This is a genomic window from Pontibacter litorisediminis (assembly GCF_029360645.1).
Lineage (GTDB): Bacteria > Bacteroidota > Bacteroidia > Cytophagales > Hymenobacteraceae > Pontibacter > Pontibacter litorisediminis.
On the sequence record NZ_JARDUA010000004.1, the window covers coordinates 113797 to 228755 of the forward strand.

105 protein-coding genes are annotated in these 114959 nt (G+C 52.9%); 53 read left to right on the plus strand and 52 right to left on the minus strand.

Going from position 1 to position 114959, the window contains the following annotated elements; translation table 11 throughout:
- Positions 1–27: 27 nt before the first annotated feature.
- From PXG97_RS13975 to PXG97_RS14015, 9 genes are all read right to left on the minus strand, one after another.
- Positions 28–792 carry a DUF695 domain-containing protein gene (locus tag PXG97_RS13975; protein WP_276498380.1) on the minus strand — a complete coding sequence of 255 codons (765 nt, stop codon included), beginning with the start codon at positions 790–792 and terminating at the stop codon, positions 28–30.
- Positions 793–836: 44 nt separating this feature from the next.
- Complete coding sequence (locus tag PXG97_RS13980) at positions 837–2663, minus strand: ABC transporter ATP-binding protein (protein WP_276498381.1); 1827 nt, start codon at positions 2661–2663, stop codon at positions 837–839.
- Between the two features lie 51 nt (positions 2664–2714).
- Positions 2715–3476: a hypothetical protein gene (locus tag PXG97_RS13985; protein WP_276498382.1), complete on the minus strand. Its 762-nt coding sequence runs from the start codon at positions 3474–3476 to the stop codon at positions 2715–2717.
- A gap of 251 nt (positions 3477–3727) precedes the next feature.
- Entirely contained in the window at positions 3728–4348 is a 621-nt protein-coding gene (locus PXG97_RS13990; protein ID WP_276498383.1) for a lipoprotein signal peptidase, read from the minus strand.
- A 106-nt stretch (positions 4349–4454) separates the two neighbouring features.
- Positions 4455–7811, minus strand: a complete 3357-nt coding sequence (gene ileS, locus PXG97_RS13995; protein ID WP_276498702.1) for an isoleucine--tRNA ligase — start codon at positions 7809–7811, stop codon at positions 4455–4457.
- Positions 7789–10311, minus strand: a complete 2523-nt coding sequence (locus PXG97_RS14000) for an efflux RND transporter permease subunit (protein WP_276498384.1) — start codon at positions 10309–10311, stop codon at positions 7789–7791. Before PXG97_RS14000 ends, ileS begins: the two co-directional genes overlap by 23 nt.
- 732 nt (positions 10312–11043) lie before the next feature.
- Entirely contained in the window at positions 11044–11235 is a 192-nt protein-coding gene (locus PXG97_RS14005; RefSeq protein ID WP_276498385.1) for a CsbD family protein, read from the minus strand.
- Positions 11236–11367: 132 nt separating this feature from the next.
- Positions 11368–12987, minus strand: a complete 1620-nt coding sequence (locus PXG97_RS14010) for a mechanosensitive ion channel family protein (RefSeq protein WP_276498386.1) — start codon at positions 12985–12987, stop codon at positions 11368–11370.
- Positions 12988–13295: 308 nt separating this feature from the next.
- Positions 13296–14798 (minus strand): glycine--tRNA ligase, encoded by a 1503-nt coding sequence (locus PXG97_RS14015; RefSeq protein WP_276498388.1) that lies wholly within the window; start codon positions 14796–14798, stop codon positions 13296–13298.
- Between the two features lie 232 nt (positions 14799–15030).
- On the opposite strand from PXG97_RS14015, the gene PXG97_RS14020 reads away from it, so the two are divergent.
- Positions 15031–16170 (plus strand): hypothetical protein, encoded by a 1140-nt coding sequence (locus PXG97_RS14020; RefSeq protein WP_276498389.1) that lies wholly within the window; start codon positions 15031–15033, stop codon positions 16168–16170.
- A gap of 228 nt (positions 16171–16398) precedes the next feature.
- Here PXG97_RS14020 and PXG97_RS14025 read toward each other — a convergent pair whose 3' ends face one another.
- The 4 genes from PXG97_RS14025 to PXG97_RS14040 form a co-directional block, all read right to left on the minus strand.
- Positions 16399–16857 carry a hypothetical protein gene (locus PXG97_RS14025; RefSeq protein ID WP_276498391.1) on the minus strand — a complete coding sequence of 153 codons (459 nt, stop codon included), beginning with the start codon at positions 16855–16857 and terminating at the stop codon, positions 16399–16401.
- Between the two features lie 62 nt (positions 16858–16919).
- Positions 16920–17291: a hypothetical protein gene (locus PXG97_RS14030; RefSeq protein ID WP_276498392.1), complete on the minus strand. Its 372-nt coding sequence runs from the start codon at positions 17289–17291 to the stop codon at positions 16920–16922.
- Positions 17288–17797, minus strand: coding sequence for a DUF4385 domain-containing protein (locus tag PXG97_RS14035; RefSeq protein WP_276498393.1), 510 nt, complete (start codon positions 17795–17797; stop codon positions 17288–17290). Before PXG97_RS14035 ends, PXG97_RS14030 begins: the two co-directional genes overlap by 4 nt.
- Complete coding sequence (locus PXG97_RS14040; protein WP_276498394.1) at positions 17766–19844, minus strand: cation:proton antiporter; 2079 nt, start codon at positions 19842–19844, stop codon at positions 17766–17768. Before PXG97_RS14040 ends, PXG97_RS14035 begins: the two co-directional genes overlap by 32 nt.
- Before the next feature lie 1156 nt (positions 19845–21000).
- Between PXG97_RS14040 and PXG97_RS14045 the strand changes: the two genes are divergently transcribed.
- Together PXG97_RS14045 and PXG97_RS21500 are read left to right on the plus strand one after the other, a co-directional pair.
- Entirely contained in the window at positions 21001–21456 is a 456-nt protein-coding gene (locus PXG97_RS14045) for a transposase (protein WP_276498395.1), read from the plus strand.
- A complete protein-coding gene (locus tag PXG97_RS21500) occupies positions 21414–21797 on the plus strand; it encodes a transposase (protein WP_420851791.1) in 384 nt (127 codons plus the stop codon). The genes PXG97_RS14045 and PXG97_RS21500 overlap by 43 nt, the downstream gene beginning before the upstream one ends.
- Before the next feature lie 126 nt (positions 21798–21923).
- Here PXG97_RS21500 and PXG97_RS14050 read toward each other — a convergent pair whose 3' ends face one another.
- The 9 genes from PXG97_RS14050 to PXG97_RS14090 all read right to left on the minus strand — a co-directional run bounded on the left by PXG97_RS14050 (position 21924) and on the right by PXG97_RS14090 (position 32474).
- Positions 21924–23537, minus strand: coding sequence for an Ig-like domain-containing domain (locus PXG97_RS14050; protein WP_276498396.1), 1614 nt, complete (start codon positions 23535–23537; stop codon positions 21924–21926).
- A 75-nt stretch (positions 23538–23612) separates the two neighbouring features.
- A complete protein-coding gene (locus PXG97_RS14055) occupies positions 23613–24500 on the minus strand; it encodes a class I SAM-dependent methyltransferase (RefSeq protein ID WP_276498397.1) in 888 nt (295 codons plus the stop codon).
- Positions 24501–26363: a tRNA uridine-5-carboxymethylaminomethyl(34) synthesis enzyme MnmG gene (gene mnmG, locus PXG97_RS14060; protein WP_276498398.1), complete on the minus strand. Its 1863-nt coding sequence runs from the start codon at positions 26361–26363 to the stop codon at positions 24501–24503.
- A 64-nt stretch (positions 26364–26427) separates the two neighbouring features.
- Entirely contained in the window at positions 26428–26856 is a 429-nt protein-coding gene (gene ybeY / locus PXG97_RS14065) for an rRNA maturation RNase YbeY (RefSeq protein ID WP_276498399.1), read from the minus strand.
- The gene (locus tag PXG97_RS14070; protein WP_276498400.1) at positions 26840–27265 is read right to left on the minus strand and encodes an ATP-binding protein; all 426 of its coding nucleotides are present in this window, start codon (positions 27263–27265) and stop codon (positions 26840–26842) included. The genes ybeY and PXG97_RS14070 overlap by 17 nt, the downstream gene beginning before the upstream one ends.
- Before the next feature lie 30 nt (positions 27266–27295).
- Positions 27296–30607, minus strand: coding sequence for a DUF4175 family protein (locus PXG97_RS14075; RefSeq protein ID WP_276498401.1), 3312 nt, complete (start codon positions 30605–30607; stop codon positions 27296–27298).
- 140 nt (positions 30608–30747) lie between these two features.
- On the minus strand, positions 30748–31509 hold the full coding sequence (locus tag PXG97_RS14080) for an exodeoxyribonuclease III (RefSeq protein WP_276498402.1): 762 nt from the start codon (positions 31507–31509) through the stop codon (positions 30748–30750).
- A gap of 155 nt (positions 31510–31664) precedes the next feature.
- Positions 31665–32027, minus strand: a complete 363-nt coding sequence (locus PXG97_RS14085; RefSeq protein WP_276498403.1) for a hypothetical protein — start codon at positions 32025–32027, stop codon at positions 31665–31667.
- 93 nt (positions 32028–32120) lie between these two features.
- Entirely contained in the window at positions 32121–32474 is a 354-nt protein-coding gene (locus PXG97_RS14090; RefSeq protein ID WP_276498404.1) for a carboxymuconolactone decarboxylase family protein, read from the minus strand.
- A 96-nt stretch (positions 32475–32570) separates the two neighbouring features.
- Here PXG97_RS14090 and PXG97_RS14095 point away from each other — a divergent pair, with 96 nt between their 5' ends.
- Both PXG97_RS14095 and PXG97_RS14100 read left to right on the plus strand, forming a co-directional pair.
- Positions 32571–33257, plus strand: coding sequence for a ComF family protein (locus tag PXG97_RS14095; protein ID WP_276498406.1), 687 nt, complete (start codon positions 32571–32573; stop codon positions 33255–33257).
- 129 nt (positions 33258–33386) lie between these two features.
- Complete coding sequence (locus PXG97_RS14100) at positions 33387–34907, plus strand: malate:quinone oxidoreductase (RefSeq protein ID WP_276498407.1); 1521 nt, start codon at positions 33387–33389, stop codon at positions 34905–34907.
- A 99-nt stretch (positions 34908–35006) separates the two neighbouring features.
- Here PXG97_RS14100 and PXG97_RS14105 read toward each other — a convergent pair whose 3' ends face one another.
- The 3 genes from PXG97_RS14105 to PXG97_RS14115 form a co-directional block, all read right to left on the minus strand.
- Complete coding sequence (locus PXG97_RS14105) at positions 35007–35483, minus strand: DUF4265 domain-containing protein (protein ID WP_276498408.1); 477 nt, start codon at positions 35481–35483, stop codon at positions 35007–35009.
- A 71-nt stretch (positions 35484–35554) separates the two neighbouring features.
- Entirely contained in the window at positions 35555–36784 is a 1230-nt protein-coding gene (gene gldJ, locus PXG97_RS14110) for a gliding motility lipoprotein GldJ (RefSeq protein WP_276498409.1), read from the minus strand.
- A 63-nt stretch (positions 36785–36847) separates the two neighbouring features.
- Positions 36848–37867, minus strand: coding sequence for a PorP/SprF family type IX secretion system membrane protein (locus PXG97_RS14115; RefSeq protein WP_276498410.1), 1020 nt, complete (start codon positions 37865–37867; stop codon positions 36848–36850).
- A gap of 143 nt (positions 37868–38010) precedes the next feature.
- On the opposite strand from PXG97_RS14115, the gene PXG97_RS14120 reads away from it, so the two are divergent.
- Together PXG97_RS14120 and PXG97_RS14125 are read left to right on the plus strand one after the other, a co-directional pair.
- The gene (locus PXG97_RS14120) at positions 38011–41022 is read left to right on the plus strand and encodes an AsmA family protein (RefSeq protein ID WP_276498411.1); all 3012 of its coding nucleotides are present in this window, start codon (positions 38011–38013) and stop codon (positions 41020–41022) included.
- A 182-nt stretch (positions 41023–41204) separates the two neighbouring features.
- The gene (locus PXG97_RS14125; protein ID WP_276498412.1) at positions 41205–42002 is read left to right on the plus strand and encodes a DUF4382 domain-containing protein; all 798 of its coding nucleotides are present in this window, start codon (positions 41205–41207) and stop codon (positions 42000–42002) included.
- Positions 42003–42175: 173 nt separating this feature from the next.
- On the opposite strand, the gene PXG97_RS14130 is transcribed toward PXG97_RS14125, so the two are convergent.
- The 3 genes from PXG97_RS14130 to PXG97_RS14140 all read right to left on the minus strand — a co-directional run bounded on the left by PXG97_RS14130 (position 42176) and on the right by PXG97_RS14140 (position 43543).
- Positions 42176–42652, minus strand: a complete 477-nt coding sequence (locus PXG97_RS14130; RefSeq protein WP_276498413.1) for a DinB family protein — start codon at positions 42650–42652, stop codon at positions 42176–42178.
- A gap of 5 nt (positions 42653–42657) precedes the next feature.
- Positions 42658–43059, minus strand: coding sequence for a DUF6970 domain-containing protein (locus tag PXG97_RS14135; RefSeq protein WP_276498415.1), 402 nt, complete (start codon positions 43057–43059; stop codon positions 42658–42660).
- Positions 43060–43162: 103 nt separating this feature from the next.
- Positions 43163–43543 carry a diacylglycerol kinase gene (locus tag PXG97_RS14140; protein ID WP_276498416.1) on the minus strand — a complete coding sequence of 127 codons (381 nt, stop codon included), beginning with the start codon at positions 43541–43543 and terminating at the stop codon, positions 43163–43165.
- Positions 43544–43656: 113 nt separating this feature from the next.
- On the opposite strand from PXG97_RS14140, the gene msrA reads away from it, so the two are divergent.
- Together msrA and PXG97_RS14150 are read left to right on the plus strand one after the other, a co-directional pair.
- A complete protein-coding gene (gene msrA / locus PXG97_RS14145) occupies positions 43657–44325 on the plus strand; it encodes a peptide-methionine (S)-S-oxide reductase MsrA (protein ID WP_276498417.1) in 669 nt (222 codons plus the stop codon).
- Between the two features lie 113 nt (positions 44326–44438).
- Positions 44439–45368: a hypothetical protein gene (locus tag PXG97_RS14150; protein WP_276498418.1), complete on the plus strand. Its 930-nt coding sequence runs from the start codon at positions 44439–44441 to the stop codon at positions 45366–45368.
- 2 nt (positions 45369–45370) lie between these two features.
- On the opposite strand, the gene PXG97_RS14155 is transcribed toward PXG97_RS14150, so the two are convergent.
- The 3 genes from PXG97_RS14155 to PXG97_RS14165 form a co-directional block, all read right to left on the minus strand.
- The gene (locus tag PXG97_RS14155) at positions 45371–45682 is read right to left on the minus strand and encodes a peptide-methionine (R)-S-oxide reductase (RefSeq protein ID WP_276498419.1); all 312 of its coding nucleotides are present in this window, start codon (positions 45680–45682) and stop codon (positions 45371–45373) included.
- 54 nt (positions 45683–45736) lie between these two features.
- Positions 45737–46135 (minus strand): methionine-R-sulfoxide reductase, encoded by a 399-nt coding sequence (locus PXG97_RS14160; RefSeq protein ID WP_276498420.1) that lies wholly within the window; start codon positions 46133–46135, stop codon positions 45737–45739.
- Positions 46136–46215: 80 nt separating this feature from the next.
- Positions 46216–46992 carry an SDR family NAD(P)-dependent oxidoreductase gene (locus PXG97_RS14165; protein ID WP_276498421.1) on the minus strand — a complete coding sequence of 259 codons (777 nt, stop codon included), beginning with the start codon at positions 46990–46992 and terminating at the stop codon, positions 46216–46218.
- 301 nt (positions 46993–47293) lie between these two features.
- On the opposite strand from PXG97_RS14165, the gene PXG97_RS14170 reads away from it, so the two are divergent.
- Positions 47294–47734, plus strand: coding sequence for a hypothetical protein (locus tag PXG97_RS14170; RefSeq protein ID WP_276498422.1), 441 nt, complete (start codon positions 47294–47296; stop codon positions 47732–47734).
- Between the two features lie 135 nt (positions 47735–47869).
- On the opposite strand, the gene PXG97_RS14175 is transcribed toward PXG97_RS14170, so the two are convergent.
- The 3 genes from PXG97_RS14175 to PXG97_RS14185 form a co-directional block, all read right to left on the minus strand.
- Positions 47870–48892: a hypothetical protein gene (locus PXG97_RS14175; protein WP_276498423.1), complete on the minus strand. Its 1023-nt coding sequence runs from the start codon at positions 48890–48892 to the stop codon at positions 47870–47872.
- 375 nt (positions 48893–49267) lie between these two features.
- Positions 49268–50665 carry a class II fumarate hydratase gene (gene fumC, locus PXG97_RS14180; RefSeq protein ID WP_276498424.1) on the minus strand — a complete coding sequence of 466 codons (1398 nt, stop codon included), beginning with the start codon at positions 50663–50665 and terminating at the stop codon, positions 49268–49270.
- A gap of 969 nt (positions 50666–51634) precedes the next feature.
- Entirely contained in the window at positions 51635–52351 is a 717-nt protein-coding gene (locus PXG97_RS14185) for a hypothetical protein (protein WP_276498426.1), read from the minus strand.
- 462 nt (positions 52352–52813) lie between these two features.
- On the opposite strand from PXG97_RS14185, the gene PXG97_RS14190 reads away from it, so the two are divergent.
- From PXG97_RS14190 to PXG97_RS14215, 6 genes are all read left to right on the plus strand, one after another.
- Positions 52814–55732 (plus strand): CHASE domain-containing protein, encoded by a 2919-nt coding sequence (locus tag PXG97_RS14190; RefSeq protein WP_276498428.1) that lies wholly within the window; start codon positions 52814–52816, stop codon positions 55730–55732.
- Between the two features lie 166 nt (positions 55733–55898).
- Positions 55899–57278 carry a DNA repair protein RadA gene (radA, locus tag PXG97_RS14195; protein WP_276498429.1) on the plus strand — a complete coding sequence of 460 codons (1380 nt, stop codon included), beginning with the start codon at positions 55899–55901 and terminating at the stop codon, positions 57276–57278.
- Between the two features lie 442 nt (positions 57279–57720).
- A complete protein-coding gene (locus PXG97_RS14200) occupies positions 57721–59133 on the plus strand; it encodes a peroxiredoxin family protein (RefSeq protein WP_276498430.1) in 1413 nt (470 codons plus the stop codon).
- Positions 59134–59556: 423 nt separating this feature from the next.
- A complete protein-coding gene (locus PXG97_RS14205; RefSeq protein ID WP_276498431.1) occupies positions 59557–60744 on the plus strand; it encodes a baeRF7 domain-containing protein in 1188 nt (395 codons plus the stop codon).
- A 118-nt stretch (positions 60745–60862) separates the two neighbouring features.
- Positions 60863–61885: an SPASM domain-containing protein gene (locus tag PXG97_RS14210; protein WP_276498432.1), complete on the plus strand. Its 1023-nt coding sequence runs from the start codon at positions 60863–60865 to the stop codon at positions 61883–61885.
- Between the two features lie 56 nt (positions 61886–61941).
- Positions 61942–62871 (plus strand): mechanosensitive ion channel family protein, encoded by a 930-nt coding sequence (locus PXG97_RS14215; RefSeq protein WP_276498433.1) that lies wholly within the window; start codon positions 61942–61944, stop codon positions 62869–62871.
- A 59-nt stretch (positions 62872–62930) separates the two neighbouring features.
- On the opposite strand, the gene PXG97_RS14220 is transcribed toward PXG97_RS14215, so the two are convergent.
- The 6 genes from PXG97_RS14220 to PXG97_RS14245 all read right to left on the minus strand — a co-directional run bounded on the left by PXG97_RS14220 (position 62931) and on the right by PXG97_RS14245 (position 66827).
- Positions 62931–63269, minus strand: a complete 339-nt coding sequence (locus PXG97_RS14220; RefSeq protein WP_276498434.1) for a hypothetical protein — start codon at positions 63267–63269, stop codon at positions 62931–62933.
- A 133-nt stretch (positions 63270–63402) separates the two neighbouring features.
- A complete protein-coding gene (locus PXG97_RS14225) occupies positions 63403–63579 on the minus strand; it encodes a FeoB-associated Cys-rich membrane protein (RefSeq protein WP_276498436.1) in 177 nt (58 codons plus the stop codon).
- Between the two features lie 31 nt (positions 63580–63610).
- Complete coding sequence (locus PXG97_RS14230) at positions 63611–64414, minus strand: inositol monophosphatase family protein (protein WP_276498437.1); 804 nt, start codon at positions 64412–64414, stop codon at positions 63611–63613.
- A 5-nt stretch (positions 64415–64419) separates the two neighbouring features.
- Positions 64420–65646 carry an Lnb N-terminal periplasmic domain-containing protein gene (locus PXG97_RS14235; RefSeq protein WP_276498438.1) on the minus strand — a complete coding sequence of 409 codons (1227 nt, stop codon included), beginning with the start codon at positions 65644–65646 and terminating at the stop codon, positions 64420–64422.
- Position 65647: 1 nt separating this feature from the next.
- Positions 65648–66358 carry a 16S rRNA (cytidine(1402)-2'-O)-methyltransferase gene (rsmI, locus tag PXG97_RS14240; RefSeq protein WP_276498439.1) on the minus strand — a complete coding sequence of 237 codons (711 nt, stop codon included), beginning with the start codon at positions 66356–66358 and terminating at the stop codon, positions 65648–65650.
- A 214-nt stretch (positions 66359–66572) separates the two neighbouring features.
- The gene (locus PXG97_RS14245; protein ID WP_276498441.1) at positions 66573–66827 is read right to left on the minus strand and encodes a 4a-hydroxytetrahydrobiopterin dehydratase; all 255 of its coding nucleotides are present in this window, start codon (positions 66825–66827) and stop codon (positions 66573–66575) included.
- 120 nt (positions 66828–66947) lie between these two features.
- Between PXG97_RS14245 and PXG97_RS14250 the strand changes: the two genes are divergently transcribed.
- From PXG97_RS14250 to rpiB, 8 genes are all read left to right on the plus strand, one after another.
- The gene (locus PXG97_RS14250) at positions 66948–67805 is read left to right on the plus strand and encodes an SDR family oxidoreductase (RefSeq protein WP_276498442.1); all 858 of its coding nucleotides are present in this window, start codon (positions 66948–66950) and stop codon (positions 67803–67805) included.
- 80 nt (positions 67806–67885) lie between these two features.
- Entirely contained in the window at positions 67886–68188 is a 303-nt protein-coding gene (locus PXG97_RS14255) for a hypothetical protein (RefSeq protein WP_276498443.1), read from the plus strand.
- 90 nt (positions 68189–68278) lie between these two features.
- Positions 68279–68515, plus strand: a complete 237-nt coding sequence (locus PXG97_RS14260; RefSeq protein ID WP_276498445.1) for a hypothetical protein — start codon at positions 68279–68281, stop codon at positions 68513–68515.
- Positions 68516–68613: 98 nt separating this feature from the next.
- Complete coding sequence (locus PXG97_RS14265; RefSeq protein ID WP_276498446.1) at positions 68614–69309, plus strand: metallophosphoesterase family protein; 696 nt, start codon at positions 68614–68616, stop codon at positions 69307–69309.
- A gap of 603 nt (positions 69310–69912) precedes the next feature.
- Positions 69913–75543 carry an IPT/TIG domain-containing protein gene (locus PXG97_RS14270; RefSeq protein ID WP_276498447.1) on the plus strand — a complete coding sequence of 1877 codons (5631 nt, stop codon included), beginning with the start codon at positions 69913–69915 and terminating at the stop codon, positions 75541–75543.
- 182 nt (positions 75544–75725) lie between these two features.
- The gene (glyA, locus tag PXG97_RS14275; RefSeq protein WP_276498448.1) at positions 75726–77000 is read left to right on the plus strand and encodes a serine hydroxymethyltransferase; all 1275 of its coding nucleotides are present in this window, start codon (positions 75726–75728) and stop codon (positions 76998–77000) included.
- Between the two features lie 33 nt (positions 77001–77033).
- On the plus strand, positions 77034–77879 hold the full coding sequence (gene tatC, locus PXG97_RS14280) for a twin-arginine translocase subunit TatC (RefSeq protein WP_420851792.1): 846 nt from the start codon (positions 77034–77036) through the stop codon (positions 77877–77879).
- Complete coding sequence (gene rpiB / locus PXG97_RS14285) at positions 77879–78316, plus strand: ribose 5-phosphate isomerase B (protein ID WP_276498449.1); 438 nt, start codon at positions 77879–77881, stop codon at positions 78314–78316. Before tatC ends, rpiB begins: the two co-directional genes overlap by 1 nt.
- An 86-nt stretch (positions 78317–78402) precedes the next feature.
- Here the strand turns inward: rpiB and PXG97_RS14290 are convergent, their stop codons facing one another.
- A complete protein-coding gene (locus tag PXG97_RS14290; RefSeq protein WP_276498450.1) occupies positions 78403–79803 on the minus strand; it encodes an LTA synthase family protein in 1401 nt (466 codons plus the stop codon).
- Between the two features lie 202 nt (positions 79804–80005).
- Between PXG97_RS14290 and rbfA the strand changes: the two genes are divergently transcribed.
- The 8 genes from rbfA to PXG97_RS14330 all read left to right on the plus strand — a co-directional run bounded on the left by rbfA (position 80006) and on the right by PXG97_RS14330 (position 89302).
- Entirely contained in the window at positions 80006–80401 is a 396-nt protein-coding gene (gene rbfA, locus PXG97_RS14295) for a 30S ribosome-binding factor RbfA (protein ID WP_276498451.1), read from the plus strand.
- Positions 80402–80423: 22 nt separating this feature from the next.
- The gene (locus tag PXG97_RS14300) at positions 80424–81233 is read left to right on the plus strand and encodes a class I SAM-dependent methyltransferase (protein ID WP_276498452.1); all 810 of its coding nucleotides are present in this window, start codon (positions 80424–80426) and stop codon (positions 81231–81233) included.
- Positions 81234–81308: 75 nt separating this feature from the next.
- The gene (locus PXG97_RS14305) at positions 81309–82532 is read left to right on the plus strand and encodes an ABC transporter permease (protein ID WP_276498453.1); all 1224 of its coding nucleotides are present in this window, start codon (positions 81309–81311) and stop codon (positions 82530–82532) included.
- 173 nt (positions 82533–82705) lie between these two features.
- Positions 82706–85636: a DEAD/DEAH box helicase gene (locus tag PXG97_RS14310; RefSeq protein ID WP_276498454.1), complete on the plus strand. Its 2931-nt coding sequence runs from the start codon at positions 82706–82708 to the stop codon at positions 85634–85636.
- A gap of 278 nt (positions 85637–85914) precedes the next feature.
- A complete protein-coding gene (locus tag PXG97_RS14315) occupies positions 85915–86355 on the plus strand; it encodes an SRPBCC family protein (RefSeq protein ID WP_276498455.1) in 441 nt (146 codons plus the stop codon).
- 67 nt (positions 86356–86422) lie between these two features.
- Positions 86423–87919, plus strand: a complete 1497-nt coding sequence (crtD, locus tag PXG97_RS14320; RefSeq protein ID WP_276498456.1) for a 1-hydroxycarotenoid 3,4-desaturase CrtD — start codon at positions 86423–86425, stop codon at positions 87917–87919.
- Positions 87912–88595 carry a carotenoid biosynthesis protein gene (locus PXG97_RS14325; protein WP_276498457.1) on the plus strand — a complete coding sequence of 228 codons (684 nt, stop codon included), beginning with the start codon at positions 87912–87914 and terminating at the stop codon, positions 88593–88595. Before crtD ends, PXG97_RS14325 begins: the two co-directional genes overlap by 8 nt.
- Before the next feature lie 95 nt (positions 88596–88690).
- A complete protein-coding gene (locus PXG97_RS14330) occupies positions 88691–89302 on the plus strand; it encodes a TetR/AcrR family transcriptional regulator (RefSeq protein ID WP_276498458.1) in 612 nt (203 codons plus the stop codon).
- Between the two features lie 81 nt (positions 89303–89383).
- Here PXG97_RS14330 and PXG97_RS14335 read toward each other — a convergent pair whose 3' ends face one another.
- Positions 89384–89626, minus strand: a complete 243-nt coding sequence (locus tag PXG97_RS14335) for a DUF6952 family protein (RefSeq protein ID WP_276498459.1) — start codon at positions 89624–89626, stop codon at positions 89384–89386.
- Positions 89627–89634: 8 nt separating this feature from the next.
- Positions 89635–89955 carry a thioredoxin domain-containing protein gene (locus tag PXG97_RS14340; RefSeq protein ID WP_276498460.1) on the minus strand — a complete coding sequence of 107 codons (321 nt, stop codon included), beginning with the start codon at positions 89953–89955 and terminating at the stop codon, positions 89635–89637.
- Positions 89956–90254: 299 nt separating this feature from the next.
- On the opposite strand from PXG97_RS14340, the gene prfA reads away from it, so the two are divergent.
- The 5 genes from prfA to PXG97_RS14365 all read left to right on the plus strand — a co-directional run bounded on the left by prfA (position 90255) and on the right by PXG97_RS14365 (position 94820).
- A complete protein-coding gene (gene prfA, locus PXG97_RS14345; protein WP_276498461.1) occupies positions 90255–91331 on the plus strand; it encodes a peptide chain release factor 1 in 1077 nt (358 codons plus the stop codon).
- A gap of 144 nt (positions 91332–91475) precedes the next feature.
- A complete protein-coding gene (locus tag PXG97_RS14350; protein WP_276498462.1) occupies positions 91476–92096 on the plus strand; it encodes a hypothetical protein in 621 nt (206 codons plus the stop codon).
- A gap of 114 nt (positions 92097–92210) precedes the next feature.
- Entirely contained in the window at positions 92211–93584 is a 1374-nt protein-coding gene (locus tag PXG97_RS14355) for a hypothetical protein (RefSeq protein ID WP_276498463.1), read from the plus strand.
- Positions 93585–93743: 159 nt separating this feature from the next.
- The gene (locus PXG97_RS14360; RefSeq protein WP_276498464.1) at positions 93744–94175 is read left to right on the plus strand and encodes a secondary thiamine-phosphate synthase enzyme YjbQ; all 432 of its coding nucleotides are present in this window, start codon (positions 93744–93746) and stop codon (positions 94173–94175) included.
- Between the two features lie 48 nt (positions 94176–94223).
- Positions 94224–94820: a hypothetical protein gene (locus tag PXG97_RS14365; protein ID WP_276498465.1), complete on the plus strand. Its 597-nt coding sequence runs from the start codon at positions 94224–94226 to the stop codon at positions 94818–94820.
- Positions 94821–94901: 81 nt separating this feature from the next.
- Here the strand turns inward: PXG97_RS14365 and PXG97_RS14370 are convergent, their stop codons facing one another.
- The 3 genes from PXG97_RS14370 to gpmI all read right to left on the minus strand — a co-directional run bounded on the left by PXG97_RS14370 (position 94902) and on the right by gpmI (position 98635).
- A complete protein-coding gene (locus PXG97_RS14370) occupies positions 94902–96428 on the minus strand; it encodes a M43 family zinc metalloprotease (protein WP_276498466.1) in 1527 nt (508 codons plus the stop codon).
- 91 nt (positions 96429–96519) lie between these two features.
- A complete protein-coding gene (locus PXG97_RS14375) occupies positions 96520–97098 on the minus strand; it encodes a hypothetical protein (protein ID WP_276498467.1) in 579 nt (192 codons plus the stop codon).
- A 10-nt stretch (positions 97099–97108) separates the two neighbouring features.
- The gene (gene gpmI, locus PXG97_RS14380; RefSeq protein WP_276498468.1) at positions 97109–98635 is read right to left on the minus strand and encodes a 2,3-bisphosphoglycerate-independent phosphoglycerate mutase; all 1527 of its coding nucleotides are present in this window, start codon (positions 98633–98635) and stop codon (positions 97109–97111) included.
- A gap of 241 nt (positions 98636–98876) precedes the next feature.
- Here gpmI and PXG97_RS14385 point away from each other — a divergent pair, with 241 nt between their 5' ends.
- From PXG97_RS14385 to PXG97_RS14415, 7 genes are all read left to right on the plus strand, one after another.
- Complete coding sequence (locus PXG97_RS14385) at positions 98877–99290, plus strand: DUF4783 domain-containing protein (RefSeq protein ID WP_276498469.1); 414 nt, start codon at positions 98877–98879, stop codon at positions 99288–99290.
- A gap of 66 nt (positions 99291–99356) precedes the next feature.
- The gene (gene nadC / locus PXG97_RS14390; RefSeq protein ID WP_276498470.1) at positions 99357–100214 is read left to right on the plus strand and encodes a carboxylating nicotinate-nucleotide diphosphorylase; all 858 of its coding nucleotides are present in this window, start codon (positions 99357–99359) and stop codon (positions 100212–100214) included.
- A 50-nt stretch (positions 100215–100264) separates the two neighbouring features.
- On the plus strand, positions 100265–100855 hold the full coding sequence (locus tag PXG97_RS14395; protein WP_276498471.1) for a hypothetical protein: 591 nt from the start codon (positions 100265–100267) through the stop codon (positions 100853–100855).
- Between the two features lie 107 nt (positions 100856–100962).
- Positions 100963–101268, plus strand: a complete 306-nt coding sequence (locus PXG97_RS14400) for a hypothetical protein (RefSeq protein ID WP_276498472.1) — start codon at positions 100963–100965, stop codon at positions 101266–101268.
- A 154-nt stretch (positions 101269–101422) separates the two neighbouring features.
- Complete coding sequence (locus PXG97_RS14405; protein ID WP_276498473.1) at positions 101423–102166, plus strand: class I SAM-dependent methyltransferase; 744 nt, start codon at positions 101423–101425, stop codon at positions 102164–102166.
- 9 nt (positions 102167–102175) lie between these two features.
- The gene (locus PXG97_RS14410; protein WP_276498474.1) at positions 102176–102934 is read left to right on the plus strand and encodes a ZIP family metal transporter; all 759 of its coding nucleotides are present in this window, start codon (positions 102176–102178) and stop codon (positions 102932–102934) included.
- A 226-nt stretch (positions 102935–103160) separates the two neighbouring features.
- Positions 103161–103496 (plus strand): Mpo1-like protein, encoded by a 336-nt coding sequence (locus PXG97_RS14415; RefSeq protein ID WP_276498475.1) that lies wholly within the window; start codon positions 103161–103163, stop codon positions 103494–103496.
- A 126-nt stretch (positions 103497–103622) separates the two neighbouring features.
- Here the strand turns inward: PXG97_RS14415 and PXG97_RS14420 are convergent, their stop codons facing one another.
- The 3 genes from PXG97_RS14420 to PXG97_RS14430 form a co-directional block, all read right to left on the minus strand.
- Positions 103623–104003: a hypothetical protein gene (locus tag PXG97_RS14420; protein ID WP_276498476.1), complete on the minus strand. Its 381-nt coding sequence runs from the start codon at positions 104001–104003 to the stop codon at positions 103623–103625.
- Between the two features lie 130 nt (positions 104004–104133).
- Complete coding sequence (locus tag PXG97_RS14425; RefSeq protein WP_276498477.1) at positions 104134–104571, minus strand: septal ring lytic transglycosylase RlpA family protein; 438 nt, start codon at positions 104569–104571, stop codon at positions 104134–104136.
- A 22-nt stretch (positions 104572–104593) separates the two neighbouring features.
- On the minus strand, positions 104594–105292 hold the full coding sequence (locus PXG97_RS14430) for an alpha/beta fold hydrolase (protein WP_276498478.1): 699 nt from the start codon (positions 105290–105292) through the stop codon (positions 104594–104596).
- 113 nt (positions 105293–105405) lie between these two features.
- On the opposite strand from PXG97_RS14430, the gene PXG97_RS14435 reads away from it, so the two are divergent.
- Complete coding sequence (locus tag PXG97_RS14435; protein WP_276498479.1) at positions 105406–105759, plus strand: MmcQ/YjbR family DNA-binding protein; 354 nt, start codon at positions 105406–105408, stop codon at positions 105757–105759.
- A 33-nt stretch (positions 105760–105792) separates the two neighbouring features.
- Here the strand turns inward: PXG97_RS14435 and PXG97_RS14440 are convergent, their stop codons facing one another.
- Positions 105793–106551 carry a hypothetical protein gene (locus tag PXG97_RS14440; protein WP_276498480.1) on the minus strand — a complete coding sequence of 253 codons (759 nt, stop codon included), beginning with the start codon at positions 106549–106551 and terminating at the stop codon, positions 105793–105795.
- A 30-nt stretch (positions 106552–106581) separates the two neighbouring features.
- A complete protein-coding gene (locus tag PXG97_RS14445) occupies positions 106582–106887 on the minus strand; it encodes a hypothetical protein (protein ID WP_276498481.1) in 306 nt (101 codons plus the stop codon).
- An 822-nt stretch (positions 106888–107709) separates the two neighbouring features.
- Here PXG97_RS14445 and PXG97_RS14450 point away from each other — a divergent pair.
- Together PXG97_RS14450 and PXG97_RS14455 are read left to right on the plus strand one after the other, a co-directional pair.
- A complete protein-coding gene (locus tag PXG97_RS14450; protein ID WP_276498482.1) occupies positions 107710–107889 on the plus strand; it encodes a hypothetical protein in 180 nt (59 codons plus the stop codon).
- A gap of 142 nt (positions 107890–108031) precedes the next feature.
- Positions 108032–108298, plus strand: coding sequence for a hypothetical protein (locus PXG97_RS14455; RefSeq protein WP_276498483.1), 267 nt, complete (start codon positions 108032–108034; stop codon positions 108296–108298).
- A gap of 51 nt (positions 108299–108349) precedes the next feature.
- On the opposite strand, the gene PXG97_RS14460 is transcribed toward PXG97_RS14455, so the two are convergent.
- Positions 108350–108736 (minus strand): Hsp20/alpha crystallin family protein, encoded by a 387-nt coding sequence (locus PXG97_RS14460; RefSeq protein ID WP_276498484.1) that lies wholly within the window; start codon positions 108734–108736, stop codon positions 108350–108352.
- A gap of 517 nt (positions 108737–109253) precedes the next feature.
- On the opposite strand from PXG97_RS14460, the gene PXG97_RS14465 reads away from it, so the two are divergent.
- The 6 genes from PXG97_RS14465 (at position 109254) to PXG97_RS14490 (ending at position 114731) form a co-directional block, all read left to right on the plus strand.
- Positions 109254–110972 carry a T9SS type A sorting domain-containing protein gene (locus PXG97_RS14465; RefSeq protein ID WP_276498485.1) on the plus strand — a complete coding sequence of 573 codons (1719 nt, stop codon included), beginning with the start codon at positions 109254–109256 and terminating at the stop codon, positions 110970–110972.
- A gap of 220 nt (positions 110973–111192) precedes the next feature.
- Positions 111193–111828, plus strand: a complete 636-nt coding sequence (locus PXG97_RS14470) for an OmpA family protein (RefSeq protein WP_276498486.1) — start codon at positions 111193–111195, stop codon at positions 111826–111828.
- 157 nt (positions 111829–111985) lie between these two features.
- A complete protein-coding gene (locus PXG97_RS14475) occupies positions 111986–112405 on the plus strand; it encodes a hypothetical protein (RefSeq protein WP_276498487.1) in 420 nt (139 codons plus the stop codon).
- 450 nt (positions 112406–112855) lie between these two features.
- The gene (locus PXG97_RS14480) at positions 112856–113260 is read left to right on the plus strand and encodes a hypothetical protein (protein WP_276498488.1); all 405 of its coding nucleotides are present in this window, start codon (positions 112856–112858) and stop codon (positions 113258–113260) included.
- Positions 113261–113432: 172 nt separating this feature from the next.
- Positions 113433–114146, plus strand: coding sequence for a hypothetical protein (locus PXG97_RS14485; RefSeq protein WP_276498489.1), 714 nt, complete (start codon positions 113433–113435; stop codon positions 114144–114146).
- Between the two features lie 177 nt (positions 114147–114323).
- On the plus strand, positions 114324–114731 hold the full coding sequence (locus PXG97_RS14490; protein ID WP_276498490.1) for an ester cyclase: 408 nt from the start codon (positions 114324–114326) through the stop codon (positions 114729–114731).
- Positions 114732–114959 lie beyond the last annotated feature (228 nt).

The following is a 114959-nucleotide window of genomic DNA, read 5'->3' on the forward strand; positions in this document are numbered from 1 at the left end:
GGGAGTGCCTGAGGCGGGAGGATCGGCTTATACTTCGATTGACGTCTCCCAGCCGTCGTAGTCGCCGTTGTGCCTCTGGGCCTGGCGCCGCAGGTGCAACACTACTTTGTCTATACTTTGGTGGTCTATCTTGTCGGTGCGGCTGATGTGCAGGCGGTGCGGGTAGTCGGCGGAGGAGGCCAGAAAATCACTGGTGATGACGCTGTAGTTATCGTTGCCTATGCTTTGCAGGAAGCCTGCTCTGTCCTTTTCGGTCTTAAAGTAGATCCAGTGATCCACCTGCCGCTCCTTGCTCAGGTCGTCGCCATTGCTCTCCAACTCCTCCAGCACCTTGCGGTTTTTGATGCTCTGCAGCTGCTCCGGCTCGGGGTACAGAAAGTTAAAGTACCGGCTCCAGTTCTTGTCTTTCACCAACCTCAGGGTATAGGCGTGGCCGTTATAGCGCTGCATGACCTGCTGCACGTGCTCGGCATAGTCTTTCGCCTCGCCCATGTAAAAGTATACCTTGCGCTGCCCGTTAGAGGTAAGGCGGCCGGCATAGGTGGCGTTGCATGACTTTCGCAGCGTCTCCTCCAGGTCATCCTCCAGGCTCTGCAACACAATGGTTTCCTGCAACGAGGAAAGGCCGTCGGGGCGCGGGTCTACAATGTTGACCGACACCTGCAGGAGGTTGGGCTGGTCGGCTACCGGGGCGATCTTGGCAAGGCCCAGGTCTACCGCTATAGAGCCAGGTTTGTTGTCTACGCTCCTGAAATGAAACTCCCAATCCGGTTCATGAAATGATTGTTCCATAAAATTACGCGTTTAATAGTTTATCAGGTCCAAGGCAGCCGCCGCTACAACATTCCGGCTCTCAAGGCTTCCCGGTGCTGCTGAGCGGCCATAATGTCCTCTGGTTCACCTTTCGGGATAGCGTCTATAAGCCTACGCGTATACGCTTCCTGCGGTTGGCGGAAGAGCTGCTCCGGCGTGCCGCTCTCTACGACCTTGCCCTTGTTCATCACTAGTATACGGTCCGACATATATTTTGCTACTGCCAGGTCGTGGGTAATGAAAAGAAAGGTGATGTGAAGCTCCTTTTTTAGCTTGTTAAGCAAGTTCAGCACCTGTGCCTGCACCGACACATCCAAGGCCGACACCGACTCATCACAAATTACGCACTTTGGCTGCAGCGCCAGGGCCCGCGCGATGCTTACCCGCTGCCGTTGCCCCCCAGACAGCTCATGTGGATAACGTTGAAGGTGCTCCGGCGCAAGACCCACCATATCAAGCAGTTCCATGGTTTTCCCACAGCGCTCTTTCTTGCTGTTATACAAGTTATGCACCTGCATCGGCTCCAGAATAGCCTCCCCCACGGTGTGCATAGGGTTCAGCGAGGCATAGGGGTCCTGGAAGATCATCTGGAAATCGCGGCGGCTTTGGCGGAGTTCTTCCGGGTGTAGCCCGGCCAAGTCGCGTCCGTTAAAGAGGATACGCCCCTCCGTGGGCGCCACCAGTTGCAGGAGCGCACGGCCCAGTGTGGTTTTGCCGCAACCCGACTCGCCCACCAGGCCAATGGTCTCCCCGGGCCTCACCTCAAAGCTCACCCCGTCCACAGCTTTTACATAGTCGGTGGTGCGGCTAAAGAAGCCTTTCCGGAGGGGGAAGTATACTTTCAGGTTCTCCACCTGCAGCAGTGGTGGCTTCTGGCGGCTCTCCTGCTGGTGCTCTATACTTGCTACTGTGCCCGCATAGGAGTTTTCTACCTCTGCCCGCGACGGCTCATGTGCTTGCTTTTGCCTTTCGATGATGGTGCCTGCTGAATTCTCCAGCATAAAATCCGACACGGTGGGAAGCATGGCCTGTGGCGCGGCAGACAGCGTGGGCCGGCAGGCCAGCAGACCTTTGGTGTAGGGGTGCCGCGGGCTGGTGAGGATGTCCAGCACTTTCCCCTGCTCCACCACCTTGCCTTTATACATCACCAGGATGCGGTCGGCTATCTCGGCCACCACCCCCAGGTCGTGGGTGATGAAGAGGACCGCCGTGTTTTTCCTTACCCTCAACTCGTCTATGAGCTGCAGCACGCGCGCCTGCACCGTCACATCCAGGGCGGTGGTCGGCTCGTCGGCGATAAGTATGCCAGGCTCGCAGGCCATGGCCATGGCAATCATTACGCGCTGCTGCTGCCCCCCCGACAGCTCGTGTGGATAAGCATCGTAAACCTTCTCCGGCCGTGGCAGCTTTGCCTGCTCAAAAAGCTTCACAACGCGTTTTTTGGCCTCTTTTTTAGAAAGATCGGTGTGTAAGAGCAGCACCTCCGCCACCTGTTTTCCACAGGTATAAACCGGGTTCAGGGAGGTCATCGGCTCTTGGAAAACCATGCTGATCTCATTGCCCCTGATTCGCTGCATCTGCTGCTCCGGGAGCTGCAACAGGTCTACCTCGCCATACTTTGCTGACCGGAAAATGGCTTTCCCTCCTGTTGTTGCGCCTCCGGCATCAAGCAGCCGCATCAACGAAAGCGCCGTAACCGACTTACCCGATCCAGTCTCCCCCACAATCGCGACCGTCTCACCAGGATACACCTCAAACGACACCTTGTCCACGGCCGTGACCTTGCTGTGGCGCGTGGAGAAGATTGTCTCTAACTCTTCGATCTGAAGTATGGGTGTGGAGCTTGGCAAGGGCGAAGAAGGTTTTGCTTCAGGTAAAAATAGCGTTTTTTGCCGTATTAGCTAGTCCATGGCTATGCCTATCTGTTCGCCACCGGCAGTGTAAGCTTGTATCAACCCTACGCCTTCTTTCACATAGATGCCCTGTACGTAATCCAACGGGTAGTACTGCTGAAAATACCGTTCATCCGCGTTGTAGCGCAGTGCCTCGTTGAGGAAAAAGTGATAAACGTTTGCATGCTCCACTCCCTGCAGGGTTACCGTTGGCAGAAACTCTTGGGTATAGGTAATTTTATTGAACGTTGAAGTGGCAGCATCATCTAAAACAAAGGTGCGCGTGGTAGTGTACTCGGTGTAGGTTTGGTTAACATAGGTTACCGAACTAGGGAACCTGGTTTTGTACCCCACTGTGAACTCCATCACATCGCTCACGTCAGGTTTGCCATAAATGCTGTTGAACCGCTGCGGGTCCACGTCTTTCCTGAGCTTTAGCTTTATGCTGAACCGGCTTTCGCCACTGATCTGACCTATGTATTCTTTTTCCTCGGCAGTGTAATACTCTTTACATGAGTTAAGGTCAAACTTGCCGCTGTAGTTTTTCTTTCGAACAGGCACCTCTACTGTGGTATACTTACCGGGTACTCCATAACTCATCGGCAGCTTAGCTTCCTCAAGCGTGGCATGATAGGTTTTATCCGGCGCTGGCACAAAAGCGCTAAGCTCACCCGTGAACTCCAGTTTCCCCAGGTTCACATCCTCGCAATCATTGCAGGCATACAGAGAAGCGATTAAGAATGCAGAGGCTAAAAGTTTGGGCAGTTTCATGCGTTGAACAGGTTACAAGTATAACTACTGGAAAAAAGCACGAAATATAGCCGTAAATTTTGTGATTGCACCGAGGAGCCTCTCACTGTTTCACCATTCTGATGTACCTTAATTTGTTGGGAGGCGCTAAAACGCTTTGGCACGTGCTGCTAAGCTATTGCCGCACTCCCAGGGAATGCCCCGGCAAAACAAAAAGGCTGCCCCACCCGGAGCAGCCTTCTGCTTTTGTACTTTATACTTTATATTTGCTGCTACAGTCCCTGCTGCTCTACGGGCCGCTGCTTATGCTCCTCGTGGTGCTCCCCGAAAAAGCGCTTCTGGTTAAACAAAATCAGCAGCACACCAATGAAAATGGCCGAGTCGGCCACGTTGAAGATCGGCCAAAGCGACATGGGCTTGCCGCCGAATATCGGCACCCAATGCGGCACAATGCCCTCCCATATATCTATGTAGAACATGTCGATTACCTGCCCATGGAACCACGGCGTGGATGAGCCATAGGGGGCGTTATCAAACCACACGCCATAGAAGGTGCTATCGATCAGGTTCCCGATGGCACCGCCTAATATCAGGGAAATGCACCAGATCAGGCCTTTGGGGGCCTTGTGCTTTACCAGATAGTAGAGGTAATAGCTAATGCCAAACATAGCCACCAGGCGAAACAGCGTCAGGATGAGTTTGCCGTACTCTGACCCCAGCTCCACGCCAAAGGCCATGCCCGGGTTCAAGGTATAATGCAGTTTCAGCCAGTCTCCTATCAAGTGGATCTCACCTGGCAGGCCCATCTCCATGTTGTAGTGCACGATCAGCTTCACAACCTGATCTACCAAAATCACGGCAAGAGCAGCCAGGTAATATTTTCCGTATTTCATATCAGAACATTAAGCAGCAGGCACTTTACATGTCGGCCGCTGCAGTAGACTTTTTATAAGTACAGGAGCACCAGGAATCTATTTGTTCCCTGGTGCTCCTGATGGTTTAGGCAATTGCGTTTTGCTCTGTCTGGATGTTGATGAACACTTTATAGTCATCGATATCCAGCAATGTAGAACTGGCCAGTTCCGGCACCAGGTCCAGGCTCAGGGCCTGTGTTTCGGCGCAGATGTAGTTGCCATAGTTTGCCACTGCCGCGTTTACCTCCGGCTCCGACTCCTGCATCACAATGCGGATCTTGTCCTGCACCTCCAGGTTAGAATCTTTGCGCAGGTTCTGGATCCGGTTTACCAGGTCACGGGCGATGCCCTCCTGCTTCAGCGCCTCGGTCAGGGTAATGTCCAGTGCCACCGTCAGTTTGCCCTCACTGGCCACCAGCCAGCCCGGGATGTCCTCTGAAGAGATCTCCACGTCCTCCGGCGTCAGCACGGCGGTTTCCTCCTCGTTCAGCATCACCTCAAAGCCACCTTCACGCTCCAGCCTGGCAATATCCTCCTGGCCCATCTGCTGCACGGCGGCAGCCACCAGCTTCATCTTCGGCCCGAACACCTGGCCCAGCTTCTTGAAGTTCGGTTTGATCTTCTTCACCAGGATGCCGGACGTGTCGTCGATGTACTCGATGGCCTTCACGTTCACCTCGCTCAGGATCAGATCGGCCACCGCTTCAATCTGCTGCTTCATTTTCGGGTTAAGCACCGGTATCAGGATGCGCTGCAACGGCTGGCGTACCTTGATCATCTCTTTCTTGCGCAGCGAGTGCACCAAAGAGGAGATAGTCTGGGCCAGCTGCATGCGCTCCTCCAGGTCTATGTCGATATCCTCGTGGTTTACCTCCGGATAGTATGCCAGGTGCACCGACTCTTCCTTATGCTTGCCACTCACTGAGTTCAGGTCGCGGTACAGTTGCTCGGTGTAGAAAGGAGCCACCGGAGCAGCCAGTTTTGCGATTGTCTCCAGGCAAGTATACAGCGTCTGGTACGCGGCGATCTTGTCGGTGTTGTATTCGCCTTTCCAGAAGCGCTTGCGGTTCAGGCGCACATACCAGTTGCTCAGGTCGTCCACCACAAAATCCTGTATGGCGCGGGCGGCGCGGGTTGGATCGTAGTCTTCGTAGAACGTGTCCACGTCCTGGATCAGCGTGTTCAGCTTCGAGATGATCCAACGGTCCGACTCGGTGCGCTGCGCCATCGGCACATCGGCCTCGGCGTAGGTAAAGTTATCGAGGTTAGCATAAAGCGCGAAGAAGGAGTACGTGTTCTGCAGCGTACCGAAGAAACGGCGCTGCGTCTCCACCACCCCATCCGGGTTAAACTTCAGGTTGTCCCAAGGCGGCGCGTTGGAGATCATGTACCAGCGCACGGCATCCGGGCCATACGTGCCAATCATCTCAAACGGATCGATGGCGTTGCCGAGGCGCTTGCTCATTTTGTTGCCGTTCTTGTCGAGCACCAGGCCGTTGGCGATCACGTTTTTGTACGCCACGCTGTCCTCCAGCATTACGGCCAGCGCGTGCAGGGTAAAGAACCAACCGCGTGTCTGGTCCACCCCCTCGGCGATAAAGTCTGCCGGGAAGTTCTGCTCGAAGATTTCCTTGTTCTCCAGCGGGTAGTGCCACTGTGCATAAGGCATGGCGCCAGAGTCGAACCACACGTCGATAAGGTCTGGCTCTCTGTACATTGGCTTTCCGGAGTCGCTTAGCAGCACCACGTTGTCCACATACGGGCGGTGCAGGTCTTTCACCTCCACAGAGGCATCCATTACCCCGGCATCCACTGCTCTGGCAATCTCATCGTTCAGCTGCGCGATGGAGCCGATGCAGATTTCCTCTTCGCCGTCCTCTGTTCTCCAGATTGGCAGCGGGGTGCCCCAGTAGCGCGAGCGCGACAGGTTCCAGTCCACCAGGTTCTCGAGCCAGTTGCCGAAGCGGCCTGTACCCGTAGACTCCGGTTTCCAGTTGATCGTTTTATTCAGCTCGATCAGGCGGTCCTTTACGGCAGTGGTTTTGATGAACCAGCTATCCAGCGGGTAGTACAGCACCGGCATATCAGTACGCCAGCAGTGCGGATAGGTGTGCTCATACTTCTCTACCTTAAAGGCTTTGCCCTCTTCTTTTAGTTTGATGGCGATCTTAACATCGGTAGGCTTGTAGTCGGCGGCAGATTCGTCTTCCTTAGCATAGTTCTTCACGTACATGCCAGCGAAGTCGGTAACCTCCTTCACAAAACGGCCTTGTCTGTCCACGATCGGAGAAGGCTTTCCGTTCTCGTCCATTACCAGCAGCGCCGGGATGTCGTTCTGCGCGGCTACGCGGGCGTCATCGGCACCAAAGGTCGGTGAGATGTGCACGATACCGGTACCGTCCTCTGTCGTTACATAGTCCCCGATGATCACGCGGAAGGCGGGCTTGTCCGGCTGCACGTACGGCATCAGTTGGTGATACTCCACGCCTGCCAGATCGGCGCCGGTGAACTCCTCCACCACTTTAAAAGGAACCAGCTTATCGCCTGCCTTGTAATCTGCCAAAGCCAGGTCAGCGGCTTTCGCGTTGAAGTAGCGGCTCACCAGGTCCTTGGCCAGTATAACCGAGATCGGCTCGAAGGTGTATGGGTTGTAGGTTTTAACCTTTACATATTTGATGTTCTTACCTACGGCAAGCCCTGTGTTGGCAGGCAGCGTCCATGGTGTGGTGGTCCAGGCCAGGAAGTATACGTTCTCCTCCTCACGCTCGAACAGGAACATGTTACGGGTAATCTTCTTCACCTCGAACTGCGCCACAATGGTGGTATCTTTTACCATTTTGTAGCAGCCCGGCTGGTTCAGCTCGTGCGAGCTAAGGCCGGTGCCGGCAGCCGGCGAGAAAGGCTGAATAGTATAACCCTTATACAAATAGCCTTTGTCGTACAGCTTCTTCAGCAGGGCCCAGCAAGACTCGATGTACTCATCCTCAAAGGTGATGTAGGGGTTGTTCAGGTCTACCCAATAGCCCATCTGCTCGGTCAGGGTATCCCACTGGTTCTTAAAGCGCATCACCGTTTCGCGGCAGCGCTGGTTGTACTCCTCTACCGTGATCTTCTTACCGATATCCTCTTTCGTGATGCCCAGCTCTTTCTCTACCTGCAGCTCCACCGGCAGGCCGTGGGTGTCCCAGCCGCCTTTGCGGTTCACCTGAAAGCCTTTCAGGGTTTTGTAGCGGCAGAAAATATCCTTTACGGCACGGGCCATCACGTGGTGAATGCCCGGCGTACCGTTGGCTGAAGGCGGTCCTTCGTAAAACACGAACGGCGTGTTGCCCTCACGGGTGGCCACCGATCTCTCAAAGATGTTGTTCTGCTTCCAGAACTCCAGTACATCCTCGCCTACCTTGGCGTAGTTCAGGTTTTTATACTCGTTGTACTTTACCATTTTCTGGTTTATTGTCTTCCTCAAGATTTACTTCTTCCTCTAATCTCAACTTTAGCTGGCTCAGGTCTAGTTCCTCGTCCTCGTGCTCCAGGTAGAACTCGTCGTAGTGCTCTATCAGGGCATACGGGTCGCGCTCATACTTGCCGCTGTCGAAGCTCATCAGCAAAGTTGGCAATATAATCAGGTTTGTGAATAATGCAATCAGCAAGCTCACCGACATCAGCACGCCCAGCGCCTTGGTACCGCCAAACTCCGAGAAGGCAAAGATCACGAAGCCGAAGAACAGGATCACCGACGTATAGATCATACTGGTGCCTGCCTCTGTTAAACTCGTGGTAATGGCCCGGCTCACGTTAAAGCCGTTCGACAGCAGTTCACTCCTGTACTTGGCCAGAAAGTGAATGGAGTCGTCGATGGCGATGCCCAGCGCGATGCTGAAGATAAGCGCGGTGCTTGGCTTTAGCGGGATGTTGAAAAAGCCCATCAGGCCACCAGCTATCAGCAGCGGTATCATGTTCGGTATCAGCGATATGATTACAACCCTTGCCGATTTAAACAACAATGCGATCACAATAGTTACCAACACAAAGGCCAGCAGCAAACTAGAGCGCAGGTTGTTGATCAGGTACTCATTGCCTTTGATGAACAGCAGCGTCGTGCCGGTAAGGCTCACGGTGGTCTGGGCGCCGGAGTCGTTGCGGGTAAAGGTCATGGTGTTGCCTTCCTCCGTTTCCGTTACACCCTCACCGCCGTAAATCTCGCGCAGCTCCGGTTTTATTTTGTTGATGATGAGTGTATCGAGCTCCCTGGATCCGGCATCCGCCACTTTCAGGGAGATGCGGGCGCGTTGGCCGGTGCTGTCTACGAAGGCGCGGAGCAGGCGCTGGTTGGCCCCGTCGTTCTGCTTGGCCAGGTAGCTGAAGATAAAGTTGCGCTCGGTGTTATCGGGCAGGCGGTAGGAGTTTGGATCCCCCTCATAGAAGGCCTGCGTGGCCGTTTTCACCAAGCCTACCACCGATATCGGGGCAGAAAGGATGGGCTGCGTGCGCAGGAAATCCTCCAGCTGGGCCAGCTTCTTCAGGTTGGGCAGGCGCATCACGCCCTGCTTTGTGCCCGTGTCCACGATAATCTCCAGCGGCATCACGCCGTTAAAGTGGTTCTCGAAAAACGCCAAGTCGGCATTCACACTGCTTTCCTCCGGCAGGTCGTCCACCATATAAGACACCGTCTTCACTTTATAGATACCCAGCAACGATAAGCCTATGGCCAAGATCGTGAAGAAGTATACCAGGTGGCGCTTGCGGTGCACAATGTAGTCGAAGAACTCCAGCAGCTTGTTTAGCGGGCGCGCATCGAGGTGGCGCAGCTGGCGGCGGCTCGGCGGCGGCAGGTAGGAGAACACGATTGGGATTAGCACAATGCTCATCACAAAGGTGACGAAGATGTTGAGGCCAGCCACCACACCAAACTCATACAGGATGGCCACATGGGTAAAGGTAAACACGATAAAGCCGATGGCCGTGGTGGTATTCGTTACCAGGTTCACGACCCCTATCTTGCTGATGACCCGGGCAAGGGCCATGATCTTGTTGCCGTGCTTACGGTAATCGTAATGGTAGCGTGTGAGCAGGTAGGTGGAGTTAGGTATACCGATCACGACAAGTATGGCCGGAATCAAACCTGTGAGCAGCGAGATCTTAAAGCCCAGCAACGAGAGCGTACCCAGCACCCACACCACCACCATGCTGATCATGAGCAGCGGGAAGATAACGGCGTAGAACGAGCGGAAAAAGATAAACAGCGTCACGCCTGTTACCAGCAGGGCCAGCAGCAGGAACATTTGCATTTCGGCGGCCACTTTGGTTGTCATCACGGCGCGTACGAAAGGCAGGCCGGCATAATGCAGCTTGATACCTGTCTTTTTGGAGAAGGCATCCGTATGAGCTGTGATGTTATCCATCACCCCTACCCGGCGGGCAGAGTTCAGGTAAGCCGGGTCTACGGTGATGGCCAGCAACGTGGCGCCCGTTTTGTTATTGATGATCTGACCGTCGTAGAAACCCTGGTTGCGCACTACCTGCAGCAGGCTGTCGAGATCAGGCTGTGTTTGGGGCATAACGGGGAAGATGGCGGCGGTGGTGAACCTGCGCTCGGCGGTGTCTTTTACCACCTGCACCAGGTTTGGCAGCGAGATTACGGCTTTCACGCCCTCCACCTGGCTCAGCTCATCTGACAGGGCCTTTAGCTCCAGGAAGTTCTGCAGCTTGTATACTTTGTTGTCCTGCATGCCGACCACCAGAATATTCCCGTCTTCGCCAAAAGTTTGCTTAAAGCGCTGGAAGTACTGCATGTCCACGTCGTCCTTGGAAACGACGTTGGCAAAATCGTAAGACATTTCTGCGTTTCTGGCATGGTAAGCCATAAAAGCAGTAAGCACAGCTAAAAGGAGCAACAGCCTCAGCCTGTACTTGATAATAAAAATGGCAATCTTATTCCACATGGTCCGGCTACAATTCGGCAAAGGTACGGATTTTTTGCGCACGCTGCAGAGCATCAGCCGGTAATCCTGCCGTTGAAATGTTGCCTAAAAAAGAACCCCAGCCTGAGCCGGGGTTCAATGTATTCTACTCATTTCACCTTTAGCTTTTCTTTTTTGAGGATGAGCTGTCGGAGGATTTGTTCTTCGGAACACAGTTTGGCACTGTTTTGCCGTCTTTCTCCTTCGTACCTACGGGTTCATACCCTTTCCAGCATGGGTTCTCCTCTTTTAAACTATGCTTGCTACTGCTGCTATTTGATTTAGACATACGCTCTCATGGTTGTTTACCTTGATGTGTACGCCAAACCAGCCTTTACCTTTCCCTAATTTGGTGTGCCTGCAGATTATGTTGGTAAATCGTTGTAACCTTTATGCCACAGCATGTTTAAAATTTTTGCCCCAGCCGATCTAGTCACCAGGGGAACGCCCATATTACGAGCTATTTATCACACTTTTCTGGCGTAGTTTCACACCAAGACAACTCCGGTTTTCAACAGGAAATTATGTTATTATACTTAACATAACAAACAAACTTTAAGACTCTTTTTTACTTTACACATTAAAAGTTTCGCACCTGTATTCTGCTTAACAGCACGTATAGCTGGCAAAGTATAACCACCACGCACTGCGGGACTACACTAAAAAGCCCCGTTCACCTTCTGGTGAACGGGGCTTTTTAGTGTAGCGGCTCTACTATAGCCGGTCTATCCATTCTTTAATGTCATGCTTCGTTTTGCCTAGCTTTTGTTGCATTCGCCCCAGCCATTCATCTTGCTTGCCCTCTTCATAAGTCAGGTCGTCGTCAGTAAGGTCTCCATACTCCTGTTTCATCTTGCCCTTCAATTCGTTCCAATTGCCTCGGGCCCTGTACTCGGTCTCTCTCATCGCTTATGTTATTTATAATACTATAAACGTAGGGGCTGGTAGCCTGGTTCTTGTACAGCCTGCCTTTGTTCCTGCTGTTACCACTGGTGCCCTCTATGGCAGCCCCCTTACCGGATGCTTGTGGCACGCCTGTTAATTAGATGGTGCCGCCACTGCCTGTTTCACCTGCTCTACTCTAAAGGCAGGGGTTTGGTAGTCCTGCGGCAGGTAGTGTGCCGGTATGGTCACCATGTTTCCGTCGCGCTGGGCGCGGTAGTGCGGCGAGAGGATCTCGATACCCGCCTCGTTAAATTTGTCTTGAATGTTCTGGTGGATACCTGAGTAGGTCAGGGCCATTTTACTGGCGGCGAAAGTATAGGCGTTGAGTTGATAACTCACATAAAAATCATCAAGGCTGGTTTGCAGCACAAAGGGTGCTGGTGTTTTTTCCACGTTCGGTGTGGCCAGGGCAGCATCTATTAACGCCTGGTGTACCTTCGGCCAGGGCACATCGTAGCCAATGGTCACGGTGGTGTGCAGCACCAGCCCCTTCTCGCTCTGCTCGCTGCAGGTGGTAAAGTTAGTGGTGTGGTTGTTCAGGATCATGGCGTTGGGTATGGTGATGTCCTCGTTTTTTATGGTCCGGACCCGTGTCACCAACAGCGTCTTTTCGATTACATCGCCTGTTATCTCCCCTATCTTGATTCTGTCGCCAAGTTTGAAGGAACGCATGTAGGTAAGCACCAGGCCAGCCACCATGTTGGCAATGGCCGAGGAGGACCCCAATGAGAAAAGTATGCCTAAGAAAACAGAGACACCCTGAAACACGGCTGAGTCGGACCCAGGCAAGTATGGCCAGATGACCACAAACATAAAGGCGTAGAGCAGGAAACGCACGATGTTGTAGGTTGGCTTTGCCCAATCGCGGTAAAAGCCCGGCACTTCCAGCTTACCGCTCTCCACCTCCCCAGCCATGAAGCGAATAAACTTCACCACATAATGCGTCACGACGACAATCACAAGTATGGCCAGCAGGTTCGGCACATAGTTGATCAGGCCCAAACCGATCTTTCGGAGCGGGTTCAGGATGTAGAGCAGCAGGGTGTCGGCGTAGCCTTGCGTCCAGGGGAAGATGCTGAACAGGATAGGCAGCAGGATGTACACCATTACGATCAGGGTAATGAGGCGGATAAACTTGGAGACCAGGAGCACTACCGCCACCTCCCGCTCCGGTGTCAGCATTTCGTATTCCTTTACCTTCAGCCCCTTCAGCCGGGTGTCCTTCTGCGCTTCCACCTTCCGGAAGATGAACCGGAAGAACCTGTTGACGTACTTTACCAGCAAAAAGAACACCAGCAGCACAAGCACGGCCAGCCCTACCTCTATCATAATGCTGCGCAGGCTGTACTGCTCCGCCGACCTAACCGCACTTTCCTTTATTTTGGCTGCGTACAGCATGGCTAACTCCAACCGGGCTTTTCCCGCTACTTCCGCGTCTGCCTCCGTCACGCTCATCAGCACTCGGTCCAGGTACACCACATCTGTGGTCAGTACGTTCTCCACTACTTTTACTGAGTCGGCCTGTAAGAAACGCTCCTCCGACAGCGCACGTACCCGTTTGCTTACAGCCGCCGCGCGCTCCCCCTTGCTGAAGGAGCCCACCGGATTGTAAATGTAAAACAGTGTATCCCGGTGCAGCACCACCGGTGCCCCCGCCGCTTGCTTCTCCTCCTCCTGCACCAGCGGTTGCTCCTGCGCCACAGCGCCTTCCATGGTCAAAAGTGCTAACAGGCACAGTATGAACCTTCCTATATTCATTTCTCCATCAATGGTTGTCTTCTTAAGCTACTAAAAAAATGGCATAAGACCGCCATTCCTGTTGCGGTCGCTTCCCTTAACAAGTATACATGGTGGTGTCTAAAAGACGAGGCTCCAGCAGATTGTTACCTTATGTAAGAGTGTATGCTTGAATCGTTTATAGTTCACAGTGTTTAGTTTCAGGTACTGCCTTTCCACAGGTGGAAAGCAAAAAAGGCAGCGCGGTAAACCGTGCTGCCTTTTTTGGAAAAGCAATTTTATACTTAAGCCAGTTTCTCGAAAATGCTCTTGAAGCTAACGGCTTTGTTGATGTAGCCATGCAGGTCACTGATTGGCATGCGCACCTGCTCGCGGCTGTCGCGGTCGCGCACGGTCACAGTGTTATCTTCCAGCGTCTGGTGGTCTACGGCGATACAGAACGGCGTGCCGATCAGGTCCTGGCGCGTGTAGCGCTTGCCAATGCTGTCGCGCTCTTCGTATATTAGGTTGAAGTCATACTTCAGTGCATCGTAAATCTCCGTAGCCTTTTCTGGCAGGCCGTCTTTTTTCGTTAACGGAAGTATGGCGGCCTTCACCGGAGCCAGCGCCGGGTGCAGCTTCAGGAAGGTGCGGCTCTTGGTGCTGTCGCCTTCGGTGATCTCCTCTTCGGTGTAAGCGCTGCAGAGCACCATCAGGAACAGGCGGTCGGCACCTACGGATGTCTCGATCACGTAAGGCACGTAGTTCCCGTAAGGCTTGCCCTCCTCGTTCAGGTCGTTGTCGAAGTACTGCATCTTCTTGCGGCTCAGCTCCTGGTGCTGCGTCAGGTCAAAGTCGGTGCGGGAGTGGATTCCCTCTACCTCTTTAAAGCCGAACGGGAACTCGAACTCGATATCTAAGGCCGCATTGGCGTAATGGGCCAGCTTGTCGTGGTCGTGGAAGCGCAGCTTTTCGGCAGGTACACCGATCGCCTCGTGCCACTTGCGGCGCGTGTCTCTCCACTGCTCGTACCACTCCATCTCCGTGCCAGGGCGTACGAAGAACTGCATCTCCATCTGCTCAAACTCGCGCATACGGAAGATGAACTGGCGCGCCACGATCTCGTTGCGGAAGGCTTTGCCAATCTGCGCGATACCAAACGGCACCTTCATGCGGCCGGTCTTCTGCACGTTCAGGAAGTTTACAAATATACCCTGTGCTGTTTCCGGGCGCAGGTAAATAGTGCTGGCATCCTCGGCCACAGAACCTATCTGCGTAGAGAACATCAGGTTAAACTGGCGCACTTCTGTCCAGTTGGCAGTTCCGGAAACCGGGCATTTGATATCTTCTCGGATAATCAGCTCACGCACGCCATCCAAGTCTTCCGCCTCCAACAGGCGCCCCATCTCGGCGGTCAGGGCTTTCGCGCGATCCACGTCACCCTCCTTCTCGTACAGGGCAGCCTTTTCCTCTATCAGCACATCGGCACGGTAACGCTTCTTCGAGTCCTTGTTGTCAATCATCGGATCGTTGAAACTGTCTACGTGGCCGGAGGCCTTCCAAACCAGCGGGTGCATGAATATGGCAGCATCCAGACCCACTACGTTCTGGTTCAGCTGCGTCATGCTTTTCCACCACAGGCTTTTGATGTTGTTCTTCAGCTCTACGCCCATCTGGCCGTAGTCATACACGGCTTGCAGGCCATCATAGATCTCGCTGGATGGGAATATGAACCCATACTCCTTCGCGTGCGAGATAATGTCTTTTAACTGAGCGTTTTCTACAGTTGCTTTTTCTTGTGTCGCCATGCCGCAAATATACTTCTTTCGTCCTTGATTATGCTATGCCTCAGGCTTTAGTTTTTCAGCGCTTCCAGCGGCTCTCTAGGCTAGTGGCCTCGCCTACAACGTGTTTATGTTCAGAGGTATGCTGCGCTGCTGATGTCAGGTATTAACAATTTCTTAACATATAGCCAGCTACCTTAACTTTAAATTAAAGTAACTTTGCGCCGATTTTATACTTTCTCTACAATTCTAACAAATGGCTAAAGTCAAAAAAGGGAAGAAGCACGTAGTGGCCCCTGCAGCCCCCTATAAGTTCAGGAAGCGCTACAGCACCCTTGATATCGTAATCCGAAAAGAGAAGAAATTCCTTTATTTTATTGCTTTCGCCCTTATCCTGGCTGGTGTGGTCTATCCATACGCATCCATCGCCATGTGGATTGGCTTTGCCTTCGCGGGCTACTCTGCCATCGCAAACGACAGCATCCAGACCATTGGTACGTTTATCGTTTCCAACGAGGATAAAAAGTGGTACTGGCAGTGGCTCTTCATGGGCACGATCTTCCTGGGTACGGTTTTTTACAGCTGGTATGTGTTCGATGGTGATGTTACCTACCAGCGGCTCGCTTCTAAAGGCTTCGATCAGACGATAGACAGCTTCGTGTACCTGCAGTTGGCTGCGCCCATCATCCTGTTGCTGTTAACCCGCCTGCGCATCCCGGTTTCTACTACGTTCATGCTCCTGAGTGTGTTCACCGTAAGTTCCGGCGCCATCATTAGCATGGTGAGCAAAAGCTTGATGGGTTATGTGGCTGCCTTCGTTGCTGCTTTCATTATTTACCTGGTGCTTTCCAAGGTGATCAAGAAGTTGGTGAAAGGTGAGGCTCACGGTGCCTGGATTGTCGCGCAGTGGGTGATCAGTGGCTTTTTGTGGCATACGTGGTTGGCGCAGGACCTGGCAAACGTGGCGGTATACCTGCCACGCTCACTCGGTGCCTGGGAGTTTGCGGCCTTCGCCGGCTTTATTTTCCTGGGCCTCGGCTTCCTGTTCTACAACAAAGGCGATAAGATCCAGGGTATCATCAACGAGAAATCCGAAGTACGCGATGTGCGCAGCGCCACGATCATAGACCTGGTTTACTCGATCATCTTGTACTACTTTAAAGAGGTGAATAACATCCCGATGAGTACAACCTGGGTATTTGTTGGTTTGTTGGCTGGCCGTGAGCTTGGCATGCGTCTGCGCGCCCACGACTCCCCGGTTAAATTCGCCAAAACCTTCAACCTGATCGGCAAAGACATCTTGTCTGTTACCATTGGCCTGATCATCTCGGTGATCCTGGCCATTGCCATCAACCCGGTTATACAGGAAGAGCTGATGAATTTCTTCTTTAACTAGTATTGACCTCCCTTACCGAAAGCCCGGCAGCAATGTCGGGCTTTTTTGTTTTGCAGCGGCTGTGGATTTCTGCCTCCCCTACTAAACAAAATCTGCTTTTTAACTACACAGCTTGGTTTCTGGTGAATTTTATCCACGTCAGGCTGCTGCTGTACTTTGCTCTACGGCGGGCATAAAAAAGCCCCGGCTCCTATATAGCCGGGGCTTCCTTTTTATACTTTGTGTTGCTTATTTCTCAGGCCACACCACTTCCAGGTCGTCGTTGATGAACACCCCGAAGTTGATGGCGATCAGCTGGTCCTCGTCAAAGTACAGGTCGATCATCTCTTTCTCAAAGGAGATGCGCGTCTCGCCGGTTTCGGCTTCCTCTTCCTCCGGGTTGGTGATGTCGTGGTCGGTGAAGAGCTGCAGGACCTGCTCACGGCTCATCTCAAACACGCGCTCCCCAAAGATTTGCACCTCACGGTTAGCTGTCTCGATGCAGCTCAGGCGGTAATCATCCTCTTTGTCGAAGTATAGCGAGTAGCCTTCTTCCCAGTAGTTCCAAGCCTGGTGCTCGAACTCATCCTCCTCATCCGACTCCTCTACTTCTTCAGGCTCCCCTAACAACTCCTCTACTTCGTCCATTGTCAGGCCAAACTTGATCTTACCAAGCCCTTTGCCCAACCTGATGTCTTTATTGATCATGTTCAATAGTGATTTTTATATGTGCAAAGATACGTTTTTTACCTTTCGTAGGGTTTTACTTTTTATTTTGATGCTGGCTTTTTGTGCAAGTTTCTGAACCCATACCTGTACGCTTTACTGTCTTTGTATAGCTTCAGTACGGTGGCCCTGGCAGGTTTGCTGATGCTGTCGCCCTTTGTGGCAAATGCTGAAAACCGCTCTTCGCCTTTACCTGAAACAGCTGTTGGCATAAACATGTACTTTACCTCGCCACCTTCCACTTTAAAGTATACTGCCCCTGCGTTAGCTGATACATAAGTCAATTTATCATGTATGTCAGATGTATGGAAAATCGCTGAATTTCGCCTCCCTCTCTCCTTTACGCTGTAGTGATTCCAGCTATTGAACGATATAAAATTCAGCAATGCAGCAGCTATTGCGTATGGCTTCTTCATACCTTATACTTTGCCTCAAAGGCTGCCTTCATGCTTTTATACTTCTCATCTTGCTTTGCCTGCTCCCACTTCTCCTTAAATATCGCTGCAGATGCTGCTTTTACCGAGTCTGGGTCCAGGGGCAGTTCTGTCCTGCCATGGGCGCCGCTTTGGCCTTTCTTATCCTCCGGTACAGGCCCTTTGTACTTCTGCCCGCTACGGTGGTTGGCGTAGCGCCTACTGCGGGTATAGCCCATCTGCAGAAACTTTCGGGCCATGTCTGCGCCTACAAAGTCGTTTTGCTGCAGGTACTCCAAAAACATCTGGTAAATTTTTTCGCTCGACTCCCGCGCCACTTCCGGAGTGCGAAAGCGCCAGTGCGGCAGTATTTCCGACTTGTACGGCTCTACCAACAGCACCCCCTGCTCCCCTTTGCCCACCCGGTACAACCCGGGCTGCTGCCTGAAATCTATTTTCTTAAAGTCGAGGTCGTAGTTAAATGTCGTCGTCTTCGCCTTCTTTGCCATAAGCTACCGGTACGCTTTTTATCGGCACCGTCTGGTGCAGCGGATACTGCTCCGGATACAGTACGATAAAACTGTTATCCTTATAGTCACGCGACAGCACACGTGGCACATAATCCAGGTTACTGTTATAGGACACTGTCCCCCTTCTGGCTGAGATCACGATCACCATGTCATCCTTCTTCAGCTCCGACTTCATGGAGGCAAATTCGTTCACCGCCTTGTAGGGGCTATAGTCTGCCTCTATGGTTGGCTTGGTTTCCCTCACCGCCGTCCTGATCTTATTTAACGTACGTTTGCGCCCTCTAAAGATCACTGGCGCCCCTAACTGTTGCGACAGTAGTTTCACGCTTCGGATCCAGCGGATAAAGCCCCTTTCCAACTCAGCGTTGGTAGGTACTATGACAACGATGCGGCCAGTCGTGTTCAGCGGCTGGATGATCTTGCACACCAGGATCATCTCATCTGTGTTGTCCAGCAAGTTGTCCAATACGGTTCCAAAGATGCGGTCGCGGGTGGTGATTTTAGCGTTCCACCCTAGCACCACCTCCGTTATCATGAGCTCTTTTATAGACCGCAGTATACCGCTGGCCACGTTCACGTCCAGCTTCGACACCAGCTGCACATCATTATCAGTGGCCGAGGCGTGCGTTATGGCCTCCTGCAGCATCTTGTTCTTTTTGTAGATATCCTCCTCGGCGTGCTCGTTGTCTATCACTACCGCCAGCGGATATATAGGCTCCTTGTGGTCCGGGTTTTTCAGCATCACCGCCAGGTCTATTAGCCGTTCGATTGTCTTGGGGTTCCCGATCGGCACCAGGATCCTGTCCGGTTTCTGGCTAATGTCCGGTTTTCTGCGGCTTTCCTGTATAGCCAAGGCCCGCCCTACTTTCTCTGTCGAGAACGAGCTCACCATACTTGACACAAGTATAAGCACCACTGCTCCGTTCAATGCGCTCTCATCTATCAGGCCTATCTCATATCCTGCCAACACTACTGCCAACGTAGCCGCCGCATGGGCACTGCTCAGGCCAAAGATCAGGTTGCGCTGCAGTATGCTAAATCCGAATATCTTTTGCGTGATAAAAGCAGCCGCATATTTTGTCAGGGGGGCCAGCACGACAATGGTTCCGGCTATGAGCATGGCATTGGTATCTGTGAACAACACCTTCAGGTCTACCAGCATTCCTGTACTTATCAGGAAGAAGGGGATAAAGATGTTGTTGCCCACAAACTCGATCCGGTTCATCAGGGCGGATGTATGCGGGATGAGCGGGTTCAGGGCCAAACCTGCCAGAAAAGCCCCGATGATGGCCTCCATGCCTGCCACCTCTGATAGAAAGGCGGCGGCAAACACCATTGTCAGCACAAAGATATACTGAGCGCCTTTTTCGCCTTCCAGCTGCTTAAACATGTAGGAAGCTATCTTCGGGAACACCCACAGCACCAGCGTCACGAACAGAAGCATGCCTGTAATCATAATGATCCAGAAGGATGCCCCTGTTTGCCCCTGCGTTGAATTAATGATGATGGCCAGGACAAAGAGCACGGCCGTGTCCGTTATCAGTGTACCGCCTATTGTTAAGGTAACAGCTTCGTTCTTGCTCAGGCCCAGCCTGCTGATGATGGGGTAGGCCAGCAGTGTATGGGGGGCAAACATACTGGCCAGCAGTATTGCCGGTTTTATACTATAGTCGTGCAGGTACAGAAACACCAGCGTACCCACTGTAATCGGTATGATAAAGGTAAGCGTACCGAATACCAAGCTCCTTACCTTATACCTTTTGAAATCGATCATATCGATTTCCAGGCCCGCTTGAAACATGATGTACAGCAAGCCCACTGTTCCAAACAAGACAATGCTTGCATCCCGCTCCAGTATGTGCACGCCGTTTGGCCCTAGTACCACCCCTGCTATGATCAGACCCACTATCCCTGGTATCCGGAACTTTCCTAGTATGAATGGCACAAACAAAACCACCAGCAGCACGAGCGTAAAGATCAAGACTGGTTCATGGAACGGGAGCGTGAGGTCTACATTCAATAGCATAGTTTACTTTGTTGGCTGTGGTCTTCTGGCTTTCATGTTTTAAATATACAGATTTTCTGCTTGTGTACCTCCCCTGTGTAAGGCCCCCGATCCGTTTCACACGTCCTTTTCCCGAGCTTTCCACACTTTACGACTCTTAATAATCTTTATAAGATTATTTTCTAAAAAGAATCTTCTTTTGTTTTTAGGGCTGTTCATAAGTTGACAACTTTACTCAGCATTGTGTACTGCTTAAAACTTGTTTACAGTTCCTGTGTTTTTCACCAACCCTGTGTGTACAGTGTGAATTCTATCAATTTCTGTCCGAGCAGGTTAAGGTGTTTTTCCACTTTTTGCCCTTTTGTGTGTATTTCTTTATAAACAAGAAACAAAAAGGTGGAAAACAGCTGTGTGTAAGGGAAATTATACACCTGTATCCACTTTTTACCCGCTGTGTAATCCTTTTTCTGGTGTGTAATTTATGGGCGTGTAAGTTATCCCGAGTGTTACCCACCCTTTTCCACATGGTTAACCACAACTTTGTGGATTAGTGAATTTTTTTCTGCTGGAGCTTATTTACTACCCAATTCTGCTTCGCTTATCCTTTGTTCTTCTCCATATTCTTCGCTTTGCTGCCGTTTATAACCTCCAGTCTCAGGCCTTACACAGGTGTAAGTTGTCTTCCTGTTTACGCATGTAGCCATCCAAGGATTGTATGTGTACATTCCACCCTTTCTGTTTTGTTATCGCCCTTGTTCTGCTTGCTCCGGAGTTCACGCCGAAAAGAAAACGGTGAACCGCTGTCTTCACTATGCGGCGGAGCTGAGTTTGGGTATCGTAGGAAATTCGTATGAGTTGGAGGGAGGGAGCGTGCCCGCTGTTCTTGATTTGTTTCGTTGCCTCAGAGTCAAAGCATTTTTTGGCTTTGCTTCTTCTTTGGTGAATCTGCTTTTGAGCAGCTGAGGGTTTAGGTTTTCGTAGATCTATTATCATGCTCTGGTCCCCTTGCGGCGTTATGCTTTTGCTTGTTTTTTCACTGACGGCGTTGCAGGCTTCTGCACTTGATTCCACCGCAACATGAGCAGCTTTTATAACCAGCAGTGAGGGCTGGCTGTGTCCGAAAAATGGAATTTAGTTAAAGTGTCTGTGGTTGTGGCGCTTTTAGGGGAAGCAGCAGATGAGTCACGGCAGATGCGAGCTAAGTCAAGGGCAGTGGGAATTGGTAAAAGGTGAGTTGCCGCAGCCACTCATCAGAAAAGACGGCAAGGGCAGGCCCCGCAGGTCGGACAGGGAGCTGCTCAACGGCGTTTTCTGGATTCTGTGCTCGCGCAGTCCCTGGCAGGATTTGCCGGCCAAGTACGGGCCTTGGCAGACCGTGTATGACAGGTTCAGGAAATGGCAGCAGCTGGGCGTGTTTGAGCGGGTTCTAAGCAAACTAAGGCTACGCCTGCAGCAGGATGGTTACCTTGACCTGAATACCTGGTTTGTCTACGCCACAATCAATAAGGCGCATAAAGCAGCAGCGGGGGCTAAAAAAAAGAAGCCCAGGCCCCAGGTAGGTCCAGGGGCGGCTTCTCTACCAAGGTGCACGTGCTATGCTGTGGGAAGGGCTTTCCGCTGCAGGTGCTCCTGACTGGTGGACAGGCCGGGGAGGCGCCACAGTTTCTCAGGCTCCTGGCGCTGGAAGAGAAAAAGCTTAAAGTAGTGTTGGCGGACAAAGGCAATGACAGCCAGCCTATCCAAAAGGCGCTGCGGGAAAAGTCAGTAAAGGCGCAAATTCCGGAAAGAAGCCTTGCCCAGGTAAATAAGAGCAGACGAAAAGGCAGGCCTCCTAAAGCGAGCAAACAGGTATACAGGCAAAGAAATTTCTTCGAAAGACTCTTTGGCAGACTCAAAGTAATGAGGCGCTTTGCCTGCAGATTTGATAAGCCCGCTGACCGCTATCTGGCTTTTGTTCAGCTTGCCTTTATGTGAATCTATCTCAAACCTTATTTTTCGGACACACCCTTGGTTGTCTTCATGGGAGTTTTTGTTTGCCAGACATTTGAGACATAAGAAAAGGAGAGGCTTTCGCTTCTCCTTTCCTGTTGGTAGTGCTATCTAAAATTTCAGGTCAATGTCTTCCAGTTCCCAGTTGGCTCTTACCTCCACTGTCGTTGGGTGCATGTACACCGGTTCTGGCTCCCGCTTAAACTCCGGATCTGCTTTGTCCCATTTGCCGTTTCCATTTTCATCAATAAGCACACGCAGGTAGTAAGTACCTGGAGCAACGTTGCGGAACCGGAAATTCTTTGCCGCACTGCGCTCCTCCACCACTTTATAGTCGGTTGTCAGAAGTTGTAAGGTATAGGAGGTGTAATCAGTCGCGATGTTACCGCTCAGGCTGCCGGTGGTGCCTTTTCCTTCTATAATTGCCAGATCCAGTGGCGGGAGGGCAATAGCCGCTCCCTCTAGTGGTTGTATGGCTGTGCTATCTAACGCTATGGTCAATTGCCTGATGTTGCTGCCGATGCTTGGGATGTCGAAGCTGAGTTCGGTGTTGGTTTGGTCCAGCTTTACCTGTTCTGGGTATTGAAGCTCCTGCACCACTACGCTATCAGTCATAAGCCTTACTGGTGTCTTACCGGCTATACGTACAGGTGTCTGCAGCTCCACCACTATCTGCTGTCCTATCCTGTACCCTGCATTCTGGCCGCTGTTCATAACTTTTAGCGCCGCGCCTTTTATGCGTGTGGATGGTTTGCCTGTAAACGCTATTTCCAGTGTGTCTGACGTGGAATTGCCCGAGGAATCAACAGCCGCAAGTATGGCTTTTCCACCCGAGAAAGCAGCGGTTTTAAACAGCTCGATTGTCTTGCCATCAGGTAATGCTTTGCTCATAATGGTATCCTTTGCACCAACTGGCCTGGCGTAAAACCCCTGCACGCCTTCGTTGTATCCTGCTACAAACCTATCCGTAAATTTCCCCCGGTTCAATAGGATTGGCTTCTTTGTATCGATTCTTACCGTCTGCAGTTTTACGGTATCCGTTGCTGGTGTTATGGTGATCGGCTTGGCCAGATAAGCTATTCGTTCCTCCTCGGTATCGTAGTAGCTGTTGTTGTTTTTGTCAACTAGCGCATACATGCGGTAGTTGCCTTCCTTCACATTCTCAAGCTCAAACCTGCCTTGGGCATCCGTAGAGGTGAGATAGTAGGGGCGGTTCTTACGCACGCTCAGGGTATCCTCTGCCTGGTAGAGCAATACCAGTGCCTCTTTCTCCGGCGTCTGCTTCATCAGGTTCACCACAGTTCCGCTCACGCGGCTGGAGTCTATAAACGAGCCGGTACTAAAGGAGAGCTTTAGCCCTTGTGCCTTGTTTTTTTCGGTGATGTCTGTGATGCCGTTCCGGAAGTTAAAAGTATAGGTGGTGCTGTCCCGCAAAGGCTTTTCAAATTCCAGCGTCAGCGTGTTCCTGTTCGGGATAACCTTGTAAGGGTTGTTGATATTCGGGGTGATGAGCAGCTCTTTGTTCAACGTATTCTGCTGAACCTCTTCATCAAACTCCAGCACAACGGTGCGGGTATCCACATTCAGTTGCTGGTCTTTTGGGGAGCTGTTCAACAGTTTTGGCGGGGTTTCATCCCTGGGTCCTCCCTGCGGCGGGCTTTGGGTGGCGCAGGCTACCATACCTGTTGCCATGCTTGCCGCGATCAGTGCTCTAATTAGCTTCATGTGCTGTTTTGTCTTCAAATTAAAATAGGCAAACTCTCGCTTGCCTATCCTATTCATCATGCAAATTTGACGTTATTATTTTCTTTTTGCTACAAAAATCAGACTAGAATAATCGTTGCCGTTCTTTTCGGCGTAGCTATTCGAGCGGTACCCGTTCATTACGCTAGTCAGCATTTTAGCCTTTCCCTGCTTATGCTTTTCACTCAGCATGCTCACGTAGTAAGCATCGAACTTCATGGGCAGCACTTCCTCTAGTTTCATCTTGTGCTTCTTCAGAAAGCGCTTCATGGTTGGCTGCGTGAAGTGGTAGAGGTGGCGCGGCACATCATAAGCTGCCCAGTTTTCCTTGTACTCCTGCGCATCATGCGAGTCAGCATTGGGTACCGCAATGATCATGGTGCCATCCTCCTGCAGGTGCTCCAGCAGTTGTTCCATCGTCTCGTTCAGGGTATGGATATGTTCAAGTACATGCCACAGCGTAATCACTTCGTATTTCTCCCCCTCTATGTCCTCGAGGCTGGCTGCTATGATTTCCCCTGTTTCTTCAGATGCTGTTTGCCGGGCCTTTGCGTTTGGCTCTATGCCCCTTATTTCCCAACCATCCTTTTTGCAGGCAGCCAGGAACACCCCTGTGCCGCAGCCATAGTCCAGAATACTGCCCTTTACCGGTGCATACTTGTTGACAAGGTCCACCTTTTGCTTGGTGGTGATGGAGCGCACTACATGGTATGCTCTGTTGATAATTCCATTGGTTGTGTTCGAGTGCGAGATGTACTCGTCTGATTCATAGTACCTGCCTATGCTCTGCACGTCTGGCCTTGGGTTGGTAAACTTAAAGGCGCAGTTCTCACATTCCACAATCACAAAGCTCTCTTTAGAGACAGCATTATCGGTTACTACTAAAAAGTTTTTAAAGGCTTCTTTGCCGCAGATCGGGCATTGTTCCAGTCTTTCGTAGCTCATTTATTTTCCCAGGTATACCATTAACACGGATATATCAGCCGGTGACACGCCGCTGATCCTGGAGGCCTGGCCTATGGTTTCCGGCTCCACTTTCAGTAGCTTCTCCTTCGCTTCTTTAGATAACGCAGGGATGTCGCGGTAGTTGATTTTGCCTTTGATACTATAATTTTCCAGTTCGCTCATCTTGGCGGCCATGGCATGCTCCTTCTCAATGTAGGTCTCATACTTCACCTGTATACCTGCCTGCTCTACGCTGTCTTTAGCGAACTTGCTCAGGTACTCTGCCACGGCCGGCACTGCTCTTGCGATGTCTTCTATCTCTACATTCGGGCGCTTGATCAGCTGCCCTGCCCGCTGCTTTTCTGCGATCGGGGCGGAGCCGTGCTCCTCCAGCATGCTGTTGATATCTCCAGGCTCGATGGGCTTGTTATTTAAGTAGGCGATGATTTCTGCCGTTTCTGTGATCTTCTTATCCACAGCTTTCATACGGCTCTCATCAGCCAGGCCCAACTCATACCCAAGCTTTGTGAGCCGGATATCCGCATTATCCTGGCGTAGTAGGATACGGTGCTCGGCGCGTGAGGTAAACATACGGTAAGGTTCATCGGTGCCTTTGTTCACCAGGTCATCAATCAGCACGCCGATGTAAGCCTCGGATCTCTTTAGTATAAACGGTGCTTTGTCGTTAATCTTGTTATGCGCATTGATTGCCGCCATCAGTCCCTGGCAAGCTGCTTCTTCATATCCCGTAGTGCCGTTTATCTGGCCGGCAAAGTAGAGGTTCTCCACCAGCTTTGTCTCCAGCGTCAGGTTCAGCTGCGTTGGCGGGAAGAAATCATACTCTATGGCGTAACCCGGGCGAAACATCTTGGCATTCTCAAATCCTTCGATCTTACGCAGCGCCTCGTACTGCACGTGCTCCGGCAGGGAACTGGAGAAACCGTTCACATATACTTCCACGGTGTTCCATCCCTCCGGTTCCACAAATATCTGGTGGCGGTTGCGGTCTGCGAAGCGATTGATCTTGTCTTCTATGCTGGGGCAGTAGCGTGGGCCTAAACCTTGGATGCGGCCTTGGAACATCGGTGATTTCTCAAAGCCTGTCTTCAGGATCTCGTGTACTTCAGGGTTGGTATAGGTGATGTAGCAGCTGCGCTGTTGCTGCAGCGGAACCGTGTCGGTGTAGGAGAACTTGCTTGGGTTCTCATCCCCGAACTGCTCCTCCATTCTGCTGTAGTCGAGTGAGCGGCCGTCTACGCGAGGAGGGGTTCCGGTTTTCATACGGCCTGCCTCAAAGCCTAATTCTTTCAGTTGTTCGGTTATGCCTTTGGCAGATTTCTCGGCAGAGCGACCGCCTCCCATTTGCTTCTCTCCGATGTGGATAATGCCATTCAAAAACGTGCCATTCGTTAAGATAACGGCCTTTCCACGGATAGTTATCCCCAGGCTGGTATGCACTCCTACCGCCTTCCCTCCTTCTACTTCGATGCCTGTAACCATCTCCTGCCAGAAGTCCACGTTCTCCGTTTGCTCCAGGCTCAGGCGCCAGGCTTCGGCAAAGCGCATACGGTCGCTCTGCGCCCGCGGGCTCCACATGGCCGGTCCCTTCGACTTGTTAAGCATGCGGAACTGGATCATGGTTTGGTCGGTAATGATGCCGCTCATGCCGCCGAGGGCGTCCACCTCACGAACGATCTGCCCTTTGGCCACGCCGCCCATGGCCGGGTTGCAAGACATTTGGGCAATGGTGTTCATGTTCATGGTTGCCAGTAGCACCTTCGAACCCATCTTTGCTGCGGCCGCCGCGGCTTCACAGCCTGCGTGCCCAGCGCCAACAACTATAATATCGTATTCTGGAAACATGTAATCTGGTTTTAGAGATGTTTCACGTGAAACATCAGCAGCGGATTGGTAATTCCGTTAGAGGTTAAAAATTACGCAAAGATAAGGAAGAATCTTCTTCTTTACGCATAAGTGCCTCTTGCTCTTCCGTCTTATCCTTAAAGCCCAACAAGTGCAGCACACCATGGATAAGAACGCGGTGCAGCTCATCTTCAAAAGCGGTGCCGTGGTCGCTGGCATTATCGTAAACACGGTCTATGCTAATAAAAATATCACCTTCAATGATGCCTTCCTCGTCGGCATTATCGAAGGTGATGATATCAGTGAGCGTGTCGTGGTTGAGATATTCAACGTTGATCTCGTGGAGGTAATCGTCGGAGCAGAAGATGTAGGTCAGGTTACTTAGTTCCTGGCCGTGGCGTTCTATGATACCTGCAATCCACTCCGATACCTGCTCTGGGTTTTTTAGCTCGAAATCAACGTCCTCGCTAAAGAACTCAATTGGATGATCCATTCTCAGGGATAGGGATATTAAAAATTAGCTGTACTCGTTTTCCTTCGTCTAAAAAATTAACCTCGTCGCAAAGGTTGCGCATCAGGAAGATGCCACGGCCTCCCGGGTTCTCCAGGTTTTCCGGTGCGGTTGGGTCAGGAAGGCTTTCATAGTCAAAGCCGGGGCCCTCGTCAGCCACCTCGAAAAGCAGCTTGTTCTCCTCTACCTGCAACGTCAAGTAAACGTTCTTGTCTTTATCAAACTTGTTGCCGTGGCGGATGGCATTGTTTACAGATTCCGTAACGGCAACCATGATGTTGCCATAGATGTCATCTTCAAACTCAAACTCATCTTTAGAGTTATCGATAAAGCTTTCTATTACTCTGATGTTTTCGATTAGAGATGGAATCTGAATTTTAACCTGATTCATATTAATCGTTAAGTGTAAAATAGGTGCTTGTTATTTACTTATGTTATTGAAATACTCATTAACCTTCTGCTTGTAGTAAGGTGAAAGCGCAGGAGGTATGGTTTTCAGTAGCTCTGTCTGTTTCTCTTTTGCCTTTAAATACTTCTCGAAAGATGGGGGAACCCGGCGAGCCATGTCCTGTGCTGTCTTTGCCTCGCGTTTATTGTCCAATTCCCGCTCCCTCGCAGACTTCTCTGCCTCCAGCAAACGAGTCAGGATTTCGCGCTGCCGCTGAATGGTTTGCTCAGTCAAACGTTTATTAACGAGATCAGTTTCGCTTTGTTCCATCAACTTGCTAATATTTCCCAGGTTGCCGTTCTGCCCCTTTTCGCCAGGTTTTGCGCCCTGTTTCTCAAGTTCTTTCAAGGCATTACGCAGCGCCTCCTGCTCCGCAGCTAATTTAGCTAATTCTTCAGATAGTGCCTTGCCTGACTTGCCTCCTTTTTTCAGATCTTCGATTTTTTTGTTCAATTGCTGCTGTAACTCCCCCATGTTACCGGGCATGGGCTTATTGCCTTTTTGCTTTCCGGCCATGCCGCCCTGCATTTGCTGCATCGCCTGCTGCATCTGCTTCAGGGCATCATTGAGCATCAGGGCAAGGTTGTTCATACTTGTCATGGCCAGTTGCTGCTGCCCGGTGGCCTTGCCCAGGTTGCGGTCACGGAGCTCCTGCATGCTGTTGTCCATGCTCTGGTTCATGGCGGCCACCTCGCGGGTCACGAACGACTCGATCTGAAATACTTTTTTGGCCAGGGCAAACAAGCTGTCCTCTATCACCTGGGCGTTGTCACGGAGGCTCAACTGCCGCTGCGACAGCTCCACAAAGCGGGGGTCGCTCTGGTTTACGGTGCGAAACTGCTTCATCAGCTCCTCCTGGTCAAAGGACAGCGTGATCAGGTTCTCGAGAATGTCGCGAAGGTTGTCGAGGTTTTGCTGCATTCCGGACATGCTCATGCTGCTCTTCATCTCCTCCATCTGCTGGGCCATCTTTTTCATCTGCTGCCCCGCCTTCTGCTGCGATTCGCTGGCCTTTTTGTTCTGGTTCTTCTGGAGCTGCTCCTGGCTCTGCTCCATCTGCTGCTCTATGCCCTGCTGGTTCTGCTGCTGTTGCTCTTCGTTCAGCGGGTTTGGGTTGTCTAGTTTGTCATTGAGGTCCTTGAGCTCTTTCAGCTGCTCCTTTACGTCCTCAAACTCCTGCTGCAAGTCTTTCTGCTGTTCCTGCAGTTGCTGGTTGCTTTCCTGCTTTTGCTCCGTTTTCTGGGCCAGTTGCTCTTCCTTCTCCCCCATCTCCTCCAGCTTGTTAGCGATATTGTCGAGTTTCTGCTCAAACTGCAGCTGCTTGAAAAGCTCCAGCGCACGCTCCAGCTCACGCTCCAGGTTCTTCTCGCGGTTATCGAGCTTGCTCAGCAGTTGTTGCAGGTCCTGGTCTCTGGGCTGCTGTTGCTGCAGGAGCTTCTCCAGCTCTTCGTACAGCTTTTTAGTCTCCGGGTCGAGCAGGTCATTCATGAGCTTCTGCAGCTCCTGCGCCTTCTCGGCTAGCTGCTTGTTGGGCTCGTTCAGCATGTTTTGCTTTTTGTTGAGCTCCTCAAACAGTTCTTTCATGGAGTTGATGTCCTGCTCCAGCTGCTTTTTCTTCGCGGCAAGGTCCTCGAGCTGTTTCTTGTCCTGCCAGTTCAGGTCGCGCTTCGTCTTCAGCTTTTCCTCAGATTTGGAGAGCTCGCGCTCCAACTGGTTGGCGCGCTCCAGCGTCTTGCTCATCTGGCTGGCCACCGACTGCGAATTGCTGTCCAGTTCTTTCTGCAGCTCACGCTTGCTTGGTAGCCGCAGCTCGAAGGTGCGGGTGCGGGCACTCTTGGGCCCGCGGATGCCGTCGTTGTCCCATACCTGCACAAAGTACTCCAGCTTGTCGCCAGGCTGCAGGTTCAGGGCGGCGGTGTTCCATTGGTAAAAGTAGGTTTGGCTAAGCTGCTGCTTGTTGAGCGGCAGTGCCTGGCTCTTGTACTTGGCCTGCGGAGTTTTGTCGTTGGTGACGCGGTACAGCAGCGCCAGGCGAGTCAGTCCGTAATCATCCGAGACGTCACCGCCCAGCACCATAAAAGAATAGAGTGCCGTATCCTGGTATTGATCCAGACTGATCTGCGGGTTTCGGTCCGGAATAGTGGTGATCTGGTAGCTGATAAGCTCTTTGTTGGCGCTGTGCCCGTTGCGAAGAAGGATGCTGTAGTTCTGGCTTTGGGTAAAATCCTTGCTGGCGGCAAAGGTGTTGCCGTCTTTCTGCGCGGTGAGACTTTCCTCTGGCTCCTCAAAGGCAAGTTTTACACTGTCTGTTTCGGAGGTGGAGAAGTTCCAGGTAACCGTGGTGCCCTCCGGCACGGTGGCGTTACCTGTGTTCTGGATCTCCTCTGGCTTTCGCTGGAGGTACTTGGGGTACTGCACCAGCATCCGGAAGTCTTTCAGGTTGGGCCGCGCGAGCAAATTTAAAGTATAACTGCCGGAGAAGAATCCGGAGCCTTCCAACTGGAAGGCCACTGGGCGCTGCAGCTGCTTAAATGTATAGGTATAGCTGCCGTCAGCGTTCTGGCTCAGTTTCTGACGGCGCCCGTTGTAGTTGATATATACTTCGCCGGGCACCGTCTTGCCCTGCACAGCAACGATCAAAGTAAAGTCCTCGCCGCGGTAGGTCCGCAGTTCCTCGTTCTGCACCACAAAATCAAAAGGGGCCTGCGGGGTATAGTGTGTTTTAAAGTTGATGATACGCTCCGTGCCCTGCACAAAGATGGCAGGATACAGCAGCAAGATCAGGAAAGCCACCAAGGCAGGCAGGGCAATGTACTTCAGCAGCGGCTTGTTCTCGCGGTACGAAACAGCCTCATTAAATTTAAAGGAGAGCATCTGCTGGCTGCGCTGGGCGATACTTGCCCGGATGAGCTCATTGCTCCGGTCCTGCTGCTGCAGTTGGATGGCATTTAAAAGCTTGTCGCGGATCTCAGGAAAATAGGCACCCACCTGCTGCGCCGCCTGCTCATCCGATAGCACCCGCCGCAGCCTTATCAGTGCAGCCGCCGGCAAGGCAATCCAACGCACAAACACATACACCACCGCCGCCACAAAAGAGAACAGCAGGAAAGCCCGCACATACTCCGGGAAGTAGAACATATATTCCAGCAGGCTGTACACGATATAAACAGAAAGCAGGAGCCCAACCGCGAAAATCCCGCCCCGCAACAGCATGTTGAGGTAGAATTTCTGCTTGAACTCCTGCAATTGATGCAGCAACTGATCTAGTGCATCGGTATGTTTCATGTATGGCTGTTACAAGGTTAAGGCATGGCGGCTACAGTTGTAAGTTAAGCAAACAAGCTTAAAGCATTATGCTACAGGATGTAAAATAATTCTCTTGCCTGAAGTATAACTGAGCAACAGCGCTCTTTAGTATACCTCCCCTACTCTAACTCCAGCAGCACCGGGCAGTGGTCCGAGTGCTTGGCCTCGGTAAGTATGGCGGAGCGCTTCAGGCGGCTGCGCAGGCTTTCGGTGGCCATGTTATAATCAATACGCCACCCCAGATTTTTGTTGCGTGCGCCGGCCCGGTAACTCCACCAGGTATAGTTATGCGGCTCCTGGTTAAAGTGTCGGAACGTGTCGATAAAGCCGCTGCCCACCAGTTTGCCCATCCACTCGCGCTCCTCCGGCAAAAAACCTGAGCTGTTGGCGTTAGATTTTGGGTTGTGGATGTCAATGGCTTTGTGGCAGATGTTGTAGTCGCCGCTCACCACCAGCCCCGGCAGCGTCTGCTTCAAATCGCCCACGTAGCCATGAAAGTCATCCATCCACTGAAACTTGAACTTCTGGCGCTCCTCGCCGCTGGAGCCCGAAGGCATGTATACGCTCATCACCGACACATCGCCGTAGTCTGCGCGCAAAACGCGGCCCTCCATATCATAGCAATCCATGCCGCAACCCACTTCTACGTGCTGCGGCTTCTCCTTGGATAGGATGGCCACGCCACTGTAGCCTTTCTTCGCCGCCGGGTGCAGGTACACATGGTAGCCCATATCCTCAAACAACACTTTGTCGAATTTAGATTCATCGGCCTTTATTTCCTGCAGGCAAAGCACGTCCGGGTTAGCGGCCTTCAGCCAGGTATCGAAGCCTTTGGTAAGGGCGGCACGGATGCCGTTCACGTTATAGGTAATGATTCTCATGGGTGAAAAAAGGGTGGCAGGTAGTGCGGCCCCTACTTCTTGCCTGCGTCTTTCGTCAGGAAAAAGAGGGAGGAAACAAGTATAAACTTCAGGATACTGTGCTTCGACATAGGAAAATAGCCTCGTGTGCCGCTCTACCCGCTGGGGGTTATGTGTTAAGAATTTGGTGTTCGGATCTCGTCGGCACGGTTAAAGTACTCGATCACGTGCCATTTCAGCATTTTCTCCTGCTCTTTGAGGTTCGCAAAAGGGATAGACTTGACGGCTTTGAAATGCGGCCAGCCTTCTTCGTCGCGGCCCGTGAACTCGTAGTAGCCCGACTGAGCGAAGACGCGGCAGGTGGCAATGTGCATCAGGTCCTGCTTCTCCTCTTTGGTAAACTCCCGGACGCCCATGCCCAGTTCCTGAATGCCGATGAGGAACAGAATGGCGTTCATGTCCGGTTTCTTGCCGAAGCGCTTCATCAGATCAGCCCGCAGCTGCGTCCAGTTGTGTTCCAGGTTTTCGCTATCGTACATAAGCTAATTATTAATAGTTAAATCGTTGATCCGCACGAAGTATAAACCTGTAGCTTCTGAATCAGCAATTCAATCCTATAGCTATTTAACAGATTATTCGGCAGAGCCTCTTGCTTTCAGCTCCTCCCAGTACTCCACGGCGCGGCGGAAGTGCGGGATCACGATGGAGCCGCCCACCAGATTGGCAATTGAGGATACCTCCATAAACTGCTCGTCGGTTACGCCTTCTTCGTAGCACTTGCCCACATGGTACTTGATGCAGTCGTCGCAGCGCAACACCATAGAGGCCACCAGCCCCAGCATCTCCTTTGTTTTTACGTCCAGGGCACCCTCCATGTAAGTGTTGGTGTCCAGGTTAAAGAAACGCTTGATCACTTTATTGTCGTAAGACATAATGCGCTCATTCATGCGCGTGCGGTAGTCGTTGAATTCTTCTACTAAGCTCATTGTTAGGTTATTCTTGATTAGGATGACTGTTTATGTAGTCTAAGTATAAAGTTACGGCAAAATCATCAGAATACCTTAAACCACACTTGCCTGCAAATGTTCGAAGACCTGCTGAGCCTGCTGTTCCCGGAAAGCTGCTATGCCTGTGGCGGCTCCCTGGCGCGCGGCGAGACGTATATCTGCACCCCTTGCAGCGTAAGGCTGCCTTACACCGATTTCCATGTGCACGGGGCCACAGAGCTGAACCCGCTGCAGCGCAGGTTCTGGGGCAAGGTGCCGGTACGGTTTGCTTTCTCCTATTTATACTTTATGCCGAAGGGGCGGGTGCAGCGGCTGTTGCACCAGCTCAAGTATAAAGGGGCCAAAGAGCTGGGCGAGCACCTGGGGCAGCGCTACGGCTCCCTCCTCTCCGACTGCCAATACAGCAGCCAGTTCGATGTGATTGTGCCGGTGCCGCTGCACAAGTATAAGCTGCGCCGCCGCGGCTATAACCAAGCCGAAAGTTTTGCCCAGGGCCTCTCCCAAAGTATGGGGGTGCCGATCAGCGTCTGGGTAATGATACGCACCATCCATACCAGCACCCAAACACGCAAGAGCCGCCTCGACCGCTGGCATAACGTGGGGCAGGTATTTGAGGTGGCCAGGCCGGAGCAGGTGCAGGGCAAGCATGTGCTGCTGGTGGATGATGTGCTGACGACAGGCGCCACGCTGGAGGCCTGCACCCGGGCTTTGCTGGCGGCCGGCGCCGCAGAGGTAAGCGTGGCCACCATTGCGGCAGCTTAAAACACGGTGCCTGGCAGCCATCCTCAAGGGCAGTTTCAGAAGATCTTCACCCTCAGCAGATTTTTTTCGTAGTCAGATTACGCGCTTTTGCCGCCTGCTTGGCTGTAAACAAAAAAAAGAAATTTGACTATGAGAGAGAACAAAGACGCTGCGGCTAACAAAGAGACGGATGTAGTGCTGATCGGCGCTGGGATTATGAGTGCCACGCTGGGCATGATGCTGAAAGAGCTGCAGCCAAACCTGCAGGTAGAAGTAATCGAGCGGCTGGACGTGGCCGCTGCCGAAAGCTCCGATGCCTGGAACAATGCCGGCACCGGCCACTCGGCCTTCTGCGAGCTGAACTATACACCCGAGAAACCCGATGGTTCCATAGATGTGTCCAAGGCGACCAAGATAGCTGAGTCGTTCGAGATCTCGAAGCAGTTCTGGGCCTACCTTATCAAACACGACATCATTGAACTGCCTACTTCCTTTATCCGGAACATCCCCCACATCAGCTTTGTGTGGGGCAACGACAATGTCAATTTCCTGCGGAAGCGCTACGAGACCATGGTGAAGTGCCACCTGTTCGACGACATGCTATACTCTGAAGACCGGGAGCAGCTAAAGGAGTGGATACCGCTGGTGATGGAAGGCCGTGACAGCGCGGAACCTGTGGCGGCTACCCGCATGGACCTGGGCACAGACGTGAACTTCGGGGCGCTTACCCGCAGCATGTTCGACCACCTGCAGAAAAAGAGGGGCGTGAAGATGCACTTCGGGCATGAGGTGCGGAAGCTGAAGCAAACAGACGATGGCCGTTGGCGCATTACGGTGAAGGACTTGCAAACAGGCGATAAACGCAAGGTGTATACCCGCTATGTGTTTATTGGTGCCGGCGGCGGGGCACTGCCGCTGCTGGAGAAATCCAAGATACCGGAGGGCAAAGGCTACGGAGGCTTTCCGGTGAGCGGACAGTGGCTGCGCTGCATTAACCGCGAGGTGATAGAGCAGCATGAGGCTAAGGTATATGGCAAGGCTGCCGTTGGCTCGCCGCCTATGTCGGTGCCCCATTTGGATACACGCTACATTAACGGAAAGCGCGAGTTGCTTTTCGGGCCATACGCCGGTTTCTCCACGAAGTTCCTGAAGAAAGGCTCCTTCCTGGATCTGCCCAAATCCATCAAGCCCACAAACCTGCGCCCCATGCTGTCGGCCGGTATACAGAACATGGCGCTCACCAAGTACCTGATCGACCAGGTGCGGCAGTCCCCACTGGACCGGGTAGAGGCGCTGAAAGACTACTTTCCGAACGCAAAATCAGAGGATTGGAAATTGGAAGTAGCCGGCCAACGGGTGCAGATCATCAAAAAAGACCCGGATAAGGGCGGTGTGCTGGAGTTCGGAACAGAGGTAGTGAGCGGGGCAAACTGTACCCTGGCGGCCTTGCTCGGGGCCTCGCCGGGAGCCTCCACGGCCGTGTCTATCATGCTGGGGCTGCTGGAGCGCTGCTTCATGCACCGCATCAACACCGAGGAGTGGCAGGCGAAACTTAAGGAGATGATCCCGTCTTACGGACAATCTTTGGCAGAGAATCCGGAACTGCTGGACCGTGTGCGGTCTTATACCAGCGAGGTGTTAGGCTTGGTGCCAGCAATCGAGAAAGAATAGGGAGTATGATCAAATTATGCAGCAAGGGCAGGGAATCCTTTTGATGATTCTCTGCCCTTGCCTCTGTAACAGGGTAAGGTAAAGCAGTGAAGGCCGCAGTTAGCTGCTCGTCTGCTCGCGGTGCACGTCCGACAAGGAAGGCTCGGCATACTCTATTTCCTCTGCTGCCTCCAGGTCGTCCAGCAGTTCTTTTACCACAGCGTAGTTGATGTTCAGGGGCACTTCCAGCACAAAGAAGTCCTCATTCACCTCCACCGACACGCATCCTAGCTGGGCAAACTTCTTCCGTATCTCCAGCAGCGGCGTCTCCTCATTCTGGCGGATGACCTGTATGGTGGAGTTGCCGGATGGTGTTACGGTCTCCTTGTACAGCAAGCCCTCCTCCATAGCATCAAACTCGGCGCGCACCACATCATCAGTGGCAATGAGCGGCACGTAGTATGGGATGCTGTCAATTTTGTAAAGGCCCTGCTTTGCGTCTACCTCCTGCGCCCACAGGGTTTCTACCAGTTCCTTGTTAAAGAGCTCGCTGTGAAAGCGGAAGATGATTTTGTGGCCTTGTTGTTTCTCGCTCATGTATGAAGGAAGTATAAAAGTAAAAAGCCCGAACGTTAGCCCGGGCTTTTTATATGAGATGGATATTTTTCTTACTTGTTAGATCCGGCGTTAATCATGGCGCAACGGAAACCGATGGTAGCTGTTGAGGAATCCTGGGCCATGAAGCGGCGCGTGCCAGGAGACAGCCAGTAAGCCACGTCTTTCCAGGAACCGCCTTTGTACACACGAACCTCATCGCTCACCAGCGAGTGGTATCCTTCGCTAGAGTCGTAATTGGTTGCCTCGTCCAGGAAGCCGTCACGACGGAACGGGTTCAGGTCTTCCACATCCTGGAAAGAAAGCGGGCGGTACACATCCTGCACCCACTCGTTCACGTTACCGGCCATGTTGTACAGACCGAAATCGTTCGGAGGATAAGCGTAGATGTAATCAGTGATCATGGCACCATCGTTCAGGGAACCTGCGATACCGGCGTAGTCACCGCGGCCACGCTTGAAGTTAGCCATGAACTTACCCATTTGCTTGCCATACGGGTTACGCACCTGGTGGCCATCCCAAGGGTAGAGACGGCGGTTGTTCTGGTTCTCGTCTTCAGTATACTGCGTGCCGATCATGGCCTGGGCTGCGTACTCCCACTCAGCCTCCGTTGGGAGACGGTAGTTCGGCAACACGTAGCCAGATTCGATAGAAGGCTTCTCTCCTTCAGTGGCTTCCTCACCGCCTCCGCGGCCAAACAAGCCTCTTCTTTTGCCACCGCCGCTAGCCTGCTGGGCAAGAATCTGGTTCACCTTGTTGGTACGCCATACAGCGAAGTCATTAGCCTGCAGCCAGCTCACACCCACTACCGGGAAGAAGCGGAAACCTGGGTAACGCAGGTAATACGTCACGTAAGGGTCGTTGAAAGACAGTTGCTGCGACCAAACAGTTGTATCTGGCAGGGCAGCCTGGTATACTTCCGGCAGCGAGTCGCGCTTCAGGTCGTGCAGGTACTCCAGCCAGTGGATGTTGGCCACCTCTGTTTCATCCATATAAAAAGAGGCCACCGTCACGGTGCGCTCCACGTTGTCGCGCGTCATGGCAATATCCTCCTCCATTGAGCCAAGCACCGTACGGCCACCCTCGATAAAGATCAGGCCCGGGCCCTGCGGGAACTCCGCATAATCGGCAACATCAAAAGCATCTTCATCTTCGCCGTATTCAGCGCCAGTGGCAGAGCTGTAAGCGCCTGGGTCTGTGCTGGTAGGCTGGCCACCCTTACCACAGGCAGTAAGCAGCATGCCTCCCACAACCGCAGCCGATAAATACTTGATTAACTTCATAAAATAGTACCTAATTAAGATAAGGTTCTTGTAACGTAGATTAATGTGCAATTATAAATAATATTAGAATGCCGGACAAACAATGCTTCTGTTAATTTTGCTGCTCAAGCGGCTTCTAAACAAATTGTTAAAGTCTACCCGTTCCAAAACAAGCGAAACCTCGTTCGTGCCGCCCATTTCCCTGCTTATTCCCTGCAGCCCCACATCATGGCTAAACCCAACCCTAAACTGCCTCAGCTGCAGGCCTGCCAATAGGGACAAGGATTGGTCTTGGTTAGTTCCCCCAACCACTGGTACTCCTTTATATATTATCCCAAACGTCAGGGGTGTGTATTTAGTATACAGGCCCAAATCTAATTTTTTAGAACTTTGCTGATGTATGAAGGTGGCGGTGGGCGTAAAGCTAAGCTCAAAAAACTGTCCTTGCTCTTCGTAGGAGCGGGCGTAAAATTTATACCCTGCGATGGCCGTAAAGCGCAGCGGCAGCTCAGTTTCCTGGTTCAGGTTATAGGTTGGCTGGTTCAGGTGCGCAGCGGTAAGCCCGGCCCAAAACTGATCGGAGTAAAGCAGGCCGCCCACGGTGAAGTCGATATAAGTGTTTGGGTTGAACTCGTTTACCTCTGCCGACCTCACGGCTACCATGCCGTTGTCTGAGAGCTGGTCTCCAAACACCAGGTTGTCGAAGTCCAGGTTGAGGCGGGCTATACTTGCCTGCAGGCCCGCCGACATGGCCCAGCTGTCGCTGATGTTGGTGTGGTAGGCATAGCCCAGCCCGGCCTGCAGTTTCTTTAGGCCGCCCACGCCGGCACGGTCCTGCTGCAGCAGCAGGCTGATTGCACTTTTCGAATCAGGCAGGCGCAGGTCGGCGGAGAGGGAGTTGGTGATAAAGGAGCCGTTGAGCGAGGGCCACTGCTTGCGGTGCGAGAGCCCCACGCCCCAGCTGTGGTCTAGTCCGGCAAAGGCCGGGTTCAGGTACAGGCGGTTGGCATACTGCTGCGTGTGCTGCACATCCTGGGCCATGGCAAGGGCGGCGCACAGGCAGGCGATGCACAGCAGCATTATCTTTTTTAAACCAGTGCCCATTCGTTACAATTTATGCTTTAAGATGCTGTTTAATTAAGTTACAAGCGTAGGCCTAGAACCAAAGTATAAAAACAGCACGATTTTAGCTATAAAATCTATAGCTTAGCTTTTACATCCGTAAACTACCAAAACTACTACGACTCATGAAAAAAGTAGCCATTGGCTTTTTTATCTTTCTGGCCCTGCTGCTCGCTGCGGCGGTGCTGGTGCCGGTTATCTTCAAGGACAAGATTAAACTTGCACTAGACCAGCAGATCGCAGAAAACATAGACGCGCAGGTGTTATACGAGACAGACGATGTGAGTTTGTCGCTGCTGCGCGATTTCCCGAACCTCTCGCTGGGCGTGGAGAACCTCACCGTGGTAGGCGTAGACTCCTTCGCCACCGACACCCTGGCCCGCATCCCCTCCTTCCGGATGGGGCTGAACCTGTTCAGCGTTTTCGGGGATGAGCTGAAGGTGAACTCCATCACCCTGGAAGAGCCGGTGATACGCCTGCTGGTGCTCAAGAGCGGCAAAGCCAACTGGGATATCATGAAGGAAGACACCACCGCCGCCGCAGAGACCGATACCACCGCCTCCGACTTTAACATGGCCATAAAAGGCTGGCAGGTAAACAACGGCACCATTTTCTACGACGACCTGAGCATTCCGTTTGGCTTTGCGGCCTATAACGTGCAGCACAGCGGCAGCGGCGATTTTGAGAAGGATGTATTCGATATGGAGTCAAAGACCACTGCCGAGCGCTTTGTGATGACGTACGACGGTGCCAATTACCTGGAGAACGCCCGCCTGAACGCCGACGTGACCATGGCCATGGACCTGAACCAGTCGCTGTATACATTTAAAGACAATAACATCCGCATCAATGAGTTCCCGTTCAAGTTTGATGGCACTATCTTGATGCCGGACGAGGCCATTGACTTTGACCTGACCTTTAGCGCGACCGAGACAGACTTCCGCAATGTGCTGTCGGTGGTGCCGGGCATGTACAGCGAGGAGTTCGAGAATATCAAAACAGAAGGCAAGCTGAGCTTTGACGGCTATTTCAAGGGCCGTATGATCGACACGCTGATGCCGGGCTATGGCGTGGATTTGAAGGTGATGGAGGGCTTCTTTAAGTATCCGGACCTGCCGGAGGCCGCCCGCAACATCAACGTAGACATGAGCGTGGCCAGCAAGGATGGCACGCCGCAGAACACCAACATCAACATCCGCCAGTTCCATATGGACCTGGGCAAGAACCCGATTGACGCCCGCGTAGTGATAAACGGCTTAGAGACGATGCAGGTGGACGGCAACGTGAAGGCAAACGTGGACCTGGCTGAGCTGACCAAAGTATACCCGGTGGAGGGCATGACCCTGCGCGGCCTGCTGAAGGTGGACGCCGATGCCAAGGGCACTTACTCTGAAACCAGTATGCCCGTGATCGATGCTGACCTGAACCTGACCAACGGCTATATCAAGTCCAAAGATTTCCCGGCGCCGATCCAGCACCTGAACATGGTGACGAACGTGCGCAACACTACCGGCAACACCGACGACACCCGCATCAACATCGAGCGCTTCAACATGAACCTAGACGGCGAGCCGCTGGAAGGGCGCATGCTCATTACAGGTATAGACAAACCGGCCTTCGACGGGCGCATCAAAGGAATACTGGACCTGACGAAGCTGACGAAAATCTTCCCGCAGGAGGGCATGACGGTGTCTGGCCGTATTACCGCCGATGTGGCTGCCAAAGGAAAGCTAAGCGACATCGAGGCCGAGAAGTATAACAACGTGACGGCAAACGGCACCATGGCCATCAATAACCTGAGCTATGTGAGCACCGATATGCCGCAGGGCATCAAGATCGCCAAGGCCAACGCCACGTTCAATAACGAGCGCGTGAACCTGCAGAACATGAGCGGCCACCTGGGCAAAAGCGATTTCCAGGCAAGCGGCACGGTGTCGAATTATATTGGCTATGCCCTGGCCGATGACCAGCCGCTGCGCGGTAGCTTCAACATCAACTCTAATAATTTCGATGTGAACGAGTGGATGGTGGATGATGATGGGGCCCCTGCCGATGCATCTACGGAGGGTGTGGTAGAGGTGCCGGCCAACCTCGACCTGGCGCTGAACATAGACGCCAGGCAGGTGCTGTACTCTAACCTGAAGCTGAACAATGTGAGCGGGCAGGTGCAGGTGAAGGACCAGGTGGCGAGGCTGAACAAAGTAACCTTCAACACCCTGGGCGGCACCTTTGCCACCAGCGGCAGCTACAGCACGCAGAACCTGCAGAAGCCGTTGTTCGACATGAAGCTGGACATCCAGAACCTGGGCTTCAAGGAAGCCTTTAGCTCCTTTAACACAGTGCAGGCCTTTGCCCCTATCGCGGCGCTGCTGGATGGGAAGTTCAGCACCAACTTCGCCTTTGCCGGTGAGCTTGGCCAGGATATGGTACCGGTTTTCCAGACGCTGGACGGCACGGGCGTGATAAAAGTGCTGCGTGCCGCCGTGCGTGATGTGCCGGTGGTGGAGAAGATCAGCAACCTAACCAACTTAAAGGAGCTGCAAAACTTTGTGATCGAGAACAAGATGATCGATGCCCAGATTGTGGATGGCAAGCTGGTGGTGAAGCCGTTTAACCTGAACATCGGGGACATTAACATGTCGGTGGGCGGAAGCACCGCCGCAAGTGGCAACATGGACTTTACCACTGCCCTGAACGTGCCAACTGGCAAAGTGGGGCAACAGCTCGGCTCCAAGCTGTCGGGCATACTGGGAGCCAACCAAAACCTGGTGAACACGGAGCGCGTGACGCTGAACCTGAGCGTAGGCGGCACCTTTAAGGACCCTAAGGTAGCGCTGGCGGGAGGTTCTGTAAAAGAGAAGGCTGCCGAAGTGGTAGAGAATGTGGTGCAGGAGAAACTGAACGTGGTGAAGCAGCAGGCCGATGCGCGCAAGCAGCAACTGCAGGATAGCGTAAACGCCGAGGTAGACCGCCGCAAGCAGGAGTTAGAGCGCAAAGCCCAGGAGGAACTGGAGAAGAAACGCCGGGAGGCGGAGCAGCAGATACAGAAGCAGGCCACCGATAAGGTGGGAGGCTTCCTGAAGCAGATCACCAAGCCGAAGACGACCACACCCGCGGATACCACCAAGAATCAGTAGCAAGTTTTTTAAAGTATAAAACCGCTGGGAAATCAGCGTTTTAGCATAAATCCAGCAGAAGAAGATGCTTCTGCTGGATTTTATTTTTTAAATGCTATATATTAAAGTGCAACTTTCCTCCGTTCAAGGATGTAAAAGGAGCTTTCCTGACAGCATAGTGTTTTAAACCAATGCAATTCAAAATGATGAAAAAGAAGTTTTTTCTCCCTTTACTGCTGAGCGGGTTGATAGGATTCAGCTCATGCGACAGCAACGACGACAACGGCACGGGCACTGCCCGCATGGAGGTGCGCATGACCGATGCCCCCGGCGACTATGAAGAGGTAAACGTGGAGATTAAGTCGGTGCAGATACACCGGGAAGAAGGTGATACAGAGGATGGCTGGGTAACGCTGGACGAAATCAACCCGGGCGTTTACAACCTGCTGGACTTTGCCAACGGCAGGGATACCTTGCTGGCCAGCGCGGAGCTGCCGGTGGGCCACATCTCCCAAATCAGGCTTGTGTTGGGCGATAACAACACGGTGAAGCTGAAGAACGGTGAGGTGATAAACCTGAAAACGCCAAGCGGCCAGACTTCTGGCCTAAAGCTGCAGCTTGATGCCCACCTGGAGGACGACGTGACTTACATGGTGCTGCTCGACTTCGACGCAGCCAGATCAGTGGTGCCGAAAGGCAACGGGGGCTATAACCTGAAACCGGTGATCCGTACCATCACGCAGGCCATTGCCGGTGGTATCAAGGGAACAGTAACTCCGGCAGAGTACAAGCCGGCCATTTACGTCATCTCTGCTGCCAACGATACCATAGGCGGTTATGCAAGCGACAACGGCGACTTCCTGATCAAAGGTGTGCCAGCCGGCACTTACAGAGTGGAGTTCATCACAGAGTATGGTGAGCACAACAAAACCGTCGAAAACGTGAGCGTGTCGCAGGACCAGATCAAGGATTTGGGCGTGGTAGTGCTGCCGCAGGAGTAGTATCCCGGACAAAAGACCATTTAACAAAGGACAAAAGAAAAGGAGCTTCTCTATTCGGGAAGCTCCTTTTCTTTGTTTTAGGGAAGGTGGGTTTACCCACCCTCGAACTCTCCCCGGAGGGAGCATTTATACTTGTTCTTTTGTCCTTTGTCTAAAAGTCCTTCGTCAAATACCTAATAGACCTGCCCCATCAGCTCGCGCACGTAGGTCACGTAGTCGGTGTTGGGAGGGGTGTGGCCGTTCTTGCGCAGGTCGGTGGCAACCTGGGCGCGGTGGTACGTGGCGTGGTTAAAGGCGTGCGTCAGGATGTCTAGCACGCGGGTGCTGTACTTGTGGCCCTGGCTGTTGGTGTAGTCGATCAGGCGGTTGAACTCGGCTTCGTCTGAGTCAGCTACCAGTTCAGCGATTTTATAAGATGCATACTCGTGCAGTTTCTTCAGTTCTTCCAGCGTGTGCTCCTGCCATACTTTAACAGGGCTCTCAGTGCCAGTGATGCGGGCGATCCAAATGGCCTGGGCGTTCAGGGCGTGGCTGAACAGGCGGGCTGCGTTGGCGGGCACCTCAGGCAGGCTGCTGAATACATCCAGCATCGTCTTGTTTGCCCAGATATTATACTCTGATAGGTTTTTCAGTACGTCGTTTCCGGTCATGATTGTTAACTTTCTCTATTATCTTCCCAAACTAAAGTCTCGTTGTGGCGCTGCTCAAAAAAGTCGGGGCAACGGCCGTCTCCCCTCCCTGTTATGCCGCCGTCGGGCTCACAAAGTATGTTTCCCTGGGCGTCGAACAGCTGGCCCGGCACATCGCAGCAGCGGCCGGTGAGGTAGTATACCTCCTGCCCCAGGTACGTGTAGCGGTAGATCTTGGCCGGCGGGTTAGATGGCTCCTCCAGCTTCAGCTCCCCGATCAGCTTGGTAAGCCAGGAAGGGTTTTCCTGCGTGGCCGCCGCGGCTGTTGAGCTGCTGCCAGGTGAGCAGGCCGTGACAGTGATGGCCACGGCAAGTGCCGCAACCCATACGCTGACTCTGGCCAGCAGGCTGTGTCGGTTTTTTCTCATAGGCGGCGCAAGTTATTCATTTTTGCTGAAGGATCGTATGTCGCGACATTGGTTTGTGCATGAAATGCGGCGGAAAGGGTAACTTATACTTACGGATGCGCGCCTAAAAGTATACTTCGGCAAGCGCGAGCAGGTACGGCAGGAAGATGATGGTGCCGATAACGGCCGCTGCCATGGCGGCTACCAGCACGGCGCCCGCGGCCAGGTCCTTGGCTTTCCCGGCCAGCTGATGGAACTCCGGGGACACCAGGTTCACCACGGTCTCGATGGCCGTGTTCAGAATCTCTGCCGTTATCACCAGGCCCATGCTCCCCACGAGCAGGCACCACTCTGTTTTAGTGACACCCAAGGCCAGCCCCAGCCCCACCACGCCCAGTGCCGACAGGATGTGCAGGCGCATGTGCGGCTCCGAGCGCACGGCGGCGTTTATCCCCCGGAAGGCAAACTTAAAGCTGTTGTAACGTTTCTTAAAGTAGGTGCGCATTTGTACCAAGGCTTACGGCAGACTAAGTTAACGGGGTTTTGCGAAAGAGCGTGCACCTGTGGCTGATCTTTGCCTGTGGCCTGTCCAGAAAAGAGAAATAAAGTATAAAATATATGGCCCTTCCAGCGCTTGATGCACAAGTACCCGAAAGAACAGAGACAGCCACCCTTGCGATGGGCTGTTTCTGGCGCCCCGATGCGCTTTTCGGAAGTATAAACGGGGTGATTAGCACGAGGGTAGGCTACGCGAGCGGCAACACGGACAATCCATCCTACTGGCAACTGGCAGACCACATCGAAAGCGTGCAGCTGGAGTATGACCCCGCTATAGTTAGTTATGAGCACCTGCTGCAGGTGTTCTTCTCCAGCCACACCCCCACCCGCACGCCCTGGAAGCGGCAGTATGCCTCCGCCATGTTTTACCACAGCCCCGACCAGGAGAGGCAGGCACACCAGGCAAAGGAGCAGCTGGAGGCAAGGGCCGGGCAAAACGTGTTTACGGAGATAGGCCCGTACAAAGATTTTTACCTGGCCGAGGCGCGCCACCAAAAGTATAAGCTGCAGCGGCAGCCAGCGCTGTGGGTGGAGTTTGAGGAGATGTACCCAGACTTCAATGACCGCATCAGCTCCACGGCTGCAGCAAGGGCAAACGCCTGCCTGTATGGCTACGTCAGCAGAAAAGGGCTGGAAAAGGTAATCGGCAGCCTCGGCTTGTCGCCTGCTGCACAGCGGGTGCTGCTCCAAAAGGCCGCTGCGCCTGCATTCATCAGCTGTGGGGGGTAAGCAACTGTAGCCTGAAAATCAAAGTATAATATCTGCTTGCTTTATAACTAAATATTTAGTTTATTAACGATAAGTTTAGTTTATACTTCTGTCTCCTTTAAAAGCAAACTTACATGAAAAAGCCGTCTTACATCGCGCTCGTGCTCCTTAGTGGCCTCCTATGCTCCTGCGCAAAAGATCTCTGCAACAGGCCGGTAACGATAGACAGAGTCGAGTTTACGAACAAGGCCGGTGAAAAGTATGACGAACAGTTCGGGCGGGTGAACAGCTGGTTTCTGCAGAAGATAAAGGCCCTGGAGACGGAGAAGCAGACCTTTCGGATTGATACGGTTGCCAAAAAACGCCACCACAAGTATAACCATACCTTGGTTGCCTCTCTGGAGGAACTGGAGGTGGATGACCGGCCGGGGCTGTACTACCAGCTGTACCTGAGGCCCAACAGCGGGATCGGGAAAATAAAAGGCCAGGTGCAGCACGACATCTACAACGAGCTAAAGCTTTATTCGCCGGAGCGTTCTTTCCTGAGCCATGGGCAGCAGTTTTACTCCGACAGCCTGGTGGCAGGGCCTTTTGCCAAGGTGATGCGGGTACAGGAGTTGCTGGAGCCTCTGAATGTAAGTGAGCCGGACATGCCCAGCTTCTCTATCGACAGCATTCGCTTTCCGAAGAGCTTTAAAAAGCGGCACAGGGAGTACATCACTAAACTGATGAATAACTCGATTGTGCTGATGCAGGAGCGGAATGCCGGCAGCAAGCTGAAACAAGGGATGCGCTTCAACTATCACCCTAACTTCAAGGCCAAGGAAAAAAAGGTGTCGGCCACCTATACTCTAAACCTGCAAGTTGCGGAGGACCCTGTGGCAAACAAGATCACAGTGCACATCAGCAGCCCCGGCTATACCCCGGAAAGGTGGCAATCCACGAAAGCTTCCTTTAACCGGAGAGACTTCTTAAAAGGGCACACCTACGAGGCGAATCATTCGCTCCGCTTGCTGGCTCCCTCCTTTCTGAGCAGCCTTTACTACGCCAAACGGTTAAAATAACGTTACTCCGGCTGTAGCTTTATGGCAGCTGCGTTAATGCAGTAGCGCACCTTGGTGGGGGTGCGGGCATCCTCAAAGAGGTGGCCCAGGTGCTGCCTGCACTGGTGGCAGAGCAACTGTGTGCGGTGCCGGCCATAGGTGTCGAGCGGCTGGTGCTGCACGTTCTCCCCCACCTGCGCCCAGAAGCTGGGGAAGCCGGAGCCAACCTCGAACTTTTTGCTGGCCTCGAAAAGCACCGCTCCGCAGCGCGAGCAAGTATACACCCCTTCCTCCTGCTGCCGTTCTGCCGGGTCTATCTTCTGGTTCCGGACCATGAGTTTATACTTTGTAACAGCAGCGGCGGCCTTTCTGAAGCCGCCGCCCCAATGCTATTGCTTTTCCAGGTCGTCCACAGGCACAAACTTCATCGACAGCGAGTTCACGCAGTGGCGGATGTTCTTCGGCGTCAGGTATTCCCCCTCAAACACGTGGCCCAGGTGCCCCCCGCAGTTGGCGCAGACAATCTCGGTGCGGCGGCCGTCCGGGTCGGGCACGCGCTTCACGGCCCCGGTTATCTCGTCGTCGAAGCTGGGCCAGCCGCAGTGCGACTCAAATTTATACTCTGAGGTATACAGTGGGGCGTTGCAGCGGCGGCACACGTATACGCCTTCCGCCTTGTTGTGCTCATACTCCCCGGTGCCGGGGTACTCGGTGCCCTTGTGCACAATAATGCGTTCTTCTTCTGGTGTCAGCTTGTTGTACTCGGATGGTTCTTTCGCTATTTTCATGAGGTTTTTCGTTGTGGTAAGGTATCTTCTGTACTGATAAACAAAATAGGCGCCACAGGGTTTAGGAGCTTCTACAAGGCTTACGCCCCCTGCCCTACATGCTGCGAGAGGCCGCCGTCCATAAAGTAGCTGGAGCCGGTCACATAGTCCGAGTCCGGCGATGCCAGAAAGAGGGCCACTTTGGCGATCTCCTCGGGCTTGCCTGCCCGTTTCATCGGGATGTTCTGCTCGCTCTCCCGGCGGGCCTCCTTGTCATCCACGGCTTTCTGGTTCATGGGCGTCAGGATCATGCCGGGGCAGATGTTGTTCACGTTGATGCCGTCTTCCGCCAGTTCTAGTGCCAGGGTGCGGGTCAGGTTGCGTACGGCGGCCTTCGAGGCGCAGTAGTCTGCCGTGCCAGCCGAAACGATCTCCTCGTGCACGGAAGACACATTGATGATCTTGCCCTTGCCGCCTTTTTGCTTGCGGTGCCTGATAAAGGCGCGGGAGCAGAAGAAGGTGCCGTAGAGGTTGGTGCGTATGGTGCGGTCGAAAACCTCGGTGTCCATGTCGGCCACGTTAATACCCGAGCCGTTTACCGCTGCGTTGTTCACCAGTATATCGATGGCGCCGAACTCTTTCAGGGCCTGCTCAAACAGCTGCTCCACGTTCTGCTCGTCGCTTATGTCTACCTGCAGCACAAGCCCTTTCCTGCCCTGCTTCTCTACTTTCCGGAGCGTTTCTTCGGCACCTTCCCTGTCTGAGTGGTAGCAGATAACAACGTCTGCCCCTTCTTTGGCATATTCAACTGCGGTGGCCTGGCCTATGCCTGAGTCAGAGCCGGTGATCAAAGCGGTCTTGCCTTTAAGTTTGTCCATAGTTCTGTGGTTTGGTGTAGTAACCGCCTTCTGTGCAAGCAAACCAGAAAGCTTTAGGTACTCATACTGCCTGTGCTGCCTAATGGTTTGGGGCCGAAAGGGTTAGGGAGGTGTTAAAAAAATTATACCAATCAAATAATATTTAGGGGTGAATGAAGAACAAGAGCAGAGGGAGCTTCGTTTTTATACAGTACAAGCAATAAATCAATATAGATGAGTTGGTGGATGAGCGGGCAACCAAATGGCTGCCCGAGGGGGATGATCCTTTTATATTATTTATTCATATCTAAAGTTTAACGCTATGAGCTCTTACACTTCCTTTTTTAGCAATTTATTTGGCCTTAAGGATCAACCTTCAGGAGCCAGAGAACCACGACGGGTAATAGTTACCTCTTCTTCGCAGCCAGAGGTGCTGCAGAAAGTAATGCGGGAAGAGAAGCTATCCCACGGGGAGACGGTGATGGCGAACTTGTCTCCTGTGCGCCTTGAAAAGAGCCGGGGTAAGATGGTGCTGTACTTTTGCCCCATGAAATCGATAGAGGTGCTGGATACGCTTACCGCCGGCGACGGAGGAAGCATCCCTGGCCAGGTAACGGTAGAGGGCTTGTCTATACCCAGAGAACTGAAGGAAGGGTTGTACACGCTCAAGAACGTGACGGTGACTTCCAACGGCACCATGCAGGTAAGGGCAACCGATAAAACCGAGTGGAAAGCCAACCACTCTAACCTGTACAGCTGGTAAGGTACAGTAAATTTAAGTTGACCCGAAAAGAGACGCATGAAAAGCAGGCGAAGCCTGATCAGAACATATTTTTAATAGCTTAGCAAAGAGAAAAGCAGCCTCAAGCGAAGCTGCTTTTCTCTTTGTAAAGTAGTTCTATAGCTCCTCGAGCTTCAATGGATAATCCGTACATCTTGCCTCTACCACTTTAAAGCTGCCGTACTGCTTCTTGATGGACGCTGATCTGTCTGCCTTAGTCGGTATTATTTGCTTTTCTTTGTGGTTTGTCTCAATAGTCAGGGCTTTACCCAGGGAGGCCCGGCTCGCTTTGGAGAGTTTGAACATGGTACCTGGCTTCATGCCTTTTGCTGAGAACAGCACCTCGCTAGCTTCCCCTGCACTAGATGTTACCGTTACATTAGCAGGTTTGTCGCCGGTGTACTGTAGCCATAAAGTATGCACGTCGTAGTAGCGCACGTCATCACGCATGCCCTGGCCTTCCACGCAAAGCTGCAGCCGTGATACAGCGCCCGAGCCCACTTTTTTGCGCTCCGCCCCAAATGTAACGATGGCTTTAGTCACGGCCGGCACGTTGTCGAAACTGACAAACACAGTCTGGTTCTTGCCCCTTGGAGGAATCTCCTGTTGGTCTAGTAGTTGGCCCGCGGCGCTGAAAAGCTCCACTTTAGAACCTCTGTCCTCCTCGGCTATATCTGTAAAAACCATGGTCTTCATGGTAACAGATCCTACAGGCGAAAAGTCGAGATTAAGACGCCCACCTTCTCGGTTAGCTTTTTGGCCCGACACATCGCTAACTGTCAATAAGCCGCTCATACCCATGATGTTGGCATCAAAATTATTTACTAAATCAGTGGCCGGGTCATGTGCATCAAGTAATATGGCTGGTGTTTCCTGCAGGTACTTGCCGTTGTGCCCTCTTCGCTGGGCCGTAACCGTCATCACAGCACCGTCTTCCTCTACTATGTTTACGTTACGCGGAAGCTCTCCAGCGCCAAAGTGCCGCACTAAATTACAAGTGGTAGGGTCGTACCCAATAAGGTCAGCTTCTTTCGAGGCTTTCATGGGTTCCACCAGCTCCTGCTCTTCCTGGCGGTCACAAGCAAATAAGAAAATGCCGGCAAAGGCAACTGCAAGGGTTTTTGTACTGATTGTTTTCATATAGTGAAATGTAAAATAGAAATAAATAGCACTGATGCGGGCGCAGGAGTTATACTTCCAACTCAAGCAAATTGGATTTTTTGTTAATGCCTATGCCTTCTTGTTAATGTGTTGATTTATTCGTGGCTGATGCTCTATGAAGTTAGGGTGGCAAAATATTGTCTGCTTTGGGTACGCATATGGGTTGAAAACCGTTTTGATTTTTGTGCTATAAATTTTGATTAGTCTCAGAAGAGGAGAGGGACGTATGCAGGGGTGGGTTTTTGGGAAATATGCTTTATCAGGGAAAGGCACTGCAGGAGGGGGTGCTGTAAGTATCAACAAAAAAAGCAGCCCCTTCCGGAGCTGCTTTTCTTTAGCTGCTAAAGTATAAACTTATTTCTTCAGGCTGCCGATCATATCCTCCGGGCGTACCCACTCGTCGTACTGCTCGTTAGTGAGCAGGCCAAGGGCGATAGCGGCCTGGCGAAGGGTAGTACCCTCTTTGTGTGCTTTCTTCGCAATTTTGGCAGCGTTGTCGTAGCCGATGTGCGGGTTCAGGGCCGTTACCAGCATCAGTGAGTTCTCCAGATTCTCCTTAATGCGGGCCGTGTTGGGCTCGATGCCTACCGCGCAGTGCTTGTCGAACGAGTCGCAGGCGTCGCCGATCAGTTGGGCGCTCATCAGCAGGTTGTAGATCATCACCGGCTTAAACACGTTCAGCTCGAAGTGTCCGTTCATGCCCCCCACTGTGATAGCCACATCGTTGCCGATCACCTGCGCGCAAACCATGGTCATGGCCTCGGCCTGCGTTGGGTTTACCTTACCCGGCATGATAGAGGAACCCGGCTCGTTTTCCGGGATCAGGATCTCAGCGATACCGGAGCGCGGGCCGGAAGCCAGCAAACGGATGTCGTTGGCGATCTTCATCAACGATACTGCCAGCTGCTTCAGCGCGCCGGAAGTTTCTACCATGGCATCGTGTGCGGCCAGCGCCTCAAACTTGTTAGGAGCCGTGCGGAACTCATGGCCGGCATACTTCGAGATCTTCTCAGCTACCAGCTCAGCGTAGCCAGCCGGTGTGTTCAGGCCTGTGCCTACGGCAGAGCCGCCCAGCGCCAGGTCCTTCAGGTGGTCCAGCGTGTTCTCCAAGGCTTTCATGCCGTACTCCAGCTGCTTCACGTAGCCGGAAAGCTCCTGGCCCAGTGTCAGCGGGGTAGCGTCCATCAAGTGGGTGCGGCCAATCTTCACCACATCCATAAACTCCTCAGACTTGGCCTTTAGCGTATCGTGCAGCTTTTTCACCATCGGCAGCGTGTGCTCCACCACTTTCTTATAGGCGGCAATGTGCATGGCTGTCGGGAACGTATCATTCGAAGACTGCGACTTGTTCACGTCATCGTTCGGGTGGATCTTCTTTTTCTCATCCATCAGCTCGCCACCCAGCAGTACATGCGCCCGGTTCGCCACCACCTCGTTCACGTTCATGTTCGATTGGGTGCCCGAACCGGTCTGCCACACCACCAGCGGAAACTGGTCGTTCAGCTTGCCTTCCAGAATCTCATCGCAAACCTGAGAAATAATGTCAGCTTTATCCTGTGCCAACACGCCCAGCTCTGCGTTAGCCTGTGCCGCCGATTTTTTAAGTATAGCGAAGGCCTCAATCACCTCCTGCGGCATGTGCTGGCCACCGATCGTGAAGTTTTCTTTGGAGCGCTGAGTTTGTGCGCCCCAGTATTTGTCTGCAGGCACCTCAATCGGGCCCATCGTGTCTTTCTCTACGCGAACTTGCATATCGTTTCTATACTAAGGTTAAAAGGATTATCTGTACGTGGCAAAGCTATAAAATATTCTGAAAAGAGACTTTTAGGGGAAAGAGTTTTCTCAGAGCGCCAATAAGCCTGCTTTGCCAGCCATCAAGGTCGTATCCACCCCTACCCCTCAGCGCTGCGCACGCTGACATTAAACGCGGGTTTGCAGGGAGCCTAGGAAGGGAGTTCTGTAATTGCTTTGGCTAAGTATACGTTTCGTGGCTGCTGGTATTTACCACTTGTCCCTAAAGCATAAACCTACCCCTAGAGAGTTACACTCGCTAGCTCAAAGCTCTCGTTTTAGCTAGTTCAAATGAGCAAAACTCTGCCGTACCGGATCCAACCACCCCTGCCCCTCCTTAGCCAAGGGGGGGCTACACTTATTCCATAGCAAAGGCCGTGGCTATCAAATCTGATCCCAGTCTTTGGGTTGAGCGTCTTCTAGATTTCCGGTGACGAGCCGGAGGCGAGGCAGCCCGAGGCACGAGGGCAGGAAATGTAGGCAGCGCGATGCCCTTATCGAGGGCCCCTACCCCCAGGACGAGCCCTCTGGGGCTGGAGAGCAGAAAGCCAGAGATGCAACAATTCAGGTTGTAAGACTGAGGATGAACAGGGGCTAGTAAGTATAGCTTGGGTCAAGAGGAAAGAAGCAGTAGCAATAGGGAAGCACGAGCTACAAGATGACGCTAGCGGGGATAGCTATGAAGGGCACCAGCGGACGCTGGTGCCAGCAGAAGTATGAAGTATAACCAAAGCAAGTATGGCTTTTCTGTACACTCGAATTATAAATCTGAGTGTATAGAAAGGAACGGGTTGCAAACCCGCGCCAGCAAAGGGCGGAACAGAGGCAAGTATCAAGTATAAAGTAGAGCTTACGCGGATCTGAAAATCCGCAGCAGAGAAGTGTCGGACAAGGACGTCCGAAACAGTGGGAATGGCCTGAGCATCTCCCCTATCGTATCACCCGCTGCCCGGACTTCTCTGCAAGCAAGGCAATCATCTCTAGCTGCACCGGTTTTAGGTAGGTTGTGTTCAGGTTGGTGTTATCGGTAAAAGTTACCAGGTACTCCCCCTCCGCGCCCAGGTAGTGGATACTCGCGATCTCGTTCATGGTATAGGTGCGGCGCTCCTGCAGCAGGTTTGTGATCTCGATGCTGCTTTCGCCAATGTCCACATGCCAGCGCATGGCGTACCAGGCCACTACACCCGAAAGCACCAGCATTACCGCCAGCAGGATGTTGTAGACGCGGTTTGACTTATGCCCTTCCAGGCGCACCATATACCTCTTGTAAAGCTCATACTCCTGGCCCAGCAACGGGCTTTGGACAAGGCGCAGCGGAATCACAGCCAGCGTAAGCCCCAGCAACAGGCCAGGAGCAAAAAATGCCCTGAAGTTAGGCGTAAGCACGTGCAGGTGCTCCTTAGAAGCATGTATGATGCTGGAAACCATGGCCAGCACGCCGGAGCTGAAAACCGCCAGCACAAGGGCAAAAAAGAAGTAGGCTACCGTCAGTCGCAGCTCCTGCTTCTGCATATACTTCAGCTCGTCGGCCGTCATGTCCTCCTGGTGCTCTGCAGGCGAGAGGCGGCGCAGCGCATAACGAACAACCGGCAACAGCACGGCAACGGCAAAAAAGGCGATCAGCAGGCTTTTAAGTATCTCAAGCATGGGGTAAGCGATTATGAGGCAAAGGTAACACCCTAATCCTCAATTTCCGATACTGCAGCGCCCGAAGGTGCAGATGGCTGCGGCCACCCCTTATACTACGCTCCGGGCAAAACAAAAGGCAAGGCAGCTGAAGAACTGCGGCTAAAAGAGCGTTTAACAAGTATAGCCTCCCTCTTTGTAACGTGGCCCCGGCTAAATCCGGCGTTCGGCTTTGTTTGCAGCCGCTGCACTGGGAAACTGTTTTTGATGGGGGCAGCATAAAAAAGTACTATCAGCAGGCTCCTAAGCAGCAGAAAACTTTGTAGGTCTTACAGCTCTTTTTGGAGCTCTTTTGCCTGATACGGTTGAACTTTTATGTTGCCAGATGGCTTAGAAATTTATACATTTGAAGAGGAACACTCTATACTAGGTTGCTTAAAGGAATGGCTTTGCCAGTAGCGGCCCGGTATTAACGAAGAACACATGAAACTTGCCAAGCTGGCTTCTTTTATAAGGGATTACTTCATAGCGATCTTCTCCTTTCTGCTCATTTTTCTGCTCACACTCTTTACGTACACGGAAACAAAGAAAAAGACAGCGGAGCGGAGCGCTAAGTTGTTTAACATGCGCACGGAGCAGGTGACTGAGGCTGTCAACAAGCGCATGCATGATTATATCCAGATCCTGGTCGGGGGCAAGGCTATGTTCGTCGCCTCTGACACCGTGACCCGGCAGGACTGGAGCAACTACTACAAAGCCCTGAAGTTGCAGGAGAACTACCCAGGGCTACAAGGCTTTGGCTACACGCACGTGGTATGGCCCCATGAGGTAGAGCAGCATGAGCAGCAGATCCGTCGCGAAGGGTACGAGAACTACCGCATCACGCCTGAAGGCAAGCGCGACCTCTATACAGCCATTGTTTTCCTGGAGCCTTTCAGCGACCGCAACCTGCGTGCCTTTGGGTATGACATGTATAGCGAGCCGGTGCGCCAGTCGGCCATGCGCATTGCCCGCGACACCCGCCAGCCTACCCTGTCGGGTAAAGTACGCCTGGTGCAGGAGACGGGCCAGGACGAGCAGGCAGGTTTCCTGATCTACCTCCCTATTTACCAGGACAACGCTGAGCCGGAGTCTATCAAGGAGCGGCAGCGCCTGATACAGGGTTTCGTGTACAGTCCGTTCCGCGCCAAAGACCTGATGAAGTCCGTGTTAACCGAAGGATTCGAGGACATTGACGTAGAGATCTATGATGGTGCCGAGCCATCGGAGGCCAGTTTGCTCTTTAGCTCCAGCCCTGAGCTATACTATAACCACACCGACCGGGAACACGCCGAGCTGAGCACGATCACGATCGGCAACCATACTTGGCGGGTATTTGTGTCGGCGAAGGATGACTTTGGCCGCAGCGCCGACTCGGAGCTGCCATACTTTATCCTCCTGGGGGGCAGTATCATCAGCCTGCTCATGTTTTTCATCATTTGGTCGCTGACCAACACACGGCGCTCCAACACCCTGAAGCAGACGATCACCGACAACGCCACCGCGGCCTTGTTCATCCTCAACTCAAAAGGCTGCTGCACATTTATGAACCCTGCCGCAGAGGAAATGACAGGCTATACCTTTGAGGAGATGCGCAAAAAGTCGCTGCACGAGATGGTGCACTACAAGCACCTGGACGGCTCGCCTTTTCCGGCCGAGGCCTGCCCAATGCACGATTCACTTTCGTCGAACCAGGGCCTACGGGATTACGAGGATGTGTTTATTCGCAAGGATGGCAGCTTCTTTAACGTGTCCTGCTCGGTGCAGCCTATGGTGGGGAGAGACAGCGGCAACTATGCTATCGTAGAGGTGCGCGACATCACGGATGAGAAACAGGCGCAGCAGGCTATCATCGAGAGTGAGGCCCGCTTCCGCACCATGGCCGATAGTGCTCCGGTAATGATCAAGATCATGGACGACGCAGCCAACTTCCTGTACGTGAACAAGCAGTGGCTCGACTTCACCGGCTATACTTTTGAGGAGGTGATTGACATGAGCTGGAAAGACGTGGTGCACCCGGATGACATAGAGCGTAAGGAAACGGTTACTCTGCAGGCAATAAAAGATCACAGCCCGTTCCGCCTGGAGTTCAGGATGCGCCGCTTTGATGGGGAGTACCGTTGGGTAATGGCCACCAACACGCCCCGCTTTGGGGCAAACGACGACTTCCAGGGGTACATAGGCTCTTTGATTGACATTACGGAGATAAAAGAGGCCGAGCGCAAGGTGAAGCAGAATGCAGAGCTGCTGCAGAAGCTGTTTCTGGAGGTGCCGGCAGTGGTGGGCCTGGTAAGGGCCTCCGACTACCAGTATGTACTGGCTAACCCGGAGTACCGCAGGCTGTACGGCAACCGCCCGCTGGTGGGCAAAACTATTTACGAGGCCCACTCCGAGGAAGAAGGCCAGGGCTTTTTCGAAAGGCTGGAAGAGGTGCTGGAGACGGGGGTGCCGTTTGTAGGCAACGAAGTGCCTACGGTGATACATCACAAAAATAGCGGTGAGATCATTTACGGCTACTTTAACCTGGTGTACCAGCCGCTGATAGACGCCAGCGGTAAAGTTGAGGCCGTGCTGCTGTTTGCCGTGGAAGTGACGGAGCTCGTGAATGCCCGGAAAGCCCTGGTGCTGACCAATGAGGAGCTAAGCGGCAAGAACAACGAACTGCTCCGCATCAACAACGACCTCGACAACTTTGTGTACACGGCTTCCCATGACCTGAAGTCGCCGATTGCCAACATGGAGGGGCTGGTTACCCTGCTGCGCGATATCCTGCAAGGCAAGCTGAACACCGAGGACATGCAGGTGCTGGACATGGTGCAGAACTCCATTAACAAGCTGAAGGGCACCATCGCTGACCTGGCCGAGATCACCAAGGTGCAGAAGGAACTGCAGTCGGCAGCAGAACCGCTCTCTTTTGAGCACATGCTGCACGACATACAAGCCGATCTGGAGGAGCCTATGAAAGAGACTGGCGCTGTGTTGCAGATTGATTTGCAGGTGGGAAGCATCATGTACGCCCGCAAGAACCTGCGCAGCATCATCTATAACCTGCTAAGCAACGCCATCAAGTATAAGTCACCCGACCGTAAACCGGAGATCCGCCTGAAAACCTACGAGGAAGGCGACTATGTGGTGCTGGAGGTGCAGGATAACGGACTCGGCATCAAAAAAGAGCAGCAGCACAAGCTGTTTACTATGTTCAAGCGCCTGCACACGCACGTGGAGGGCACGGGTATCGGGCTTTACATCGTGAAGCGCATCATCGAGAACAACGGTGGCAAAATTGAGGTGAGCAGCGAGCTGGGCAAAGGCACCACCTTTAAAATATACTTCAGGCAACTGCCCGTAGTGCAGGAAGTATAGGATGATGATTTAAAGGGTATGAGGAAATCTAAAGAAAGCTCATGCCGCATTCACTCCTGTAAGATTCAGGCCATCACACCTGCGAACTGACCCTGCTGCGGCGCGGTTTTGTTTAGCTAGGCAGTCCCTTCAAAAACTAACAACGAGTAACGAACAACGACATTTAATGGCTAAGATAAAAACATCCTACTTCTGCCAGAACTGTGGCGCCCAATCGGCCAAGTGGATTGGCAAGTGCCCGGCCTGCGGCGAGTGGAACACCTATGTGGAGGAAGTGGTGCAGCGCGAGGAGGTAACCCCTACCTCTGCCTGGAAGGTTGGCAGCAGCACGGCGCAGGTGTCCAACAAGCCCAAGCCCATCGCGGATATCAGCTACCAGGAGCAGCAGCGCATTGTAACGCAGGACCAGGAGCTGAACCGCGTGCTGGGGGGCGGCATTGTGCCGGGCTCCATGGTGCTGATCGGTGGCGAGCCGGGGATCGGCAAAAGTACCCTGATGCTGCAGATCGCCCTGAGCCTGCGTGGCCTGAAGGTGCTCTACGTGAGCGGTGAGGAGAGCGAGCAGCAGATAAAGATGCGTGCCGAGCGGCTCATGTCCCAAACCTCCGACTGCTTTATACTTACCGAGACGGGCACGCAAAACATTTTTAAGCAGGTGGAGCTGGTACGGCCGCAGGTGCTCATCATCGACTCCATCCAGACCCTCCACTCCTCTTTTATAGAGGCCGGCGCGGGCAGCGTGAGCCAGGTGCGCGAGTGCACGGCCGAGCTGCTGAAGTTCGCCAAGGAGAGCGGCACACCGGTGTTCCTGATCGGCCACATCACCAAGGAGGGCAACCTGGCCGGGCCAAAGATACTGGAGCACATGGTGGACACGGTGCTGCAGTTTGAGGGCGACCGCCACATGACCTACCGCATCCTGCGCACCACCAAGAACCGCTTCGGCTCTACCTCCGAGCTGGGCATTTACGAGATGATGGGCTCCGGCCTTCGGGAGGTGAGCAACCCTTCGGAGATCCTGATTTCGCAGCGCGAGGATGCCTTTAGCGGCATAAGTATAGGGGCCACATTGGAAGGCAACCGCCCGCTGCTGATAGAGGTGCAGAGCTTGGTAAGCCCTGCTACCTATGGCACGCCCCAGCGTACCAGCACCGGCTTCGACGCCAAGCGCCTGAACATGCTGCTGGCCGTGCTGGAGAAGCGCGGGGGCTACCGCCTCGGGGCACAGGACGTGTTCCTGAACATTGCCGGTGGCCTGAAGGTGGAAGACCCAGCGCTGGACCTGGCGGTTTGCGCCTCTATTCTCTCTTCTTTCGAGGACATGCCAATTTCCAACACCGCCTGCTTTGCCGCTGAGGTAGGGCTTGGCGGCGAGGTGCGCGCCGTAAACCGCGTGGAGAACCGCATCACAGAGGCCGAGAAGCTGGGCTTTACCGATATCTACATCTCCAAGTATAACAAGAAAGGCGTGGACCTGAGTAAGTTCTCCATTAACATACACGCTTACGGTCGCTTAGAAGAGGTTTTTGCCAGTTTGTTTGGATAAGCCCTTTTATCAAGTATGAATTAGAATATTTCTTAGTTGCTAAGGCAAAGGGCGCAGGTATGTTTACCTGCGCTTTTTTTGTGTTGTTTTGGGGCAGAAGCTACCGGTTGGCAAAACATGAGGCCAGGTAAAGTATAAATATAAAATGGCCTGGCTGTGCCATGGGCTGGAGTTTATACTTGCCTTTAACAGTGTTTGTGGCTGGTACAAGTTGCTTTGAGGTATTCTTGGTGGTATTTAGCAGAGGTGCTGGCCTTGTGTTTATCTTAGCTTTTGTTTTTGGATTCCGTTAAAAGTATAAATTTAGCCTTGGTTCGGAATTTTGTTGTAGGAGGATGTTGTTCAAAAGCTTATCATTACTGCTGCTGATGCGCGTATGGCGCAGATATAGTATAATGTTGAGTTTTCTCTTTTAGCTAAAGAACCAGAACTGCATTCTCCAATGAAAAAGCTAAAGCTGCTGCCTCTCCTCCTGCTGCTGGCGGTTAATCAACTGATGGCCCAGGGCAAAGCCGTTATCAGTGGCAAAATCTACGGCCCCCTGTCTGACCAGGTAGTCCTGGTCATGTACCCGAACCCGCTGCTGCCGCAGGAGGTGAAGACGGAGGCAAAGCTAACCGGCAACACCTTCCGGTTGGAGGTGCCGGTGCAGAAGCCTATGGTAGCAGAGCTGGTGCACGGGGATGAGGTGGCCCAGGTATACTTAGAGCCGGGCTATGAGCTGCAGCTAAGCACCAGTGGCAAGGGTTTTCTAAAGTCTTTAAAGTATAAAGGCGCAGGCGCTAACGAGAACAATTACCTGGCAAGGTATACCTACCGCTTTGAGGAGGAGGAAGAGTACCAGGCGCTGCCAGACAACGTGAAGCTAAAGGAAAAAGAGTTTACAGCTTTCCTGGACGACCGCCGCAGTGACCAACGCAGCAGCCTGGAGAAGTACACGGCCCAGAAGCAGGTATCGGAGGAGTTCAGGGATTTCCTGTTGGCCGAGATTGAGTTCAGCTATGCCTTGGATAAGCTTCATTACCATCCGCTGCGGCAGCAGGTCCTGCAGGTGGCGCTTACCAAGCCCTCCGCAGCCTTTTATAATTTCCTGCACGGGCTGGACCTGCAGAACCCAGCCAACTTGCGAAGCCCGGCGTTCATCAGTTTTCTGCGCAGCTATACTTCCTACCAGGCGAAGGAGAGCGGCTACAGCGAGAAAGACCCGCAGTACTTTAAAGCCCGCTACGATGCGGCCGCGCAGCAGCTGGAGGGACTGGTGAAGCTTGCCGCGCAGGCGCAGGTGCTACAGCAATCAGTGCAGCAGGGCCACCTGAAGTATACGGAGCTGATGCTGCAGGATTTTGAAGCCAGAAACCATGACCAAGCCGTGAGCGCCTACCTGAGTAGGGTCCATGCCGAGAACACCTCTCTTGTAGCCGGTGGCATGGCGCCTGATTTTAAGTTGAGGAACATTGCTGGCGACACCATCTCGCTCAGCGACTTTAGAGGAAATTTAGTGTATCTGAACTTTTGGCGTAGCGATTGTGGTTTGTGCCACGTAGAGCTGCCGCACCTGCAGCGCCTCACCGCAAGAATGGGCAGCCACAAGGTTGTTTTCCTGAACGTGGCTGTTGGCGACAGTGAGGAGCAGTGGCGCCAACTGGTAAGGGAAAAAGAGCTGCAGGGAGTGCACGTGCTGGCAACAGGAGCCACAGACGTGGCAAAGCAGTATGGCCTGAAGGATGTACCGGCTTATTTCCTGATAGATGAGGAGGGCCGTATCCTTCGCCTGAAAGCCCGCCGCCCCAGCGACCACGAGGCTGCCAACGACATTCTGCAGCAGCTGGAAGTGCGGCAGGCTTCTCTGAGATAGACATTTCGTTCACAGTTTATACCCAGCCCGGCTCTCTGCGGAGAGCCGGGCTTTTTTTGTGGGTGCGCCAAAGTCATGAACCCTCTGTTTTACAGGCTCCACCCGCCCCCGCTTACCAAAGCCCGACGCCTCTTGCGGCTATCCCTATAGCTTGCCCATCTTACACTCTCCCCCTGCCCTCTCTGGAGTGGGGCGCGGTGCAGTGTGTCGTGCATCATCTATAGATACTGTATAAAAAGCCTGCGCCAGCGGAGTGTCGAAAGGATAAGCCTATCCTCCAACCGCTGCACTAGCAAAGCAAATCTCCTCAAAATAACCGTTGAATGTTTTGCTGCGTACTTAAATCCTACACCGCTGCAAGCTGTAGAGGTGCTATGAAAGCAAATTAGAAGTAATAGATACCCTGTTTAATCCCCAAAAAATATGGCATTAATCAATAAGAATGACATTGAGAAACTGCTTAACGTGCAGAACAACACGCAGAACGCCTTGTGTATTTCTCTCTACATACCCACGCACCGCGCCGGCCACGAGACGCTGAGCGGCCAGGACCACATCCTCTTTAAAAACAAGCTGAAGGAAGCGCGTAACCTGTTGCAGCGGCACGATGTGCCGGAGGCAGAGATAGAGGAGTACTTGAAGCCTGCCGAAGACTTGCTGAACGATAACGGCTTTTGGCGCCACCAGGCCGAAGGCCTTGCCGTGTTCATCACAAAAGGGTTCTCTACTCACTATACCCTGCCTATCACCATGCCGGAAGTGGTGTATGTGCTAGACCAGTTTTACCTGACGCCGATGCTCCCAATCCTGAGCCAGAACGGCCGCTTCTTTATTCTGAGCCTGTACCGGGAGAAGGTGGCCTTTTACGAAGCCACTATAGAGAAAATAAGGCCAATTGACATCAGCTCTTTTGTGCCGGAAACCATGAGCAAAGCGCTGAAGTTCGATATTAAAGGCAACGACCAGGACTTTACCCACTCCACCACCACTGTAAACGGAACTAACATAGTGCACGGCCCAGGTAGCACCAAGGGTGACGAGGAGCACGAGCGCGTGCGTGAGTTTATGCTGGAGATAGACAACAGCCTGCAGAAGATACTGCACAACGCTACAGAACCGCTGGTGTTGGCAGGCGTGGACCATTACTGTGGCATCTACCGCAACATCAGCAAGTATAAGAACATCGTGCCGCAGAACATCAACATAAACGAGAACAGCGATGTGGCCGATATGAACAGCTTGCATGAGAAGGCGCTGGGCGTTGTAAAGCCTATGATGCAGCAGAGCCACTCCGACTCCCTGACGCGCTACCAGAATGTGGCGGGCACAGGTGTTACCTCCGAGGATGTGGCCACAGTAGCGGCAGAGGCCGTGCATGGCCGCGTGGATACGCTCTTTATAACGCCAAGCCAGCCGGTTTGGGGAAAATATGATGCCAAGAGCGCCACTGCCGAGGTGCACAACGAGTACAAGCGCGGCGACGATGACCTGATCAACCTGGCGGCTACTAAAACGCTTGCGCAGGGCGGTAAAGTGTTTATAAACAGCTATAACGGCCTATCAGAGGCTACGGAGGGCGGTGCCAGCGTAAAGGCACTGTTCAGGTACTAAGGCCTTATTTTGGCCATTAGCGGCAAAAAGTATAAATTAGTGGGGCAGCCAGAGCGGCTGCCCCTTTATTTTGGTAGTTGGCTATATGTGGCTGCTGCCTTTGCACCTGCAGACTTCTATGGCACTTCATATAGCCGATGGGTTGAATTTTTTATCGAAGCTGACGCCGCTGCGTACGCTGAACGCGCTGCAGGTGGTAGGTAGTTACCTGTACTCCAAACTCACCGGCAAGGCCACGCATTGGGGGTACCCGCTCAGCATCTCGCTGGAGCCTACCACTTCCTGCAACCTGCGCTGCCCTGAGTGCCCCAGTGGCCTGCGCTCCTTCTCCCGCCCCACCGGCATGCTGCAGAACGAGCTTTTCAAAAGCACCATAGACCAGCTGCACCGGCGCCTCATGTACCTTATCTTCTACTTTCAGGGGGAGCCGTACCTGCACAAAAGCTTTCTGGAGCTGGTGAAGTATGCCTCCGACCGCGGCATCTACACCGCCACCTCCACCAACGCGCACTTCCTGGACGATGCCACCGCCCGAAAAACCGTGGAGTCGGGGCTGGACAGGCTCATTGTATCCATAGACGGCACCACGCAGGAGACCTATGCCGCCTACCGCGTAGGGGGAAAACTGGAGAAGGTGCTGGAGGGCACCCGCCATGTGGTGAAGTGGAAGAAGGAGCTGAAATCGAAGACGCCGCACATCATGTTCCAGTTTTTGGTGGTGCGCCCTAACGAGCACCAGCTGGAGGACGTAAAAGAGCTGGCAAAGGAGCTGGGCGTAGACGAGGTGGTTTTCAAGACAGCTCAGATCTACGACTACCAGAACGGCTCGCCGCTTATCCCGACCATTGATTACTACTCCAGGTATAAGCACAACGGCGATGGCAGCTACAGCATCAAAAACAAGTTGCTGAACCACTGCTGGAAAATGTGGCACTCCTGCGTGATAACCTGGGATGGCCTGGTGGTGCCTTGCTGCTTCGATAAAGATGCCGAATACCGCCAGGGAGACCTGCAGCAGCAGAGTTTTGCCCAGGTGTGGCGCGGCGAGAAGTATAACTCGTTCCGGCAGAAGCTGCTGCGCTCACGCACAGAGGTAGAGATGTGCCGTAACTGTACCGAAGGCACCAAAGTGTGGGCTTGACGAAGAACTTATAACATTGAACAACCAATATTTTGGAAATTTCCTTAAATACCTCAATGAAAGACATAAATGATGCCGTAGAGCTGCTGTGGAGTAAGCTGGAGGCTTGGGGAGCGCAGATCGTGCTAATGCTCCCGAACATCTTTGTAGCCCTTGTCCTGCTGATCGTCACGTTTTACGTAGCCGGCTTCATTCGCAATTGGCTGGAAAAGTTTATCAATAAGTTCTCGCACAGTGCCGCCCTTAATAACCTCATCCTGACATTGCTGTACATCGGCATGCTGATGATCGGCTGCTTCTTTGTGCTGAGTATCCTGAACCTGGACAAAGTGGTGATTTCGTTGCTGGCTGGTGTGGGTATCATTGGCTTGGCCTTGGGCTTTGCCTTTCAGGATATTGCGGCAAACTTTATCTCCGGGGTGATCATTGCCGTGCAAAAGCCGTTTGGCGTGGGCGACATGATCGAGACAAACGACTATTTCGGTGTGATCGAGCGCATTACGCTGCGCACCATAGATGTGCGGCAGGTAACAGGCGAGCTGGTGCGGCTGCCCAACAAGATGGTGTTTGAGAACCCCATGACGAACTACTCCATCTACGGCACCCGCCGTATCGACCTGGAGGTGGGCGTTTCGTATGGGGAGGACCTGGAGCGCGTGCAGCAGGTGGTGGTAGAGGCGCTGCAGGATGTGAAGAACCGTGTGCCCAGCCGCGAGATTGAGGTAATGTATGACGCCTTTGGCGATAGCTCCATCAACTTTAAGGCCCGCTTCTGGGTAAACTACCACCGCCAACTGGACTTCGTGAGCGCCAAGAGCGACGCCATCATCAAGATAAAGAAAGCCTTCGACGCGAATGATATCATGATCCCGTTCCCAATCCGCACGCTGGACTTTGGCATAAAAGGCGGGGAGAAACTGAGCGAGGAGCTAAAGAACATCACAGCCTCTGTGAAGAAAGGCCAGCGCCAGGATGGCGAGCAATAGGCGAAAGGCAGGTAATAGCAGTAACAGCGGGGGCCGGTATGTACCGGCCCCCGCTGCTTTTATTTGTCGTTCTTGTCAAGGTTCTTGCCTAGGTCCTCCACCTGCTTCAGGAAGGTGTCCACGTTCTCGTCGGCATAGGGGCCGTATGAGTTGGATATGGTGCCTTTTAGGCCAGTGCGTGTCTCCAGCGCATAAAGTATAGACATGTCATCGGGGTTACTCTCGCCCTCAAATCTGTAGAAGTCTACAATGCGCACTTGCTCTGGGGTAAAATAGTCTTTCTCTTCCATAGTGCAGAGCCTTCCGTCCTGCCCTACTTTAAAGTCATACTTGTAGCCATCCTTTCTCAGGCGGTTAAGTACGTTCACTAAAGATCTTTCTTCAACTTTATCTTGCATAGTATATCGTTTTTAATGATTCTATTCCTAAGTATAGAACTATACGCAAAAACAAAGTTTAGATACAAGCAGTGGAGGATTAATGTAGGAAGCAGGCTGAAAAGCAGCTGCTTTGGAAACCGAAAGGCGACCGTCAGGCTTTTGCCTGCTGCTTCTCCAGGTCCTGCTGTATCTTCTTGAAATCGATGGTGGAGCAGGCGCCGCAGCTCTTGGCGCAGCCGCTTTTAGCGGAGAAGGCCTGGTACAGCATGCGCAGCATGTAAGCTACCGCGGCCACAAAAACGAGCAGAATGAGGACTTGCTGGATCATACTTTAGAAACCGTGTGAAAGTATAAAAAGTTTAGGCCTGAGGCTTTTTCCAGAATTCGCCGATGGTTTGCTGCATCTCGGTGTGGATGTTGCCGTTGCTGGCGATGATCTCCCTCCCGAAAACAAAGTCCCCGCCTTCAGAGAACTTGCTGAGCCGTCCGCCTGCCTCCTGCACGATGATAACGCCGGCTGCCACGTCCCAGGCGTTGAGGTTATACTCAAAAAAGCCCTCGAATCGGCCACAGGCCACATATACCAGATCAATAGCGGCAGACCCGATGCGCCGCACCCCGTGGGATTTAGACATGAACGAGCCGAGCACCTGCAGGTACTGCTGCGTCAGGCCAAAGTCATAGTAGGGAAAACCGGTGGCAATGAGGCTGTCCTTCAGCGCTGGGGCATCCGACACTTTAATGGGGGAGTCGTTGCAGAAGGCGCCGCCGCCTTTGTAAGCCCAGAAGCACTCGTCGCGGTTCGGATCGTACACCGTGCCCAGCACCACCTCGTCGCCGTCCATAAGGCCCACGCTCACGCAGTAGGCGGGCAGGCCGTGGGTAAAGTTCGTGGTGCCGTCCAGCGGGTCTATCACCCAGTTAAAGCGCTCGCCGCGGGTCGTGGCGGTGCCCTCTTCGGTAATAAAGCCTGCCTCCGGGAATAGCTTGCGCAGCCCAGTTACCAACTTCTGCTCCGCCTCCTTGTCCACGTAAGAAACCAGGTCGTTGACGCCTTTCTGCTCTATCTTGGAGCGGTCAAAGGTTTCCCCCTCCTTTCGGATAAAGGCGCCGACGCTGCGGCAAAGTATGTTGAGGTTGTTGGCCAGTTGGTTCAGGTTCATATCAGCTATGCTACAGGTTTTAAATTTGCCAGGGCTTGCGCCTTTTTAGAGAACCATACGGCATATGCACCTCTAAGTATGGCCGCCACCATAATCGGCAGGAAAGCCGCGTGGTACATCTGCGGCCACAACGGCCAGCCCACCAGGGCTACTGTGGTGATAATGGCCGTGACCAGCATGTACTTGCGCACCCAGTCCGGCAGTATGTTGCGGCCCAGGAAGACGGCAACTATGGCGTGCGTGGGGATGGCCCAGAGCAGGTTAAAGTTATAGGCGGTAGCCTGGTGGTCGGTGGCGAACCAGAGTAGCAGGATAACAATACCTAGCAGCCCGAGCAGCAGGAAAAACACCATATCAAACACGCGGCTGCGGCGGCGCTTCATAAAGTCCACTACCGTAAGGGCAACGACGGCGGCCAAAAACAGCCAGAACAGCAGCTGCGGCGTGAACCAGCCTGCCTCCAACGGCTGCGAAGGGTCGCGCTCAAAAATCACCTGCTGCTCCAGGGTAAGCGGTTTCGTTTGCCCGTTCTGGGAGATCGTGGCATTGGCCAGGCCCTTAGAGAGGTAGTCCGGCAGAAACATGTACTGGTAAGGCGTAGCCTCCTGGTCGATGCGGGCGCCCAGCGCGATGTCGATGCCAAAATCGCCCCAAGGCTGCGGGCCCAGGTATAAATCGATGAGGTTACGGAAACTGTAGTCTTTGTCGAAATGGCTGATGTTAAAAGCCAGTTGGCTGGGGAAGGTGGCCTCTATGCCGTCGCGGATGCGGGTGGCGCAGTTATCGAAGAAGAAGTCGTAGAGGTAGAAGCGGTTCTCCGGCAGGTAGTTGTTGGTGAGAAAGGCCCAGTACTGCTGCTTCTGCTCCTCGTTAAAATTAAACTCCTGCTCATACACCGAGCGGTTGTCCATGGTATAGCTGTATACAAAGTCGCGGAAGTGCGCCGCCGACAGCTTATACCGGAGCTTCCCCTGCGCGAACTTGAGGTAGAAGTTGGGCTCGTCGAAATCGAAGGTGCCGTAGTTAAAGACCACATCCAGCCCGGTGGCAGGGTCGTTTACGCGCACGGCGCTGTGCCCGAAAATGGCATACAGGTCCGGCCCCGGCGAGCAGGTGATCAGGCTGATCTTAGCGTCAGGCGATAGCTGGATGTCCTCGAACTGCGCCCAGGCGGGCAGGGTGAATAGGCTGAGCAGCAGCGCCAGCGTCAGCTTCTTTATAAATGCTTTCATCTTATTCTTTGTCGGCTTTGCCTCCTTTAGCAGCCCCTGAAACCACTACTACAAACTCCCCTTTTATACTTTTGTTGCTGAAGACCTCGATCAACTCCTCCAGGGTGCCGTTGATGGTTTCCTCAAACATCTTGGAGATTTCACGTGAAACAGAGGCCTCACGCTCGCCTCCAAAAAACTCCTTGAACTGCGCGAGCGTCTTGAGCAGGCGGTGCGGCGACTCGTAGAAGATCATGGTGCGCTCCTCCTCTGCCAGGCTCTGCAGGCGCGTCTGCCGGCCTTTCTTTATCGGCAAGAATCCTTCAAATGTAAAACGATCGGTGCTGAAGCCGGATTTTACCAGCGCCGGCACAAAAGCTGTGGCGCCTGGCAGGCACTCCACCTTTACATCGTTTTTGAGGCACTCGCGCACCAGAAAGAAGCCAGGGTCTGAGATGCCGGGCGTGCCTGCGTCGGAGATCAGGGCCATCACCTCCCCTGCCTTCAGGCGGTCGATGAGGTGGGCGGTGGCCTTGTGCTCGTTGTGCAGGTGGTGGCTGTGCATGCGCTTTTCGATGCCCAGGTGCTGCAGCAGCTTTCCGCTGGTGCGCGTGTCCTCGGCCAGTATAACGTCCACCTCCTTCAGTATGCGTATGGCCCGCAGCGTAATATCCTCCAGGTTACCGATCGGGGTCGGCACCAGGTACAAACTTGTCTTTTCCTGTTCCTGCATGGCGTAAAGATACTATAGATAAGGGAGAAAGGTGAAAGGGAAGAAAGTAAAAAGGGAGGCGCCCTTTATACTTCAGGAAGACGCCTTTTAAAAGCAGGAGCGCTGCAGGTTTATACTTGAAAGGGACGCATGTAGCCTGTAAAACTATAAACAGCCTCCCTTTGCGCACAAAAGGGGCCGTTTGCATCAGCATAAACTGCCGGCAAGTATAGATTTATCCCTCTTCGGCCATCATCCGGTCGTAAATCTCGTCGATGCGGCGGGCCAGTTGGTGGTCCTTTTCTGTTACGGTGTTGCCGGCGTCGTGAGTGGTGAGCTCTATCTCCACCTTGTTGTACACGTTGCTCCACCAGGGGTGGTGGTCCAGCTCCTCGGCCACCTCGCCCACTGCGTTCATAAAGGCGATTGCCTGCTTGAAATCTTTAAAGGTAAGGCTGCGCTTTAAGCTGTTGTTTTCTTCTCTCCACATAGTTTACAGGTGTTTCAGCCTCCTGGCCTGTGCTTGCTTTCAGAAACATGAGGGCAGGGCAGGCGTATAGCTTTAAATGTTGTTCAAGAACACGTTCAATATCATAAACCTATAAAAACTATGGAAAACAAACCAAAATCTTTTCCGCCCCAGGAAATGGAGCAGCCGGGCAAGGAGCATAAAATGAAGCCGGAGCCGGAGATAATCCGCGAAGGGTACAAAGGCAGCGACAAGCTTAAAGGCAAAGTGGCTTTGATCACAGGTGGAGACAGCGGCATTGGCCGTGCCGTAGCCGTGCACTTTGCCCGCGAGGGAGCCGACGTGGCCATTGTATACTTAAACGAGGACAAGGATGCCCAGGACACCAAGCAAATGGTGGAGAAAGAGGGACGCAAGTGCCTTTTGATCTCTGGGGATGTGGGCAAGGAGGATTTCTGCCGTGAGGCGGTGAAGAAAACCGTGCAGGAGTTCGGCCGGCTGGACACGCTGGTGAACAATGCCGGGGAGCAGCACGCGCAGGAAGACATCCGGGATATTACGGAACAGCAACTGAAGCGCACCTTCGACACCAACATTTTCGCGATGTTCTACTTCGTGAAAGAAGCCCTGAACCACATGAAGGAGGGAAGCACCATTATCAACACGACCTCCGTTACAGCCTACCATGGCAACAAGCTGCTGCTGGACTACTCTTCTACCAAAGGCGCCATCCTTACCTTTACCCGTACCCTGGCCCAAATGGTGGCCGATAAGAAGATTCGCGTGAACGGCGTGGCCCCCGGCCCTATCTGGACACCGCTTATCCCCGCCTCTTTTGACAAGGAAAAGGTAGCCGAATTTGGGCAGAAGACCCTGCTCAAGCGTGCCGGGCAGCCATCGGAGGTGGCCCCTGCGTACGTGTACCTGGCCTCCGAAGACTCAGCCTTCACCATAGGCGAAATCATGCACATCAACGGCGGTGAAATGGTGACCACCTAAACCAAAGCGACCGGAAAAGAGTAAAACCAACTACACGCGCTTTGGTAAAGCAGCGTTGTTATAACAAAAAGAATACAATTATGGCTGAAAATAGAGATGACTCGGACAAGCTGCAGAACCAGCCTCCGAACAAGCGCGGTTTTCGCGAGATAGATGAAGACACAGGTGATCAGGAGATGCGGGCCGGGCACATTATACCTGGCGCAGATCCGCCGAAAAACGAGCACCAGCGCGGTGGCTTCGGTAACCGCGACGGCAAAGAAGGCTACGGCAGCGACACAGCCTCAGAGGGGCCCAGCGCCACCGGCGTGAACGACTTTGCCGATGACGGCATTCCGCCAGCCGATAACATGCGCACAGAAGACGAAGGGCGCGGCACCTAAGCGCTTTAAAGTATAATAATGATTGAAAAGTATGGCCGGCAGGCTTAACCCTGCCTGTCGTGAAGTTGAATTTTAAAAAAGGAGGACATTATGCCATCATATAAGCACACACAGCCAAGCTCAGAGAACGAAGGTAAACCAACCGGACGCGGACAGGACAAAGCGGCAGGCGGCAAGCCCGTTGACCCAAACCAGACACGCGCAGAGCACGAGGAGCTGAAGAAAAAGCATACCGAGGGGCCGGATAAAACCGGAGCAAACATTAAAACAAACAACCCGAACCGGAACACGAACAAGCCTGATATAGACAACAATAAGTATAATTAACATACCTAACATTGCTTAACCAGAATAGCACCTGTATCACGGGTGCTATTTCTGTGTTAACTTTACGGTGCCGCCTTGTTCGCGCAAAAACAGACGATATGCCCCGTTACGCCATCACCGACATTCATGGCTGCGCACGCACGCTCAAAGCCATGGTGCACGACCAGCTTAAACTCACAAAAAAAGACGAGCTGTACCTGCTCGGCGATTTTGTAAACAAAGGCCCCGACTCTAAGGGGGTGATCGACTTTATCCTTCACCTCCGAAAGCAGCGGTACCAGGTACAGTGCCTGCGCGGCAACCACGACCAGATGCTGTTGAAGGCGGTGGAGAAAGGCGAGAAGGCGCTAAACCTAACGCCAGGCGAGCAGGAGCTTGTGCTGCAGAGCTTCGATATCAAAAGCTTTGAGCAGCTTTCCGGTAAATATGTTCATTTCCTCGACAGCCTATCCTATTATCTGGAACTGCCGGACTACTTCCTGGTGCACGCCGGCTTCGACTTTAAGCAGGATGACATCTTCTCCGACAAAGAGGCCATGCTCAACATCCGCGACTATAAACCTGATTGGGTGCGCCTGTGCAATAAGAAACTGCTGCACGGCCACACGCCTACTCCCCTGCATGCTATCAAAAAAGCGGCCTCGCACCAAGACCAGGAGCTAAACCTGGATGCGGGCTGCGTATACTACAAAAATGCCGCCTATGGCAACCTTGTCGCACTAGACATGGATTCGCAAGAGCTGTATGTCCAGCCAAACATAGATCGCCCATACCCTGTGGCGCGGAAAAGCTAACACTAAACCAGAGCACCCCTTCTTAACAGTATAACCTCCCTCTTATATATTAGTTAGGCTATTATGAACCAGCTAAGTTGTGCTGTTTCCATCGCATTTCGGAGACTTATGGTAAGAAATTAGAACTCAATTTTTTGTATTCTTTTCGAAGCTATGATTAATTGGGTTTTTTGAATAAATTGGACTGCTTTAATAGAACGCCCCTGCATGTTGATAGGAGGAGGAATAGAAAGCAGATAGAAAAGCTAAATAAAATTTTAGTGAACAGCAGAAATCCTCTAGTGAGGCTAAAATATCCAAATTGTCCTTTTATAAAGATTTTATTAAAATTATATAAAAAAATAGAGGTATAAGTTGCCCAAGTGAAAGATAAATTATCTTATTTTGTGGTAATTATGCTTATTCTAAAATAGCACAAGAAAATTTAATTACACACTTATAGTTCGAGCTATGGCACAACTCTACAATCCCCCTATTACACGACTCCTCAGGTCACTGCTCTTGCAGTGCGTTCTCTTGCTCGGAATAGTCGCCGTTGGTGTGGCGCAGGCGCCGCTGCCGACTTCTCATGATGGTCCTTGGGCAAACAATGGCGGGGCAGGTATGCCTGCAGGATGGACTTTTAAGAACCTTAGCGCTGATGGCGCGGAGCTTGCGCCGAGTAACTCAGGCGGCTCTGCCGTTTTTAAGCAGGCGGGGTCAGAGCTCGCAATACAGTTGGGGATGGCTACCAACGCTGCTACAAGGATTAGCTTCTCAGTACGAGCGGCTACTACCAAAGCAGAAGGAGCTTATCAGACAACGCTTATTGTAGAAAGCTCAGCTAATGGAATAGACTTCGATGAGGTTGGAAGCATCGTAAATCAGACAAAGTTGAGCTCAAGCAGGCAAACCTATCTCCTTCCAAAGGGATCTCAGGCTGTAAGGCTAAGAATGACGAACAGAGTAGATGCTAACCTGCTGGTTGATGCCGTTAAAGTGTCAACTGCTCCGGAGGTAGTTTCATTTACTCCTGCAGAAGGTGGGTTTGATACAGAAGTGATTATAACAGGTGGTAATTTTTTGGGCGCCACCGCCGTAACTTTTGGTGATGTAGAAGCAGAATATACAGTAAACTCTGAAACTCAGATTACAGCCAGGGTGCCGGCTGGTGCTCCGGTTGGCAAGATCGCTGTTACTTCTGCCGAAGGTACTGGAGTGAGCATAACAGACTTTATTGTTTCCGCTCCTGTTGTTACTACTGGCTTCAACCCTAAAGAGGGTGGCGCGGGAACATTAGTTACAATAAATGGACAATACTTTAAGGGTGCCACCAACGTGTATTTCAATGGCGTTGCCGGTACAGATTTAGATGTTATTGATGATAGTAACCTGACGGTGAAAGTTCCTGGCGGTGCTAGTACAGGTAGGATAGTAGTGGCTACGCCGGCTGGGCGGGATACCAGCTTCACGGACTTTAAGATTTATGCTCCAAAATTTACTGTGCCTGCTCCTTTCTCACCTGCCAAAGGTGGTGCGGGTACGGAAGTAACAATAACTGGTGAATATTTTTCTGGAGTAACAGCTGTCTCTTTCAACGGTGTTACTGCTTCTTTTACAGAAATTTCAGATACTGAAATACAGGCTGTTGTTCCTGTGAATGCAGGAGACGGGGTAGTTAAGGTAACTACGCCAGCAGGCTCCGCAACATCAACTGACCCATTCGACTTTATCCCGGCACCTGTTATTGCTGGGTTTGAGCCTGCCGCCGGTGTTGAGGGAGCTACAGAGGTGACGGTTAAAGGACAATATCTTGAGGACATCGTTGAGGTTTTGTTTGCTGATGGAGTAGCGGCGAATATCGCAGATTTAGTGCTGGCTACAGATCAGGCAACAGGAGAGCAAAGCTTTACAGTTACTGTGCCAGAAGGAGCAGTGACAGGTAAAATCTCTTTGAAAAACCCTGGAGGTACAGCTACATCAGCATCGGTGTTCACAGTTTATAAAGCTCCAGTAATTGAGGCTTTCGCGGCAACTACAGGCCGGCCAGGTGACGTGGTTACCATTACGGGTACAGGCTTAACGGGTGTAGAAACGGTAACTTTTCTGGGTACGGCAGAGGCAGAAGACGAAGTCGCTGCAGCTACGTTCACAGTAGTGAGCGATACAGAAATAAAAGTAACTGTTCCGATTGGTGCTATATCCGGACAGATTGCTCTTAAAAATCCTGTGGCAGAAGTAACAACCGCAGCATTAGAAGTGAGTGAGTTTACGGTAGATGCTACGCCAAGAATCATTAGCTTCTCTCCAACTACTGCGTACCAAGGCACAGAACTAACAATCACGGGCCAAAACCTGAGCGACGTAACAGCTGTGACTTTCTTTGGAGGTGCCAGTGTAGATGTTACGGAAGCAGAAGTAACCACAGACGAGAAAGCTATTCAAAGCTTTATTGTAGTTGTGCCAGCCGGTGCTCAGACAGGGCCTGTTTCAGTAACGACACTTTTAGAGGCCACAGCAACCAGTGACTCCGACTTAACCATCATCTCGAAGCCATTTGTTGATAGCTTTACCCCGGAAGAAGGCCGTGCTGGCGATACATTTACTGTTACAGGCACAGGCTTCTCCGGTGATCTTACAGTAACAGTAGGTGGTGGAGCAGTGACGTACAATTTTGTGAGCGATACTGAAATTACAGTAACGCTCACTTCTGATGCTGTTACCGGAAAAGTTGTGGTATCAAACATAGCAGGCTCAGGCACAAGTACAGAGGACTTCACCGTACTGACCACACCACTGATCTCAAAATTCACTCCAGTAGAAGGGCCAATAGGTACAGAAGTGAAGATTACTGGTAAGCTCCTTAGCCAAGTAACAGAAGTAACATTTGGCGAAAGTGCTGCTGCAGCGCCAATCTCAATCACAGCAACAGAGGTTGTTGTTCAAGTGCCTGCAGATGCCACTACAGGCTTTATTGCCGTGAATGGTGAGAACGGAGCAGCTACAAGTGCAAGTGAATTTAGAGTCATCCCATCGCCACAAATTTCAAGCTTTACTCCTGAAGCTGGCCCTGTAGGTACGGAGGTAACCATTATAGGTACAAACTTTACAGATGTTGATTCAGTTAAATTCAACGGTATTGCTGCAGCATCCTTCACCGTTGCTGCTGATGGCCAAAGCATAACAGCTACCGTTCCTGAAGATGCAGCCAAAGGTAAGATCACGGTAGTAAATCCTGCTGGCAAAGCAACAAGCTCAGAAGACTTTGAAGTACCTGCGCCTGCAATCACCTCTCTTTCTAAAACTGAAGGTTTTGTTGGTGAGCCAGTAGTTATATCTGGTCAGTATTTTACAGGAGCTTCTGCTGTAACATTTAACGGAGTGGAGGCTGCTAGCTATAAGGTTGATAGTGATGAGCAGATAACGGCCTACCCGCCTGCTGATGCTGGTGAAGGTGTGATTGCTGTGACAACCGCAAGTGGCACAGGAGACAGTGGTACAATGCTGTTCAAAGTGCTGTCTCCTGAAATTACTGACATATATGTAGGAGGACCTTCTAATACAATAAATGAAGGTTATTTTGGAACGGAAGTAACCATCGTTGGAAATTATCTCAATGGTGCCACAGACGTAACGTTCAATGGTGTATCGGCTACCTTCCAGTCTCTGACGGATGAGCTTGGTAACACATATCTATTAGCAAATGTGCCACAGGCCAGGCTGTATCAAAATGTTGGCCCCATTTCAGTGACTACGCCAAGTGGCACAGGGGAAAGCAGCGAAAGCTTCAAGACACTTGCTCCAGAGCAAATCACGTTCAATCCTGTATCAGGAAGAGTAGGTGAAAGTGTAACAGTTTCTGGCGTATACTTCAGAGATGTAACCTCCATCAGTTTCGGTGGAGTACCGGTAAGCATCCCTGCTGATGGGCAGACTGAGCCAGTTGGAACAGAAGTAAAATCCTTTACAGTAAAGATACCTTCTGGGGCAAGTTCAGGCATGATTACAGTAACCTCTACAAGTGGTATTGGTGCCTCTGCGGAGAGCTTTACTGTGTTGTCTCCGGATATCCTGACGATCAACCCAACTTCAGGTAGAGTGGGAATGACAACTGTGGAGATTAGTGGCAAGTACTTCCTGCAGGCTACAGAAGTAAGGTTTATGGGTGGAAGTGGTACATCAGATGATGTGGTATTGTCTCCAGGGGACTTCATAATAGTGGATGACAACAACATAAAAGTTGTTGTGCCAGCTGGTGCCAAAACGGGCCCTATTTCCGTGACGACACCAAGCGGCACGGACGCAAGCGGAACATTTAAATTACTTGCACCAACGTTTACTTCATTTACTCCAACTCAGGGCCAGGTAAACAGGACAACATTTACTATTACCGGGAATTACTTCCTTGAGGCTAGTAAAGTAACTTTCCTAAGCGGTACATCAACTGATGTCGATGCAACAAGCTTCAAGGTGGATAATGATAATCAAATAACAGTTACAGTTCCTCTAGGGGCCAAAACTGGACGTATAGCGGTAACTACACCAAGTGGTACCAGTACAAGCTCTTTTAATTTTACGGTATTGGCACCAGTTGTAACCTCTATCACACCGGCAGAAGGTAACAAAGCTGGCGAGGCTATAACTATCACGGGTAAGTATTTCGATGATCTGCAGACAGTACAATTCAATGGTCTTGCAGCGACCAGCTTTACAGGTCCTTTGAATGAAGCAGGAAAAGATGCTGACGGTGTGGAACTGAAGTCGTTGACGATAGCAGTACCAGAAGGAGCTGTTACGGGGCCAATCACCCTCACGACACTAAGCGGTACTGGAAGCAGCGCATCTTACAAAATTATACCTGAGATAGATGACTTCTTCCCGAAGATCGGGCCATTTGCTACTGAGGTTACCATAACAGGTATGTCGCTCACGAATTCGAGTGTAACCTTTACCGGGAAGGACGGAGCCAGAATTGCCGCGACAAATGTTTCAAACAGTAATACAGAAGTAGTAGTTACAGTGCCAAACGGTGCTAGAACAGGCTTGATAGAGTTAACAACTGCTGGAGGTACTGTAGCTACAACAGAAGCTTTTGTAGTGACGAGCCCTATCATTGATAAGCTAACACCTACAGAAGGCAAAGTAGGCTCCAAGCTTACCATTACAGGCGTGAATCTGAGAGACGTTGGTAAGGTAGTGTTCAGTGGAGGTGTTGCTACCTCACAGATACTGGAATCAGAAGACGGAACAAGCTTGGAGGTTATAGTGCCAAAAGGTGCACAGACAGGCAAAGTGAGCGTTTTTGCCCTGGTTGGCCCAACGGCTGTAAGCGAGGAGGTGTTCACGGTGATCGTTCCGGTGATTACACTTAGTGGATCATTGGCAGAGTTTAGAGCTATGGTAGGAGAAGAGTCTGCGCCGCAGCAGTATACGGTAAGCGGTACAAACCTTGAGGCTAATATTAACCTGGCAGCACCACGAGCAAACTTTGTTATCGCTTCTTCGATGGAAGGCCCTTACACAAAGACGCTCTCTATACCAATGAATGAAGATAGTGCGGTGGTAAACTATCCGGTTTGGGTAAAATATATTCCTACAACTGAGGATACACACCAGGCCACAATCAGTCATACCTCAGTAAATGCGGCGTCAAAGTCGTTGACAGTAAGAGGCTCCTCTATTGTTCCACTCCCAGTAGAACTCATGGCCTTCAACGCGGCGCTGCAGAACAACAGCGTTCTGCTGACGTGGGCTACGGCCTCTGAGCAGAACAACTCACACTTTGAGGTGGAGATGTCAAGGGATGCGAAGAAGGGCTTTGAGAAGATTGGCCGTGTGGACAGCAAAGGCTCGAACAGCTCCATTAGACTGAACTACGAGTTCACGCACAGGCTGGGTAACCTGTCGGGCACGATCTACTACCGCCTGAAGCAGGTGGACCTGGACGGCACCACAGACTACAGCAAAGTGGTGGCCGTAAACGTGAAGACTCGTGAGCTGGTGCAGCAACTGCTGGTGGCGCCTAACCCGATCAACTACAACTCTAAGCTGTTTGTAACGGCAGAGGTGAGCGGCAAGGCCAACGTGGTGCTCTACAACATGACCGGCAAGAAAGTATACAGCAAAGTGATTGAGCTGCAGGAAGGACCGAACGAAGTGCAGCTGCCAGTATACGAGAAGCTAACCAAGGGCATGTATGTGCTGAAGGTGGAGCTGAACGGGCAGGTAAGCCAGATTAAAGTGATGAAAGAATAGCAGCTAGAGTTTTAGCCATACTACAAAGGCCCGGTGCAGAAGCACCGGGCCTTTGTTTTTATGTTAGGGTACGGAGTCAGAAATCCGGCACCAGGCGCAACCACGTATATAAACATCTGAAACATTGGTTTATTCCGGTGCATACTTTAATTTTGAGCACTTACAAAATCTAACCAAAGCTGATGCAGAAAGATACCATTATATTTGACCTGATAGAGAAGGAGAAAGCACGCCAGATGCATGGCATAGAACTGATCGCCTCTGAGAATTTTGTCTCGGAGCAGGTGATGCAGGCTATGGGCAGCGTGATGACAAATAAGTATGCCGAGGGCCTGCCAGGCAAACGCTACTATGGCGGCTGCGAGGTGGTGGACCAGTCGGAGCAGTTAGCCATTGACCGTGCCAAGGAACTGTTCGGTGTGGAGTGGGTTAACGTGCAGCCGCACTCGGGGGCGCAGGCAAACGCAGCGGTTATGCTGGCCGTGCTGCAGCCTGGCGACAAAATCCTTGGGTTCGACCTGTCGCACGGCGGTCACCTGACCCATGGCTCTCCAGTGAACTTCTCAGGCAAACTGTATAGCCCTTCCTTCTACGGGGTGGAAAAAGAAACCGGCCTGATCGATTTTGACAAAGTGGTAGAGACGGCACGCCGTGAGAAACCGAAGCTGATTATCTGCGGTGCCTCTGCCTACAGCAGAGACTGGGATTACAAGAAGCTGCGCCAGGCAGCCGACGAAGTAGGCGCCCTGCTGCTGGCCGATATTTCCCACCCTTCCGGCCTAATTGCCCGCGGGTTACTGAACAGCCCGTTTGAGCACTGCCATATCGTAACCACCACCACCCACAAAACGCTGCGTGGACCTCGTGGCGGTATGATCATGATGGGCAAAGATTTTGAGAACCCGTTCGGTCTGAAAACGCCTAAGGGAGAAACGCGCATGATGTCTTCTGTGCTGGACGGTGCCGTATTCCCTGGAACACAGGGAGGCCCGTTGGAGCACGTGATCGCGGCGAAGGCGGTGGCGTACTTTGAGGCCCTTTCTGACGATTACCTGGGTTACGTAAAGCAGGTGCAGCAAAACGCGCAGGCCATGGCCAAAGCCTTCCTGAGCCGCGGGTACGATATTATCTCCGGTGGCACAGATAACCACATGATGCTGATCGACCTGCGCTCAAAAGGCATAACCGGCAAACTGGCCGAGAACACGCTGGTGAAAGCAGACATCACCATCAACAAAAACATGGTGCCGTTCGATGACAAGTCGCCGTTCGTTACCTCTGGCATGCGTGTGGGCACGGCTGCCATCACCACCCGCGGCCTGAAAGAGCAGGACATGGAGCGTATCGTGGAGTATATCGACCAGGTGCTGATGAACCACGACAACGAAAGCAAGATCAGCAGCGTGCGCAGCGACATTAACGGCTGGATGCAAAAGTACCCGCTGTTTGCTTATTAAACTTTTACAGCAAGTATAGGAGGAGCCCTTTTGTTGGACCAACCATATCTAGAAGAAGAAGAGCCGAAGGAAATGTCCTTTGTGGACCATCTGGAGGAATTACGATGGCATATCATCAGGGCATTAGGCTCTATCTTCGTTTTCGCGACCATTGCTTTTCTGGCGAAAGGCTTTGTGTTTCATGACATCATACTTGCCCCCTCCCGCACTGATTTCCTGAGTTACCGGGTGATGTGCCAGGTGGGCCAGTATTTTGGCTCAGATGCGCTGTGCTTTAGTGAGATGGGCTTTACCATCCAAAGCAGGCAGATGAGCGGACAGTTTACCATGCACCTGCTGGTATCGGCCATACTGGGCTTGGCGTGTGCTTTCCCGTACGCGTTCTGGGAGATATGGCGCTTCGTAAGCCCGGGCCTCTACCCGCAGGAGCGTAAGAACTCGCAGGGCGCCGTGTTTTTTGTATCGGTGCTGTTTGTGATGGGGCTGCTGTTTGGGTATTATGTCGTGTCTCCTATCTCGATCAATTTCTTGGCCGGGTACCAGGTAGACCCGAGCATCGTGAATGAGTTCGACCTATCGTCTTACATCTCCACGCTCACCACGCTGTGCCTGGCCTGTGCGTTTATGTTTGAGATGCCGGTGATCGTGTTCTTCCTGACCAAAGCCGGGTTGATCACGCCGGAGACCATGAAGCTGTACCGCCGCCATGCCTTGATTGTCATACTTGTGGTGGGTGCGATCATCACGCCTCCGGACGTAGTGAGCCAGATACTGATCTCCCTCCCGCTGATGCTGCTGTACGAGGCAAGTATCTATATCTCGCAAAACATACGTAAAAAAGACCTGAAGCGACTTAACGAACAAAACACGCAATCATAATGGCACTGAACATCGCAATTGGCGGCGACCACGCCGGCTATACCTATAAAAAAATGCTGAAAGGGGTACTGGCGGAACTGGGCCATCAGGTACAGGACTTTGGCCCGGACTCTGAGGCATCGGTGGACTACCCGGACCATGTGCACCCATTGGCTAAGGCTGTGGTGAACAAGGAGGCCGATTTTGGCATCCTGATTTGCGGGAGCGGAAACGGCGTGGCTATCACGGCTAACAAGTATCAGGAAATTCGCGCCGCATTGTGCTGGTTGCCTGAGTTGGCGAAGCTGGCGCGTGAGCACAACAATGCCAACATCCTGTGCATTCCGGCAAGGTTTGTTTCTGAAGAGGTTGCCAGGGAGATGGTGCGCACCTTCCTGAGCACCGACTTTGAAGGTGGCCGCCACCTGAACAGGGTAAACAAGATAGCGGCCTGCTAGGCAGGAAGTATTAAGTATAAAAAGGAAGAGCCGCCCTTAATTGTAAGGGCGGCTCTTCCTTTTTATACTTAACCTGAGCTTATACTTTACTTTAACCGGTAAACACCTGCGTCTGCCGTTTCCTCATACTTGCCAAAGATATCCGGCAGCTTATAGCTGAGCTCCGGCATCAGCCCTGCCTTGTCCACCAGGTACTGCGGCATCTCATGCTTGAGGTTCTCGTGCAGTTGGAAAACAGCTTGGTACTCGTTTAGCCTGCCGAAGTGGCGCTGGGCCAGTTTCCAGTTTAGATAAGGCGTTACCGGCTTGTTCTGCATATAATAACTGATGTCGCTGCCCAGCACCAGTACCGTGCTGTTCTGCATAGGCACGGCTGCCCGTTCCGGCAGCAGCAGCGGGGACTCATCCATTTGTATAAAACGGTTGATGCCCAGCACGAGGCGGTAGCGCAGCACCACGGCCCCTGCCAGTATCACCAGGAAAGCGGTATTCAGTATCCAGCCCTTGCGGTTAGAGGTGAAGAAATATTCCCCGAAATAGGCAATCGGTGGCAGAATGATGACGAAGGTAGCCACCGTAATCTCATCCCGTGTAAAGATAACCAGCAGGCTGGCCACCAGCCACACCCACATGAGCTGCTGAAACTTTACCTGGAACACCAGGCGCTGCGGCAGAGAAGCGGCGCTGAGCAGTGAGAGCAACAGCACCACCCCGGGTATGGTCATCAGCTTCGCCACGTCAGCCGGTGGGCGTAGAAAGGCCACCTGCAGCTGCCAGGGGCGCAACAGGTGCAGGTCCAGAAACTCCGGGTTGGTGTTGGTGTACAGGTAGTACGTCATCAGCACCGCATAGGGAAACAGGAAACCGCACAGCATAAGCATGGTGCTGCGCAGGGTGTTAGAGGCAAAGAAAATAACGGCAAAAATGCCCATCAGCAGAAACACCGCCAGCGGCAAATAGCTCATGGCGGCCAGGCCCAGCATGAAGCCCCCCACAAAAAGGCGGTTGTTCTCGTAGCCCTCGCGGTTAAGCGTGATGATGTAAGGCAGCGATAGCACCAGGAATGTGTTGCCGATGAGCAGCGGCGTGAGCATGTTGAACTCAAAGGAGAGGCTGCCCAGCACCAGGTACAGGAGCGCCGGGAGGTAGTTCTGGCTGGCATACACGTTATGCCGGTTCAGGATGCTGTTCAGCAGTAGCGCCTGCAGCAGCAGCAGCCCCATGGCCGTAAGGCGGTAAGCCAGGAAGGAGCGCCCCGCCACCACATCCAGCAGCCAGAAAACAAGGGCCGAGATGGGGGCCGTGTTATCATAAATGTCGCGGTACATGCTGTAGCCCTCCGCTAGCCGCTCCCCCACCAGCATGTGCAGCAGCTCCGGGGCCGTAGGGCGTATGCCCAGCAGCAGCAGCGGCAACTCTATGCCCAGAAACAGCACGATCAGCAGGAAAAGGCGGGAAGGCAGTATGCTACGGAAGTAACTTATCAAGGAAAGACAGAGTTAAGGAGAAACGGTAATAAGTATAAAACACTACCCGGCAAGGGATCCATCCAGCCACCAGTACTCTTAAAACGCCGGCCGGCTGCAAAGGTCTTTGCCCCAGGGGCATCTGCAAAAAGTGCCTGACCCGAAATGAGTAAGGCACTTTTGGGGTAAAAATGCGAAATTAATATGATATTTGCATCTTCGTATGGAAAGTAAAAGACAACAGAAATTCTCGCGCCTGATTCAGAAAGAGCTGGCGGACATCTTCCAGAGGGAGGTGCCGCACCTGTTTGGGGGCGCCTATATCTCGGTGAGCGTGGTGCGTGTGTCGCCGGACCTTGGCGTGGCCAAGATATACCTGAGCATTATGATGGCCAAAAACAACGAGGAGGTGCTGCAGGAGGTGCGCATCAACGCCAAAACCATCCGCCACCAGTTGGCCCAGCGCATCAAAAACCAGGTGCGCATCATCCCGGAGCTTATCTTTTACCTGGATGACACGGCTGAATATGCGGCAAAAATCGATAAGCTGTTCGAGAACATCGACATCCCTCCGCCCCGCGAGGACGACGAGGACGACGAAACATACCCTAACAAGTAGGCCTTAGCCATACATCACCCTTATGCAGTACGACCCTATCAAACGGGTGCTCGGCGGCGTGTTTAACAAAACGCCGTTCCTGCGCCGCGTATTTTATAACCTGCTGGACCTGCTGCTGCTGCGCGCCTGGCACGTGCACAAAGAGCTGGACACCTGGGCCGCCAACCGCCGTGGCAAGGAGCAGCACATTCTGGATGCCGGCTCCGGCTTCGGGCAGTACACCTACAAGCTCTCAGGCATGAGCAGCAAGTGGCGCATACTTGCCGTAGACGTGAAGGAGGAGCAGGTGTCGGACTGCAACCGCTTTATGCGTGCCATTGGCCGCCACAACGTGCTGTTCAAAATCGCTGACCTGGTAAAGTTTCGGGAGCCTAACAGCTATGACCTGATCCTTTCGGTGGATGTAATGGAGCATATTCTAGAGGATGTGGAGGTGTTCCGCAACTTCCAGGCCTCATTGCGCCCAGGTGGCATGCTGCTCATCTCCACCCCATCAGACCAGGGCGGCTCCGATGTGCACGGCGACGACGAGACCTCGTTTATAGAGGAGCATGTGCGCGACGGCTACAACATCAAAGAGATAGAGGACAAGCTGAAACTGGCCGGCTTCAGCAAAGTGCAGGCGCGCTACTCGTACGGCAAGCCGGGGCAGGTGTCGTGGCGCCTGTCCATGAAGTACCCGCTGCTGATGCTCAATGCCTCTAAAATTTTCTTCGTGCTGCTGCCGTTCTATTACCTGGTTACCTTCCCGGTGAGCCTGGTGCTGAACTGGCTGGACGTGAACGGCAACCACCCCTCCGGCACTGGCCTGATCGTAAAGGCATGGAAATGATTTAATTGTTAAATTGCTGCATTGTTTGATTGTTGATTTCGGACATCTGACAACGATCAACGAATAACGAAATAGATGAACGTACCTTTTCTGATAGCGAAGCGATATTTTTTCTCTAGAAAGAAGAGGAACATCATCAGCATTATCTCCAACATTGCCATGATCGGCGTGGCGGTGGGCTCAGCGGCGCTTATTATCGTGCTGTCGGTGTTCAACGGCCTGGAAGACTTGATCCGGGAGATCTACTCCAGCTTTGATCCGGACCTGAAGATTTCGGCGGCGGAGGGCAAGGCCTTCGAGACAGACACCGAGTTCATGAACCGTATCCGAAACACGCCGGGCGTGGCCGTGGTGTCGGAGGTGATAGAGGATAATGCCCTGCTGCGCTACAACGAGCGCCAGATGGTGGTGAAGGTCAAGGGTGTGAGCGAGAACTTCTTTCAGCAGAACGACATCGACTCCTCCGTGGTAGAAGGCTCCAGTGATCTATACTTCAACAAGACCTACCGTGCCCTGGTGGGCCGCGGGGTGCAGTACCAGCTCTCTATCCGGCCGGGCAACCAGTTTGTGCCGATGCAGTTCCTGTACCCGCGCAACGTAAAGTTTAACCCGCTCAACCCTGAGGGCTCCTTTAACAGCCTCAACATCCTGCCTGGCGGCATCTTCGCCATAGAGCGGCAGTATGACGATGCCTACGTGTTCGTGCCCCTGAACTTTGCCGAGGAGCTGCTGGAGTATGGCCGCCGCCGCACCGCCCTGGAGATAAAGGTAGAGCAGGGCTTTAAGGTAGAGCAGGTGAAGCGCGAGCTGCAGCAGCTTTTGGGGGATAGCTTTAAAGTACAGAACTCCGATGAGCAGCACACAAGCCTGCTGCGGGCCGTGAAGGTGGAGAAGCTCTTCGTGTTCATCACCTTTGCGTTCATACTTGGCATTGCCTCCCTCAACATCTTCTTCTCGCTCTCCATGCTGGTTATCGATAAGAAAAAAGACATTGCCATACTTGCCTCCATGGGGGCCACCGCCAAAACCATCCGCAACATTTTCCTGCTGGAGGGGGCGCTTGTGGCCTTTATCGGAGCCTCTTACGGCCTTACGCTGGGCATGCTTGTTTGCAACCTGCAGCAAACCTTTGGGCTGGTAAGCATGGGCATGGCCACCTCGGTGGTAGAGGCCTACCCGGTGAAAATGGAGGTGGAGGACTTTGTCTTCACTGGCCTTGCCATCGTCATCATCACGCTGCTGGTGTCTATCCGTCCGGCCAACAAGGCGGCGGCCATGTCGGTGACCGAGAACATTTAAACCCGGGTACCTGCCTCCGTACAACTAGGGTATTTCAAAAACATCCTCAGCGCATTTCTGTTTCCTTCTGAAAAGTTAGCCTACCTAGCCAAAGTACAAGGCAAAGGGCTGCTACACAGTAGGAAATAAGCGGGTATTTGGCTAAATTTGAAGTCTCTTAATTGCACCTTGGCATGAAAGTTTACACAACTCAGCCCTTTCAGGCTGTTTATTCTTTGTTCGAGCATGAGTACCTGGGGTACCTGTTCGAGTCGTTTGTGGTTCAGGTAAATACAAAAGGCCAGCTAACGCTTCAGCACCAGAACATCTCTTCTAAAAACGCCGATGAGTTTGCCGCCCGCCTTGATGCAACAGACTTTAAGCTGATACAACTCATCGATCAGATACAACAGGACGCCGTGCTAAAGCGCTTCTCGCCTAAAAAGAAGCTCTCCCCTGCCGACTTCTTCCTGAAAGTATACGACCCGGAGAAGGGAGATAAAACCCTGCAGGAGGACATTAGCCACTACATACAGAGCCGTGTAGGCAAAATACTGGAGCTGCTGCGCCATGACAAGAATACCTTCATCATGGGCAAAGACGGCGAACCCACCTGGAAGCGCATTAAACTGGCTCCGGAAAAGGCGTCGGTGCTGTTTCATTTCATGCGCAATGAGGATAACACCCATTACTTCCCCAGGATCAGGTATGCCGGCGAGAAGCTGGACTTCCAGTATAAGAATGCGCAGCTGATCTGCTACGAGCCCGCCTGGCTGATGCTGAACGATGTGGTGTACAGCTTTGACAAGCCCATTGACGGCAAGAAGCTGCAGCCTTTCCTGAACAAGAAGTTTATTGCCATTCCCCGCTCCATTGAGGAGAACTACTACAGCAAGTTTGTGGTGCCGCTGATGGAGTCGTTTGACGTTTTTGCGAAAGGCTTTGAGGTAAAGGACGAGAAGTATGTGCCGAGCCCGTACCTGAGCTTTGCTGAGATTCAGGCTGCGGATGCCCCTGTGGCCAAAGCTAATGGCAACGGAGAATCAAAAGGAGAGCGTGCAACCAGCAAAATCCTCTTCCACCTGGCGTTTAAGTATGGCAACCACCTGGTGCAGACGCAGGAGCCGAAGCGCATCAGCGTGAGCATGGAGCGAACGCCGGAGTCTTACGTGTTCCACAAGCTTATCCGCGACCTGAACCGGGAGAAAGAGTTTGCCAAGGAGCTAACCAAGCGAACCCTGGAGGTAAAGAACGGGCAGGCGGTACTGGACAAGAGCGATGCCTTTGCCTGGCTGAACAGCAACCTGCAGGAGCTGGAGCAGATAGGCTTTACGGTGCAGCAGTCGGAGAAGAGCGGGAAGCACTATTTTATTGGCGAAATCACGCTGGATGTGGGCATCACCGAGAAAAACGACTGGTTCGACATTTACGGAACGGTGCGTTTTGGGGAGTTTGAGGTGCCGTTCATTAAACTGAAGAACCACATCCTGACTAAGAACAACGAGTATGTGCTGCCTAACGGGCAGATAGCTGTGATACCGGAAGAGTGGTTTACGCAGTACATTGAGCTGTTTGCCTTTGCCGAGGGTGAGGAGCACCTAACGCTGCGCAAGCACCACATGGCCTTGGTGAACGACCTGCAGAACGGTAACCTGGCCACCGTGACCATGGGCCGGAAGCTGGAGAAACTGCGCGAGTTTGAAACCATAGAGGACCAGCCCCTACCGGCGGGTTTTATGGGCGAGCTGCGCCCGTACCAAAAGGCCGGGTACAACTGGCTGCACTTTGTGCAGAACTATAAGTTCGGCGGTTGCTTGGCCGACGACATGGGCCTGGGCAAGACCGTGCAAACGCTGGCCATGCTGCAGCACCGCAAGGAAAACGGCGCCGAGACGGCGTCTTTGCTGGTGATGCCGACCTCGCTGGTGTACAACTGGCTGAACGAGGCGCAGAAGTTCACCCCGAGCCTGCGCATTCTCAACTATACGGGCACCTACCGCGAGAAGAATGTGGAGCTGTTCAACGAGTACGATGTGGTGCTGACCTCCTACGGCATTGTGCGCCTGGATGCAGAGCTGCTCAAGACGTACTATTTCGATTATATTATCCTGGATGAGTCGCAGGCGATCAAGAACCCGGACTCCAACACCTCGCGTTCGGTGCGGGAACTGAAGTCGCGGCACCGGCTTATACTTACCGGCACGCCCGTGGAGAACAGCACCATGGACCTGTGGTCGCAGATGTCGTTCATTAACCCGGGGCTGCTGGGCAATCAGCACTTCTTCCGAAACGAGTTTCTGAAGCCGATCGAGAAGGACAAGGACGAGCACAAGACGCGCCGGTTGCACGCGCTCATCAAGCCCTTTATACTTCGCCGGCATAAATCGCAGGTGGCAAAGGAGCTGCCGGAGAAGATCGAGCACACCACCTTCTGTAAGATGACGGAGGAGCAGGAGCACGCCTACGAGGAGACAAAGTCTTACTACCGCAACAAGATACTGAAGAACCTGGAGGAGAACGGGCCGGGCAACACCCAGTTCATGCTCTTGCAGGGCCTTACCAAACTGCGCCAGATCGCCAACCACCCGCGCATGACGGACCCCAGCTACGAGGGCAGCTCCGGAAAGCTGAAGGAGGTGATCCACAAGACGAAGGATGTGGTGGGCAAAGGGCACAAGGTGCTGATCTTTAGCCAGTTTGTGAAGCACCTGGAGATCATCAAGCACTCTTTGGATAAGCGGGAGATAAAGTACACGTACCTGGACGGCAACACCAAAAACCGCCACGAGCAGGTAGAGCGTTTCCAGAAGGACGAAAGCATACAGGTGTTCCTGATCTCGCTGAAGGCCGGTGGCGTGGGGCTTAACCTGACTGCCGCCGACTACGTGTTTATACTTGACCCATGGTGGAACCCGGCCGTAGAGGCGCAGGCCGTAGACCGGGCGCACCGCATCGGCCAACAGAACACGGTGTTTACCTACAAGTTTATCACCAAGGATACTGTGGAAGAAAAGATTCTGGCCCTGCAGAGCCGCAAGATACAGCTGGTAACGGACCTGATCAGCACCGACGAAACCATTATCAAAAGCCTGACCAAAGAGGACATTGACAATCTTTTAAGCTAGATTGTTGAATGGCTGAAACGTTGTTCAGTACAAAGTATAAAAAGCCGCTGCAAGTATACTTGTGGCGGCTTTTGTTTTGGCAGAAGTATAACTAATGGCTTAGAAGGATGTTTAAGCAGTAAGCCTTGCTTGGTAAAGAACGATGGTTAGGACCGGTACTGCAGAAACGCGAATCAGGAGGTTCACATTTATATTTATATGATGGGAAGGAACTCCCGCACCAAAGGACTTTTTGCGGAGATCAACAGTTATTAATTTAATAATCAACAAGTCATCACATGCAGCTCCATATAAAAACAGCCGTAGCACAGGACTACCTGCAGGTGTTCAACGCCTTCGACGAGCGGCTGTTCCGGAAGCTGGCACCCCCCTACCCCCGGTTAAAGCTGCTACGCTTCGGCGGCTCCGAGACCGGCGATGTGGTGGAGGTAGAGCTGCAGACCGGCATCAGGAACTTCCGCTGGACCAGCCGGATCACCGACAGGAGAATAACCGACACCGGGGCATACTTTGTAGACCAGGGGCAGGAGCTGCCGCCGCCGCTGAAAGTATGGCACCACAAGCACCTGGTCACCAAAAACGGCAGCGGCGCCACCATCCACGATATCATCACCTACAGCACCGGCTCCAGACCGCTCGACCTGCTGCTCTACCCCTTTATGAAGCTCGCCTTCGGCATGCGGGGGCCTGTGTACAAACGGGAGTTCGGCAAAGTATAAGCTACCAAAACCTTTCCCCCACCCCATCAGTTTACAGCACATAAAGCCAAACGCCGTAGAGCAAAGTATGACAAAAGCAGCCATCATAGGGGCCGGAATTGGAGGTATCGCCACAAGCATCCGCTTGGCTGTAAAGGGCTATGAGGTTACTGTTTTCGAGGCCAACGACACCTTTGGCGGTAAGATGCAGGAGTTCTGGCTGGGCAAGTACAGGTTTGATGCCGGGCCTTCGCTGTTCACGCTGCCGCACCTGGTGGATGAGCTGTTTACCCTAGCTGGCCGCAACCCATCCGACTACTTCCGCTACGCCCGCCTCGACCCGATAACGCACTATTTCTGGCCCGACGGCAGCCACGTAAAGGCTTATGCCGATGCCGAAAAGTTTGCCGCAGAGGTAAACCGGCAGCTGGGGGTGCCGGAGCAGGCCGTGCGGGAGGCGCTGGACAAAAGCGCCAGGCTTTACAAAGGCACGGCCGATACTTTCCTGCACAAGTCGCTGCACCGGCTGGACACGTATCTGAGCCCGGATGTGCTGAAGGCGCTGGGATGCCTCTCCGACCTTGGCCTGACCACCACCATGCACCAGGAGAACGCCAGGCAGTTCTCTGACCATCGCTTTGTGCAGCTACTCGACCGCTTTGCCACCTACAACGGCTCCGACCCCTACCAGGCCCCCGGTACGCTGAACATCATCCCGCACCTGGAGCACAACATCGGCGCCTTTTACCCGGAAGGCGGTATGTACGCCATTGCCGCCAGTCTGGTAAGGTTGGCAGAAGAGCTGGGCGTGGTATTCCGCTATAACGAGCCGGTAAAGCAGATCCTGACCGCAGGCAAAAGTATAAACGGCGTGGAGACCAGCCAAGGCAAGTATAAGGCCGAGGTGGTGGTGAGCAACATGGATGTGGTGCCCACTTACCGCCGGCTGCTGCCCAACCAGAAAGCGCCGGAGCAAACGCTCCGGCAGCCCCGCTCCAGTTCCGCGCTCATCTTCTATTGGGGCATCAAGCGCTCCTTCCCGGAACTGCATGTGCACAACATCTTCTTCAGCCAGGATTATAAAACGGAGTTTGAGCAGATCTTCAAGTATAAAAGCGTAAGCCCCGACCCCACGGTATATATCAACATTACCTCCAAGGCCGATCCGCAAGATGCCCCCGCTGGGTGCGAGAACTGGTTTGTAATGGTGAACGTGCCGCACAACCAGGGGCAGGATTGGCAACAGCTGACAGCCGATACCCGGCAGGCCGTGCTGCAGAAACTGAGCCAGATGCTGGGCGCCGATATAGCACCGCTCATCGAGGAAGAGCAGCTGCTGGATCCGCTGCTGATCGAAAGCCGCACCTCCTCGTTTGGAGGCGCCTTGTACGGCAGCAGCTCCAACAACCGCATGGCCGCCTTCCTGCGGCACCCGAACTTCAGCTCCAGACTAAAAGGTTTATACTTTTGTGGCGGCAGTGTGCATCCCGGCGGCGGCATTCCGCTGTGCCTGCTCTCGGCCAGGATCGTGGGCGAGCTGGCTCCTGCTCCTTCAACCGCTAAAACCCCTAAGCACCATGCCTGATACCACTACCGCACCGACTGCTGTACCCACGGTTGCCGCTAAGTATAAACCGTACGCGCTGCCCCTGGCGGTGGCGGTGCTCGTTATTTTCCATGCGGTAGGCTTTTGGGGCCTCCAGTTCAGCGGCAGGCCGGAGTACTTTCAGAACCTCACGCCCATGAACCTGCTGCTCACCAACGCGCTGCTCTTCGCTTTCCACAAAAGGTGGCGGAAAAGCTTTGTGCTTTTTGCCCTGCTGGTTTTCGCCGTCGGCTTCTTTTCCGAAGTGATAGGCATTCATACAGGGCTGTTGTTCGGGAACTACGCGTATGGGGCAGCCTTGGGGCTAAAAGTATGGGAGGTGCCGCTGCTGATCGGCCTGAACTGGCTGATGCTGGTGTACAGCACCGGCCACATCAGTGAGTACACAAGCCTGCCGAGGTGGGGCAAGGCCATACTTGGCACGCTGCTCATGCTGCTGCTCGATTTCTTTATAGAGCCCGTAGCCATGCGCTTCGACTTCTGGGACTGGCAGGGGGGGCAGATCCCGATGAGTAACTACCTAGGCTGGTTTGTGGTGGCGCTGGGGCTGCAGGTATACTTCCAGTGGGCTTCGATCTACAAAAGAAACCCCCTGGCGCCTTACGTGTACCTGGTGCAGCTGCTCTTCTTTATGGGGCTGTTTGCGTTGCTGTAAAGAATGGTTAGTGCTAGAGACCAAAAAAATAACTAATTTTGAAGATGCGTGATGTGGCATAACGTGTGACTGCCGCAGAAAACCCATTTCAAAACATGGTTTTACCGGAGACAATTTTAGAGCAGCTTCTTCAGATTTTTAAGGATGAGGGGGTGGAACGCTACTCTGAAGCGGAGTTGATAGAGCGCTTGGGGGTGCCAGAGGAGACCTTTAGGACCTTGTTTGCCGATAGGGCCGATATGGTGCAGAAGGTAGTGCAGTATGACCTAAGCGCACAGGAGGTACGCGACCAGGAACGGTTAAGGTACGCTAAAAACCCGGTAGAGAAAATTATCCTGTTGTTGCAGCATGGCATTCAGGACCTGAAGTCCATCAACCCAGCCTATATCTTTGACCTGCAGCAACACTACCCGCAGGCCTGGCAAATGGCGCTCAACCACTTAGCCAACTATAACCACGACCTGGACTACAGCATCATTAACGAAGGGGTGGTGCAAGGCTACTTTCGCAAAGACATCAACCTGCAGTTGGTGACCAGGATCATCATTGAGCAGTTCAACATGGTCATCAACCCGCTCATTTTCCCTCCGGACCGCTTTGATCTGGGCGAGGTGTTCCGCAGCGTGTACCTGTACTACGTGCGCGGGCTCTGCACCGAAAAGGGCGGGAAACTGGCAGAAGAATACTTCTCCAGAAGCAACATATAACAGAAGCTAAACAAATAAGCGCCGCGGCCGAAGTATAACCTTTGGCCGCGGCGCCTTTTTTATAGGTACTCTAAAACGGTGCTAGCTGATGGACACGCGCACCTTCTGCGTGTACTGGCGCAGCGCGGTTTTAAAGTCGGTGCCGTTGTCCTCCATCTCGTTCAGTATCCAGACAGCGGCCAGCACGTGCGTCAGCTGCTCGCCTTCGTCGTCGCCTTCTACCTCAATGGCAGGCTGCTGCTCGTCTACAATGGCAGCCTCGGCAGCCATTAGCTCGTCTAATTTGTGGTTCTCTACCAGTTTCTTTATCGCGGGTATCTTCATGTCTATGCTTAGGCGTCTAGTTTATGGATCAGGTCACGAACGGCTTCTTCCTTGCTGGCCGCCACAGAGTCTACCAGTTGGCCGTTTTTAAAGATGGCGAAGAACGGCAGGTTGGTAACGCTGGCTAGCTTGCGCGCCTCCGGGCTTGTCTCTGCGTTTACATCCACAAAGGCCACACCGGCAAAAGCCTCGTCGTCAGACATACGCTTGAACTTTGGTGAGAACAAACGGCAGCTGCCACACCAATCGGCGTAGTATTTCACCACCACTTTCTCGTTTGAGCTCAGTACATTGTTGAAATCGTTGTCAGTTGCTACTATAACAGCCATGTTTCTTCTTTTTGTTGGTTACTTGTTCAGATTCTATCTCTATTTAACTACTGTCAAAAGTAAATGTTTCAGCCTAAAGTATGGCAATAGGTACGATAGATTTAATTTATGTTATTATAGATATGATCTATAAGGATGTGGCGTGATGATCGATGAGCGGCACTGAAACTATACCGGCGGCTTTAAAGTTATAGCATAGAACAGATTAAGGAGGCAGAATTATACTTAAGGGGCAAAAATGGATGACAGAATCTATAGCCCAATTTTGTATCTTTGCAGCCTAAAACCCGAAGAGCACGATGTTAGATAAGTTAGAAGCCATCAATCAGCGTTTTGAGGAGGTAAGCCAGTTGCTTATCCAGCCGGATGTGGCCAGCGACATGAAGAAGTTCAAGGCGCTGAATAAAGAGTATAAAGATCTGGACAAGATCGTTACAGAATACAAGAAGTACAGGAACGTCCTGAGCAACATCGACAATGCCAAGCAGGTGATTGCCACGGAGAAGGACGAGGACTTCCGGGAGATGGCCAAGGAGGAGCTGGATGAGCTGCTTCCGCAGCGCGAGCAGATGGAGGAAACCCTGAAGGAGCTGCTGATCCCGAAAGACCCGAACGACAGCAAGGACATCATCATGGAGATCCGTGCGGGAGCGGGTGGCGACGAGGCCTCTATCTTTGCCGGCGACCTGTACCGCATGTACAGCCGCTTCGCCGAGAAGCAGGGCTGGAAGATGGAGTTAATGGACGCCACGGAAGGAACTTCCGGAGGATACAAAGAGATCATCGTGGGCGTGTCTGGCGAGGATGTGTACGGCAAGCTGAAGTTTGAGTCGGGGGTGCACCGCGTGCAGCGCGTGCCAGCCACCGAGACGCAGGGCCGTATCCATACGTCGGTGGCCTCCGTGGTGGTGCTGCCGGAGGCGGAGGAGTTTGACGTGGAGATCGACATGAATGATATCCGCAAAGACCTGTTCTGTTCGTCAGGCCCGGGTGGGCAGTCGGTAAACACGACGTATTCCGCCGTTCGTTTGACGCACATCCCGACCGGTATCGTGGCGCAATGCCAGGACCAGAAGTCCCAGCTGAAGAACTTCGATAAGGCGCTGGCGGTGCTTCGCTCGCGTATCTTTGAGGTGGAGCTAGCCAAGAAGAACGAGGCTGAGGGCGCACAGCGTAAGAGCATGGTGGGCGGCGGCGACCGTTCCGACAAGATCCGCACCTATAACTATCCGCAGGGCCGTGTAACCGATCACCGCATTGGCTACACCGTGTATAACCTGCCTGCCGTAATGGATGGTGGCATAGACGACTTTGTGGAAGAGCTGCGCATCGCCGAGAACGCGGAGCGACTGAAAGAAGGCGCCACGGCAGAATAATCAGGTAAAATCCTAAGCTAATAAGAAAGGATGCAGTGGAGCACTCAGGCGACGCTGCATCCTTTTTTTGTGCGGTGTAGGTTTTGCCTGCCGGGTTTGCTAACTTCCGTTCTTTATCCAGCTTCCAACCATTCAAAAGATCTGATGAACAAACTTTTACTTATTTGCTTTACTGTTGCCCTTTTCATCGTCTCGCCAAAGGTGCAGGGGCAGGCTTACATGGATGCCATTGCCGACGAGACCTGCGGTTGCCTGAACGAGTTTATGAGCAGCGGCGAAACCAGGAATGTAGAGATGCGCATAGGCGCCTGCCTGCTGAAAGCTGCCGGCCCTTATGAAAAGCAGCTCAAGAAAGATTACGGTATCGAGCTTACCAACCTGTCGAGCCAAGGCGAAAAGCTTGGCGAGATGCTTGGGGTAAAAATTGCCACAAGGTGCCCGGACTCATTTATGGCTATGATGGAGCTAATGGAAAAGGGCCAAGAGGCCAAGGAGGTTGCTCTGGAAGAAAAAACTTATGAGGGGACGGTAACGGGGGTAAACGACCAGCAGTTCATTGTTTTTACCATAAAAGATGCAAGTGGTAAGGCATCTAGTTTCTACTGGTTATCGTTCTTTACCTCTGACCTGGGCTCAGGTAATAATTACAAGGAGGTTAAGGGCAAAAAGGTACAGGTGGGGTACCGTGAGGAAGAATTCTTTGACCCACGTATCAACGAGTACAAAAAGTTTAATGTGATCACCTCGTTAAAGTCGCTTAACTAGGCGTGTAGTAGTCTTTTTGGCCGATGCTTGGGAATGACAGCCGGGAAAAAGCTTTAAGCCTGGGGTGTATCACCCCACCTTCAACAACCGACAACGAACAACGAATTAACGAAATTGAAGCTTCTGCTCACCATACTGCCCCTGTTGCTGCTGCTGTCGGTGTTCGGCTGTGAGCCCAAGGAGGAGGTGATCACCACCGACCCGGGCGCTGTGCTGGCTTTCTCGGCAGACACTGTGCTGTTCGACACGGTGTTTGTGAGCCGGGGCAGCATCACCAAACGCCTGAAAGTATACAACCGCAATGAGAAAGCCGTGCGCATCAGCGAGATCACGTTGGCTGGGGCCGGCTCCTCCCCTTATCAGCTGACCATAAACGGGGTGCAGGCGCCGCTGGCAAACAATGTGGAGCTGCGGGGCGGCGACAGTTTGTACGTGCTTGTAAAAGCCAACATCAACCCCACAGATCAGAACCAGCCTTTCCTGGCGGCAGACTCTATCCTGTTTACCACCAACGGGCAGCAGCAGAAGGTGAAGCTGGTGGCCTACGGGCAGAACGCCTACTTCCACCGCAAAGGCAGCATCGGCTCCACCACCTGGCCCGCCGATAAGCCCCATGTGCTGCTAGACTCGGTGCTGGTGCGTGAGGGGGAAGTGCTGACGATTGAGAAAGGAGCCCGCATTTACGGCTACAACAAATCGGTGCTGCTGGTGGCAGGGCAGTTGCAGGTGCAGGGCACACCGCAGGAGCGGGTGCGCTTTGGCGGCTACCGCCGGGAAGAGAGCTACCGTACAGCGCCTGGCCAGTGGGAAGGCATCCATGTGCTGGCAACCAGCGGGGGCAACAGCATCAAGTATACCGATGTCCGGAATGCTGTTTACGGTATACGCATTGGCAACCCAGGCAAGGCTGGCACATTGATAGAGGGTGCTTTGGTGGCGCATGCCATGCTGGGCGGCGTGGTGGCTTTTACATCCGAGGTGAAGCTGGTGAACACGCTCATCTATAACTGCGGGCAGTATGGCTTCGGCGGCTTGGGCGGCGGCAAGTATGAATTGCTTTACACCACTATCGCCAGCTACCAGAACCCGCTGCAGCGCGAAACTCCATTGCTGGCCGTGGTGGATTTTATACCTGAAACAGAGATCGCAGACATGCCCACCTCGCTGCGCCTGGTAAACTCCATCGTGTATTCGGACAGCTACAGCACCGTGGATGAGGTGCTGGTGGAGCCGGCCTCGGCAGCCGTAGAGGTAACTAATAGCCTGCTGCGCACCCAGCGGCACCAGGCACAGTTCGAGGGCAACGGCAACATCCTGAACATCGAGCCAAAGTTGAAGGCACCAGCCAAGTATGATTTCAGCCTTGATACCCTCTCCCCAGCCAGCGGCGCAGCCAAAGTGCTGCCCGGCATATCCCAAGACCTGAAAGGCAGCACCCGCAGCAGCACCAAACCCGACGCAGGTGCGTATGAACGAACGATAGATTAATTTTGAATGAGTGGGTGAGTGAATGTGAGAGTAGGAGTTGCTGTAAGTTTTAATGGTTATACTTGCACATGCGGGGTGCAGCCAAACTCAACCTATAAAAGGCTGATGCCGTCACTTTAAAAACATTCACACACCCACTCATTCACTCATTATAAATATATGTGGTTTCAGAAAGAGATAAGGCTGCCGGCCGTGAAGCGCGGCTTTCATTTGATAACCGACCTGCTGGAGTCGCAGCTGCCGGAGCTTGAGGAGATGAAGGTGGGGCTGGCGCACATTTTCATCAAGCACACCTCAGCCAGCTTAACTATAAACGAGAACGCAGACCCTACTGTGCGGCAGGACTTTGAGAGCCACTTCAACCACATGGTGCCGGAGAACCAATCCTACTACCGTCATACCTTAGAGGGCTCTGACGACATGCCGGCTCACCTGAAGGCCGCCCTGCTTGGCTCCTCTGTTACCATACCTATCCGAAACGGCGAGTTTAACCTGGGCACCTGGCAAGGCATCTACCTCTGCGAGCACCGCGACCACGCCTCCAAACGCACTGTCGTCGTAACGCTGCAGGGAGAGGGAAACCACGGGTAGTTTATGGGCTATCAGGTTTAAATTAGCACCTTACACAAAAGTATAAATTTGAGAAAGCCGAAATTGTATGTGGGGTTATTGGGCTTCCTTGTTCTATTGCTTACTGGTTGCCGGAGCACCCCAGTGGAAGAACTCCCTGATGAACAGGGGAGAAAAAACAGGAGCTATGTGAAAGCGCTTATGTTTCAATATGTGTCTCCAAATGAAAGGTATGAAGGGCGGATGCCTCCCCCACCTATTGGTTTTTCCTACCTAACTATAGGAGCTACTTATAAGAGTGATACTTTGCGAATCTTATTACACACTGTAAGGGAGCTGGTTGATATTAGTGAAACAGCAGGTTCACAAACTGATTCAGCTTATATCGCCTCACTTATAAAGGGAGAAGACTTATTAGATTTAAATAAAGAGGCTATAGAGGAATCTTATGTCATAAAGCCATTGGCAAGCATAGATTCTGTTAAGTCACGGGGAAGGCAGTACACCCTGGACTATTATTTTACAGAAAACGGATATCAAAAAGTCCATCTTAGCTTTCGAGAGCAAGCATATTTAATTGATGCCCTCTCTGATTGGGGCTTGTTGATAAGCTTTGATGATGTTGGAGGAATTTATAGAGTTAGAGAACCATCTATAGCTTACTGAGAAAGGTAATATAACACGAAAAAGCATACTACTAAATTCTTACTCAAACAACTGAAAACGAACAACCAATAACCCAAAAACCTACCGCACGATGCTCACCCGCCTGATCTCAGTGCCGTTGGTGCTGACAGCGCGAAGGAAGTACACGCCCGGCGGCAGGTGGCGCACATCCAGTTGCAGGGTGCGGCTGCGGACATCGGCAGAAAGTATGGTTTTACCCACGCTGTTCAGGAGCTCTACATGCCGCACCAGTATGCGTGCAGGCTGCTCTACGTGCAGATAATCAGAAGCAGGGTTCGGGTAGACAGCCAGGTTGCTCACCGTTACGTGCACAAAGTCTTCCTTTACCTTGGTGTCGCTGGTGCTGCCATTGCTTACCGTTAGCTTCACGCTGTACGTGCCGGGGCGCGGATACGTAACCACCGGGTTCTCCTGTGTCGAGGTTGCCGGCACCCCTGCCTCAAACTCCCAACGCCACTCGGTGGCCCGCACACCCTCGGGGGCAGCCGCAAACTGCACTGAAGTACCGGCCACCACCAAGGTGTCCGTTTCCTGGGCCAAGCCAAAGTCAGCGCGTATGGCGGCGGAACAAGCCAGGGAGCTGAGCAATGTGCTGCGGCTGGTGCTGATCATGGCATTCATGTAAGCGGCCTGGCCGTGGGTAAACAGGTTCATGCAGGCATCGTGGCTGTAATCCATATAGTTCTGGTACATGTTGCCGTAGGGCCCGTTGTCGCAGGAGACCTCTATGCCGCCGGTACAGTCGGTGGTGTACGTTTCCTGATTCGGCGTGTCGCTGATGCCGTCGGAGTCGGAGCAGCTGGCATCGTCGCCGCCCCAGATGTGGCTCAGCCCAAGCCAATGGCCCACCTCGTGCGTGGCGGTACGGCCCAGGTTATACTCCGAGGCAAATTTGTTGGCCGGCGCAGCGCCTACAGCGGTGTAGTGCAGCACCACGCCGTCCAGGTGCGGCAAAGTGGCTCCCGGCATGGTGGCATAGCCAAGCACATTGTCTTTGATATCCCCTACCCAAATGTTCAGGTAGCGGCCCGTATTCCAGGCGTTGGCGCCGCCGTTATCTGCTTTCTTGATGTGGTCATACACATGATCGAATTCAGAGCGGTAGGTTTGGGTGCGGGTGATGCCGGTGGTCGGGTCGCCGTTGGGGTCGACAGAGGCTAGGCAGAACTCGATGTGGGTATCGGCGGCGTAGGGCGCAAAGTATGATGGGGTATTCACCGCGTCCGCGTTGCGCCTTCTAAAGTCCGCGTTTAGCACCTCCAGCTGCGACAGGATCTGCTCGTCTGAAATGTTCTCCTCCTCACTCCCATACACCACATGAAACACCACCGGAATGCTAATGGTGGTAATAGCGCGCAGGTTCTGCCACTGGCGCTGCTGCTGTAGCTTTTGCTGCACGGCCTGCTGCACCTGTTGCTGCTCCTGCTCCAGGTAGGGGTGCTGTGCTTTCAGGGCCTCCAGGTAGGTGGTGGTGGCGCAGCCGCGATCGGGTGCTGGCTGCTGGGCAAAGGCCGACAAGCCAAGGCCAAGGCAAAAAGCAACCGTGAGGGCAAGCGTACGCATGAGGCAACGATAAAGGATTTGCACATTTTACAGGCAGCCCATGTGCCTGTAGTTATGCAAGATAAGGAAAATCAGGAGAGGTCGGAAAGGGTGAGGTTGTTTTGTGCAGCCTGTGCTACAGGTTCGCCTTCACCTCGTAGTGCAGCGAGTCGCCGAAGAGCATTTTTTGCACGCCCTCCACCTGGTAGCTGGAAATATCGCCGGTTTGCGGATTGGTGCTGAGCTCTATGGCGCGTTGCGAAAAGAAGATGATGTTCTTGTCCTGCAGGCGGGCGCTGAGCTGTTTCAGCTTTCCGTCCGGCGTCATGAGCAGGCGGAGGTAGTGCACCTGCGGTTCGGCATCTTCGCGCTTGGTGAACTCTATGGCCACAGACCCATCCTCCAGTACCTGCTCCTGGCGGGTATAGTACTCCTGCAGCGATGGACGGCTCAGGTCGGCCTGCTCAAACACGGTCAGCTCATCCTCCCAGTCAATATCGGGTGTTTCCACCACCTCCGGTGCATGCCCCTGGGCCGCTACAGATTTGAGCACCATGGGCTGCTTTGCCTCCAGCTTTTGCCGCTGCCCCTGCAGGTAGGAAGTGAGGTTGAAAGCGCCTTCCCCCGCCGCATCGGTAGCAGGCGGGGAAGGGCGCTCACAGGCAACCATGGCCAGCAGAAGGCCTATCAGCAAGAGCGGTTTATACTTGGCCACGGGTGCAGTGTTAATGGTTTATTAGGGATTCTCCGGTCATTTCCTCCGGCTTCTGCAGGTGCATCAGCTCCAGGATGGTTGGCGCGATATCGCCCAGCTTGCCCGGGTGCATCGTTCCTTCAAAGTCGTTGCTTACCAGCACGCACGGCACCAGGTTGGTGGTATGGGCCGTGTTTGGCGACCCGTCCGGGTTGATCATCATGTCGGCGTTGCCATGGTCGGCGATGACAATGGTGTCGTAGCCGTTCTCCAAGGCTGTGGTGATAACCTTGCCAGCGCACTCGTCTACCACCTCGCAGGCTTTCACAGCGGCCTCAAACACGCCCGTATGGCCTACCATGTCCGGGTTCGCGAAATTGAGGCAGATAAAGTCGGCACTCTTCTTCTCCAGCTCCGGCACGATGGCGTCGCGGATGTCGTAGGCGCTCATCTCCGGCATCAGGTCGTAGGTGGCTACTTTAGGCGAAGGGCACATGATGCGCTGCTCGCCGTCAAACTGCACCTCGCGCCCGCCCGAGAAGAAGAAGGTAACATGCGGGTACTTCTCTGTCTCGGCAATGCGGATCTGCTTCTTGCCAGCCTTGGCCAATACCTCACCCAGCGTGTTGTTCAGGTTATCCTTCTCGAAGATAGCCTCTGTGTTCAGGAAGCTGTCGTCGTAATTGGTCATCATCACATAGTGCAGGTCCAGCTTATACATATCCTGCTCCGGGAAATCGCGCTGCGTCAGGGCTTGGGTTATCTCGCGGCCCCGGTCGGTGCGGAAGTTAAAGCAGATCACCACGTCTCCGTTCTTGATCGTGGCGATAGGCTCCTGGCGGTCGTTCACCTTCACGATCGGCTTAATGAACTCGTCAGTCACCCCCGCATTGTAGGAGTCCAGCATCGACTTGATGAGGTTCTGCGATGGCTCCCCCTCCCCTTTCACCATCAGGTCGTACGCCAGCTTAACGCGCTCCCAGCGGTTATCGCGGTCCATGGCGTAGTAGCGGCCCACGATGGAGGCAATGGTGCCGGTCGTCTTCTCCAGGTGCTCCTCCAGCTCGTTAATAAACTTCACGCCGCTTTTAGGGTCTGTGTCGCGACCGTCAGTAAAGGCATGGATGTATACTTCGTGCAGTTCCTGGTCGTATGCCACGGAGCAAAGCGCCTTCAGGTGGTTTATGTGCGAGTGCACACCGCCATCCGACACAAGGCCGATCAGGTGCACGGCTTTTTTATTTTCCTTGGCATAAGTATAGGCGTTGGCTAGTGCCGGCATGGCAGCCAGCTTGCGCTCGGCAATGGCCTTGTTGATACGCACCAAGTCCTGGTACACCACGCGGCCGGCGCCAATGTTCATATGCCCTACCTCTGAGTTGCCCATCTGCCCCTCCGGCAGGCCAACAGCCTCGCCCGAAGCCTGCAACGTGGTGGTTGGGTATTTCTCAAAGATCGAATCAATGAAAGGAGTATTGGCTTTATTGATGGCCGAAACCGACTGGTCGGTGGCAATGCCCCACCCGTCTAAAATCACTAAGAGTACCTTCTTGTCCATGGTGCAAATATAGCTATTATCTTCGAAGCTGGAGGCGCTAATTGGACGGTTGCGCCGACGGCCACCATTATGTGGCCTGGCCATAGTTTCGCCCGGTAGCCGATACATTAAAAGTATACGTGTATCCGGGCAGGGGTTCTTTCTTTATCTAGATAATCATATTATATTGGAGACACTTAAGTTGCCATACTACTTGGCATAGTTTTGGCTCATGAAAGAGCAAGTATTACAAACAGCATTTATGAAAAACTTTAAACACTTTGCAGTTGCCTTTACGATGTTACTAGTAGCTTTCTCACTGATGGCAGGGCCGGCGATGGCGCAGGGCGATGCCATGAACAGCGTGAAGCAGGCGATGAAGGCAGGTTCGGCAAAAGAACTCTCCAAAAACTTTGGCAACATGGTGGAGATAACGCTGGACGGTGCAGAGGCTACCAGTTACAGCAGCACGCAGGCAGAGTTCGTGATGAAGAGCTTCTTCTCTAAAAACGCCCCTGTGGACTTTAGTGTGAACCACAACGGCACCTCCGACAAGGGCCAGTTGTATGCCATCGGCACCTACTCCTCTAAGGGCGGCTCTTACACAGTGCTGATCCGGATGAAGTCTTCCGGAGGGAAATACCTCATCCATTCCATGAACTTTATCAAAGATTAAGACGATACTAATGAGATTTTTACAAAGGCTCGGAGTTTATACCGAGCCTTTTTTTATTTTTGCACCGTGAAACCGACATACCTGACCGAAAAAAGTATAAACGAGTTTATCGTTAGGGCCCTGGCCGAGGACGTAGGCGACGGAGACCACTCCTCGCTGGCGGCCATACCTGCCGATGCGCAGAAGCAGGCTCGCCTGCTGGTGAAAGGCGATGGAATACTGGCAGGGGTAGAACTGGCCGGCTATATCTTTAAAGCCGTGGACCCAAACCTGCAGCTGGACGTGCTGATGCACGACGGAGACCGGATGAAGTATGGCGATGTGGCCTTTACCGTGAGAGGCAAGGCCCAAAGTATACTTACCGCCGAGCGCCTGGTGCTAAACTGCATGCAGCGCATGAGCGGGATCGCCACCTACACCAACTACATGGCCAGCCTGATAAAGGGCACAGGGGCCAAACTGCTGGATACCCGCAAAACCACGCCTAACTTCCGCATCATGGAGAAGTGGGCCGTAGTGATTGGCGGCGGCCACAACCACCGCTTCGGCCTGTACGACATGGTGATGCTGAAGGATAACCATGTGGACTATGCTGGCGGTGTGCGCGAGGCCATCACCGCAACGCAAAAGTACCTGCAGGAGAAAGGCAAAGACCTGAGGATAGAGGTGGAGACGCGCAACCTGGAGGAAGTACGGGAGGCGCTGGACACAGGCGGCATTCACCGCATCATGCTCGACAACATGAGCACCGACACGATGCGCCAGGCGGTAGCCATGATCGGCGGGAAGTATGAGGTAGAGGCCTCGGGCGGTATCACGGAGGAAGCCATCCGCGCCGTGGCCGAGTGCGGCGTGGACTTTATCTCGGTGGGGGCGCTAACGCACTCCAACAGGAGCATAGACCTAAGCCTGAAAGCTTTTTAGGGAAGGGGCTGGAAAGAAGAGGACAGAGAAGATTTACATTTATAACATTTATGCAGCAACCAAACCAAAGAGGTCGCCGGATGGCGCAGGGCGCAAACCCGCTGGCTATCCGTACTAAGAAGTACCAGTTAGACAAGAACACCTATACCCGCATGGCCTTAGGGCAGGTGTGGGGCAAGAGCTGGTGGCAGGCGCTTATTCCGCTGGTGCTGTTTCTGCTGCCCGCCGTGTTCAGTTTCTCGTGGTGGTGGGTGGCCGGCGCCATTGTCGTAACGCTGCTGTTCGTGCTGCTGCGCTCGGCACAGGTAATGAGCATCACACAGGTGGAGCAGGGCAGCCCGCTTTTCGAGAAGCTCACGTATGAGGTAGACCAGCGCCAAATCCTGCTAAAGCGTAACGAGCGTGAGGGGATGGCGCTGACCTGGGACATGATCGAGCGTGCCCAGAAGAAGGACGACGGCTTTATGCTGTGGCTGCAGCCGCCGACAAACGCACAGATGCCAACGGGCTGGAAAGGCTGGGTGGCCCGTACCTTTCAGGTGCCGGTGTTTATCCACATGCCCTTCCGCATCTTTAACAGCCCCAACGACCTGAAGCTGATGGAGAGCTACCTGCGCCGCAAGAACCTGCTGGCCCAGTAGTACCATAACCCGGCTCGGGTTCTTTACCGTAAAGTATTCATAAGTAAGGCCTTGCGGGCGTAACGCCAGGTAAGGCCCCTAAATGGAAAGTATAAAAACGTACAAAAATGAATAAGAACGTAACAGCAGTACTTGCCGCCGTATGCGGATTGTTTATGGCTTCCTGCGGCACACCCTCCGACCTGAGACCAGGCGAGAAAGTATCTACAGACTATGTGGAGCCAGGAACACGCAAGACTTTTAACGTATCCGATGCCGGTACCATGGAGGCTACCTCTGGCGCTGTGCAGGGCAACGAGGAGCACGAGCAGGTAATGCCAAACAGTGATTTGGGAGGAAATACCCTTCAGCCGGGTGATAGTATCAACGAAGCGGTAGAAACCAATACGGCAGCAGGCGCTACAAAAGAGTAGTCTTGCTACAGCATGAGCCTGCCGCTGCTGATTAAAACAGCAGCGGCAGGCTTTTTTTTGCCCTTGTGACAGCAAGGCGCATACGCTGGCCTCGATACCGGAGGTTCAGGTATTTCGTGTATATTTGCAACATAATTGCTTTTAGCCCGCTTGCATGTCAGCACCACAGGAAACAGCAGCTTGGTTCAGCACCTGGTTCGACTCGCCTTACTACCACATCCTATACCAGCACCGCAACATGCAGGAAGCGCAGCAGTTCATGGACCGGCTGCTTGCTTACCTGCACCCCAAGCCCAACCATAAAATACTGGACCTGGCCTGCGGCAAAGGGCGCTACTCGCGTTACCTGAGCCAGAGAGGCTATGATGTGACAGGCATAGATCTGTCGGAAAGAAGCATAGACCACGCAAAGCAGTACGAGAACGAGCGCCTGCATTTTGCGCGCCATGATATGCGCCAGGTGTTCCGGCCAGAGCAGTTCGACTTTATCCTGAACCTTTTTACCAGTTTCGGGTATTTTGACACGGATACGGAGAACGTGGTGGCGCTCCGGGCTACCGCCGAGAGCCTGAAGCACGGCGGCAAGCTGGTGATCGACTTCATGAACACAGGCAAGGTGATCGATAACCTGGTGGCTGAGGAGGAGAAGCAGGTGCAGGAAATAAACTTTAAGATAACCCGCGGCGTAGAGAATGGCTTTATTGTGAAAAGGATTAGTTTCCGCGACAAAGAGCAGGATTACAGCTTTGAGGAGCGTGTGCGGGCGCTGCGGCAGGAAGACTTCCTGGAGTACTTCGGCATGACCCAGCTGCGCCTGGTGGAAACATTCGGGGATTACAACCTGAACCCTTACAACGACGCTATAAGCGACAGAATGATTTTTGTGCTCAAAAAATAAAGGTCCTGCATGATCGTAGCTATACTTGCACTTTTTTTCACGGTAGTGCTTTCCGGTTTTTTGGTGAAGGTGTTCCCTCCCACCAATATCAAATGGCTAAAGATGGCGCTGGCCTTCAGCGGAGCTTACCTGTTCACGATTACCATTATCCACCTCCTGCCCGATGTGCTGCTGAACAGCCACAGCAGCCCTTACCGCGTAGGCTATTGGGTGCTGGCTGGCTTCTTTCTGCAACTGGTGCTGGAGCTGTTCTCGCATGGTGTAGAGCATGGGCATATCCATCACCACCACGGCCGCACCGACGCTATGCCGTTCCTGCTGCTGGGTTCGCTGTTTGTGCACTCTTTCCTGGAAGGAAGTATACTGGTGGACCAGGGCCACTCGCATAGCCACGGCGGAGGGCATGCGCACGCCTCGGACAACTTTTATGCCGTGCTGCTGGGCATCGCCCTGCACCACATACCGGCTGCCTTTGCGCTGATGTCGGTGCTGATGTCGCGGTTGGAGAACTTCAGAAAGGCTTTTCTGTGGTTGCTGATCTTTGCCGTGGGCTCGCCCTTGGGTATAGTGGTCAGCAACACGGTGCTGTCGCAGGAGGCGCCAGATGGGTTACTGTTTACTGCCCTTACCGGCTTGGTGGCGGGCAACTTCCTCCACATTTCCACTACTATCCTCTTCGAGACCAGTCCTGACCACCACTTTAACCGCAACAAGCTGGTGGCAACGCTGCTGGGGCTTGTGCTGGCCCTGCTAAGCGATTTTATATAACAACCAGGATCCGGCGCAAAAAAAGAATGGCCGGGCTTCCCCGGCCAAACTCACCTTAAACACATGCAGCATCTCTGCTGCAATAAATGACTATAGTAGTCTTCTCAGGTAAATAGACAGAGCGGAAGGGAAAAGGTTTAAGGGGCGGGATAAATGTTTTTGCTTCCCCCGCTAGATTTTTGCGGGTGTCGTGCGTAGCATAAGGGGTACGTATACTTTAGAAGCTATGGGTGAGCAGACGCAAAGGCGGCGTTATACTTCTTTTAGGGAGTTTTACCCCTACTACCTTTCCGAGCACCAAAACACCACCTCCCGCATTCTTCACTTTACAGGTACAGGGCTGTTGCTGGTGGTGGCTATTTGTGCCGTTGCCTCCGGCCGGTACATCCTGCTGCTACTGGTGCCGCTAATCGGGTATGGCTTTGCGTGGGTGGGGCATTTCTTTTTTGAGCGCAACAAGCCTGCCACCTTCAGGTACCCCTTCTACAGCCTGGCTTCTGATTTCAGGCTTTTCTTTGATATTCTGCGGGGCAAAGAAGGGTTCAGGAGCGGTAACAGGTAGAAAAGAACTTTTAACGAGGTGCTGGTTAAGGAAGCACTATGCTGAAGTGGTACAGCTCCAACTCACGGAAAAAATAAACAGCAGCCTCTGGCATGAGGCTTTGCCTGAGAAATTCCTGAATTGGGATTAGATAACGGTAGACAGAAGTGTGGCAACCAGTGCCTTCAGCGTAACCACTACCGCGTTAGCGCCTGCGGCATTGTCAGTTTCTTCTTCTTTGGAGGAGAAGGCGTCGCGGAAATAGTCTATCGGGCTTTCCAGCACGTCAGCATCTAGCACAGACTTCTCGCGGGGTTTGGTGGCAGTGGCTTTTTTGGCAGGCTGGGCTGGTGCTTTCTCTGCGGCGGCTGGCTGCACCTGCTGCGATGGCTGTACGGTGGCGGCAGATGTGCCGTTGTTACTGCCGTTGGAAGCATAAGCTTGGGTGGCAGGCATAACGAACATGCACAGTAGCAGGACAGCTACCATAGGCAAAAAATCGCGCACGTTTTCCCAAGCTTTCATCATGCACAAATGTAATTTTTAAACAGATAAAAGCAAAGTAAAAGTACAACTCTTTTAGAGAAAATAACATAACACCGGGTAGAGGTATCTTGCTGGCTAGGTGTAGCTTAGCGGAGCCCGCCCGGGCATGGCTCTATCTTTCCTTTTTCGGCTTTATGACCTTCAGCTTAACAGGCACCACACCGCTTTCCACCATGTCCACACGCTTGGCAGCCGCCTCTGAAAGATCCACAATACGGCCGCTTACAAAAGGTCCCCTGTCAGTGATCTTAACGCGCACAGACTTGTTGTTTTGCAGGTTGGTTACCTTTACCTGTGTGCCGAAAGGCAGTTTCTTGTGGGCGGCAGTCAGCTTGCCCCGGCGGTAGCGCTCGCCGTTGGCCATCTTGCGCCCCTGGAACTTGCGGCCATAATAGGAGGCTTTTCCTTCTTCGGTATAGCCCCTCTCCCCGAGGCCAGGGGCTGTGGTGGCACAGGAGCTTAGGCAGAGGGCAACGCCAGCGGCTGCCAGGGCTTTTTTGGCGGCTCTGGGAAAAACAATAAGGGGGAATGCGGGTAAGGATGTAAGCATAATCGGTGATCTGTAAAGTAAGTTAACGGCTAACCTGCCCAATGAATTGCCTGATGAGCTGGCTCAGGTCCGGCACAGAGAGCGTTTCGAGGGGGTGGCGGGTATTGGGCAGCACCTGCAGGCGGGCGTTCGGCAATAGCCGGTAAGCCCACAGCGTCTCCTCCACCGTCACCATGTTGTCGCGGTCGCCAACGGCCACCTGCACGGGCAGCTGCAGCTGAGGCAGCGACTCTGGGGTGAGGATGGGGCTGTGGCCAAGCTGGCGCATCATGGCTGCCGTGTGGCGCATAACCTGTCTCCAGTCCTGCGGAGTGTGGCGCTGTGCCAGCGTGGTGGCAAATGCAGGCACTTTCTCCTCCACCTTCTCCGGGCTCAGTAGCTTTGTCTCCTTCTCCGCCGCCTCCTCAGACCAGGCAAACTTGGTGGCCAGGGTATAAACGCTGCGGAGGCGCTCAGGGTACTGCAGGGCCAGGCTCAGGGCAGCGTAGCCGCCCATGCTGTACCCGAAGACGTGTGTGTGCTCGAGTTGCCGCTCTTCCAAAAACTGGCCTATATCCTGTACAAACAGCTGCATGGTAAACGGCTCCTGCGGCAGCGGCCTGCCCCCGTGGCCGGTAAAATCCATCGTATGCACGTGGTACGTGTCCTGCAGTGCCTGCTTTAGAGGCTCCAGCATAGCGGCAGCGCCCAGGGCACCGTGCAGCAGCAGTAGGTTTTCCATAGGATAAAGCTCTGTTAAAGTTTGGGAGGTGCTTTAGCCAAAGCTACAAAAATAGCCTTAACCATACCGGCTAAAATTATAAATTGCTGCCATAAGTATAAACAGCGCAACGTATGACGATTGAAGACCTGCAGGGGCTGTGCCGGCAGCTGCCTGGCGTAACCGAAAGTATTAAGTGGGAGCACGACCTGTGCTTTTGCGTAGCCGACAAAATGTTTCTGGTAGTAGGGCTGGATAAAACGCCGACTTCTGCCTCGTTTAAGGTAGACGCGGAGGCGTTTGAGGAGATGTGTAGTCGCCCCGGCCTTAGCCCCGCTCCTTACCTGGCAAGGTATAAGTGGGTGGCGCTGGACGACCTGAACCGCCTGCAGCCGCAGGAGTGGGAGCAGCGGGTGCAGGAATCCTACAGGCTAGTGGCCGGCAAGCTGCCGAAGAAGGCCCTGAAAGAGCTCGGCATAGAAGTATAAAAAAGCCGGGGCTGTGGGCCCCGGCGCTGGTTGCTATTGCTTTAACTGGTAGTTGTATACTTCCATCGCCTGCGTCAGTTTGTCTTTCTGAAACAGGTTCACCACTAGCTGCACCCCCAGCACGCCGGCACCGGCATACATGAGCGGGTTTATCTTCAGGGTAGTGGAGCCGTTTACCTCCTGTGAGCTGTTGATCGACTTTACGGCGCCCACCGCCAGCAGGCCGGCCCCCACGATAGACACCCCCGTGTTAATCAGCTTATCGCGCTTGTAGCGCTGCAACAGGGCCATGCTGGAGGCATTGTCTGACAGAGCCGTCTCCAGGTTGTCGAAATTCATCACATAAAGGGGGCCGTTGTCCTTCGAGAAAAAGTAGATGCGCTTGCGGCTGGTGCGCGGCATGCCATAGCCCCCGTACCCGTAGCCATAGGGCGAGTAGCCGTAGCTGCCGTCGTAGTAGGTGCGGGTGGTGTAGAACTTATCGATGCGCGGCCCATCGGTGAGGCGCTTGGCAAAGGAGTTATAGCTGTTTCCGGACTCCACCCGCGCAAAAAAGCCATCCTCGTTCTGGAACACGTTTACCATGCTCGGGTTGATTTTCAGGGAATCGTTGAGCAGGAAGTGGTTTGACTTGAAGATAGGCGACTTGTACTGCAGCTTGTTGGCGTAGTAAATCTGCCCGTCCTGCAGCTGAATAAAGTAGCGGCCCTGTCCGCCGCCTGCCTGGCCAAAGGCGGTGTAGCCCAGCAGGAGGCAGAGCGTCAACGTGAGTAGGTTCTTTATCTTTATCATCGTGCAAAAGTGTATAGTTCTTGTGTTTAGTTAAAACAGGAAAAAGAGCATCACCAGCATTCCCAGCAGGGCCAGGTACACCCAGCGCATGAGCTGGGGGCGGTGCTTGTTCGGTACCTTGCTGCTTATTGCCATAACCGCGATAAGCAGGCAGAGCAAGTATAACAGTATAAACGTAACAGCCTTCACCCAGTTAGGCACGATGGTGTTTTCAGGCTGCACCTGGTTGCTCATGCCCATGCCCGACAGCAGCCACTGCAACCCAAAAAAGACAATCAGCTCAAAAACCACAAAGTATAACAGCCAGTTCAGCCAGGTATATTTGCTGCTGCTCATAGAAGTATGCGCTTAAGGTATCGTGTCGTTATCCGGTGGGCGTGTAGGTAACGTGCTGTACAGGGGTTTTCGTACAGGCTACCCAAAGCCAGCTAAACCTACGCATTTTTCCGAAGCATCAAAAGCACTATCCGCAATTGCTTTGCTATCCAAACCCACCGTGCGTGCGCAGCTGGTAGCATACGCGCCCTCACAAGATGAAGCCTTGGAGGGGGTAAAACGGCAGGTGAATTTGCACTATGCACCGTTACGCCCCTGTGCCTTTAAGCATATAGTAGTATCTCTATAACTTTATGCTTTGGCCTGCTTTTTGCACTGTTTTGAGTTGGCACCTGGAGGGGGCAAGGCCGGGTAGAAAGGTGAATAAAGGGTTAGGCAACTCCTGTGGGCCTGTAAATGGCTGTTCTTCAGGTGTATGAATTTAAGAAGAAATTGCTTGCACTGTAGGTGTTTTTTGAAACAAATTTTGGGTCATGTACCGTTAAAATACCAGGAGATTGTAGGGATATGAAGTTAATGCGAAATATAACGTTAGATAATTATAAGTTTTATACGGGTGAGGATACCAGGAAGATATTCAGTGTAGCTTACGAAGACCTCACCACGGTGATCTATTACCAGGACTCAAACAATGATTTTAAATTGGTTGTGGCTAAGGAAAAGGATCCCCCCATGCTTATTGAAAAAGGCATCACGAGGGCCGAGGCCTTTCGTTTAATGAACACCCGTCCGTAACCCGGACGGGTTTTTTGTTGCCGCTCTTCCCGCTTCTCCCCTCCTCCCCGGCTGCCAGCCAAAGGCAAACCTCCGTACAACCCGCTTATGAAGCTTTCAAACAACTACTACAAGCTAGCCTTCTGGGGCTGCGTGCTGAGCCTGCTGCTGCAACTGGTGCTGTTCTTTGCCGTTGACCCGTACCTGGCGTCGGTGGTGTCGCCATTCTACCCGGTGTGGTTTATTCTTTTTGTAGTGGGCTGGCGCAAGCAGCATCCGCGCCGCTAACGCTCCTTCTGTTTTGGCATTGCACTAAGCCCTGTGCCAGCTGGGAGAAACAAAGAAAATTTATTGAATAGCCTGAGAGGTAGCTAAAAAGGCACTTTTTACGGCTGTTTGTGTTTTTACAGGTACAGCCAAAGGAGAAAACATGGATAAGAAGCAAGAAAGAATAATGGCCGACGAGAACCATGTGCAGCACATGTTCCTGCTTGTGGAGAATACCGACATGAAGTGCGTGCTGAACATTGCCGGCCACCCTTACCGCCTGCGCGAGCTTATTTTTATGATGATTGAGAACGGGTGCAGCGTGGTGCAGACAACCTCAGACGGTTTTAATACCTTCGAGTACGACCAGGAGACAGTGGAGGTGCACGATTACCTTACCTCGATCATCAAGGCAAAATTTATGAAGTAAGCAAAGGCCACCAAAGCAACAAAGGCTACCGTAATGGTAGCCTTTGTTGCATTAAAGCTGCTTGATCTGGATTTCGCGCGGCTTATTCGTGCCCTCATGGTACGGAAGCCTTACCTGCAGTTGGCCATCTTCATGTACAGCCTCTATGCGCCCCAAATCTACCTGCGGAGGCAGCAGGAACGTTCTGTTGAACAAAGGAGCGGCCATTTCCGGGTTCTCCTCGCTATGCAAAACAGAGAACAAGGTAAGCTGGTTGTTGTGCAGCACCACTTTGAATGACTCCGGGCTAACACCGGCAGCCCAAACATTGATCACAGCCCCCTTTTTATACTTCTTTATATCCACGTAAGTCTCACTCACACCACCGCCAACGGTGTTCAGCAAATTAATGGTATGCGCTATATTTCTTAAAAACTCTTTATCCTTTATCAATTTCATCTCTTTCTCCTTCTTAGTTTCTACACAGAGCTTCTTGCAAAGGCAATGCCAAATGCCACCTCGTGTCTCTGCTAGTTTCCTGGGGTGGTTTTGGTGTCAAAATGGCTCTAATCAGTGGGTTAAGCCTGATGTTGGGTGTCAGAGTGTCATTTCCACAAGGCGGTCTCTTTCCAGGCGAAAAAGGCAAGGCCTAAGTTGCCCTGATGTAGCGGCACTGCTTGTGTGGCAAAGCGTTTTTCCTCTTTTGGGAATCATTGTCACAGTATAGGCACTGCTTTCTAATTTTGGGAAAAGCTGTGCTCGAATTGTATTAAAGCAAAAATAAAATTCATCTTGCTTATGCCATAGCCTTTGTCTCGGGGGCAAGTATAAAGATATGGTTAGCAATGTGTTGTGTTATGAGGTGGCTGCCAGGTGTAACTATTGTTATATTGTATTGTTTAGGTTGAGTATAAGCTTTTGAGGGCTGGCATATTTCTTTCTTACTGTAGTATCTAAAGAAACGAAGTATAGTACCATGAAGAAGTTTTACACCCTTATCCTTGCCTTATTACTTGTTGTCTCTTCTGCAGGCGCACAGACCATCATTTACCATGAGAATTTTAGCGGCACAGTAACAGGCGTAACGGGCAGCAGCTGGACTTTATCTACTGCCAACAATAGTAACCATGAGCAGGCTTCGGGTGGGGCAAACTTCAGTACCTCTACTACCTCTGCAAGCGGCTTCACGAACAAAACACTAGCGCTTCGGAACAACATCAGCACCATTGGCTTCAGGAACATTAAGGTAAGCTGGTCGGATTACCGCTCCTTTGTAAACAATGGCCACAGCGGAAACAACAACAGTGCACCGGTAAAATTCTTTTACCGCGTTGGCGCCGGGGCTTATGTAGAGGTTACCGGCTTCACGCAAAACCCGAGCTACAACCAGTGGAACAAGATCAACGGCGGAGTGGAGATCAGCCTTCCTGCCGCGTGTAATGATGTGAATGACCTTAACTTCTACTGGACATACAACAACAACAACGACAAGGGGGACTTTTACGCCATCGATGACATCACCATCACAGGTACGCCCGACGACGATCCTTCCACACAGGAAACCGACCTGTCTGTGCTGAACTGGGGCGCTGTCGCTCTGAACGAGGATCCCTTTGCAGCCGGAAAATCTTATGTGGTAGATGAAAACGCCGTGACGTTTACGAAATCAGTGGGCGCGGGAGTGACCTTGTCTAAGAACGTTGTTTCCAACACCGACTTCCAGAGCCCTACCAAGTCTCTTGCGCTGATTCAGACAGGAGCCTCCAGAACTTCAGGCTCTTCCATAAAGATGGCCTTTGCCGCTCCTGTCGCTGATCTAACGTTCACAATCTTCGACCTTGACCAAGCCAGCGGGCAGTTTCAGGATCAGGTAGTAATTAAGGGCAAAGGATTGTATGGGCAGGAAGTGCTGCTGACGAAGAAGAAAGTGAAAACTACCTTTAACAACAGTTTTGCCGAGGCATCTAGCGCTGTAACAGGGGTGTCTGGAAGCGATGTGCCTGCCACCTCAGCGGGTGGAAACCTGACTGTTTCTTTTAGCGAGCCGGTAGGTGAGGTAACTATCCAGTATTATAACCTGGATAGCAGCAGAGGCAACCAGGGCATAGGCCTACATAACCTATCCTGGAGAAGGGACCGGTACGTTGCCCCGTTACCTGTAGAGCTGCTGTTCTTTAAAGGCATTGCGCAGGGCGCGAACGCGAGCCTGAGCTGGGCCACAGCGCAGGAGAAGAACAACGAAAAGTTTGTGGTGGAGCGCAGCCTGGACGGTAAAAGCTTCAGCCAGATTGGCGAAGTGCAGGGCCATGGCAACAGCAGCATCCGTCTCAACTATTCCTTCACGGACACTAATCCGGCAGAAGGGGTGAACTACTACCGCCTGCGCCAGGTGGACTTCGACGGCACAACCGAGACATCGAAAGTGGTGGCCCTGCAGTTTAAAAGCATGAAGCAGGCCCTGGGCGGCAACATCGCCAAAGTATACCCCACCTTAGCGGCCTCTGAGGTGAACGTGAGCCTTGCCCTGGCCAATGCACAGGTTAGGGTGCTGGATGCCAAAGGTCGCCAGGTGGCGGAGTACAGCAACGCCAGTCAAAACCTGGTAGTGCCCGTAAGCCATCTGCAGCCTGGGGTATACTTTGTTAAAGTAACGAACGGTTCGGAGCAGCAGACGCAACGCTTCATAAAGCAGTAGCAGAGCTTCTGTTTATAGAGCTTAAAGCAACTCCCCGGTGCTATCAAGTGCCGGGGAGTTGCTTTTTTTTACCTGGGCCAGCTCACCCACCCACAGCAAAGTATGTTTTACGGCTCCCTGCCACGGGAGAAGCGCTTCTTTGGTCCTGTTTCTGGCGCCGGAATAACTAAGCGGCCGGTATCGCGTAGTTTTAGTATAAATCGATGATAAACTAGAAACTATGAAAAAGAACATGACATTGATGCTGGCAGGACTGGGTATCCTGGCGGCCTGCAACAACCCTGAAGGAAATGTAGAAAACGATACCATGGCTGATGCCACTGCCGATACCGCTGTAGCCTATGAAGATGAACGCGGACGCGTTGAGGCCGATGGCGCCGAGATCATTACCGTAGACGAGAATTTCTGGGCGAATATAAACTGGGACGCGCCGGAGTTGGGAGACCCGGAGATGAAAGCCGCCGGTATAGAGGCCCGTGCTACCAACGAGTACAACATTTATACCTTGGAGGACCGTGTGCTGTTTGATACTGATAAGGCCCAGATCCGTGCCGAGGGTGAAGAGAAGCTTCAGAAAATAGCAGACAAACTGAAGAGCCTGCCTGCTAACTCGGTAATCCGTGTGTTTGGCCATGCCGATGCACGTGCCGGGGAGGGGTATAACATGGAGCTCTCTAAAGAACGGGCCAATGCCGTGAAAGACTGGCTGCAAAACAAGGGCAACGTAGAAAGCCGCCGCCTCTCGATAGAGGCCATGGGCGAGCAGGCTCCACGCGCCACTAACGAGACAGCCAGAGGAAGGCAGCTTAACCGCCGCGTAGCCATTGTGGCTGTAACCACACAGCCCCAGCAATAACAAGCTCACATGTAAACTAGCCGCTGATGCATATCAGCGGCTTTACTTTTTCCGTACTAGGCTTGCGCCGGGGTAAGAGCTGCTCTCTTTCAGGGTTACCCGTTTCTGGTATGCGCCGCCTGTTTTGATATCTGCTATACTTTATGTGCAGCCACCTATGTTTAATGTATACTTCAGGAACAACCATGTGAGCATCTACTTTGATAAAGAGCGACGGATAGGAAAAGCCGTTTGGAGCGGCCATTTAAGGGGGATGGAGTTCAGGGAGGCCTCGTTGCTGTGCCTGGATCTGGTAGACAGGTATGAACTGTTGGCCTGGCTGAGCGATAACCGAAAGATGAACTCCGTAAAGCCTGCCGACCTGCAGTGGAGCCTGGAGGTACTGGTGCCACAGCTCGTGGAAAGCCATTTGCTGCGCATGGCTATCCTGCCATCAGAGTTTGAGGAGAGCCGGAATGCGATGGGGCTGATGCTGGAGAGAAAGGACAAATTGGACCAGCGCCCGCTCATGCGCAACTTCGACAGTGAGGAGGAGGCCATGGTTTGGCTACAGGGCGAGCAGGTAACATCCGTTTAGGTTCAGGTTTTTAGCAGTACTGTTGCAGTGGGTGCCGCTACTTCGCTACCTTTGTGGCAAGAAGTGTTTTCGCATACTTTCAAAACCATACTGTGCCAGGCTCGGTAGCCATCTGGAAAAGCGTTAGAAGTAACAGCAGTTTTTAAGAAGGCTTTAGAAGTGTGCCAGCGGGAAAACCAGTACCGGTATGCTCTGCCATCTTCCAGGAGATCTTTGGAGGTAGCTGTGGAGCGGTTGCCTGATCGGGTTTCTATGATGGGCAGTGTGGTGATGATAGGGGCTATAAGGAAAATCTTGCGCCGGGAAGGCCTTAGTTGAAAGGCTCCTCTCAGGAGCAGGCTTCCGGCACTTGCTCGCAACTAGCAGGAGGCAGTGCCGCAACCGGTACGGTTTCTTGGGGTAAGGTTGCCGTTAGTGTTTTTGGAGCCCTGAGTTTTTAGGTTGTTTTTAATGCAGTCGTATTTTGAGAATAGTTTCCTGACCCTCTCCTATGATGTGGAGGCGCGGTTAGGCAAGGCCCAGTGGCGAGGCCGGTTACGCGGGGCGGAACTGCGGGAGGCGTATCTGCTTTGCCTGGAGATGATAAACAGGTTCTCGCTGGCCCGTTGGCTGGCCGACGACCGCCTGATGGGGCCGATTGAGCAAGCCGACCTGGAGTGGAGCCTGGAGGTTTACGTGCCTCGTATAACTGCCAGCCCTTTGCTGCGTATGGCCCGGCTTCCCTCCCATTCAGAGGAAAACCTGAAAGCAATAGATTCAATGATAGATAAGGGGCATGGTTACGACTTGCAGCTGGTCTTGCGCGACTTTGCAAGCGAAGCGGAGGCAATGGATTGGCTAATGAAGCCACTCTAGCCGCTGGCAAAAGAGCTGCCCAGCCTCCTGAGCACATTGTATAGCATTCGAAAGCCGTTGGTGTCTTATCAACGGCTTTCGCGTTTTTAGCCAGTAACAGAGGCCGTGCTGCTGTAAATCACCCGGCACGTATGGGCAACGTATACGTTAGAGGTTTTATACTTATCCGATGATGAAAACGAGCCTTAAACGATGGTTAATCATCGCTCTAACAGCCTCGGTGTTCGGCTGCGCCGATGACGACCCTACTGTTCTTCCCTCCGACGGCTACTCTTATACTTTTGAGCAAGGCAATGAGGGCTGGCAGGGAGGTTTCGCTGATTATCCAAGCGATTGGGAGCGGGAGCGGTTTGAGTTCGCTTTTGCGCATGATGATCTTCCTCCCGAGGTCGGTGAAGAAGGCGGGGCCATGCGGATTTCGGGCCGCAACATTAGCGATGATCTGTTTCTCTTCATGAAGAAACAGATCACAGGCCTTGAGCCCAACCGCACCTACAGCGCCACTTTTAGGATAGAGCTTGCCTCGCAGTATCCAGAGAACTCGGTGGGAATTGGCGGCAGCCCGGGTGCAAGCGTGTACCTGAAGGCTGGTGGCTCTACCGTAGAGCCAGTGCCGGTTGAAACCGATGAGGCAGGCAACAACATCCGCATGAACATAGACAAGGGCAACCAGAGCCAGGGCGGAGAGGACATGGTGGTACTGGGCACTGTAGGCATACCTGGCGATGAATTTACCTACCAACTCATCCGGCGCGATAACCAGCAGAATCCGGTGGAGGTAACAGCAGATAGCAACGGCAGCCTTTGGGTAATAGTGGGTACTGACTCCGGCTTTGAGGGCACCACCACGCTTTACTACCATACCATTGAGGTGGAGCTAGAGTAGCAGCCACAAGAACTGTTACAGTAGCTTCCGCTATCCTCCAGAACCTGTGCCTGGGCGCTCCTGCAGAAATGCTTCTTGCCATCTCTTTGCATGTGTTGTAAAAGCAGGCAGCAATGTAACCTGGCAGAGGAGCAGGACGTTAACTCTGCGGCTTTTTACCTCAACTACAGAACTCTCATGACACAGCAGGAACAAAACAAGCGCATTGTGCAGGCATATGTAACAGCATTCAACCAGGGCGACCTGGAGGGGCTTCGGTCTTTATTCGCCCCGGAGGCTGAGATACAGGGCGTGATGGGCAAAGGCTTAATGGATAAGGTAATGCCTGTCTGGGAGCAGCTGGTGTCGGGACTTGGCATGCAGCTGACAGTGGAGGACATGGCTGCGGAGGGGGACGTGGTGGCCGTGCGTTATGTTGAGCGGGGTACGTTTAAGGGTCCGTTTATGGGGCATGAACCGACAGGCAAATCCTATGAGCTGGTTGCGATGGAGTGGTTCGTTATCCGCGACGGGAAAATACAGAAGCGGTGGGGCGCCAGAGACCATGCCGCACAGGCTCGCCAAATCGGCTTGCCCTTGAGCTAAGGGCCGGAGGAGCGTTTCTTTGTTGTTGCCGCAGGTGTAAAGATGTAGAACTTCCCCGGCTCCAGCTGTATCATCTTTGGCCCCTATACTTCTATGAACCAGCAGCAACGTTGGCTCAAAAGACTTGGCGGATTGGAAAGACCTCCCGGTATCCGAAGGCCCCGCGAGTGTCTGGTGAAAAGGCTGTTGCTTTGCTTCGTGGTTGCGGGCGTTGGACGCTCGCGGGTC

Excerpts from the sequence above, each read along its gene's own strand:
- PXG97_RS14265 (WP_276498446.1), top strand. The coding sequence starts at position 68,614 with ATGCCCCGTTACGCCATCACCGACATTCATGGCTGCGCACGCACGCTC.
- PXG97_RS14245 (WP_276498441.1), bottom strand. The coding sequence starts at position 66,827 with ATGTGGAGAGAAGAAAACAACAGCTTAAAGCGCAGCCTTACCTTTAAA.
- PXG97_RS14455 (WP_276498483.1), top strand. The coding sequence starts at position 108,032 with ATGGATAAGAAGCAAGAAAGAATAATGGCCGACGAGAACCATGTGCAG.
- PXG97_RS14190 (WP_276498428.1), top strand. The coding sequence starts at position 52,814 with ATGAAACTTGCCAAGCTGGCTTCTTTTATAAGGGATTACTTCATAGCG.
- crtD (WP_276498456.1), top strand. The coding sequence starts at position 86,423 with ATGACAAAAGCAGCCATCATAGGGGCCGGAATTGGAGGTATCGCCACA.
- PXG97_RS14435 (WP_276498479.1), top strand. The coding sequence starts at position 105,406 with ATGACGATTGAAGACCTGCAGGGGCTGTGCCGGCAGCTGCCTGGCGTA.
- PXG97_RS14075 (WP_276498401.1), bottom strand. The coding sequence starts at position 30,607 with ATGAAACATACCGATGCACTAGATCAGTTGCTGCATCAATTGCAGGAG.
- PXG97_RS14130 (WP_276498413.1), bottom strand. The coding sequence starts at position 42,652 with ATGACCGGAAACGACGTACTGAAAAACCTATCAGAGTATAATATCTGG.
- PXG97_RS14155 (WP_276498419.1), bottom strand. The coding sequence starts at position 45,682 with ATGGTCCGGAACCAGAAGATAGACCCGGCAGAACGGCAGCAGGAGGAA.
- PXG97_RS14150 (WP_276498418.1), top strand. The coding sequence starts at position 44,439 with ATGAAAAAGCCGTCTTACATCGCGCTCGTGCTCCTTAGTGGCCTCCTA.
- PXG97_RS14385 (WP_276498469.1), top strand. The coding sequence starts at position 98,877 with ATGAAAAACTTTAAACACTTTGCAGTTGCCTTTACGATGTTACTAGTA.
- PXG97_RS14450 (WP_276498482.1), top strand. The coding sequence starts at position 107,710 with ATGAAGCTTTCAAACAACTACTACAAGCTAGCCTTCTGGGGCTGCGTG.
- PXG97_RS14125 (WP_276498412.1), top strand. The coding sequence starts at position 41,205 with ATGATGAAAAAGAAGTTTTTTCTCCCTTTACTGCTGAGCGGGTTGATA.
- PXG97_RS14105 (WP_276498408.1), bottom strand. The coding sequence starts at position 35,483 with ATGAGCGAGAAACAACAAGGCCACAAAATCATCTTCCGCTTTCACAGC.
- PXG97_RS14300 (WP_276498452.1), top strand. The coding sequence starts at position 80,424 with ATGCAGTACGACCCTATCAAACGGGTGCTCGGCGGCGTGTTTAACAAA.
- PXG97_RS14175 (WP_276498423.1), bottom strand. The coding sequence starts at position 48,892 with ATGAAAACAATCAGTACAAAAACCCTTGCAGTTGCCTTTGCCGGCATT.
- PXG97_RS14445 (WP_276498481.1), bottom strand. The coding sequence starts at position 106,887 with ATGAGCAGCAGCAAATATACCTGGCTGAACTGGCTGTTATACTTTGTG.
- PXG97_RS14015 (WP_276498388.1), bottom strand. The coding sequence starts at position 14,798 with ATGGCGACACAAGAAAAAGCAACTGTAGAAAACGCTCAGTTAAAAGAC.
- PXG97_RS14425 (WP_276498477.1), bottom strand. The coding sequence starts at position 104,571 with ATGCTTACATCCTTACCCGCATTCCCCCTTATTGTTTTTCCCAGAGCC.
- PXG97_RS14140 (WP_276498416.1), bottom strand. The coding sequence starts at position 43,543 with ATGCGCACCTACTTTAAGAAACGTTACAACAGCTTTAAGTTTGCCTTC.
- ybeY (WP_276498399.1), bottom strand. The coding sequence starts at position 26,856 with ATGGATCATCCAATTGAGTTCTTTAGCGAGGACGTTGATTTCGAGCTA.
- PXG97_RS14335 (WP_276498459.1), bottom strand. The coding sequence starts at position 89,626 with ATGAAGATACCCGCGATAAAGAAACTGGTAGAGAACCACAAATTAGAC.
- PXG97_RS14250 (WP_276498442.1), top strand. The coding sequence starts at position 66,948 with ATGGAAAACAAACCAAAATCTTTTCCGCCCCAGGAAATGGAGCAGCCG.
- PXG97_RS14030 (WP_276498392.1), bottom strand. The coding sequence starts at position 17,291 with ATGAAGAAGCCATACGCAATAGCTGCTGCATTGCTGAATTTTATATCG.
- PXG97_RS14325 (WP_276498457.1), top strand. The coding sequence starts at position 87,912 with ATGCCTGATACCACTACCGCACCGACTGCTGTACCCACGGTTGCCGCT.
- PXG97_RS14430 (WP_276498478.1), bottom strand. The coding sequence starts at position 105,292 with ATGGAAAACCTACTGCTGCTGCACGGTGCCCTGGGCGCTGCCGCTATG.
- PXG97_RS14205 (WP_276498431.1), top strand. The coding sequence starts at position 59,557 with ATGGCATTAATCAATAAGAATGACATTGAGAAACTGCTTAACGTGCAG.
- PXG97_RS14410 (WP_276498474.1), top strand. The coding sequence starts at position 102,176 with ATGATCGTAGCTATACTTGCACTTTTTTTCACGGTAGTGCTTTCCGGT.
- fumC (WP_276498424.1), bottom strand. The coding sequence starts at position 50,665 with ATGCAAGTTCGCGTAGAGAAAGACACGATGGGCCCGATTGAGGTGCCT.
- PXG97_RS14470 (WP_276498486.1), top strand. The coding sequence starts at position 111,193 with ATGAAAAAGAACATGACATTGATGCTGGCAGGACTGGGTATCCTGGCG.
- gpmI (WP_276498468.1), bottom strand. The coding sequence starts at position 98,635 with ATGGACAAGAAGGTACTCTTAGTGATTTTAGACGGGTGGGGCATTGCC.
- PXG97_RS14270 (WP_276498447.1), top strand. The coding sequence starts at position 69,913 with ATGCCTGCAGGATGGACTTTTAAGAACCTTAGCGCTGATGGCGCGGAG.
- PXG97_RS14220 (WP_276498434.1), bottom strand. The coding sequence starts at position 63,269 with ATGCAAGATAAAGTTGAAGAAAGATCTTTAGTGAACGTACTTAACCGC.
- PXG97_RS14070 (WP_276498400.1), bottom strand. The coding sequence starts at position 27,265 with ATGAATCAGGTTAAAATTCAGATTCCATCTCTAATCGAAAACATCAGA.
- PXG97_RS14000 (WP_276498384.1), bottom strand. The coding sequence starts at position 10,311 with ATGTGGAATAAGATTGCCATTTTTATTATCAAGTACAGGCTGAGGCTG.
- PXG97_RS14050 (WP_276498396.1), bottom strand. The coding sequence starts at position 23,537 with ATGAAGCTAATTAGAGCACTGATCGCGGCAAGCATGGCAACAGGTATG.
- PXG97_RS14395 (WP_276498471.1), top strand. The coding sequence starts at position 100,265 with ATGCAGCAACCAAACCAAAGAGGTCGCCGGATGGCGCAGGGCGCAAAC.
- PXG97_RS14315 (WP_276498455.1), top strand. The coding sequence starts at position 85,915 with ATGCAGCTCCATATAAAAACAGCCGTAGCACAGGACTACCTGCAGGTG.
- PXG97_RS14480 (WP_276498488.1), top strand. The coding sequence starts at position 112,856 with ATGCAGTCGTATTTTGAGAATAGTTTCCTGACCCTCTCCTATGATGTG.
- PXG97_RS14160 (WP_276498420.1), bottom strand. The coding sequence starts at position 46,135 with ATGAAAATAGCGAAAGAACCATCCGAGTACAACAAGCTGACACCAGAA.
- PXG97_RS14460 (WP_276498484.1), bottom strand. The coding sequence starts at position 108,736 with ATGAAATTGATAAAGGATAAAGAGTTTTTAAGAAATATAGCGCATACC.
- PXG97_RS13990 (WP_276498383.1), bottom strand. The coding sequence starts at position 4,348 with ATGAAATACGGAAAATATTACCTGGCTGCTCTTGCCGTGATTTTGGTA.
- rbfA (WP_276498451.1), top strand. The coding sequence starts at position 80,006 with ATGGAAAGTAAAAGACAACAGAAATTCTCGCGCCTGATTCAGAAAGAG.
- PXG97_RS14095 (WP_276498406.1), top strand. The coding sequence starts at position 32,571 with ATGTTCGAAGACCTGCTGAGCCTGCTGTTCCCGGAAAGCTGCTATGCC.
- PXG97_RS14210 (WP_276498432.1), top strand. The coding sequence starts at position 60,863 with ATGGCACTTCATATAGCCGATGGGTTGAATTTTTTATCGAAGCTGACG.
- PXG97_RS13985 (WP_276498382.1), bottom strand. The coding sequence starts at position 3,476 with ATGAAACTGCCCAAACTTTTAGCCTCTGCATTCTTAATCGCTTCTCTG.
- PXG97_RS14350 (WP_276498462.1), top strand. The coding sequence starts at position 91,476 with ATGAACAAACTTTTACTTATTTGCTTTACTGTTGCCCTTTTCATCGTC.
- PXG97_RS14260 (WP_276498445.1), top strand. The coding sequence starts at position 68,279 with ATGCCATCATATAAGCACACACAGCCAAGCTCAGAGAACGAAGGTAAA.
- PXG97_RS14405 (WP_276498473.1), top strand. The coding sequence starts at position 101,423 with ATGTCAGCACCACAGGAAACAGCAGCTTGGTTCAGCACCTGGTTCGAC.
- PXG97_RS14090 (WP_276498404.1), bottom strand. The coding sequence starts at position 32,474 with ATGAGCTTAGTAGAAGAATTCAACGACTACCGCACGCGCATGAATGAG.
- PXG97_RS14135 (WP_276498415.1), bottom strand. The coding sequence starts at position 43,059 with ATGAGAAAAAACCGACACAGCCTGCTGGCCAGAGTCAGCGTATGGGTT.
- PXG97_RS14035 (WP_276498393.1), bottom strand. The coding sequence starts at position 17,797 with ATGGCAAAGAAGGCGAAGACGACGACATTTAACTACGACCTCGACTTT.
- rpiB (WP_276498449.1), top strand. The coding sequence starts at position 77,879 with ATGGCACTGAACATCGCAATTGGCGGCGACCACGCCGGCTATACCTAT.
- PXG97_RS14100 (WP_276498407.1), top strand. The coding sequence starts at position 33,387 with ATGAGAGAGAACAAAGACGCTGCGGCTAACAAAGAGACGGATGTAGTG.
- PXG97_RS14485 (WP_276498489.1), top strand. The coding sequence starts at position 113,433 with ATGAAAACGAGCCTTAAACGATGGTTAATCATCGCTCTAACAGCCTCG.
- PXG97_RS14225 (WP_276498436.1), bottom strand. The coding sequence starts at position 63,579 with ATGATCCAGCAAGTCCTCATTCTGCTCGTTTTTGTGGCCGCGGTAGCT.
- PXG97_RS14120 (WP_276498411.1), top strand. The coding sequence starts at position 38,011 with ATGAAAAAAGTAGCCATTGGCTTTTTTATCTTTCTGGCCCTGCTGCTC.
- PXG97_RS14200 (WP_276498430.1), top strand. The coding sequence starts at position 57,721 with ATGAAAAAGCTAAAGCTGCTGCCTCTCCTCCTGCTGCTGGCGGTTAAT.
- PXG97_RS14440 (WP_276498480.1), bottom strand. The coding sequence starts at position 106,551 with ATGATAAAGATAAAGAACCTACTCACGTTGACGCTCTGCCTCCTGCTG.
- radA (WP_276498429.1), top strand. The coding sequence starts at position 55,899 with ATGGCTAAGATAAAAACATCCTACTTCTGCCAGAACTGTGGCGCCCAA.
- PXG97_RS14330 (WP_276498458.1), top strand. The coding sequence starts at position 88,691 with ATGGTTTTACCGGAGACAATTTTAGAGCAGCTTCTTCAGATTTTTAAG.
- PXG97_RS13975 (WP_276498380.1), bottom strand. The coding sequence starts at position 792 with ATGGAACAATCATTTCATGAACCGGATTGGGAGTTTCATTTCAGGAGC.
- PXG97_RS14215 (WP_276498433.1), top strand. The coding sequence starts at position 61,942 with ATGAAAGACATAAATGATGCCGTAGAGCTGCTGTGGAGTAAGCTGGAG.
- PXG97_RS14415 (WP_276498475.1), top strand. The coding sequence starts at position 103,161 with ATGGGTGAGCAGACGCAAAGGCGGCGTTATACTTCTTTTAGGGAGTTT.
- msrA (WP_276498417.1), top strand. The coding sequence starts at position 43,657 with ATGGCCCTTCCAGCGCTTGATGCACAAGTACCCGAAAGAACAGAGACA.
- PXG97_RS14340 (WP_276498460.1), bottom strand. The coding sequence starts at position 89,955 with ATGGCTGTTATAGTAGCAACTGACAACGATTTCAACAATGTACTGAGC.
- PXG97_RS14005 (WP_276498385.1), bottom strand. The coding sequence starts at position 11,235 with ATGAGAGAGACCGAGTACAGGGCCCGAGGCAATTGGAACGAATTGAAG.
- prfA (WP_276498461.1), top strand. The coding sequence starts at position 90,255 with ATGTTAGATAAGTTAGAAGCCATCAATCAGCGTTTTGAGGAGGTAAGC.
- PXG97_RS14055 (WP_276498397.1), bottom strand. The coding sequence starts at position 24,500 with ATGAGCTACGAAAGACTGGAACAATGCCCGATCTGCGGCAAAGAAGCC.
- mnmG (WP_276498398.1), bottom strand. The coding sequence starts at position 26,363 with ATGTTTCCAGAATACGATATTATAGTTGTTGGCGCTGGGCACGCAGGC.
- PXG97_RS14305 (WP_276498453.1), top strand. The coding sequence starts at position 81,309 with ATGAACGTACCTTTTCTGATAGCGAAGCGATATTTTTTCTCTAGAAAG.
- PXG97_RS14170 (WP_276498422.1), top strand. The coding sequence starts at position 47,294 with ATGAGCTCTTACACTTCCTTTTTTAGCAATTTATTTGGCCTTAAGGAT.
- glyA (WP_276498448.1), top strand. The coding sequence starts at position 75,726 with ATGCAGAAAGATACCATTATATTTGACCTGATAGAGAAGGAGAAAGCA.
- PXG97_RS14165 (WP_276498421.1), bottom strand. The coding sequence starts at position 46,992 with ATGGACAAACTTAAAGGCAAGACCGCTTTGATCACCGGCTCTGACTCA.
- PXG97_RS14020 (WP_276498389.1), top strand. The coding sequence starts at position 15,031 with ATGGCTAAAGTCAAAAAAGGGAAGAAGCACGTAGTGGCCCCTGCAGCC.
- PXG97_RS14085 (WP_276498403.1), bottom strand. The coding sequence starts at position 32,027 with ATGTACGATAGCGAAAACCTGGAACACAACTGGACGCAGCTGCGGGCT.
- PXG97_RS14040 (WP_276498394.1), bottom strand. The coding sequence starts at position 19,844 with ATGCTATTGAATGTAGACCTCACGCTCCCGTTCCATGAACCAGTCTTG.
- gldJ (WP_276498409.1), bottom strand. The coding sequence starts at position 36,784 with ATGAAGTTAATCAAGTATTTATCGGCTGCGGTTGTGGGAGGCATGCTG.
- PXG97_RS14420 (WP_276498476.1), bottom strand. The coding sequence starts at position 104,003 with ATGATGAAAGCTTGGGAAAACGTGCGCGATTTTTTGCCTATGGTAGCT.
- PXG97_RS14490 (WP_276498490.1), top strand. The coding sequence starts at position 114,324 with ATGACACAGCAGGAACAAAACAAGCGCATTGTGCAGGCATATGTAACA.
- PXG97_RS14465 (WP_276498485.1), top strand. The coding sequence starts at position 109,254 with ATGAAGAAGTTTTACACCCTTATCCTTGCCTTATTACTTGTTGTCTCT.
- PXG97_RS14255 (WP_276498443.1), top strand. The coding sequence starts at position 67,886 with ATGGCTGAAAATAGAGATGACTCGGACAAGCTGCAGAACCAGCCTCCG.
- PXG97_RS14230 (WP_276498437.1), bottom strand. The coding sequence starts at position 64,414 with ATGAACCTGAACCAACTGGCCAACAACCTCAACATACTTTGCCGCAGC.
- PXG97_RS14080 (WP_276498402.1), bottom strand. The coding sequence starts at position 31,509 with ATGAGAATCATTACCTATAACGTGAACGGCATCCGTGCCGCCCTTACC.
- PXG97_RS14045 (WP_276498395.1), top strand. The coding sequence starts at position 21,001 with ATGAGTCACGGCAGATGCGAGCTAAGTCAAGGGCAGTGGGAATTGGTA.
- PXG97_RS14025 (WP_276498391.1), bottom strand. The coding sequence starts at position 16,857 with ATGATCAATAAAGACATCAGGTTGGGCAAAGGGCTTGGTAAGATCAAG.
- PXG97_RS14400 (WP_276498472.1), top strand. The coding sequence starts at position 100,963 with ATGAATAAGAACGTAACAGCAGTACTTGCCGCCGTATGCGGATTGTTT.
- ileS (WP_276498702.1), bottom strand. The coding sequence starts at position 7,811 with ATGGTAAAGTACAACGAGTATAAAAACCTGAACTACGCCAAGGTAGGC.
- rsmI (WP_276498439.1), bottom strand. The coding sequence starts at position 66,358 with ATGCAGGAACAGGAAAAGACAAGTTTGTACCTGGTGCCGACCCCGATC.
- PXG97_RS14235 (WP_276498438.1), bottom strand. The coding sequence starts at position 65,646 with ATGAAAGCATTTATAAAGAAGCTGACGCTGGCGCTGCTGCTCAGCCTA.
- PXG97_RS14310 (WP_276498454.1), top strand. The coding sequence starts at position 82,706 with ATGAAAGTTTACACAACTCAGCCCTTTCAGGCTGTTTATTCTTTGTTC.
- PXG97_RS14360 (WP_276498464.1), top strand. The coding sequence starts at position 93,744 with ATGTGGTTTCAGAAAGAGATAAGGCTGCCGGCCGTGAAGCGCGGCTTT.
- PXG97_RS14010 (WP_276498386.1), bottom strand. The coding sequence starts at position 12,987 with ATGGAAGGCGCTGTGGCGCAGGAGCAACCGCTGGTGCAGGAGGAGGAG.
- PXG97_RS14475 (WP_276498487.1), top strand. The coding sequence starts at position 111,986 with ATGTTTAATGTATACTTCAGGAACAACCATGTGAGCATCTACTTTGAT.
- PXG97_RS14185 (WP_276498426.1), bottom strand. The coding sequence starts at position 52,351 with ATGCTTGAGATACTTAAAAGCCTGCTGATCGCCTTTTTTGCCGTTGCC.
- PXG97_RS14115 (WP_276498410.1), bottom strand. The coding sequence starts at position 37,867 with ATGGGCACTGGTTTAAAAAAGATAATGCTGCTGTGCATCGCCTGCCTG.